The sequence below is a fragment of the Salegentibacter salinarum genome, assembly GCF_900168115.1.
Lineage (GTDB): Bacteria > Bacteroidota > Bacteroidia > Flavobacteriales > Flavobacteriaceae > Salegentibacter > Salegentibacter salinarum.
The window spans coordinates 230,686-317,542 of the sequence record NZ_FUZC01000004.1 but is presented as its reverse complement, the minus strand read 5'-3'; the positions used below and the strand labels follow the sequence as shown (position 1 = coordinate 317,542).

Below are 86,857 nucleotides of genomic sequence, written 5' to 3'. Positions count from 1 at the left end.
CCCGCGGTAAGACATATCACTTTCATTCCATATATCCGCATCATCTACACCCTGATCTCCGTATAGCTTTAGGACTTCGCTTTGTATGGCAAGCTCATCCAGATCAGCTATGCCTTATATGATGTTCGTGTTCCTCGGACCGGAACTTTGCCGCAGGCTTCCTTCAGATTCCACCTCACGATGGACACCCTTGCCTTTGGCTAATGATAGGTAGCTATAAACCCCCATAACGGACTTGCACCGTCAAGTGATATGCCATGCACGGCACACCATAAAAAAATCCCGGAAAATTCCGGGATTTAATAAATGTTTGAGGTGACAAAAATTAATTTTGTTCTTCAGCCTTTCTTTTGGCTTCTTCTTTTAACTCTTCACTCGCAACAATGGCAAGTTCTACCCTACGGTTTTTAGCACGACCTTCTGCAGTTTCATTATCATACTTTGGCTGGGCTTCCCCGTACCATTTCGTATCAAATCTTCCACTGCTAAGACCCTGGCTGGTTAAATAATTAGTCACAGCCTGCGCTCTGTTTTTAGAGAGTGTAAGGTTATAAGATTCACTACCGGTATCATCTGTATGTCCTTCTACAAGAACATTAGAATCTGGATATTCTTTAAAAATATCGGCCAGTTTATTTAAAGTAGCCTGGGATTTAGAATTTATATTATATTTTTCGGTATCAAAATATACCCCGCTGCTTTCATCAAACGTAACGTTTATTCCTTCGCCAACTCTTTCAACTTCAGCGCCTGGAATTTCCTGTTCAATTTCCTTGGCTTGTTCGTCCATACGGTCACCAATAATAGCTCCGGCTGCACCACCTACAACTCCGCCGATAATGGCGCCAAGTGCGGTATTTCCATCTCCGGTATTGTTTCCAACAACACCACCAATAACGGCACCACCGGCAGATCCAATTACAGCTCCTTTTTGTTTATTATTCGCATTCTTCGTGGCTTCACAACCAAATAGCATTGTGGCAGCAAAAAGAATGGCAAACATTCTGTTTATAGTAGTCTTCATAGTATATTAATTTAATTAAAGTTTAGAAAAATTCATTCTTATTACAAACGGAGAACCTTCAAGCATTACAGATTGTTCCCAAACCATTTGTGTTTCAGAAAGTGATTTTAAATTCATTCGGAAACCCTGGTCACCGGTTGTTGAGTTATAATCGTCATCGGTTGGTTTCAATAGAAAATCAAAAATTCCTTCAGGAGTATTTTCTTCATCTATAGACCAGATAAAGTATCGCTGGCCGGTACTACAATTAGGTCCCTGGACATTATATGCCCCCCTATTATTGTTAGATACAAAATTCCAAGTGCTGTTTTCAAAGCAGGATGCATTGGCATCGTTTAGCAGGGTCACATCAAACTCCCCAGAACTATTTGGGTAAGTTACGCTGGTAAGCGTCCAGTCTCCGTTAAAAGATTTTCTGGCTTCTTTTGCAGTTTTGCTGGGTCCACAAGCTGCCAATAATACGGCTATAAAGCCAAGGATAAATATTTTTTTCATTAGTTAGGTGTTTGGGTTATACATAAAAATCCAATGCTTGCCGATTATTACCTGGCGCAATACATTGGATTTTATTCTTTTATTTATTTATTTTTATCTTCTAAATAATCTGCTCACTAAAGAAATCACTAATAGTACAAGGAAAATGTAGAAGATTATTTTAGCAATGTCTGCAAAACCCTCGGCAATTCCACCAAAACCAAAAATGGCAGCTACCAAAGCAATGATTAGGAAAATAACGATTAAACGTATCATAATAATAGATTTTTTGATTAGTTGTGATCTAAATTACGGCAGGTGTAGAACGGAGACAAAAGATTATTAATACTTTAACAGCAGAACTGTTAAGGAATCTTAAAATATGAAATATTTAGGCTCCTTATTATTAATAGTCTATTAATTCCTTTAATTTTTCCTTTAATTTTTTCTTCGGAAGATAACCTTCTTCAAGCGCTGCGGCAAATGGAATTGGAGTTTCGCCACTACCTAAACGCATTACTGGAGCATCTAAATATTCAAAACATTCTTCTGAAATAATTGCTGAAATCTCTGAGGCTAAACTACCAAAAAGTGAATCTTCAGTGAGTACAAGTACCTTCCCCGTTTTTTTAACCGAATTAATTATGGTCTCTCTATCTAAAGGTTGAAGGCTGCGAAGATCAATTAACTCTATATTCTCTAATTCGGCTTCTTCTAAAGTATCTAAAGCCCAGTGAACGGCTGCCCCGTAGGTAATAATAGTAAGTTTATCACCTTCTTTTAAGACTGAAGCTTTTCCAAATGGTAAAGTGTAATAATCTACAGGAACTTCCTGCCGAATGCTACGGTAAAGCGCTTTATGTTCAAAAAACAACACGGGATTTGGGTCGTTAAAAGAGGTATTCAACAATCCTTTAGCATCGTAGGGAAATGCAGGGTAAACAACTTTTAGTCCGGGAACTTTAGTAAACCAGGCCTCGTTTGTTTGACTATGAAAGGGTCCTGCTCCTACTCCTGCTCCGCAGGGCATTCTTATTACTACATCGGCATTTTGGTTCCAGCGGTAATTGCTTTTTGCCAGGTAATTTACAATGGGATTAAAGCCTGAACTTACAAAATCCCCAAACTGCATTTCTACCATAGCTTTCATTCCATTGATGGAAAGACCCATCGCGGTTCCCACAATTGCCGACTCGCAAATGGGTGTATTTCTAACTCTTTCTTTACCGAATTCTTCCAGCAATCCATCGGTTATTTTAAAAACCCCTCCATATTCTGCAATATCCTGCCCCATTAAAACCAAGGAATTATGTCTCTGCATAGATTGCTTTGTAGCTTGTGCGATCGAATCTATAAATCTTATGGTTTCAGTTTCTGAATTTGGCATAACTTCCTCATATACAAAATCCTGATAAAGATCATTTAACTCATTAGTTTCATCGTATCTCGAAGCATCTTCTTCATTCGCCTCTCTCAGATTTTCATCAATTTCAGCTTTAATTTCATTTTTAAAATGAGCATCCTGCTCTTCCGAAAGTATATTTTCATCAATAAGAAAACCTCTGAAATTCTCTACCGGATCCTTTTTCTGCCAGAAATTCATTAAATCTTCGGGCACATATTTGGTGCCACTGGCTTCCTCATGACCGCGCATCCTAAAAGTTTTGAATTCCAGTAAAACCGGCCTCGGATTTTGCCTGATACTTTCTGCAATTTTAGAAACCCGACTGTAAACTTCAATGACATTATTTCCATCAATAATATGAGATTCCATTCCGTAGCCCTGGGCACGATCGGCAAGATCTTTACACCGATATTGTTCGTTAGTTGGGGTTGAAAGTCCGTAGCCGTTGTTTTCTATGCAAAACAAAACAGGTAAATCCCAAACCGAAGCAATATTCAGCGCTTCGTGAAAATCGCCTTCGCTGGTGCCTCCTTCCCCGGTAAAAACCGCGGTTACTTTATTTTCATCTTTGAGTTTATGGGCTAAAGCAATTCCGTCGGCTACTCCAAGCTGAGGTCCTAAATGGGAGATCATTCCCACGATTTTATATTCCTGGGTTCCAAAGTGAAAACTTCTATCCCGTCCTTTTGTGAATCCGTTTTGCTTCCCCTGCCATTGCGAGAAAAGTCGGTTTAATGGCACGTTACGAGAAGTAAAAACTCCCAAATTTCTATGCATTGGTAAAATATACTCATCGGCATTAAGGGATTTGGATACCCCTATAGAAATTGCTTCCTGGCCTATGCCGCTAAACCATTTAGATATCTTACCCTGTCTCAGCAAAATGAGCATTTTCTCTTCAATTAAACGCGGTTTTAAAAGCGCTGCATATAAGTCTAACAATTGTGCTGAAGAAAGGTTTTCTTTCTCAAATTTAATGGAAGGTGGCTGGGAAGAATTTGGTTGCATAGTATGTATTTGTTTACCAAATGTAACCAAAATTATAAATGCTAAGAAATTTAAAAACCCTCGTTAGCTCCCGTTTTTTTCTTTAACTTTGTATGTTAAATTCTAAAAAAACTAAGCATATTATGGCGATGAATAATATTCCCAGCGTAGATCTTGCCGATTTTCTTTCTGATGATCAGAGCAGAAAACAAAAATTTGTTGAAGAAATTGGAAAGGCATACGAGGAGATTGGTTTTGTAGCTTTAAAAAACCATTTTCTTGACAGTGAGTTGGAAGAAAATCTATATAAAGAAGTAAAAAGTTTTTTTGCCCTTCCTTTAGATACAAAGAAAAAGTATGAAATTGAAGGCCTTGCCGGCCAGCGTGGTTATATTTCCTTCGGAAAAGAACACGCTAAAGGTAAAAAAGAAGGAGATTTAAAAGAATTCTGGCATTTTGGTCAGGAACCGGCCGAAGATGCAAATCTTACTGAAAAATATCCTGAAAATGTTCAGGTTTCTGAGCTTAAAGATTTTAATAAAGTAGGAATGGAAGCCTACAGAATGCTGGAAAAAACCGGGATCTATGTACTACGTGCTTTAGCTTTATATATAGGACTGGATGAACATTATTTTGATCATTGGGCCAGCAACGGGAATAGTATTTTAAGACCTATCCACTACCCTCCAATTACCGAAGAACCTAAAGGTGCGGTTAGAGCCGGTGCACACGGGGATATAAACCTTATTACTTTATTGATGGGTGCTTCTACCGGCGGACTTCAGGTATTGAGAAAAGATGGTGAATGGATAGATGCTTTACCAAAGGAAGACGAATTGGTAATTAATGTTGGGGATATGCTGGAAAGGCATACAAACAATAAACTACGCTCTACGATTCACCGGGTAATTAACCCACCTAAGGAAGAATGGGGCAAACCAAGATATTCTATACCTTTCTTTATGCACCCAAGAAGCGAAATGCCGTTGGATTGCCTGGAAGAATGTATAGATAAAGAAAATCCAAAACAATACGAAGATATTACTGCCGGCGAATTTTTACACCAACGCCTGGTAGAAATCGGACTCCTAAAAAAGTAAGTTATGGCAAAGAAAAAACTGGGGCTTGAAGATTTAGGCGGTTTTGTTTTTTCTACAAATGATGATTTTGAAGGAAATGAACACAAAGAAACCGAGGAGACATTAGCACCCGAAGATCAGCAATTAGAGGCACATTTTAGCAGCAAAGGTCGTGGTGGAAAGACCGTTACCATAATTAAAGGTTTTGAGGGTACAAACGAAGATTTAGTGATTCTCGGAAAGAAATTGAAGAAAAAATGCGGCGTTGGCGGCTCGGCTAAAGACGGTGAAATTATTATCCAGGGTGACGATAGGGAAAAGATTATGGAACTCCTTATAAAAGATGGTTATAATGTAAAACGGGTTGGTGGTTAATTCCCACCAACTTTTAAATTAACCCTATGGAAAATAAGGCCCTACATATTGTAAATGGTGATAGTTTAACCGAACAGGTAGAAGAACTGAACCTTCCGGGCCAAATTATTGTATGGCGGGAATTGCTTTGCGAAGGACCGTCTTTAAAAGAAGTCGGTACTTTAAAATTTATTAGAAAACGAGAGAAATTCCTCAAAGAAGCCTACAATATTTCTTCTGAAGAATATAAAGAGCGATTTGTTTCCCAGCTTAAATTATTGAAAAAAGCCAAAGATTACGATCACGTGATACTCTGGTTTGAATTCGATCTTTTTTGCCATATTAATATGTTGGCAACTATAAGTTTTTACAGGGAACACAAACCAAAAGTACCCTTTTACCTGGTATGCAGTAAACGTCAAAAAGGGGAAGATGAATTTCTCCCGCTTTCCAGGCTTCCGCAAAAACATTTATTGAATCATTTTAATAAGAAAATTCAGTTAGAAGAAGAAGATCTTGAGATAGCTACCTTGGTTTGGGAGTTGTATTGTAGCAACGACCCTATGAAACTTAAGAAGCAAATAAAGAAAACTTCAAATTTTGAATATCTTTCCAGTTGCATCAGGGCGCATATTGAACGCTTTCCTAATAGCAAAACCGGTATTAATTCCCTGGAGAAAAATGTACTTAAATTAGTAGAAAATCAGCAAATTTCTTCAATTAACCAATTGTTGGGTTATGCGCTTCAGTACCAGGGTTATTACGGGTATAGTGATTCGCAAATGGAAAGGGTGCTCAAGAAATTATCTATTTTCTACACCCTGGAAGATAATCGTGTGGTATTAACCTCTAAAGGCAAAGATGCCTTAAGCCAAAAGAAAAATTTTTACCAGGAACTTAAAAACGAGGAATGTTTGGGAGGGGCAAGAATTTTTGATTTTCTCTATGATGCCGAATCCCATAAAGTTTTAAAATTATAGTATGCCAATAGAAGCTTCAGAATTTATACAAAATAATGATGGTAGTGTTTACCATTTAAATTTATTACCAGAACATCTTGCTAAAACCGTAATTTTAGTCGGTGATCCCCACCGGGTTGAAAGAATTACCAGGCATTTTGATAAGGTTGAATTCAAATTAAAGAAACGGGAATTTTATACTCAAACCGGTTATTATAAAGGAAAGCGAATCAGCGTAATTTCTACAGGAATTGGTCCCGATAATATTGATATTGTTCTAAACGAACTTGATGCGTTGGTGAATATAGATTTTGAAACCAGGGAACTCAAAGATGAAATTTCGAGTTTAGATATTATTAGAATTGGAACTTCGGGCTCTATTCAGAAAGAAGTGCCGGTAGATTCCTTTTTAATTAGCGAAAGGGCCATTGGTTTTGACGGACTTCTGCATTTTTACGAGAGCGAGCATATTCAAGATACAGAGTTTGCTGAAGTTTTTAGTCAACATTTAGACTGGTTTAAAAAGAAAGCTGCCCCTTATGTAGTAGACGGGAGTGAAAATCTTATTTCAAGGATGGAATCCTCCAGGGTGCATAAAGGTGTAACCGCTACTAATATCGGATTTTACGGTCCGCAGGGTAGGATTTTACGTTTAGCGCTTCAGGATAATAAATTGAACGATAAACTGGCGTCGTTTTCATTTAATAATAAGAAAATTACCAATCTTGAAATGGAAACTTCAGCGATTTATGGCTTGTCTAAATTACTGGGCCATAATGCGATTTCTATGAACGCAATAATTGCGAATAGAGCCGCCGGAACATTTTCTAAAGACCCTAGAAACACCGTAGATGAGCTTATTCAGTATAGTTTAGAGCAATTGGTGAAATAATCTTATTTCTGCACACACCGTAAAACCTTTCTCTCAACGCATTTAACAGAATATTAAAAGCAAACCTCTGCCCTTATTTGTATTTTTGGTTAAACCACTAATCAATAATGCAGGAACCACAAGAAATTCCATTGAGGCACCGAGACCTTAACTGGCTGAGTTTTAACGCAAGAGTCTTACAGGAGGCAGAAGATAAGATCAATCCGCTTTACGAGCGGATTCGTTTTTTAGCTATTTTCTCTTCCAACCTTGATGAATACTTTAGAGTAAGGGTTGCGCAGCTTCGTCAAATGAAACGCGTGGAGAAAAGCATTCGTAAAAAACTCGCTTTAAAACCTACCAAAACTACCAAGGAAATACTGGAAGAGGTAAAACGGCAACAGCATAAATTTGGTGAGATTTATCAGAAGCAAATCTTACCAGAACTCGCTAAAAACGATATTCTGCTTATAGATGGCGAACATTTTAATAGCGTTCAGAAAGAATTTGCATTTAACTATTTTCAGCGAAATGTAAAAGCCCATATTCAGCCTGAAGTAATTGATCTTGAGGAAGCAAATGAGCTTTTCCTTAAAAATGCCGAATTATATTTTGTAGTGAGTTTTACCAATAAAGAAAAGCTGGGGATTGTAAATATTCCCGTGGATGCATGTGGAAGATTTGTAAACTTTGAAGGTGATGGCGAAGACAATTCTATTACTTATCTGGACGAAATTGTTAGAAGCCAGGTAAGTTCTATTTTTAAGGATCAAAAGATTGAAGGCGTTTACGAAATTAAGCTTTCCCGCGATGCCGAGCTTTATATTGAAGATATTTATGAAGGAGTTTTAGCTGAGAAAATCTACGACTCGCTCGCTCAAAGAACCGATGGCCAACCCACCCGTTTATTGTATGATGCCGAAATGCCCGATTTTCTGCATAAGAAAATCAGAAAACTTCTGAAACTGGGTAAAATTGATATGATGCCGGGAGGAAAATATCACAATTTCAACGATTTCTTTTCTTTTCCCGATCCTACCAACAATCCCGAGCTACATTATGAAAAGCTTCCTTCAATAGAACATAAAGCGCTTTCAAAATCAAAAGATTATTTTGAAACAATTTCAAAGAAAGATCAGGCAGTGCATTTTCCATATATGTCATTTGCTTATGTAGAAAATTTCCTGGAACAAGCCGTAAACGACAAAAACGTAACGGCAATAAAGATCTCTTTATATCGCGTTGCAGATGAATCAAGGTTAACAAGTTTACTTTTAAAAGCCTTGGAAAACGGAAAACAGGTTACGGTATTTGTTGAAGCCAAGGCCAGGTTTGATGAAGAAAATAACATAATTTGGGGCCGTAAATTTGAGGAAAAAGGCGCCAATGTAATTTATTCCTATCCCAAGATTAAAGTACATTCCAAAATTATGCTGGTGCAGCGAATTGAAGGGGAAGATTTGGTAAACTATTCTTATATAGGCACAGGAAATTTTAATAGTGAAACTTCAGAAATATATTGTGACCATGCGATTTTCACTTCCAACAAACAAATTGCAAAAGAATTATCCCGATTGTTCAAAGTATTAGAAGGAGAATTGATTATTCCGCGGGAAAAAAACCTGTTGATCTCCCCATTTTCTACCCGCCAGGAATTTATAAAACTAATTTATAACGAAATTGATTTCGCACGGGAAGGGAAAAAGGCTAGAATCACGGCTAAAATGAATAGCCTCGAAGATCCGGAAATAATCGAGTTGCTTTATAAAGCCAGTAATGCCGGAGTAGAAATAAGACTTCTGGTTCGTGGCTTTACCTGTTTAATTCCCGGAGTTAAAGGTTTAAGCGAAAATATTTATATTACCAGTATTGTGGACAGATATTTAGAACACGGCCGCATTTATATTTTTGAGAACGGTGGTGATGAAAAAATGTATTATGGTAGTGCCGATTGGATGACGCGTAACCTCTCCCGCCGAATAGAGGTGCTCTCCCCTATTCTTGATAAAGATATTGCCCATGAATTTAAAGAAATACTGGAAATTCAGTTAAACGACAATGTAAAAGCGAGAATCCAGGATGCCGATGAAAACAATGTCTACGTAAAGAGAAAAGAAAGCGAGAAACCGGTGCGATCACAATACGAAATTTATAATTATCTAAAGAAAAAACATAGCAAATGAAAACTATTAAAGTAGGCGGTGTACCGGAACATTTTAACCTTCCGTGGCATTTATGTATAGAAGAAAAACTTTTTGAGGCGCGTGGCATTAATGTAATTTGGAAAGATTTCCCCGGAGGCACCGGTGCTATGAACAAAGCTTTACGATCAGGTGAAATTGATGTAGCAGTAATCCTAACCGAAGGGGTTTTAAAAGATATAATTTCCGGAAACGAGAGTAAAATTATTCAAACTTACATTGGTTCTCCCTTGGTTTGGGGAATTCACGTAGCGGCCGGCTCTAAATATAAATCGGTTGAAGAACTTAAAAATACCAAGGCGGCTATAAGTCGAAAAGGTAGCGGTTCACACCTTATGGCCTATGTAAATGCCCAAAGCCACGAATGGAATACAAAAGAACTGCAGTTTGAAATAGTAAAAGACCTGGATGGCGCTGTAGAAGCTTTAAAGGACGATAAAGCACAGTATTTTATGTGGGAACATTTTACTACCAAACCTTTGGTAGATAATCATACATTTAGAAGACTGGCCGACTGCCCTACACCCTGGCCCTGTTTTGTTGTGGCTGCCAGAAATGAAAGTTTAAAAAATGAACCTGATCGTCTTAAAACAATGCTGGAAATTTTGAACAGGGAAACCCAAGGCTTTAAAAATCTTCCTAAGATTGCCGAAAAGTTAGCCGAAAGATACGATCAGCGGCTGGAAGATATAGAAAAATGGATGGATATTACACATTGGAGTCAGGAGCAAATAACTGAAGCAGAGATAGAAAAGGTTCAGGACAAATTATTGGAGCTTAATTTAATTTCCAAAAAACAACGATCTTCCGAATTTATTCATAATTTGTAACCCAAAATAATCATCAATCAATAATCATCGATTTCTACTTTAATGAAAAAACTATTATTACTATCATTAGTACTTATTTCATCAGTTACTTTCGCGCAAGACTCGCAAAACACTCAAACTACCGAACCAGATAAAAGGGATGTCACACAAAACGAATTAAGTATTGGTGCGCTTAACCTGGTTGCATTTGGAGCTATAGACCTTACTTTTGAGCGTATTATAGACCAGAATTCAAGTTGGGCAATTGAAGGCTTTATTAAAGCTTTGGATCGTGACAACGAGAATATCGACGATGCTTTTTATAAAGATTTCTCTTTAACCGGGAAATACAAATATTTCTTCGGTGACCGTTATGCCCGTGGATTTTACGTACACGGCTTCGGGATGCTTTCCAGTGGAGAATACGACGATAACTGGGTTGTAGATTCTGAAGGTTATGGCTATTACGAATACGAAGATTACACCGATTTTGCCCTTGGATTTGGCATTGGTGGAAAATTTGTTTCTAAGGGTGGTTTCTTTTTAGATCTTGGTGCAGGAATTGGTAGAAATTTACTTAGCGAAAATTCTCCAACAATTGTAGGACAATTCAATGTTAACCTTGGATTTAGATTCTAAGCTTACCAGTCTATAGGCTGTTTTCCTTTTTTTTTTAAATATGCATTTGCTTTGCTAAAGTGCTTATTTCCGAACCAGTAACCTCGATTTGCACTTAATGGAGATGGATGCCCACTTGTTAAAATAAGATGTTTTGAGGAGTCAATTTTGGCTCCTTTCTTTTTTGCATAACCGCCCCAAAGTAAGAAAACCACATTTTCTTTTTCAGCTGAAACAATTTCAATTATCCTATCGGTTAACCGTTCCCAACCTTTCTTTTGGTGTGAACCCGCCTGTTGCGCTCTAACCGTTAATGTAGCATTCAGCAATAAAACGCCCTGATCTGCCCAGCGTTCTAAATTTCCTGAATCCGGCACCGGTTTACCTAAATCATCTTTAATTTCCTTGAAAATATTCTGAAGTGATGGCGGCGCTGGAATACCATCATTTACCGAAAAACAGAGTCCGTTGGCCTGTCCCGGTCCGTGATAAGGATCCTGGCCTAAAATTACAACCTTTGTGTTGGGAAAAGTGGCGTGTTCAAATGCCGAAAAAATATCTTTGCCTTTGGGATAGCAGGTGTTTTCAGTATATTCATTTTTTACGAATTCTGCCAGGTTTTTAAAGTAATCCTTTTCAAATTCTTCAGCCAGTTCTTTTTTCCAGGTGGGGTGTATATCTACCTTCATTTTAATTGAGTAAATTTGCAGAACCTCAAAAGTAGGGAAATTTATTTATGATTAAAATTGCATCAAAAAGCCTTATAGACCTCGAATTCCCTGTAGTTTGCCAGCAAATTTCAGATTTGTGCATTACAGGACCGGGAAAAGAGAAAGCTTTAAACCTTCAACCTTATAAAACAGGAAAAAAGACAATTTTCGGACTTCATCAAACCAATGAATATGTGAGTTCTAAAACCCGGGAAAGTCGAATTCCAAATCACGGCTTCGATTCTATTAAAAATGAATTGCGCACGCTGGAAATTGAAGATTCTATCCTGGAAATTGGAAGTTTCAGAAAGATTTCTAGTCTTTCAGATACCGTAAATACACACATCAAATTTTTCAGAAAATTCGAAGAGTATTATCCGAGTTTATTTGAAACCACTGCTGAAGTAGAATACACTGACGAAATTACAGATAGTATTGGTGCGGTAATTAATAAGTTCGGCGAGCTAAAAGATGATGCCACGCCGCATTTACAACAAATTAGGCGATCAATTAACCAGGTGAAAGGTCAAATTAACTCCAGTTTTGCCAAAGCGCTGACCACTTATCATTCCTACGGATATTTAGATGAAATTCGCGAAAGTGTTGTAGAGAATGTTAGGGTTTTGGCGGTTACGGCAATGCACCGTCGTAAGGTTAAAGGCGGAATTTTAGGGAATTCAAAAACCGGAAGCATTGTTTATATTCAACCTGAAGCCACTTATCAATATACCCGAGAGCTCAATAATCTTGAATACGAAGAAAAAGAGGAAATAAAACGGATTTTAAAGGAACTCACCAATAAAATAAGGCCGTTTAAACCTCTTTTAATAGATTATCAGGATTTGCTTTGTGAAATAGATGTTATTGCGGCAAAAGCCAAATATGCCGAGATGACCAATGGTTTGCTACCAAAAATCACGAAAGAGCGTGAACTGCAATTAAAAGATGCTTATCACCCGCTACTCTATTTAAGCAATAAGAAAAAGGGCGATAAAACGTATCCGCAAAGTATTGAACTTGCCAAAGACAATAGGATTATAGTAATTTCCGGGCCTAATGCCGGCGGAAAAAGTATTACCTTAAAAACCGTTGGCTTACTACAATTAATGCTACAAAGCGGAATCTTGGTGCCGGTACACGAGTATAGTCGAATGTGTTTATTCGAAAAAATCCTTACCGATATTGGCGATAATCAGTCTATAGAAAATCATTTGAGTACGTATAGCTACCGACTTAAGAACATGAATTATTTTCTTCGTAAATGTGATGATAAAACACTCTTCCTTATCGATGAATTTGGAACCGGAAGTGATCCAGAATTAGGTGGCGCTTTAGCTGAAACGTTTCTCGAAGTTTTTTATGAAAAGGAATCTTTCGGGATTTTGACTACCCATTATGCGAATTTAAAGAAACTGGCCAACGAAATGCCGAATATGAGCAACGCCAATATGCTTTTTGATTCCAATAGCCTGGAGCCAATTTATAAACTTCAGGTTGGGGAAGCCGGGAGTTCGTTTACCTTTGAAGTAGCTCAGAAAAATGGCATTCCTTATAGCTTGATTAACCGTTCACGCAAAAAAGTTGAAAAAGGAAAAATCAGGTTTGACAGGAGTATTGCGAAACTCCAGCAGGAACGTTCCAAACTTCAAAAAACTACAGATTCCCTAAAAACCAAAGAGCAGAAAGCAGCGCTGGAAAAAGACAAACTGGAAGAAACAAATACCCGGATTCAGCAGAAGCTGGAAAGCTACCAGGAATTGTATGACAGCAACCAGCGACTCATTTATATGGGTCAAAAAGTGAATGAGCTAAGCGAAAAATATTTCCAGAATAAAAAGAAAAAAGAGCTTATTGGAGAATTCCTGAAGTTTGTAGAAATTGAAAACTCTAAGCGTAAAAAGGAATCGGCGAAGGAGCGGAAAATTCAGAAGGAAAAGGAGAAAAAAGTTCAGCAGGAAGTAAAGAAGAAGGTTGATGTAATTCGGAAAAAGAAAAAAGAAGAAAAAGAAAAAACTACTGAGAAAGAACGACAGGAAGCAAATAAACCTAAAATTCCTCCGAAAATTGGAGATCGTGTTAGATTACAGGACAGCCGCTCTGTAGGAACTTTGGATAAAATTGAAAAAGGAAAAGCAACCGTAAACTACGGAATGTTCACCACGCAGGTAGATGTGGATAAATTAGAATTGGTGCAGGCAATGAAAAAGAAATAATTATGGAACTTCCAAAAGATAACAAAATCGTCCTTTTTGATGGCGTTTGTAACCTATGCAATAACGCTGTGACTTTTATAATAGAGCACGACAAAAAAGATGTGTTTCGTTTTGCATCACTACAAAGTGAAATAGGTAAAAAACTGGTAGAAGAACGCGGTATGGATCCTAACGAACTGGATTCTATTGTGTTAATTGATCCCGGCGTTGCTTATTACCGAAAATCTACTGCAGCCCTGGAAATTTCCCGCGAGCTTTCCGGTGGTTATTCGTTACTTAAACATTTCAACTTTATTCCAGAAGGTTTACGAGATGGCATATATAATTTCGTTGCCAATAATCGCTATAAATGGTATGGGAAAAAAGAATCCTGTATGATCCCAACACCAGAATTAAAATCTAAGTTTTTAGATTAAGCTTTTTCTCTTTTCTCCAATTCAGATTCAGTATTATCAGAATCGGGGTCATAATGATCATCCCATTCCTTTACATTTGGCGGCCCCATTTTATCAACCGATTTAGCCACCATTAAAGAAACTGCAGCATCTCCTGTGACATTTACCATAGTCCGGCACATATCTAAAGGCCTGTCTACCGCAAAAATTAGCGCTAATCCTGCTTCCGGAATACCTGCCTGAGCTAATACAATTACCAGCATTACCATTCCCGCTCCGGGAACAGCAGCTGAACCTATAGAAGCTAAAGTCGCCGTGGCGATAATCCCTAATTGTGCTCCAACACTAAGATCCATTCCAAAGGCCTGGGCGATAAAAACGGCTGCAACTGCCTGATAAAGGCTTGTTCCGTCCATATTTATTGTAGCTCCAATTGGAAGGACAAAACTGGAAACTTCACGACTTACGCCCATATGCTCCTCTACCCTTTCCATGGTAACCGGTAAAGTAGCGGCACTGGAACTGGTTGAAAATGCTAATAATTGCGCGGGTGCAATTCCATTTACAAAGAAAGAAGGTTTGTTTTTAGTAGTAATCCATACTAAAAGAATATAAAATCCAATCATTAAGGCTAAACCAATTAAAACGGTTACCCCGTACATGGCGAGGGCTGCAAAAAGATCGGTACTGGGAGATTCTACGACTAGGGCTGCTAAAAGTGCAAATACCCCATACGGCGCTGCAAGCATAATTAAATCGATCATTTTCAGGATTACCTCGTTAAATCCGTCAAAGAAATCTTTAACCGGTTTAGCGGCTTTTTCGGGAATTAAAATCAAACCAATTCCGAAGAAAATAGCAAAGAAAATTACCTGAAGCATATTGGCATTATCACCCGCTGCTGCAAAAATATTTTCAGGTACAATATCTTCTAAAGCTTGTAATGGCCCTGATTCCCTTTGCTTATCGGCATTGGCTTTAATCCCGGAGGCATCACCTTCGTAACTCGTAATAAGATCTTGCTGGGTTTCTTCGGTAATTGCATTTCCCGGTTTAATGAGGTTAACCATTCCAAGACCAATGGTTACCGCAACAATGGTGGTGAAAATATAGATCCCGATGGTGCGCGCTCCCATTTTTGAAAGCTTGGAAATATCTTTAAGATCTGAAATTCCCTTTACCAAAGACGCCAGAATTAGCGGCACTGCAATAAGCTTCAGGGCATTGATAAAAATATTCCCAAAAGGTTTTATCCAATCGCCAATAAACTCTGCTCCCCAGCTAAAATTGGTAAGAATAAGGGCAAAAATCACCCCGGCAGCCATTCCAAGTAAAATCTGCCAGTGCAGTGCAAGTTTTTTCATGCTAAGTAAATTTCAGGATTTAAATAAATTAAATTTTTGAACTTTTATTCTGAAGAAAATAATCGGCGATTACTAATGCGGCCATTGCTTCAACAATAGGCACAGCGCGCGGTACCACACAGGGGTCGTGTCTTCCTTTACCCTGCATTTCAACATTTTCGCCCTTTTTATTTATAGTTTCCTGTTTTTGCATAATTGTAGCCACAGGTTTAAAAGCTACATTAAAATAAATATCCATTCCGTTAGAAATTCCGCCCTGGATACCACCGCTTAAATTAGTTTTAGTAGAGCCGTCTTCATTAAAAAGGTCGTTGTGTTCGCTACCTTTCATTTTGGTGCCTTCAAAGCCGCTGCCATATTCAAAACCTTTTACGGCATTAATTGAAAGCATAGCTTTTCCTAATTCGGCGTGAAGTTTATCGAAAACAGGTTCTCCCAATCCTTTCGGCATATTTCTGATCACACATTGCACGGTTCCACCAACGGTGTCCCCTTCTTTTCTAATTTGCTTAATGTAATCTTCCATTTTTTCTGCGGAAGCAGGATCTGGACAACGTACTGCATTAGTTTCAATTAAACTGAAGTCCAGTTCTTTGATATTTTTATCCAGCTCTATTTTTCCAACTGAAGCCGTATAGGCATTAAACTGAATATCCTTTAAAAATTGCTTCGCCACCGCCCCGGCCACTACCCTACAGGCAGTTTCCCGCGCAGAAGATCTTCCGCCGCCCCTGTAATCGCGTACGCCATACTTTTCATCATAAGTATAATCGGCGTGACTGGGACGATACGTGTCTTTTATATGCGAATAATCTTTAGATTTCTGGTTGGCATTTTTAATCACAAATCCAATCGGAGTTCCCGTAGTTTCTCCTTCAAAAATTCCGGAATAAAATTCAACGGTATCGGGTTCTTTTCTTTGGGTTACAATTGCAGACTGACCGGGTTTTCTGCGATTGAGTTCGTTTTGAATCTCTTCAAGGTTAAGTTGAATACCGGCCGGGCAACCGTCTATAATTCCTCCAATGGCCTGCCCGTGGGATTCTCCAAAAGTGGTGAGTTTAAAAAGTTTTCCGAAGGAATTTCCTGCCATTTTAGTGATTTTGAACAAATGTAATTTTTTCAGTCAATATTTGAAAATGTAAGTTGATTTAATATTCCGTTAACAAATGAAAGTGGATTTAATGATTTGGTAAATATTCAATAAAGCAGATTAAATGTTTAAAATTATTTGATTTATGTTCTTTGTAAAGAAAAGAAAATCAAGCACTTGTCAAGTAAAAGAAAGCCGGAAATAGTTGTAATTTCAGATGTCCACCTTGGTACTTTTGGTGCCCACGCCACTGAACTTATGGAATATTTGGAGAGTATTCAGCCTAAAAAACTGGTGCTGAACGGAGATTTTATTGATATCTGGCAGTTTAGGAAAAGTTATTTTCCCAAATCTCACCTGGAAGTTATTAAAAAGATCATCGATCTTAGTGCTAAGGGTACCGAGGTTATTTATATTACCGGGAACCACGATGAATTCTTACGAAAGTTTAGCGATACTCAAATTGGCGATTTGCGAATTACCGATAAGCTGGTTTTGGAACTGGATGGCAAAAAAGCCTGGTTTTTTCACGGTGATGTATTTGATGTTGGAATTCATAAAGCAAAATGGATCGCTAAACTTGGAGGTTGGGGTTATGATTTGTTGATTCTCATCAACCGCTTACTTAACCGGATCTTAGTGAAAATGGGCAAAAACAAGTATTCCCTTTCAAAAAAGATAAAGAACAGCGTAAAAAATGCCGGAAAATTCATTGCAGGATTTGAAAAAACCGTTTCAGATCTTGCAATAGAAAATGGCTATAAATATGTGGTATGCGGCCACATTCACCAACCCAAAATAATAAGGAAGACCAATAAAAAAGGTACCTGCCTTTATTTAAATTCGGGCGATTGGGTAGAAAACCTTAGCGTCCTGGAATATGAAGATAAAAAGTGGAATCTTACTTATTACCATCAGCTTCAAAAACAATCTGAAAAAAGTCTTCTTGCAGCAATTACAGTGATAAAATAGAGATTAGTCCGGCAATTCTTCAGCATAAAAACCTTTTTCAGCAAGTAAATTAATAATAGAATCCCGGCAAATTTCGTTGTTAAAAGATTCAATTCTTAAGATATTATCGCAATCCTCAAGATCAAAATTTGCTATATAATTGCTGAAATTTAAATGAATTGAATCAATAAATTCATCTGCCAGGTTTGTATCTGTAATATTGGTTTTAAATACTCTAACCATTTTTTCAATTTTCGGTTAAGGGTTTCCGGTTAAACTTATTTTAAGTTTCCAGTTAGTAGCAATCTCCTTAATAAGTTACAGGGTCTAAGGTTAATTTATAATTAATAAATAATTCAGGGTCTATCCGGGAATCCTTCTGAAGCTTTTATCTCTTCGATCTGCAGCGTATGTCTGGCGGTGTGGCCGGCGATAAATAATATAGATTGATAGGTGTCTACGGCACCAAAAGGGGAATCACTAATATGATTTCTAAAAGTTTCTACTGGGGTTGTCTCTATAAAATCCAGGATTAATTGCCGTTGTTCCTTAAAATCTGCAATAGCTATTTCAGGACTATTGTATTGTCCTTCGCCGGTTAATTCATCACTGGCCTGGGCTTTTTTACTTCTGTCTTTTATTCCTTCTATTAAATCTTCGTCTTTAAATTTAACATCCCCTTTTCTTTCCGGATTTTCGGGTTTATCCAGTTCGGTTTTAGCCATTTCATACAGCATTATTTCAGTTAGAATAATGTGTTCTATACATTGGCTAATAGACCATTCTTCTTCAGAAGGTTTAAAATGCATTTGTTCTTCTGAAAGTCCTGAGATTTCGTCTTCCAGCTGCTCAGTGGTTTCTTCAAAATAATTGAAAAGAAATTCTTTGTTATTTGTATTCTGCTGAGCTGTAAGCGGCAAACTTGCTATTAAAAACAAGGCAATGCCTAAAATTAAATTTTTCATAATTGAATTTGTTAATTGTTAGTTAGTGGTTAAGTTCTTCTGAAAAACCTGCAAAGTTTGCGAGATTGAAGATTTATGATTTATTTTTCTATTGGATAATTCAGCATCCATTTTATCCCGAATTTATCTGAAAAACTCGCGAAGAGATCACCCCAGAACATTTCTTCCAGGGGCATTTCAACCTCGCCATCTGCAGAAAGTTCTATGAAAAGTCGGCGGGTTTCTTCTTCGCTTGTGGGAGTTACCGAAATATAATTACTGCTACCAAAAACAGCTTTCTGGCCAAAGGCTTCAATACAATCTGATCCCATTAAAACGCTGTCACCAATGGGCAGGGATACATGCAGAATTTGATTTTCATATTCCTTCGGAATTTTATCAGCACCTTCTTCTTCCGGAGGCATATCTGTAAAACGCATTATATGAGAAAAATCACTTTTAAACACCGATTTGTAGAAGTTAAAAGCTTCTTCAGTATTGCCATTAAAATTTAAATAGGGATTTAGTGTTGCCATTGTTTTTGAATTTAATTGATTATAGTTTTTTATAATGATTCAAGTGAGTCCCTGAAACAAGGTCAGGGAAGATTTTTAATTCAGCTAATTTCATTTTAAATTTTCCACATACTTTTTGAAATTATTCAAAATCGCCTGCCAACCTTGCTGCTGTAATTCTCGGCTGTTTTGCTGTTCGGCCTCAAAGTTTTCTTCTATAAGAGTTGTGTTGTCCTTTTCTTTAAAATTAGCACTGACTTTCCTCCCGTCAGTAAGTTTATAGCTAAAAGATTTATTAGGTTTTACTTCATCATAAACACCTTCAAAATCGAAGCCCCTACTACCGTCTTTAGATTCCATACGGTAAGATAATTTTCCGCCTTTCTTTAAATCATTTTTAGCTGAAGTTGTATGCCAGTCCTCTGAAGCCGTATTCCAGTTCTCAATATGCTCCGGCGCGTTCCATACCTCCCAAACTTTTTCAATTGGTGCATTAACTTTTGCAGAAATTGTTATCGGGTTTTGCATCTGGCTATCGTTTTCAGCTATTTCTTTTAATTTCTCCAATGCATTTGGCCAGGTTTTTAAAAAATAATCTTTGTATTCATCTTCTAAATCCATATTTACCGTGAGATTGGTCTTTCCGTTTTTATCTTCCAACCGGTAATTTTCCATCACCCCGGCCCAGGATTTTACTTTTTCACTTTCATAATCTTCGTTGCCGTATTTATCAACCATCCCAATATGTTTAAAATTCATAATTTCGGGATCTTTACGTTTATCGATTAATGCAACCATACCTTCTCCATCGGCATTTAAGAAATATACTTTACTGCCTTCCTTTCAGTCAGATTCTGCACGGGAACCTTCGCTAAACGGCGCGGTCCATTTTGGGTAGGTATCATCGCTCCATAATACCTCCCACACTTTTTCTCGAGAAGCATTAATTGTGCTTATAAATTCTTTTCGTTCCATAACTATTTTTTTTGATTATGAATCAGATTAATCATTAATTAAGTAAAGCAATCTTTTCAAGATTTTATGTTTAAAAACCTTCCATGTAAAATACATTGAACTTATGACCGTCTGGATCTGAAAATACGAAACCATAATATCCATCTCCAAATTCTTGAGGTTTGGAAACAATTGTACCCCCTGCATTTTCAACCTCTATTTTCCACTGGTTTACTTCCTCAGGGCTGGAAGCGGCAAGGGTGAATAAAACTTCATTTCCCTTCTTTAAATTAGCTAATTCACCTTTTAATGCGGTTTTAAGCTTGCTTTCTATAAAAAAGTGAATTACAAAACTATTAACTCCCACAATGAAACTTGTAAGCTCTGTTGAGGGGCGGGAATTATTGGATTTAAAACCTAAGCTGGTATAAAAACTTGTTGTTCGCTCTAAATCCTTTACCGATAAATTTGACCATATTTGCTTTGTATTCATAAGCTTTCGATTTAAGTTATAGTATATTACTCAATAATTGAGAGTTAAATGCTCTAGGTAGTTTACTTCCCTTCAAAATCCTTCTTCAATTGCTGAATATCGAATTTCTTCATTTGCATAAAGGAAGCGATGGCGCGTTCTCTTTTTTCATTATCTGGATCCTGCAGCATTTTATTGAGTAATGTTGATGGTACCACCTGCCAGGACATGCCAAACTTATCTTTTAACCATCCGCATTGCTCTGCTTCAGGCACGGTAGAAAGCTTCAGCCAGTAATAGTCTATTTCTTCCTGGGTTTGGCAATCAATGATAAATGAAATCGCTTCACTAAACGGAAAATCGTTTTTTATCCCGCTATCCATTGCCATAAAAGTTTGCTCTTCCAGCTGAAACTGTGCGTGTTTAACCATTCCTAATGCGTACTCATTTTTATCTCCTTGGGTATATTTTAAAATGCCTTCAATCTGCGAATTTTTAAATACCGAATTATAAAATTTTATGGCATCTTCCGCCTGTCCATGGCTTCTACCGGTAAAAAAGAACAAAGGCACAATTTTTTCTTTTGTGCTTTGAGATTCTTCCAGCATTAATTGCCAGTTAACTCCAAATTTATCCTGAACCCAGCCATATTTTGGGCTCCATTCATAGTTATCTAAAGGCATTAGTACCTCTCCATTTTCCTTCAATTTAGCCCATAAATCTTCAATCTCTTTTTTAGTATGACAAAGCACGAAAAATGAGACTGAAGGATTTAATTGGAAATAATCACCGCCATTTAAGCCAACAAATTCATAATTTTCAATAGAAAATTCTACAGTCATCACGCTACCTGGCTTTTGTTTATGAATTTCCTGCCCGGCTTTCCCATAGCGGGAAATATTTTTTATTTCAACATTTCTGAAAGCCGATTTATAGAAATCTACCACTTCCTCTGCCGAATTTTTTTTATTATCGAACCATAGATGAGGTGTAATTTTTTGTGTTTTCATCTTAATACTCTTTAAAATTAAAAGTCATTCTGAACCTGTTTTAGAATCTGATAGCTTGCTTCAGTAGAACAGATCTGACACAGGTTCGGGAAGATCCTTAAACTACTTTCTACTTCATCGGAATTACATACGAAGTCATTTTCCTCACTTTCGCTTTTTTAAATCCGTTAAATTCATAGAGGTCGCAAAACCCGTATGCCTTTTCTTTACCATTTTTCTTCAACCTGAAAGTACCATTTGATGCAGCAGATTTTCCGTGAGTAATCACTTTGTCTAACTTCATCTCCAGCATTTCTACATCTTTCATTGCAGCCATTTCCTTTTCAATTTCTGCTTTACCGCGACTAGTGTTTCCACCAATCATTTCCCAAACAATATCGTCAGCCATACAATCTAGAATAAATGGAACATCTCCTTCTGCAAATGCTTCATTTAGCTCTTTGATAAAATTTTCTTTTTCTGTCAAAATCTTCTTTTTAGTGATAAAACCTGTGAGGTTTGTGAGTTAATTTATTCCTCTAAAATCGAAAGAATATTTCCAGCCGGGTCTTTAAACCAGGCTATAATTGGTCCTTTTGCATCGCTTCTGCATATTCCCTTTTCGTCGGTAGCTATTTCTCCTTCATATTGTTCAAACTGAACTCCTTTTTTAACCAGTTGATCTACAGTTTTATCAATATTTTCTACCGGAATATTTAATACGGTGAAAACAGCCGGTTGGTGATCTGGTTTTGGATAGATAATAATATTATTATGATCAGGGATTTCTAATTCAATATGTCCCATAGGATTATTCTTCACCGAAAATTCTAGGATCTCTCTATAAAACTCCTCTGCCTTATCTAAATCGTTTACCGAAAAGCCACTAAAAACTGATGAATATTTAAACATTTTACATTAATTTATTGGTTATCATAAAATTAAAGGGTTTCTAGTAAAAACATCTGGGGGAAATACGCCAATTTTTGGGGGAGTTTGCGACAAAATTTAATAATCTTGAATTGTATTTTTTCTTTGTAAACTATTTGAATGAGAATAATGGCTACCAACCTCCCTATAATTGAGGACCAGATCAAATAGCTAAATTATTATCTTAGCCATATGAGTTTTGATACCCTTAAGCGATTTGACCGTATTGTGGCAATTCTTATTCAGCTGCAATCTAAGCGCATTGTAAAAGCCCAGGAGTTGGCAGATCGTTTTGAGGTTAGTTTACGCACCATCTATCGCGATATTCGAACCCTGGAAGCTTCAGGTGTACCTATTTACAGTGAGGCCGGTGTAGGGTATTCTATTGTGGACGGCTACCGATTGCCACCGGTAATGTTCACGTCAAAAGAAGCGCAAAGTTTTGTAGCTGCCGAAAAGTTGATGCAAAAGTTCACCGATAAAACACTTGGTAGTCATTATGAATCTGCGATGTTTAAATTGAAATCGGTGTTGCGCGGTTCAGAAAAAGATATGGTTTCGGCTATAGAGTCCAAGGTATTTATTAATCCTTCCGAAGAACTTTTTAACGAAAATGTACCTGATGCTTTAGAGATTTTATTTGAGAGTATTGCAGAAAAACACCAGGTTTTTCTCCTTTATCATTCGCAGGATTCTGAAATCCCAACAGAACGAAAAATTGAGCCCGTTGGAATTTTTCATGAAAACCGCCATTGGTATGTTACGGGTTTTTGTCATTTACGAAAAGATTACCGCCTATTTCGCACCGATAGAATTCAGAAGATTACTCGTACTGAAACTCTTTTTCAGCAGGAACATCCGCCCTTAGATCATTTCTTAAAAAATCATACATCCACTCACAATACTAAAATTCGGATTTTAGTAGCCAAAGAAGTTGTGAAATATATAAAATCAGAGAGAAACTATTATGGGTTTATTTCTGAAAAAATTTGCGGTAATCAGGTAGAAATGACTTTTATGTCACGAGATCTGGAAGATGGATTTCCGCGTTGGTATTTAATGTTTGGCGACTATGCAAAAATTTTGGAACCCGAAGGTTTAAAAATCCGGGTAAAAGAAATTTTAAAGAATACAGAAAAAGGAATTGAATAGAAATTAAGTGAAGTTAAAATGGAAAATAAAAAATACATAGCCTTCCTACGCGGAATAAATGTTGGAGGGCATAAAAAAGTGCCGATGGCAGACCTTAAAAAAATGATGACGAGTTTCGGTCTTGAAAACGTAAAAACCTTGCTTAATTCCGGAAATGTAGTTTTTTCTGCACCTGCAACTACTGAAAAAAAATTAGAGGAAAAAATGAGTGTAGCTTTAGAAAAAACTTTTGGATTTCCGGTGCCTGTTCTTATACGCACGTCAACAGATTTTCAAGAACTTTTAAAAAGCAATCCTTTTAAAAAGATTGAAGTACATAAAGATCTTCGATTATATATTACTTTTCTAAAAAACAGAATAGAAAATTCTCCTATTAAAACGCCGTGGAGTTCGGAAGATAAATCGTTCCAAATTTTAAATTTTACAGGAGTAGAAATTATAAGCGTTTTAAATGTTTCTGAAAAGAGAACCATCGAGGCTATGAAATTATTGGAAAATACATTTGGGAAAGACCTTACCACACGCAACTGGAATACCGTTTTAAAAATTGGAAAACTATTGTAAAAAATCGGCAGGAACTTTTAGCTCCTGCCGATTGTTATAACAACTCTTCGCATTCAAAACCGCTTTGGTGTAGTGTTTTTAGAATTTTTTCTGCCCGTATTTGATTCGCTTCAAAACGCAAAATACGATCACAATCTTCCAGGTCAAAATTCCAGCATTCTCCTTGCTGGATCAATTTATCTAACTTCGGTTGTAACTGGCTAGCTTGCAGTTCATTTTTAACCGAGGTTTTAAAAACCAATACATCCATTACCTATCCCAAAAGAAAGGAGGATCAATTCCTAAAGCACGCAAATACACAAAAGCCTGCGCGCGATGATGTATTTCATTGTCGATAAAATAGAAGATGTTCTCCCAAACTTTCCCTTCATATTGGCCGAAAGATTTTATGGTTTCCTGAAAACGCTCCTGTTCAATTTGTAGCCAGTATTTTTCAATTTCCACCGTAGCTTTATCCCAGGCTTCAAGTAGATTGGCTTTTTTATTTTGATGATCAAAATTCTCTTGTAACTCGGCCGGGTTTCCGGTAGCAATTTCCTTAATTCCCGGTGCGGCAATTCCCAGAAGTTCCTGAATTAATTCAGCAAAACTGCGCATGCCACCAATAGAATAAGTGAAAAGTTGCTCCTCCGGAAAAATTTCAATAGTCCTTCTGGTTAACTTACGATGGCCTTTTAAATGCGTCAGTAATTCTTCAGCATTAATTACCTGCACTTCTTTTTTTACATTTGTTGTTTCCATAATTATAGTTTTAAAAGATTAATTAATTTCTTCATTTTGATATTCTAGGCTAAAGCCATTCTATTACCGTATTTCCTATACATCCGGTGTGTTCTAAAAAATTCATACGCCTGTTTTTTAATTACTTGTCAAAATTAAAGAGGCAATGTGACAAGGGTTTGTCAGCAGGGTTTTAATATTTGTTTAATCCTTAAAACAAATTTTTTAGATTTTATAGTAACTTTAAGCTCCTGAATTTCAATTGAAAAAAATTTCAGATGAAAAAGCATATTTCCATACTAATTCCCCGGGGCCATACGAGTTTGGTGAATATCGTTGGAGCACACCAGATTTTCAATCAGGTGAACGGATTTTTAGAACAGCGAGGTAAGAAACCCTTGTTTGAAGTTGAACTGGTAGGTGTGTCTAATCCTACTGAGCAAACCAACGGACTTTTTTCGGTTAAACCCGAAAAAATGATTGATGAGATTGCTAAAACCGATCTTATAATTATTCCCGCCATTCACGATGAACCGGAAGTTGCTTTGGAAAGAAATAAGGATTTTATACCGTGGTTGAAGAAACACTATGAAAAAGGAACTGAAATTGCCAGTTTATGCGTGGCTGCGTTTTTCCTGGCAGAAACCGGACTTTTAGACGGGAAACAATGCTCAACCCACTGGATTCACGCTGAAAACTTTAAATCACGCTATCCTGAAGCCCACCTGGTAGCCGATAAAATTCTTACTGAAGATTCGGGTATTTATACCAGTGGAGGAGCCTATTCTTACCTTAATTTACTTTTATATTTAGTCGAAAAATATGCGGGAAGGGAAATGGCTATTCTCACTTCTAAAGCTTTTATGATAGATATGGATAAAGCTGAACAATCGGCCTTTCGGATTTTTGAAGGTCAGAAAAGTCATGAAGATTCAACCGTGAAAAAAGTTCAGGAATATATTGAAGCCCATTTTCCCCAAAAAATTAATGTAGACGATTTGGCCAGGAAATTCGCCCTAAGCCGCCGCAGCCTGGAACGCCGATTTAAAAAAGCAACCGATAATACGATAAGCCAATACACGCAACGCGTAAAAGTGGAAGCCGCCAAGCGCAGCCTGGAAACTTCCCGCGAAAATGTGGGTGAAGTAATGTTTGAAGTCGGTTATTCTGATGAAAAAGCCTTTCGAAATACTTTCAAAAAAATAACCGGGATTTCCCCGGTTCAATATCGAAATAAATACAATCGCGCCAGGGCGAGCACTTAAATTACACTAAGGCTTCCCTTAAAATGCTCACCGGATGCAGTGCGTTGCGTTTTGTGCCATCCAAAATCTGGTGGCGACAACTTGTACCATTTGCAGAAATAAGCGTTTCCTCTGTTGCTTTTCTAACTGCAGGGAACAAAGTTTGCTCGCCGATATTCATACTTACTTCATAATGTTCTTTTTCATAACCAAAAGAGCCGGCCATCCCACAGCAACCAGAGGGAATTATACTTACTTTAAAATTCTTCGGAAGATTGAGTACATCAAAAGTCACCGCAGTATTTGAAAGTGCTTTCTGATGACAATGCCCGTGAATTTTAATGTTCTTTTCTTCTGAAGTAAATTGTTCCGGGCTTATATTACCAAGGGCGATTTCCTTTTTCAGAAATTCTTCTATTATGAATGAATTCTTTGCCAGGTTTTCAGCATCTGTTTTATCATTGGCTAAGCGTAAATATTCATCTCTGAAAGTTAAAATAGCCGATGGTTCCAAGCCGATTAAAGGGGTTTCGTCAGAAATTAAATCTTTAAAAGTATTGATGTTTTTATTAGCAAAAACCTTTGCTTCTTCCAGAAAACCTTTTGAAATATGGCTTCTACCGCTTTCTTCGTGTTTTACAAATTCTATTCGGTAATTGAGATAATGCAATAACTCTAGCGCATCAATTCCTATTTCTGAATCCAGAAAATTGGTGAATTCATCATTAAAAAAGTAAACGGTTTTAATAGGATTCTCAAGTTGAAAACGCTTTTTATTCTTTTTATAGTAATTAGCAAGCGTTCGTTTTGCCAAAATTGGTAAACTCCTTTCGGGTGCAACACCCATCATCTTTTTGGCTATACTGGAAGTCAAGGAATTTTTAAAGAAAAAATTCGCAATTCCCGGGGTTTTTGAAGCCAGGCTATTCATTTTGCCATTATTGGCAAAAGCTTTGCTCCTTAAACTTTTTCCGTGCTCTTTTTGATATTGATACTGGAACTCCGCTTTTAAAGCAGCTACATCAACGCTGGAAGGGCATTCACTTTTACAACCTTTACAACTTATACAAAGATCAAAGGCTTCCTTTATTTCTTCGTGGTCAAATCGGTTGCTTTTATCTGAATTGGTTAAAAACTCGCGAAGTGTATTTGCCCTCGCCCGAGTAGTATCTTTTTCATCTTTTGTGGCGCGATAACTTGGGCACATAGTACCACCGGCTTCCGCCGATTTTCTACAATCACCGCTCCCATTACATTTTTCGGCAAGTTTTAGAATTCCTTCAGATTCTGAGAAATCCATTAAAGTTGAAATCTCAGGTTCCTTTCTATCTGCCTTGTATCGCAGTGAGGTATCCATTGGTGCAGTATCTGTGATTTTGCCTGGATTAAAGATATTATCAGGATCAAAAGTGTACTTAATATCCCTGAGAATTTGATAATTTTTAGGACCAATCATCATTTCAATAAATTCTGCCCTTACCCTACCATCCCCGTGCTCACCACTTAAAGAACCGTTGTATTGCTTTACCAGTTTGGCAACATCAGTTGTAATACTTCTAAAAAGTTTTACATCTTCAGATTTCTTTAAATTTAAGATTGGCCTTAAATGAATTTCTCCGGCGCCGGCATGCGCGTAATACACAGCATCCTGGCCGTAATTTTTCATTATTTCGGCAAATTCAGCAATATAATTGGCCAGATATGGAATCGCAACCGCGGTGTCTTCTATACAAGCCACGGCTTTTTTGTCGCCAATAATATTTCCCAAAAGTCCGAGTCCGGCCTTTCTCAGCTCCATTGCTAGCTCTATTTGATCACCCATTAAAACCGGAAAAGCATAACTTAAATTGGATGCTTTTAGTGTTTCTAGCACACGTTGACTTTGTTCCTGGACTTCTTCAGCGGTATTTGCCCTTATTTCCAGCATTAAAATCGCCTTGGGATCGCCTTCAATAAAAAATCGGTTTTCTTTGTATTTCAGGTTTTGTTTAGTGCAATCCAGGATGGTTTTATCCATCATTTCGCAGGTGTAGAGCGAATGTTTCATCACCGGCACCACGGCTTGCATACAGCTTTCAATACTATCAAAATGCGCTGCGATCATCGCCGCTTCAGGCGGCTGCAAATCGTCCAACTTCAGGGTAATCTCGGTGGTAAATGCCAATGTACCTTCACTTCCACACAACAACTTGCAAAGGTTTAAGGGCTCGGTAGAATCTTCAGAAAAAACTTCAGCATAGAGCAATTCATCTATCGCATAACCGGTATTTCTTCGGTGTAAACTTTTAGGCGGATATTTTTCAATCAGCTCTTCTTTATTTTCTTCAGAAGATAGGTGTTTATTGATATTTCGATAAATTTCCCCTTCCAGGTTTTGGAGTTTTAATTTTTCCTGAAATTCTTCTGCGGTAATATCTTTAAACTCAGCCTCACTCCCATCGCTAAGAATTGTTTTTAAAGAAACCAGTTTTTCGCGGGTTGTGCCGTATTTAATAGAAGTAGTTCCGCTGGAATTATTCCCCACCATTCCGCCAATCATACAACGATTGGAAGTTGAAGTATTTGGACCAAAAAATAAACCGGATTCATTTAAAACCCGGTTAAGGTCGTCACGGATCACACCGGGTTGCAAGGTCACGGTTTTCGCTTCCTGATCTATTTTTATGATTTTTGTAAAATGCTTTGATACATCTACCACGATGCCATCTCCTACACACTGGCCGGCGAGCGAGGTTCCTGCCGTTCTTGGAATTAAAGAAGTTTTATTTGTTTTTGCAAATTTAATAAGCTTCTTTAAATCTTTTTCACTTTTTGGATAACAGACTGCCAAAGGCATTTCGCGATAAACGGAGGCATCTGTTGCAAAGATTGATCGCCATAATTTATCGTCATATAACTGGCCGTCAATTTGCTGGGATAGTTGGTTAAGTTTTTCTTTCATAATTATGGGTTAAAAATAGAAAATTTCCCCTAAAGCGCTTAACAGATTTTTAAACAATATTAACAATAGATTGGCTTGGCATTAGTTTTCTGTGCGGTTTTAACATTTAAATTTGCCAGCAAATCTAAAAATCCTAACTATGAAGAAATTAGTTTTACTTGCCGTTTTTGTAATCGGCGCTACGTTTTATAATCAGGCTGAAGCTCAGACCATTTCAGATAACGCCATTGGAGTGAGATTTGGTGGTGGAGACGGTGTGGGAGCTGAAATCTCTTACCAAAGAGCCTTAGGAACCAACAATAATCGTTTGGAATTAGACCTTGGATGGCGTGATAACAGCGATTATGATGCATTTAAACTAACCGGTCTTTACCAATGGGTTTGGAATATTGAAGGCGGATTTAACTGGTACGCCGGTGCAGGGGCTGGTATCTTAGGCGTTGATGGCCAAAGAGGTGATGGTTTTGATGATGACGGTACTTATTTATTCCTTGCCGGTGATATAGGTATTGAATATAACTTTGATATCCCTTTATTGATCTCTTTAGATTTTAGACCTGAATTTGGATTCTTTAGTGACAATGATGTATTGAATGAATTTTCTCCAGATATTGCATTAGGAGTAAGATACCAGTTCTAGAGAATAATAGAGAAGATTGAATTGAAGAGGCTGTTTAGAAACAGCCTCTTTTTTTATAAGGTAGTGTGTAAAGCTCTTTGATAAATATCTTCATAAAGCGGCATTACATTTTTTATATCAAATTTTTCGGCAACACTTCTGGCGTTGTTTTTAAATTTCTCCAAGGTTTCATCGTTTTCCAGAATTTTTAATGCATTCGCCGCCATTGCCTGAACATCTCCTACGTCACTTAAATAACCGGAAATTCCATTTTGGTTAACTTCCGGAAGTCCGCCGGTATTTGTAGATATTATTGCAACTCCATTAACCATAGCTTCCAGGGCCGAAAGACCAAAACTCTCTTTCTCTGAAGGCAGCAAGAATAGATCAGAAAAACAAAGAATTTTATCTATTTCGTGGCTTTGGCCCAGGAACATTACTTTATCGGCAATATTGAGTTCGTCTACTAAATCTTCTGCCATTTCTTTTTCGGGGCCTTCCCCAACCATCATCAATTTCGCATCTATTTCCTTCTGAATTTCATAAAAGATCTTGATCACGTCATCTATGCGCTTCACTTTTCTGAAATTACTAATATGAGTAATAATCTTTTCTTTATTATCGGCCATCATTTCACGCTGGCAATCGGTAAAGGCTTTATTATCGTATTTACTGCAATCTATAAAATTGGGTATTACTTCAATTTCATTCCTGATTTTGAAGAATTTCAAAGTGTCTTCTTTTAAACTTTTAGATACCGAAGTCACTATATCGCTGTTATTAATACTAAAAGTCACCGCCGGTTTATAGAAAGGATGGTTTCCTACCAAAGTAATATCGGTACCGTGAAGTGTAGTTACCATAGGAAGGTTAATGCCTTCTTCAGCAAGCATTTTTTTCGCCATGTAACCCGCATATGCGTGCGGAATTGCATAATGAACGTGTAAAAGCTCAATATCAAATTGTTTTACCACGTTTACCAGTTTACTGCTAAGTGCAAGCTCATAGGGCTGATAATGAAAAAGTGGATATTCTGGTACGTGTACTTCGTGAAAACGTACATTGCTGGAAAGTTGATCTAAACGTACAGGTTGACTGTAGGTTACAAAATGTATTTCGTGACCACGTTTTGCAAGGGCCAGCCCCAGCTCTGTGGCTACCACTCCACTACCCCCAAAGGTAGGATAACATACAATGGCTATTTTCATTTAGCTCGATTTACTCACCTTAGTGAGAATTTAAATTACGACCAAGGCCGATTTTTTGTTTTCAAATTAAGTTTTGCAGGCCATTCACCCAATTATCTAAAAATCTATAGATTCGTAGATAACTTCTTGTATTCTAGATCTTACATCCTCCCTAATTAACTTCCTATTGGTAGAATCGGGAAAAGTTCTATTAGACAAAAATACATAAACAATTTCTTCTTCGGGGTCTGCCCAGGCAAAGGTGCCGGTAAAACCGCTATGGCCAAAACTTTCCATAGATAAGCAATTACAGGTTGGTCCTGAGCTTCCCAGTTGGGGTTTGTCGAAACCAACGCCACGTCTTACATTTTTTTCGCAATAATAACAGGTATTGAATTTTGAAATGGTTTCTTCTTTTAAATATTGTTTACCGCCGTACATCCCATTATTAAGGTATACATGCATAATTTTAGCCACATCGTTAGCGGTGCTAAAAAGACCGGCATGACCACCAATGCCGCCCTGTAATGCGGCTCCCTGATCGTGAACCACCCCATGAATAAGTTGCCTGCGCCATAGCTTATCAATTTCGGTAGGGACAATTTGTTCTAAAGGAAATCTTGACGTTGGTAAATAACCTGTATGGGTGGCGCCTAATGGTTTATAGATTTTCTCCTGTGTAAGATTATGTAAAGTTTGGCCATAATAACCTTCCAGATAATATTTTAAAATGTAAAACGGGAGATCGCTGTATTTATAATCTAAACTCCGTTCTAAGTCGCTATCTTTAATGATATTGATAATTGTATCTTTCATATCATTTCTAAGATACATTTCGTTGGCAACTTTGGTATTAAATTCAGCTGAAGGCCTTTTATGAAAATAATCTTCTGAAGGTAATCTTGTTTTTCTGTCTATTGTATTTATATGAAAAGGAATCCAGGATTTTAACCGGGCATAATGCATAAGCATATCCTGCAACCTGATATTTGCTTTATTCGAATTCTGAAAAACAGGCATCATTTCTCCAAGTCTTGAATCAAAACTAACAATCCCTTCTTCTTCCTGTTCCATAATAAGCGGTAAAGTCGCTAGAATTTTGGTTAGTGAAGCCAAATCGTAAACCGAAGTATCTGAAACCGGGATTTTCTTATCGTACGTATGATAACCAAAGTTTTTGTTGTAAACTATTTTTCCTTTTCGCGCTATTAGAATTTGAGCGCCAGGCGTCATTTCTTTATCAATAGCTTCAGTAATTATACTGTCTATTCTGTTTAATTTATAGGAATTTAAACCCACACTTTCAGGTAGTCCGTAAGCCAGTCTATCTATGTTTTGGGTTTGATAACCCGTACCTTCGGGAAAATTATTACCTATGCTTACAGGAAGTTTCCCTCTGGCCTCAACAGCCCCAAAAATTAGCTGGGCAGCTTTTTCCTGGGCTACGGGATGATTTTGATAATTAACTAGAATTCCTTCCAACTCGTTGATTCCGAGGAGTTCCCTTAAGGCATACGGACTCGAAAAAAGACTTAATACTGTTTTATTTTCTGTAGCAATTTGATTGATCCAGTGTAATTCTCCTGATGAAAATTTATAAGATGCCCAGGGACTGCTATTAGGCTTGTGATAACCTAAAATTACAAGATCATATTCTTCTAACTTCTTCTGTAAATCGCTTAAACGTGTTGCTGAAACCCAATCTATATGGGTGTATCTCTTTAATTCGTTTAAAAACATACTACCATCGGCATCGCCAAAATTTACATAAGCTATACGGGAATCGGCAATATCTTTAACCGGTAAAACGGCTTTGTTATTTTTAATTAGGGTAAGTGCATTTTCAAAGAGTTCTTCTAATAAAACCTTATCCCGAACCGAATTAAGTTCCTCAAAAATAAAATTCTCCTGAACGCTTTCTTGCTCGTTCAGTCCTGCCTTATATTTTGCCTGAAGTATCTTTTTTACAGAATGTGCTAATCTCCCAGGGGTAATAATATTGTTTTTATAAGCATTGATTAAAACTTCAGAAGCAACTTCAACTTTTTCAGGCATTAATAACACATCATTTCCTGCCAAAAATGCTCTTAATTCAGCATCCCCAGCTTCTGCATTATTGGTAAGGCCTTTCATATTAAGGGCATCAGTAAAAATAAGTCCTTCAAAATTCATTTTTTCCTTTAGAAGATCTGTGATTATCACTTTAGAAAGCGAAGATGGAGTCCTTGAATTTTCCTGAATGGCAGGCACGTTTAAATGTGCAACCATCACACTGGAAAGTCCGTGGGTAATTAAAGGATAGTATGGATAAAGTTCTAAACTATCCAGCCTTTCTTTTGAAAACGGAATAGTTGGTAAGGTTTTATGCGAATCGGTATCTGTATCGCCGTGGCCCGGAAAATGTTTTGCGCTGGATAATGTACCAACCCGATGCATACCTTGCATAAAGGCAAGCGATTTTTCGGCTACATTAATTTTATTCTCCCCAAAACTTCTATTTCCAATGATAGGATTATTAGGATTGGTATTAATATCTACAACCGGAGCAAAATTAATATGTACACCCAGTCTTTTAGTATGCCTGGAAATTGCGGCCCCTGCTTCTTCAATTAAATTATTATCCTGAATAGCCCCCAGCGTCATATTCCAGGGTAGCGTGAAGGTAGAATCAAGGCGCATTGCGAGGCCCCATTCGGCATCCATTCCTATAAGAAGTGGAGTTCTGGAAAGTTCTTGGAATTCGTTGGTTAATTTTGCCTGTCTTAGCGGACCGCCTTTAGAGAAAATAACGCCCCCAATATATTCTTCTGAAATTTGTTTTTTCGCCTTTTCAATATAAGTGTTACTACTTTCTGAAGCAACACTTATCATTAGCAACTGCCCTATTTTTTCTTTAAGGCTCATTGCATTATAGGTGCTATCTACCCATTCTTTTTGTGCAACGGTATCTTCTGCCAGCAAAGGATTGTTTTGTGCAGAAAGAGTAGAGCAAACAAGAAGAAAAAAGGTTAAGACAAAGATTTTCGGAGCGAAAGTGAATTTCATTAACTAACAAAACGCTTATGCCAACTTTCAGAAGCAGGAACCTCCCAATCTGAAAGAAATTCAGCTTTATTATTTACAAGATTATTAAATACAATGGTTTTAGAAGATACAGCTTTTTCTTTGGCCATTTTTCTAAAATCTGAAAGGGTTTTATAGGCGATAAACTCTCCCTGTTTATAAGAGACATTCATCTTATCTAATAGATCAACATTAAATTCTTTTTCCAATTGCTGGATAAAATGTACTGAAGCATCAATAGAACAACCGGTGGCTGCATTCATTTCCTGGTCTAAAGCCAGAACGATAAATCTTTTATATTTAATTAGATAACCGGCCTGTAAATCGGCTCCATGGGCCGTCCATTGAGTTACAAACTGGTCCAATCTTGATTTTATTTCTTCTAACTCTTCAGTAGTAAAAGAACGGTTTGCCTGGTATATCCAAACCCTTGAAGAATCGGGTAGGCTTTCGAATGGTACTAACATAAATTACTGAAATTATATTTTTACAAAACTAATTGATTTAAACATTGTCTCAAGGTTAGTTTTACCTTTTAACGTTTGATTTAAATCAAAAATTATATTTATAAAGTCAAAAAGCCCGAGAAAAAATCTCCAGCTTTTTAAGTTGAATTATTATATAAATGCTTAAAGTATTTTAGAGATCGTGGGCATTGGCAATAAGTTCTGCCACGTCCATTACTTCTACACTGTCTTCTTTGTTTTTTCCCTTTACACCATCTGTCATCATTGTGTTACAAAACGGGCAACCGGCAGCAATAACTTCTGGTTTAACCTCCATTGCTTGTTCGGTACGTTCTATATTAACGTCTTTATTTCCTGGCTCGGGTTCTTTAAACATTTGTCCTCCACCTGCACCACAGCAAAGCCCGTTAGACTTACATTTACGCATTTCTACAAGTTCTACTTCCAGTTTTCTAAGTAAGTCTCGAGGCGCTTCATATTCACCATTAGCACGCCCTAAATAACAAGGATCGTGAAAAGTGATTCGCTTTCCTTTAAATTTTCCGCCTTCAACCTTTAATTTTCCTTCGTTAAGAAGTGCTTTTAAAAACTGAGTGTGGTGCATTACTTCGTAATTTCCACCCAGAGCTGGATATTCGTTTTTTATAGTATTAAAGCAGTGCGGACAGGCCGTAACCACTTTCTCTATTTCATAACCATTAAGAACTTCAATATTTGTGGCAGCCTGCATTTGAAAAAGGAACTCGTTTCCGGCTCGTTTTGCCGGATCTCCCGTACAGCTTTCTTCTGTACCTAAAACAGCAAAATCAACCCCGGCTTCGTGTAATAATTTCACAAAAGCCTTGGTGATTTTTTTTGCCCTGTCATCAAAACTACCGGCGCAACCTACCCAAAATAAAACTTCGGGTTTTTTGCCTTCTGCCATATACTCGGCCATTGTTGGTACTTTTAACGCTTCTGCCATATCTAATTTCTTTTAATTTTATTCCAAAGACTTTTGGTAAGTTCGGTATTTAAAAATATTGTATTCGCTATTAAGAAATTAATTCTCTTTAGCCCAGTTTAATCTGTCTTGCTGGTTGTAAGGCCAGGGTGCGCCATTGTTTTCAATATTGGTCATTGCAATAGCAAGCTCATTTGGAGCGGCACTTTCTTCCATTACCAGATAACGACGCATATCTAAAATTATGGAAAGCGGGTCTATCCCAACCGGGCAGGCTTCTACACAAGCATTACAAGTGGTACAGGCCCAAAGTTCTTCGCGCAAAATAAAATCGTCTAGTAATTGTTTGCCGTTATCTTCGTATTTACCTTTTGTGTTAATGATCTCCCCTACTTCTTCCAGCCTATCCCGGGTATCCATCATAATCTTCCTGGGAGAAAGTTTTTTACCGGTTTGATTGGCAGGACATTCTGCTGTACATCTTCCGCATTCGGTACAGGTATATGAATTTAATAATTGAACCTGGTTAAGGTCAAAAACATCTGAAGCTCCAAACTTATCCGGTTCGGCGCCTTCCTCTTCCTCTGCCGGGGCAGCAAAAGGATCGGCATCGGGATCCATCATAAGTTTAACTTCATCGGTAACCGCTTGCAGATTGTTCATTTCTCCCTGAGGCTGAAGTTTAGATAAGTAAACATTTGGGAAAGCCAGGAGAATATGTAAGTGCTTGGAGTAATACAGGTAATTTAAGAAGAAAAGAATTCCTAAAATATGTAACCACCAGGCTGCTCTTTCAATAATGATGAGCGTTGCATTGCTCATTCCTTCAAAAATTGGAAGTAAAAACTGGCTCACAGGAAAACTTCCGGTAATGCCTGCTTCACTCGCATAATGAGGCGCTCCATTAAGCTGAAGCTGATAATCTGTAGCATTCATTACCAGAAAAAGTACCATAAGTACCATTTCAAAATAAAGAATGTAATTGGCATCATTTTTAGGCCAGCCCTTTAATTCGCGGCTTAAAAAACGATATATGTTTAAGATATTCCTTCTTATCCAGAATACAATTACTCCAATTAAAACTAGCAAAGCTAAAACTTCAAAAGAAGCGATAAGAACATTATAGAAACCACCCATAAAAGATAGCACCCGGTGAGTTCCGAATAATCCATCTATTATAATTTCAAGAACTTCAATATTTATAATAATAAAACCAACATAAACAATAACGTGAAGAAATCCTGAAACCGGTTTCTTGACCATTTTACTTTGCCCAAAGGCAATCCTGGCCATTTTTGCGAAACGCTCCCCTTTGTTATCGCTGCGGTCTACTTCTTTTCCTAATTTTATGTTTCTTAATAACCTGCGAATGTTTCGAATAAAAAAACCTATACCTACCACTAAGGCAATTAGGAATAAGACCTGGGAAATAATTTGCATAGTTGGTTATTTAATTGAATCCTTTTCTTTGGGTTCCTTATATGGTTTCGGGTTTTTACCGAAGACAGAGAAATGTACGTATCTTTTTGGATTCAGTTTTACGTCTTGTAGTAATTGTTCCAACTGTTTGGTAGCATTATCCAGGTTGTTATAAACGGCATCATCATTAATTAACTTCCCGGCGGTACCTTCTTTATTATTTAATTTATCTGAAACACTTTCAAAATCGGCTACCACTTTTTCAAGGTCAGCGGTGATTTTGCCAATATCCATTTTCGTTAAAGTATCAGAGAATGAATTGAAATTGGTAGTCATTTCATCAAGATTGGTAAATGTATTATCTATTTTTCCTGAATTTCTACCTACAATTCCTTCTAGCGTATTAGCCGTTACTTTAAATGAAGCTACCGTAGCATTAAGGTCTTTAAAAGTGTTTTGAATATTATGCCTGGTACTGTCGTTTAGAATTTTATTAATAGCTGTAACTAAAGAATCTGCACTTACTATAGTATTTTCAACTTTATCCTGCAGCGGAGTTAATTTATCATTTACCAACTCCATAATACCTTCTTCAGTATCGCTTTGTAATGTATCTCCAGATTTCGCCATTTCATCTATTTCGTAATCTGGAATAATAGCTAGTGATTTTCCACCAATAATACTACCTCCATAAATTTGTGCGGTACTGTTTTTAGAAAAATCGAAATCATTTTCTACGGTAAAGCTAACCACCAGGGTTCCCTGGGCATCAAGAAAGTTAATTTCGGTTACCTGCCCCACTTTAAGGCCGTTTATTGTTACAGCCGAGGAAGGTGAAAGCCCTTCTACATCGTTGTAAACTGCATGAAAAGTTCTACTGGAATCCAGCAGGTTTTTACCCTTTAAGAAACTATAACCAAATATTAATAAGAGGATAGCAATTATTGCTAATAATGCAGTTTTTACTTCACGTGTAAATTTCAAAAGCTATTTTTTTAGGAATATGGACAAATTTAGAAATAAAAATAGAAAAGAACCGTTAATTCACCTTAGATTTTAACGCCTCATTAACTGTAATCTTGCTGCCATCCTTAAAAGCAACAATATAACTTGAAGGATATCCATTCCGTTTTGCTTCATTATGAAGCTCATTTATTTTTATATAATCTGAAGTAGCTCCATAATAATATTTATACATACCATCTTCCCTTGCCCGCTCTACATTCTGCAAACCTTTAAAATTGTATGCTTTGGTTTCTAAACGTTTAGAACCTGCGGCAAGCTGAATTTTAAAGGTTATCCCTTCATAAATCTGACTTTGAACAGGCATATTTGAAGAAGAATTGCTCCCAACGCTCTCCAGGTTAGACAGGTTTATGGTATTGGCATATTTATCTATTGCTTCTACAATAGCTGCTGCCATTTTGTTTTGTCCGCCGGTACTGTTTAAATAAGGGCCTTCGTGATTATTGGTTAAAAATCCGGTTTCAATAAGAACACTTGGCATTACCGCGTTTTTAAGTACCAAAAACCCTGCTTGTTTTACTCCGCGATTTTTTCTTTTTAATTCGTTGGTGAAATTCTTCTGAACAAAATCGGCTAAAAGAATACTTTGGTTTAAATATTCCTCCTGCATTAGCGCCATTCCTATATAAGATTCAGGGGAATTAGGATTAAAACCACCATAAGTTACTTCGTAATCTTCCTCTAAAAATATTACCGAGTTTTCCTTTTTGGCTACTTCAAAATTTTCTGCGGTTTTATGAAGCCCCAATACAAAGGTTTCTGTACCATAGGCCTGAGAATTATGAGAATTACAATGTACCGATACAAAAAGATCGGCATCGGCTTCATTGGCAATGTGTGCTCTTTTATCTAAAGGAATAAAGACATCAGAATCCCGGGTGTATATAACTTCAATTCCATCCTGTTTTTCTAAGGCTTTACCAATTTTTAGAATAATGCTAAGCGCAATATCTTTTTCTTTAAACCCATTTCCCATATTTCCGGGATCTTTTCCTCCATGACCGGCATCTAAAACCACTACAAATCTATCCCGCGGCTTATCGTTATTTGCGAATAAACCCTGCAAGCTTGCAAGAAAAATGAAGAAAAATACGAAAAGTTTAAGTAGGTTCGTTCTCATAAAAAGGTAACGCTAAGTTTAGGCTAATTATTTTAATTACTTTTTTCAGGAAATCTCAAATCTAAGCTGAAAAAATATATGTAATTTTGAAATTGCAAAAAGCAAGCCATTCTTTACAAAAATAGCACTTAGAGCATTGCAAACAAACATACCTAATATACTTTTTCGCTGTATTTTTATACTGCTTCCTATCGTTTGTCTAAACGCACAGGAAATAGGAAATAACCAGGAAATAGATATTGAAGCCCAGGAACGAGATTCCCTGGTTACCGTGGGCGACTCCTTACCACTTGCTGAAACCATAAAGCTAACCGATAGTATCGTTGGAGATTCTTTGCAAACTCCGCAACAGGGCAATCAATTAATTTCTGATGCGGTGAAGTACCAGGCAACAGATTATATGCGAATAAGCCAGAAGGAAAACCGGATGTATCTCTATAATGAAGCACAAATTATTTACGGAGATATGCAGATTAATGCCGGGCTTATTATAATGGATAATGAAAAAAACGAAGTCTATGCCTATGGAATTCCCGACTCTACCGGCGCATATTCCCAAAAACCGGTTTTTGTACAGGGAAATCAAACCGTAGAACCAGATTCTATTCGGTTTAATTTTGATACGGAAAGAGCATTGGTCTATAATTCCAGGACACAACAAGCTAATTTTAATGTAAGAGGTGAAGTTACCAAGCGTGAAAATGATTCAGTATATTTTATGCAGAATGTACGCTTTACCACAGATGAAGATTTAGATAACCCCGATTATTATTTCTATGCCCGTAAAATAAAATTTGTCCCCGATAAAAAGATCGTGGCAGGATTTGTAAATATGTACCTGGCAGATGTGCCTACACCATTGGGGCTTCCTTTTGGATATTTCCCATTAACCGAAGAGGAAACTTCAGGATTTATAATCCCCAGTTTTGGGGATAGCCGGCGTGGTTATTTTCTTCAAAACGGAGGTTATTATTTCGCCATTAGCGACTATGTAGATTTACTAACTTTAGGAGATTATTATACCAACGGGAGTTATGCCGTACGACTGGAAAGTAATTATGCCAAGCGTTATAATTACCGCGGAAATGTAAGAATACGTTACGAAAATCTTTTTCAGAGTGAACGTGGTTTCCCCGATTTTGCAGAACAATCGGTCTATAACATACAGTGGTCACACAATCAGGATGCCAAGGCAAATCCTAATTCCAGGTTTAGTGCATCGGTAAACCTTGGGAGTAGTACTTATTATCAGAATTCTGTAAATCAAATGAATACCGGTAATTTCTTAACCAATACTTTAAGTTCTTCGGTTTCGTATAGTAAAACATTTCCCGGCGAACCACAGGTTAATTTAAGCCTTGCAGCCAGGCACCAACAAAATACCAGGACGCAAACTATAAATATGAGTTTGCCAACTTTGCAGGCGAGTATGACGCGTATTTATCCTTTTGCGCCAAAAACCGGGGCTAAAAAAGGATTAATTGAGAATATAAATTTTCAATATAATATAAGGGCCGAGAATCAAATTAGAACAACAGATTCCTTGTTTTTTAAACCTGAAATGTTTCAGGATGCTAATTATGGAGCGCAACATTCCATTCCGGTTACTACAAACTTTAAATTATTTAATTATTTAAGTGTTAGTGCTAATGCTAATTACGAAGAGAACTGGGTTTTTAGAACCTTTGAACAATCTTACGATGAATTTAATAACGAGGTGGTTATTGATACCATAAACGGCTTTGATTCCTACCGGACCTATAATTTTGGAGCCAGTGTAGGTACAACTTTATATGGATTAAAGAGTTTTGGAAAGGATAAAAAAATCCAGGCTATTAGGCACGTAATGCGACCTTCAATTAGTTATAACGTAAACCCTGCTTTTGACCAGTATTATGACACTTATGAGCGTATTGATCCTGCAAATCCTATAGAAACAAATATGGTAGATTATTCCAGGTTTGACGGCTCTTTATATGGTGCTCCTGGAAATAGGTTTTCAAGTTCGCTGGGGCTTAGTTTAAGCAATACCCTGGAAGCTAAAGTACGCTCTAAAGACAGTACAGCAACCGAACCGGAAAAAATCACCCTGCTGAATAACTTTAGTATGAGTACGGCATATAACCTCGCCGGTGAAGATGGCCAGCCTAAGCTTTCTCCAATTGCGCTTAGAGGTAGTATCCCGATAGTTCGAGATAAACTGGATATTAACGTTGCCGGTAATATGGATATCTATGCTTTGGATAATAATAACCGGAGAACCGATAAACTAAACATAAACAACGGCGGTAGTTTATTCAGGTTTACCAATGCTAACGTAAGTTTTGGTTATGCTTTTTCCAGTAAAGATTTTGAAGATGAAGGCGAAGACGAAAGTGAAGATGAAATAGACAACGATACTTATCGCGGTGGGGGAAGGCGCGATGATCTTTTTGGAAAAGGATCTGATTTAGAAGGAAAGTTTTACGATGAAGAAGAAGATCCTTTTGACGATGAAGAGCGTGGAGAAAGAAATGATAACTGGTATAATTACAAAATTCCGTGGGATCTAAGGCTTTCTTATACGATGACGTATAATAATACCGCGCGGCAAAATGAAATTACCTCCCACTCCATTATGTTTTCGGGAGATGTTGAACTTTCACCAAAATGGGTGGTTGGAGCTTCCTCGGGTTACGATTTAAAAGAATTAGGTTTTACTTATACCCAATTAAGATTTCAACGGGATTTAAATACCTGGCGGTTAAGTTTTAACTGGGTGCCTTTTAGCGAACGTAGATCCTGGTATTTCTTTATCGGGATTAAATCGTCTATCTTAAGTGATATTAAATACGATAAACGAAACGAACCAGACCGAAGATTATAAAATTTAAAAGTTTAAAATGATGAAAAAGATTATTAAAACCGACAAAGCTCCGGCTCCAATTGGGCCCTATAACCAAGCAGTTTTAACCGGAAATATGCTTTATATTTCTGGTCAAATAGCACTTAATCCTGAAACTAACAAGCTGGAAACCGGCGAACTTCAAGCGGAAACAACAAGGGTAATGCAAAACCTAAAGGCAATTCTTGCTGAAGCAGGAATGGATTTTGAAAACGTTATTAAAACTTCAATTTTTATAAGCGACATGAATAATTTCGCTAAAATAAACGAGGTGTATGCGTCCTATTTTAATGCCGAAACTGCACCTGCCAGGGAAACAGTTGAAGTTGCAAACCTTCCAAAATTTGTGAATGTAGAGATAAGCGCAATTGCGGTAAAAGATTAATAAGTACTGAAAAGATAAGCTTCACGCTCAAAGTAATTGGAGTAATAACCTTCAAAAGATTTCTGGTCTTTACCAAAATGTTCCATTTTATACAATCCGGCAAAAGCGAAAATATTAAAATCGTAATAAAAGATTTTGTCCATTTTCCGGAAGAAGCCAGAGCCATCTTTAAATTCCTCTAAAGGTTTATTTAAATAGGTGTTAAGTACATTGAAATCGTAATACTGAAATACGTGAATTAATTCGTGCGCCATGGTGGTATAATTAAATCCGCCGGCTTCCGGATTTAGTAATATTGCTGTACTTATTGCTCTGCCAAGGTAATAATCGTTATTATCCTCATATCCAAAAGTATTGTTTCCTGAAAATACAAATTCCCCAACCCTTAAACTTAATTCAGGTTCAAATTTGTTTTGAACTGCGGTGTAAGCGGTTAGAAGAAAAGACACCGGTTGGATCCTGTATTTAAGCTGAAAACGATCTTTTGTATGAAATTCTATTCGGTTAAAACCAATATTAAGGTTCCATTGTTCCCAGAAATTCCTATTGGAAGCGGCATTTTCTATTATTGAAGTTCCCGCCGAATTCATAAACTTTGCGGGCCAGCCATAAGTCAGGTTTTCCTGTTTGGAAATTCTTCCGGCAATAACTTTACTTTCGTAAACCAGGTAACCGCCAAGTGCGCCCTGGGCCATTCCTTTAAATAGCACTTTTCCTAACTTCTCCTGTGGTTCTTTATTTATAACTGCACCAACCCCACTAAAAATCGATCCTATTCCGATATTAAAAATAGCCGCCTCAGTATTATTGCTCTGTGATCGCAACGAGGAGGTTGAGATCATTAAAACAAGAATTATAAAAAGAAGAAAGCGTGGTGAAAATTTCAATAAAATCAATTAGGGTTTAGAAGGCCTGCATTAATAAACGGGCACTGGCAGGGTTTGTAGCAAGCGGAATATCATGTACATCACATAAACGCATCAACATAAATATATCGGGTTCGTGTGGGTGTTTGTCCAGCGGGTCTCTAAAGAAAATTACCATATCTACTTTACCTTCAGCAATACGGGATGCAATTTGTGCATCCCCGCCTAATGGTCCTGAAAGTAATTTTTCAACTTCAAAACCGGCAGATTCTGTTTTCGCACCGGTAGTACCGGTGGCGATTAAAGTAATATTTTTAGCCTGAAGGGCTTCCTTATGGTTGTTTAAAAACTGAACCATCTCAGCCTTTTTCCCGTTGTGGGCAATGATTGCAACTGTTTTCATAAATTAGACAGATAAAATATCAGAAATGCGTAGCAATTCTTTATTAATTGTAGGTTTTGATTTTAAGGCATTTACCAGTTCTATGGCTTTGATTTCATTATTCATCATCCCAACCATAATATCCTGCTGACCGTCCAGGGCAAGTTCTACAGCCTTTACGCATAGTCTACTGGCCAAAACCCGATCAAAACAGGTTGGGCTTCCCCCGCGTTGAATATGGCCTAAAACGGTAACTTTTGCATCATAATACGGTAAATTATCTTTTACGTAGGCCGCGAGTTCAAATACGTTTTTCCCAATTTTATCACCTTCAGAAACAATAACTATACTTGAAGTTTTTCCTGATCTACGACTGCGCTCCAGTGAGTTTAGTAAACGATCTAAACCAAGATCTTCTTCGGGAATTAAAATTTCCTCTGCTCCTGCTCCAATACCGCTGTTTAGCGCAATAAATCCGGCGTCCCTACCCATTACTTCTACAAAGAATAATCTATTATGGGAGCTGGCAGTATCGCGAATTTTATCTACCGCATCTATAACCGTATTTAAAGCAGTATCGTAACCTATGGTGTAATGGGTTCCAAAAATATCGTTATCTATAGTTCCTGGAACACCAATTACGGGAATATTATGTTCTTCACTAAACACCTTTCCACCTCTAAAGGTCCCGTCACCACCAATAAGAATCATTGCATCAATATTGGCTTTTTTGAGGTTGGCCGCAGCTTTTGCCCGTCCTTCTTCAGTAAGAAATTCTTTTGACCTGGCAGATTTCAGGATTGTCCCGCCCAAATTAATAATATTTCTAACGCTACGTGCATTAAGCTCTATATAATCGTTTTCTATCATTCCCTGGAAGCCTCTCATGAACCCGAGACATTCTACGCGATAGTAAGAACTGGCCCTTGCAACAGCCCTGATTGCAGCGTTCATTCCCGGGGAATCTCCACCGGAGGTCATTACTCCAATTCTTTTAACTCTTTTTGCCATACTTTCAATTTCTTGCCTAAAATTACAAACTCCGAAGCTACCTGAAAAGAAAAAAGAATAAGTTTTACTCGATAATCGAGCTAATGCTAGTTTTCATCGGGAAATCGAATATAATCGGGAGATTGTGGACGTGAGGAAGTTTCTTCATTCTCGGTTTCGCTATTTAAAGACTGAATTTCTGTATTAGCAATTTTTCTAATCAATTCTTTAAAGGTGTCAAAATCTACAGAATAAGATAAACCAACTCCTTGGGTAAAACCGATTTCCTCTCCTATAAACTGAATATTATTTTCCCGGTTAAAAACCTTGGCTCTTAAGCTGCCGTCTTCGTTTAAAAGAAAATCTATTTCAAGGTCTCCTACAATTATGGATTCGGTTACGCCTCCAATTGGTACACCCACCTGGCCATTAATAATCACGCGGTCATTAATTTGAGTTGAAAGGGTTAATCCAAAACGGTCTACGGTTTGCTGATCTGGAGTACGATCTCCCTGAACATAATTAACCCCAACCTGGAATTTACCATCGTCTCCCGCAAAAATATCGTTCACTATACTCGAAGCTCTTTCGGCCAAAGTTCCTGTAATTGCATTTTGTCTTAAACCGAATTCACTATAAAAAGCCCCCTGGGTTACCAGGAATAAAGCTTGAAGTTCTTTACTGGAGCGGTCGTCCATTCTATATTCTAACTCAGATCGAACTACAGAACTGGCGTTTGGAAAAGCAATATCAAAAGTAATATCTGGTTGTTCTATTTCGCCCTGAAGATTAATAACCACTTCAACCGGAATTTTCCTGTTAATCGAAGGGTTTTCAAGTAAAACTGCAGGGTTTGCATTTAAGGCATAAATTGCGCTTACATCAAGTTGGGCATCAGTTGGGTCTCCGTTCCAGTTGATACTCCCGCCAGATTCAACATTAAAAACCTTTTGTACTAATCCCGCATATTTAAAATTATAAACTCCTTCATATACTACAAAATCACCCCACATATTAAATTTTCCGTTAGTATTAATCTCCAAAAGCAAGTTTCCCGACCCACGACCCCTTAATGTGCTACCACTGGTTTGATCTACCACTACTTCTACTTCAGCATCATTTGTAACATCCAGGTCAAAAATAAGTTCCAGACCGGTGACTTCTGGAAGTTCAATAGATTCACCGGCTTCGCGAGCTGCTTTTTCTTCCGGACTTAAAAAATGAATGTAAGAATTATCTCCAACCGATTCTGTATCGTTCAACGGAATTTTAAAAACAGTTCCCCGTTCTGTTGTGGCAGTGACATCTATAACTAATTGATCGGTAGGGCCAGCTATACTGGCATCGCCACTTATAAAAGCAGTTCCGTAATACAGTGCATCTTCATCGCCTTCAGTATCTAAAACCAAGAGCCTGTCAGTATCAATATTCAGGTTTAGATCCCATTCTTTAAAATTTGTATGGCCTATACTTCCATTTAGTGTTCCGGTGGTTTTATACTTGGTATCTTCAATTTCAACATCATCAAATACAAATTCCTGCTGGGTTAAATTAACGACCGCTTCATCTTTAAAATCGAGGTCTATATTAAGGTATGGAACCCGTAAACCGGCATTTTCAAGACTTATTTCTCCCGAAAAATCGGGATTTTTGTAATTTCCGGAAACCTGCGCATTTCCTGATGCCCCTCCCCTAATATTACTAAGCACTTCCCCTCCTAAGGGACTAAAAGCAGCGAGGTTTAATTCGTCCAAATCTACATCCATTTCTATGGTTGGTTCACTCCCACTCACATTAATACTTCCTATTGCATTTAAGGATTCATTTCCGTTTTTACGCAAATTCGCATTTATATCATACTTTGTGAGATTTTCATTTCCTTCTACAGCAAGCACCAAATTACCCAGTAAATTATCGTTAATATTCAAAGAATCTACCCTAAGATTTGTATTGGGATAATAGGCCCCGTTTTCCTGAAGTAAATCGAATTTACCGTTCAATGTTCCTGCGAGATCAAGGCTATCTACGTGGGGAGTAATTTTGCCAATATCTACATTATCAAATTCCATTTTAAAATCTTTATAAGTAGAATCGCGCATAACGCCGCTAAGCCTTATTTCCTCATTTTTATGACTCATTACCAAAGAATCTATCGCAAAATCTTTAAAATCGAGGTCGAAAACTATTTTGTTGCTTTTATTACTTTCTTCGTTTACAAACCAGGTATTATTTTTAAAAGTAAGATCTGACCGCTGTACCCCAATAACCGATTTATTTTCTTCGTTAATGGTATGAAAGAGGTTAAGGTTAAAGAAATCTTCATTGTTGTTTCCGCCTTGAAATTCAGATCTTATAAAAAGTGTATCCCGCTGGGTTACGTTGATAAAGCTGAATTCTGAAAAGTTATAAAAATCTGTAGCCACACTGTCGGCTTCAAAATAAGTATTGTAAATAGGGTTGGTATTGTCTACGTTTAGATTAACCGTTTCCATCATATTTCCAAAAATATCTATTCTGGGAGAACGGAAATTCACTTTAAATTCAGATTCATCTGAAGCTAAATGCCCACGAATAAAAGTATTTGGCGCAAGATTAATTTCAGGATAAAAAACTTCTATAATCTTATTATATATATCAAAATCGAACTCAAGATATTGGTTGTTGGTAATGGTTCTGGGCTGGTAATTGGTGTAAATGCTTCCCAGGGAATTCTCAATTAAAGGTCTTATTTCTGAAAGATTGAAATCTCCAATAATCTCGCCGCTTATCACATCCGGAGAATTGATACTTAAGGTTCTTTCCCGGCCTTCAAAACTGGAAGTTATGCTGAAATCATCAAAAAAATAAAGATCATTTTGATTTTGATACGAAGTATTGAGCAATAAAATTTCACCAAAAGCATCGTCTATATCTGTGCCTTTCATATTCATAATCACGTCTCCTTTAAAAATGGAAAGGGTATCGCGAGAAACAAAATTAAGGGCGTTTAGATCGGCATAACCAACAGATGCCTCAAAATCGTAATTATTTATATCTTCAGAAAGGTCGGCCAAACCATTGAATTCCATTTTTAAATTAGGATCGCTCGCCATCAATAACCCGTTAAAAACCGGATTTCTAAGATTCCCGATAACTCTTATACTCTGGTAGGTATACCCGTTAAATTGCAGTTTAGAAATTTGGCCTTTTAACTCGGCATTCAGGGATTCAGCATCAAACCCGCTACCATCTATATCAAGGTTGAAACTGGTTTTACCAAGATTTTCATTATTGGCGAGTTTACCAATATTTACATTTTCAAAAATTAGTTTTCCTTCGTAGGTAACCTCTCTTGGGTTATCAAAACCACGTAAAACCAAATCAGCTTCAGCCGAACCTAGCTGCGTGTTTATAATCACATCGGCATCTAAATTTGAACCAGTAACTATGGCATCACCACGCATTCTTAAATTGCCAAAATCACGGAGATTTTCAGGGAGTTTTCCTTCAAGGTCACCCGGCAATAAATTTACCAGGTCGTAATAATTGGTGGTAAAATTTTCAAAATCTCCGGTAAGTTTAAAATCTTCACCCCCACGGGAAAAAGCACCTTCTACATTAACTTCTCCCTGAATACTGCTGCGATCCATTCCTGTTAATTGCAAATTGGGAAGAACAAAGTCATTTAAGGTTCCGGTAATATCTGTAGTTAACTGCATTATCTGGTCATCTCCAAAATTTGAATAAAAAGTTTGAAGATCTGTACTGGAAATAATACTTTCCGTAAAAGTTCCTGTCACTTCTACTTTATTTACAAAGTCTGAAAAATATTCCGTTTCATAATTGAATTCCAGGTCTGCTTTAACCAAAGACTGGGGAGTTTGAATCGTGAGATCATCAAAAATCATTCGCTGCGGATTATAGAAAAAATCCGTACTTAAATTATCTATTCTTAAGCCACGCTTTTCATAACCTTTAAGACCTTCAATATTAACATTAACCTCAGACCCTTTAATTTTTAAATCGGTGGCATAAATATTTAAATCATCCAGGACTACAAATTCGGGGTTTTCACTTTCTTCATTTACAAAACTATAATAGCCGTTATTGACTTCTACTCTATCTACCAAAAGTTCAAATTGTGTAGAATCTCCAGTGGGTTCAGTACTTAATTGCTGAATAAAATAAGCGAGATTATCCCTATCCTCTCCTTTATATTTTCGCATATTTAATTCTAACCCATCTAAATAGGTTTTTCCTAAATGTGGATTATTGCTAAAGAGGTTTGAAACCCCCAAAAGGGAAGTACGTAATTCTTTAGTAAAAATTAAGGTATCATTATGATGATCTTCAATGTAAATTCCGTTAATTTTCACCCGCCCAAAATACGTGAGGCTAACACGGTCTACAGAAATATTTACCTTGTTATTTTCATTAATTGAGGTAGTAATACGGTTTGCAATACCGGTTTGAACGGCGGGAATAGAGAAAACGATCAAAATTATGACAAAAAGTAAAACCAGCGCAACCACTGTTCTAGTTAATATTTTCCAGAATTTTTTGATACGCTTTTATATTTTAACTTTGTACACAATATTAACAATTTCTATGCCCCTTATTTCTTAATGGCTTCACAAAATATTTACATATTAGGGATCGAATCTTCCTGCGATGATACTGCTGCAGCTGTACTGCATAACGGCAAAATACTGTCTAACATTGTAGCAACTCAGGAAGTTCATAAACAATACGGCGGTGTGGTGCCAGAACTTGCTTCCAGGGCTCACCAACAAAACATAGTTCCTGTGATTCACCAGGCCATAGCAAGGGCAAATATCGGCAAAAAAGATATATCTGCAATTGCTTTTACACGTGGTCCCGGACTTATGGGCTCTTTGCTTGTGGGTACCTCTTTTGCAAAATCTTTATCGCTTGGATTGGGAATTCCGCTTATAGAAGTGAATCATATGCAGGCGCATATTTTAGCTCATTTTATTGAAGAAGAACATTTTAAAAAACCCACCTTTCCATTCCTGGCACTAACTATTAGTGGTGGCCATACCCAAATAGTAAAAGTTTCTAATTATTTTGAAATGGAAGTAATTGGGGAAACTACAGATGATGCGGTGGGAGAAGCTTTTGATAAAAGTGCAAAAATTCTTGGGCTGCCCTATCCGGGCGGACCGTTAATAGATAAATATTCAAAAGAAGGAAATCCCAAAGCTTTTCCTTTCCCCAATCCTAAAGTACCGGATTTGAATTTTAGTTTTAGCGGATTTAAAACGTCGGTGCTTTATTTTATACAAAAGCAGACGAAAGAAAACCCTGATTTTGTTGCTGAAAATTTAAAAGATATCTGCGCTTCAATTCAATTTTCAATTGTGAGGATTTTAATGGATAAACTAAAAAAAGCCGTAAAACAAACCGGAATTAATCAAATTGCTATCGCCGGCGGGGTTTCAGCAAACAGCGAGATTAGAAATGCGCTTATGGAAGCAGAGAAAAAATATAGCTGGAACTGTTTTATCCCAAAATTTGAATATACTACAGATAATGCTGCAATGATTGCCATTGCGGGACATTATAAATATCTGGAAAAAGATTTTTCAGATTATTCCATTACCGCACAGCCACGCTATAAATTTTAATCAATGCAACTTTTTTATACTCCAGATATAGAGAAAACCGATAAGCAAATTGTGTTTCCGAAAGATGAAAGCCGGCATATTGCAAAGGTTTTACGTAAAAGTGCAGGTGATATTTTAAAGGTAACCAACGGGAAAGGATTTTTATTCACAGCCGAAATCATCACTGCAGATTCCAAACAATGTTTGGCTGAAATTATTGAAGTTGAGGCGGAAAAACCAAAAAAGCACCAATTGCATCTTGTTGTTGCACCCACAAAAATGAACGATCGCTTTGAGTGGTTTTTGGAAAAAGCTACCGAAATTGGAATAGACGAAATCACGCCCATAATTTGCGATCACAGCGAAAGAAAAACGATAAAATTTAACCGCTACGAAAGGGTTTTACAAAGCGCGATGAAACAATCCCTTCATTTTAGTTTGCCCATCATTAATGAAGTAATTAGTTTTTCTGAATTTATAACAACTGAAACCGAAGGACAAAAATTTATTGCTCATTGCGAAGACGGAATGGAACGTTTTTCCCTGAAAAATCAAGCGAAACCAAAGGAAAATATAACAATCTTAATTGGTCCCGAAGGTGATTTTTCTCCTGAGGAAATAAAATCAGCAATTAAAAATGACTGGAAACCTGTGAGTTTAGGTGATAGCCGATTAAGAACTGAAACCGCAGCTATAGTGGCTTGCCATACCGTGGCACTTATTAACCAGAATTAAGCAAATAAAATTAACCGGTACCGCTGCATTTTTCTGAATTTTTCATCAGTTAGTATACTCCCTTTTTTATTGATATTTTTACCCAAATGTTGAATTTGAAAAAAATTTCACTCTTAATTGTTTTTCTGGTTTTCGGTCAGATTCTAACCGCACAGGAAATAGCGCTTTTAAAATATAATGGCGGTGGCGATTGGTATGCAAATCCTACTTCCTTACCCAATCTTATAAAATTTGCGAACAATAATATAGGGACAAATTTAAAAGCCAAACCTGCTACGGTTACCCCGGAAAATTCAGATATATTTCAATATCCTTTTGTGCATATGACGGGCCACGGGAATGTGGTTTTCAATGATAAAGAAGCCGAAAATCTTAGAAATTATCTATTAAGCGGCGGTTTTCTTCATATAGACGATAACTACGGAATGCAGCAGTATTTAGAAAAAGAACTGAAAAAAATATTTCCCGAAAAAACACTTGAAGAACTTCCCGCCAATCATCCTGTTTTTAATTCTGCTTTTAATTTTCCGCGTGGATTGCCTAAAATTCACGAACATGATAATAAACCACCGCAGGCTTTAGGTTTTTTTGATGAAAACAGACTTGTTCTATTATTTACCATAGAAAGTGATTTAGGTGATGGCTGGGAAAGTCCAGACGTTCACAACGATCCCGAAGAAGTAAGGTTAAAAGCTTTACAAATGGGAGCAAATATTTTAAAATACGTTTTTGAAAATTAATGGAACAACTCTCCCATTTTGAGGAAAAATTCAGCAAAGAAAAGTTTCCGGTTATTCTTCTCTTAGATAATATTACCGGAGAAGCAAATGTTGGTAGCATCTTTAGACTTGCCGATGCTTTTAATGTGGAGAAAATTGTTTTTGCAGGAACTGAACCAAATCTTAATAGCAGGAGACTTCAAAAAACAGCCAGAAATACCCATACAACCGTAGTTTATGAATTTACTGAAGATACCCCTGGTTATATTAAAAGTTTAAACCATAATAGTGAGGTTTATGCGCTGGAGATCACTTCAGTCAGTATTCCGGTGGAAGATTTTCAATATTCCGAAGAAAAAAAAGGCGTTATTTTAATCTTAGGAAATGAAGTTTCAGGAATAAGTAAAGAATTATTAGAAATTTCAGATAAACATTTGCATATCAATATGTTTGGGCAAAACAGCAGTATGAATGTTGCCCAGGCCGCAGGTATTGCATTATATGAAATATCAAAAACAATATTTGCTTTCACTAAGAAATAATATATTTACCTCGTGAACTCAAAATCGATTACTTTAGGGATATTAAGAGCGGCAGGAATAATGGTTGGCATTGTTCTATTGCTGTATTTTCTATGGGAAATCCAATCGGTATTGGTTTATATCGCTATAGCCGCGGTAATTTCCTTAATTGGCCGGCCTGTAGTTATTTTTCTAAGACAACGCTTAAAAATCCCCAATCAGCTTTCAGTGGTAATAGTACTTGTCCTCGTACTTTCAATTTTCGCTGGAATCATCCTTGTTTTCGTTCCTATTGTTATAGAACAAAGTCAATATCTAAGTCGAATAGATATGGATGCGTTTAGGAATGATCTTAACGAACTCAATAATCAAATTAATAGTTATTTAGGTATTGAAGAAATTAATATAATTGAAGGTTTAAAGCAAAGTGAATTTGTGAGAAACTTCGATATTGGTGCTGTTCCAAGGATTTTGAATAATCTTTTTAGTATTTTAGGTGCTACTTTAATCGCTATTTTCTCTATACTTTTTATTTCATTTTTCCTGCTTAAAGACAGTAAATTGATGTTAAACAGTATCCTGGTTTTTGCCAATCAGGGAGACGAGAAGAAATTTCAGCGGGTATTTAATAAAATTAAAATTTTACTATCTCGTTACTTTGTTGGGCTAACGCTGCAAATCACCGTTTTATTTGTGCTTTACGCCATTTTACTGAGTGTATTTGAAATCAACAACCCAATTGCTATTGCATTTATTTGCGCTTTTTTAAATTTAGTACCTTATTTAGGTCCCCTTTTTGCCGGAATTTTAATGGCACTTTTTGTGATTTCCAGTAATCTGGGAGCCGATTTTCAATTAGTTATTTTACCAAAACTTGGTTATATTATGTTGGGCTATGGTGTTTGCCAGCTTATAGATAATATGATTTCCCAACCTATGATTTTTGGTGCCAGTGTAAAATCTCATCCCCTAGAAATCTTCCTTATTATTCTAATCGCTGGAATTATGTTTGGAATTACCGGGATGGTTGTGGCCGTTCCATTCTACACGGCTTTAAAAGTGATTGCAAAAGAATCTTTAAGTGAATACAAGATCGTAAAACGACTTACACGAGACCTTTAAATCTTTAATTTTGAATAAAGCGATATTAAATGAGGAGATTCAGGAATTTCTTAGAAATAACCTGAAAACTACTGCTGCCGACTTAGCGCTACGCGGAAGTCCGTTTGCCGGAATTTCTTCTTCAGAATTGGCCCAACAATTAACAGGATTACAAAAAGCTGAAAATAAGTTACCAACCTGGTTTAAAAATTTCCAGATTTATTATCCCCCAAAACTAAATTTAGAACAAACTTCTTCTGAAACTACCTCAGAATACAAGGCTTCACTTGTAAAGGGCAAAACTTTAATCGATTTAACCGGCGGGTTAGGAATAGACGATTTTTTTTTCGCAGAAAACTTTGAAGAAGTAATTCATTGTGAATTAAACGCTGAATTATCTGAAATCGCAGCACACAATTTCAAACAATTAGGAAGAAGGAATATTTCAGTTAAAAATGTTGATAGTATTGAATATTTAAAAGGTACTAATCAAAATTTTGATTGTATTTATGTAGATCCGGCACGGCGTGATAATACCGGAGGAAAAGTCTTTAGGCTGGCAGATTGCTTACCATATGTACCTGAAAATCTTAATTTGCTCTTCAGTAAAAGCAATTGCATCCTGATAAAAACCTCTCCGCTACTGGATTTACAAGCCGGAATTTCAGAATTACAATTTGTAGCCGAAATTCATATTGTAGCCGTACATAATGAGGTGAAAGAACTCCTCTGGTTGTTGAAAAAAGAAAACAGTTCAGAAATTAAAATCCGGACCCTTAATTTTACTAAAAAAGGTCTCGAGGAATTTGACGGAATTTTTATAAATCTTACTGCTAAAGTAGAATATTCACTACCTCAAAATTTCCTTTATGAACCCAATGCCGGTATTATGAAAAGCGGACTTTTCAATGAAATTGCTTCACAAACACAAACTGCAAAACTTCACACTAACACACATTTATATACTTCAGAAAAAGAAATAAATTTCCCGGGAAGAAAATTTAAAATAATTGATATAGAGCGATATAAACCAGGTATATTAAAGAAAAAGTTCAGTAACTTAAAAGCTAATATTACTACGAGAAATTTTCATGAGAGCGTTTCTACTTTAAGGAAGAAATTCAAAATTAAAGACGGCGGGAAAAACTATTTATTCTTCACCACCAATATGAATAACGACAAAATTGTCCTGGTGTGCGAAAAGCTTTAAACCTTATTCTGTAACCTATCTTTTACGAATTCCACTTTAGTTTTTCCGTGTGGTGTTGGTTTGCCTTCTTCATCTAAGGTTACCATAATCACTTTATCTATCGTAATTATAGTAGAACGCGTCATTTTATTTCTAACCTCGCATTTTAAGGTAAGCGAGGTCGTACCAAATTTAAGCACCTGAATTCCAATTTCAACGATATCCCCCTGTCTCGCAGAATGCTGAAAATTAATCTCACTCATATACTTAGTGACACATTTAGAATTTTCCAGCTGAATAATACTGTATAAAGCACATTCTTCGTCTATCCAGGCCAGTAATTTCCCGCCGAATAAAGTTCCGTTAGGATTTAGATCTTCGGGTTTAATCCATTTTCTGGTATGAAATCTCATATTTTTGTTTTAAAAATAACCATAAAATATGGGCTGGTAAAAACTTTTCAAAGTTTTACCGGCTCCTTAAAATCAAATGGATTATATCAGATTTTAATAATTAAGAGTATAAGAATTTTTAAATTCTATAAATAATTCTTTGCAGCGTCAATAATTTGGGCGTGGTCAAAAGCTAATTCCGGTAAATCATCAACATTTACCCAGGAGGCTTCACCAGCATCATCTCCGGCTTTCAGTTCCTCCTCACAGAATATCCGGCTTACAAAGGCTATAGAAATGGTTCTTCCTCTTGGATCCCGACCCGGCGCTCCAAATGCTCTTACCTGTTCCATTGTTTTTACCGCGAGACCGGTTTCTTCCTCGAGTTCACGTTTTGCTGCGGTTTCTAAATCTTCAGATTCATTTATATAACCACCCGGCAATGCCCACTGGTCTCCATAAGGATCATTTTTTCTTTTTATAAGTAAAACCTTGAATTCATTATTTGCATTACAAAAAACTACACTATCTACGGTTACCGCTACTTCTTGCTGTTTCATTATCATTCTAATTTAAAGTTTTAGGTATTTTTATATCTGTTTTAAATCTTTTATTGAAGCGTTCTATAAAATATGCTGAAAGCAATGGCGAAGCCTCTTCTACATTCTGGTGTATAAAAAAGTATACATTTTCCAGGCCTTCTTTATGCCATTCTTCAAGCTTATCTAACCACTCGTCTAACCTGGTATAATCTGAACTGTGATTTGCGCCGTTGTATCTAATAAAAGCAGTGGTATTGCTTAATCGCATATGAATAAGATCGCGTCTCCCGGCGGTATCTGTAATTATATGTGCTACATCTCTTTTTTTAAGAACATCGTATAGTTCATTAGCGACTTTTTCATCAGCATACCAATCTGTATGTCTCAATTCTGTTGAAAGCGGAATCTCCTTTGGCCAATGAGCAAAGAAGCCGTCTAGCCTATCTATAAACTTTGGCGCAAAATTTTCAGCCATTTGTAGGAAAACCATTCCTAGTTTATCTTTTAACTGGAACAAATTTTTTACAAAATCATCAGTAAGCTCTTCAGTTTCATTAAGCCATTTTCTATGACTTATAAGCCTGGGAACCTTTGGGAAAAACTTAAAATTATCATCGGCTTTTCCATACCATTTTTCAAACTGTTCTTCAGGATACATTCTGTAAAATGAACCGTTGAATTCTATACTATTAAACTGTGAAGAGTAATAAACCAGTTCATCTTTTGTTCCTCGCGGATAGAAATTCTTCAGGTCTTTTCTACTCCATTTTGCACAGCCAATTCGCACATCTTTGAAACCACTTTTATTTCCATTCTTATTAAGTACTTTAATGGTGTCAGGATGGGTTTCAGGTAGCGTAAAATCTATATTCTCGGGATGTTCTACTTTTCCAAAATTCATTTTATAAACTAATATTTGTTAAAGTAAACGGTTTTTCTATTCGTGAATTCCTGGATTCCGTGATGAGATAATTCCCTTCCGTATCCTGAAATTTTTGTTCCGCCAAAAGGTAATCTTGGATCACTTTTAACCAGTTCGTTTAAAAAAACAGCGCCGTCTTCAAACCTGGGAACCATTTTAAGGGCGAAATCTTCGTCTTCAGTAAAAATGGAAACTCCAAGTCCGAAGCTAGAAGAATTAACTAATTCTATCGCCTCTTCTGCGTTTTTAAACTCGGTAACAGAAATTACTGGGCCAAAAGTTTCTTCATCAAAAACAGGCATTCCTTCCTTTGCGCCGGTAATAATGGTGGGTTCAAAATAAGTACCGTCCCTTTTGCCGCCTAAAATAATTTTTGCTCCTTTTTTCACGGAATCTTTCACCTGATCTTCTAAATCTTCAGCCAGACTTTCTTTTGCCATCACACCGATAAACGTTTCCTCATCCATTGGGTCACCACTTTTCAATTCACGCACCTGTCGTGTGAACTCTTCCAGAAAATCTTCAGCTATATCTTTATGAAGCAGTAAACGCTTCCCGGCAATACAACTTTGTCCTGTATTTTGAAACCTGGCCATAACGCAGGTTTTAACACTTTCAGCAATATTAGCATCTTTAAAAACAACCAGCGCATTGCTCCCTCCAAGTTCCAAAACCGATTTCTTGATCTCTTCCCCGGCAATAGAAGCTACGCTGCTTCCTGCCCCACCGCTACCGGTTAAGGTTACGGCTTTTACTTTTTTATTTCTAATTATATTTTCTACTTTTTTACTTCCAATTACCAGGTTTTGAAAACAATCTTGAGGAAAACCTGCTCTCTCAAATATTTTCTGAATATTATTGGCTGAAAGCATCACATTACTCGCGTGTTTTAAAATGGCGACATTCCCGGCCATAAGTGCGGGAGCCGCAAATCTAAATACCTGCCAGAATGGATAGTTCCACGGCATAACGGCCAGAACTACACCTAACGGCTCATACTTAACATAGGAATTCTTTGCATCGGTTTTTATTTTTTCATTCTCTAGGTGAGATTCTGCGTTTTCAGCGTAATATTCGCAAACCCAGGCACATTTTTCTACCTCTGCGATAGCCTGGGTAATTGGTTTGCCCATTTCATTGGTGATCGCTTCCGCATATTCGCGGGAGTTATCTTTTAGTTCTTTAGCAGCTTTTATCATTAAATTGCTTCGCTCTGCAAAAGATGTTTCCCGCCAGGATTTAAACCTGGAATGTGCTTTTTTTATGGCTTTTTCAACTTCGGCATCGCTTAACTCGTGGTGGCTGGAGATTTCCTCCCCGGTATATGGATTTTTTGAAATTATCATTGGTTATTGATATTTATAAATTTAGGCTTCCATTTAAAGATAAAAAGAAGAATAGGCTTAGACAGGGCGATTAAGACGATTTTAACGTGCCAAATGTTTATAAGTAGTTTACAAGTCTTTAATGAGGCGCGGAATTTGAGCTTTAAAGTTTATTAAATTTAAGAAAACATAGTTCTTATGACACCACGTGATCTTCAATTAGTAGCACTTAGGCCTGAGATTCCTTCGGCCAGAGTTTCAGAAAACATGAGCTTAGACGAACAATTTCAGAACAAAACTTTACGACCAATCGCCAAACTTCAGGATGGGTTGTTGCTGGAAGTTTTTAGAAATTACACTAAAAAACACAAGAATAAATTCTATGAACTTAATATAGAAAAGCGCTTTATCTATATCGAAAATGCTATCCAAAAAGATATAAAATTCAGAAATAGTTTAAAGGGAATTATAATCGGGCAATTCACTTTAGAGGAATATGCAACTTATATCAAGAATTCTTCGGCTTTAAATAAACGAATGATGAATATTGTCAAAGAGCGTTTACAAAGCAATATTCAGCTTTTAGAAGAGGAAGTAACGTACTAGAAGACCAATTAAAATTGTAATTGCAAAACTCATTAGCGTTCCTATAAGAACGTATTCGGTTTGTTTTCTGGCGCTGGCATCGGTTTTGTCGCTAAAACGTAAAATTGATTTTGCAGCGATAAGAAAACCTATGGCCGAAAAATTATGAGTAAGGATAAAAGTTAGTACCAGAATTCTTTCAAAAATTCCTATGTACCGGCCTGCCGCTTCCAGGCTGTGGCTTTCGCCATTGGGTTGCAATTCGTTATGCCAGCGTTTGGTGGCTTTGCCAATTAAAAATCCTGCAGGAAAAATAACCAGTAGGTAGCCGATTACTATTGCTAAAATTTGTGGGGAAGAAAATACATCAGCAATAAATGGAATTAATTCTGAAAAGCCATCAATAAGATAAATCCACACTAAAATTATGATTACACTGTGCCAGAACTGATCTATTAAAAACAGTTTTAGCGTATCTTTTTTATGCTGAAGTTTCCATAGATCGATAAAAAAATGACTTACACTAATTATAATCGGGATATACCATAAATACCATTCCTGCAGAAAAATATAAGTAAGAAATCCCGCTAAAAACGAATGGAAATATAAAAACCATGAGCCAACCCTTTTCTCCCTTTTATGTTTCACCAATTTAGTAGGTTGCAGCACAAAATCGGTTAAGATGTGTGCCAGGAAAAGTTGAAGCAGGATTAGCGTAGTTTCTTCCATAATTAAAAGCTCTGTTCGGTTACATTTTTAAAACGTTTCAGTAATACCGAAATTGCTTCCCAACCGCAGGCTTTTTTACGCTGATTTACCGCAGATTGACTGATCTTTAAAACTTCGGCGATTTCGGTTTCCTTCATTCCTTTTAAAAGATAATAAACTACTTCTGCCGATGCCTGGCTCCATTTTTCCATTACAGTATCCAATAAAAATAAACTGGCTTCAAATTCAGAATTTAAACTTTCTAAAGGTGTTTTTAAACGAATTTTCCTGGATTCGTTTTTCATTGCATCTAAAGTTCTGCCAGAAAACTGAAAAGCCTTTCCGTTAGATTCGGCCATAGAATCTCCTTTATAATCAAAACTACCAATGCCAATAGCAATTTTTACATCGGCTAAAGGCCCGGCTGTTTTTTGATCTTCTAATTTCACTTTATTTATTAAGCTTTTTAATCGTAAAGCAATTTGCAACGAATCCTCATATTTTGCGATAACTCCCTGAAAACTATCGCCCCGGTAAATTTTAAAATCAATTTCCTCTTCAGCATATTCCTGCTGCAGTATTTCAAATTCTGAATTTAGATTTTTTAGAATTTCATCTAAAAGCCTTTCAGAATAATTGGAAGAATCTACTAAATCGGCTGTAATTACGGCTATCATATTTCAAATATAACAAAAAATATTAGTCCTAGGGCTTATATTTTACAATTATAAGTCTTAAGGCTTATAATATAGTTTTATAAGTCTATTAGCTTATAAAAAGTTCATAGGTATGATATTAAATTTTTGCTAAATGTTCTTTAAGCCTGAATAGGTTATTTAATTTTAAAAAAAATCACCAGAAAAAATAAAAAAAAATATGGTAAGTAATAAGAAAGAGCTCTATTTAAACTGTTTAGATACCGTAAATGAGCAAATAGAAAGATATCAAAAGCAAATGGACCAAATAAAGGAATCTATGGAGGCAAATGATATCAAAACCGATTATGATGAAGATAACAAAGGCCAATTATTAAGCGATTTTGAAAAATATGCAGGCCGTTTGAGCGATTCGCAAAAAATGAAAGAAAGTTTAAGCCGAATAGATCCCGATCATTACAGCGAGGCTATAAATTTTGGTAGCGTAGTAGAAACCAGCGGAAATTATTATTTTGTTTCGGTCCCCATTGGTGAGATTGCTATGGAAGATGGAAGCAGCGTTTACGCAATTTCAACTGAAGCCCCCATTTACAAAGAAATGGAAGGTAAAAAAGAAGGCCAAACCTTTAAATTTAATGGTGAGGAAGTAAAAATTACCGCGGTAGGATAAACCTATTCCGGGTATTCAACTCTAAGGTGAAAAATATTCTTAAGCTTACGTTTAAGGATTTTTTTCACCACTTGTATTTCTTTAAAAGTAATATTAGCGTTTAAGAATTGCTCTTCCTTCATTTGTTTATTGATAATCTTCTCTACAAAATTATCTATAACCCCGGCGGTAGGTTCCTTTAAACTCTTACTGGCCGCCTCTACACTATCACACATCATTAAAATTGCGGTTTCTTTACTAAAAGGAATAGGCCCGGGATATCTAAAATCTTCTGCCACAGCATTTTCATTTTGTTCCTTTTCTTTCATATAAAAGAAGTAAACAGTGGTGGTCCCGTGGTGGGTTCTAATAAAATCAATAACCCTGTCCGGCAGATTATGCTTCTTGGCGATTTCAATCCCGTTAATCACGTGATCTGTAATAATTTGTGCGCTTTCGCGGGGCGCAAGTTCATCGTGAGAATTCACGGCTGAAGTTTGATTCTCCGAAAAATAGGTTGGATTTTTCATCTTCCCAATATCGTGGTAAAGTGCTCCCACCCTAACCAACATTGCATTCGCATTAATTTCGTTGGCAGCAGCTTCAGCAAGATTTGCCACATTTAAAGAATGGTGAAAAGTTCCCGGTGCTTTTTCTGAAAGTTCTTTCAGCAATTTTGCATTGGTATCAGAAAGCTCCAGCAAAGACATATCTGAAACCATCCCGAAAATCTTTTCATAAATATAAATCAGGGGTTGTACAAATAAAGTAGCAAGACCTCCCAGGAGAAAAGTAAGTAAGACTTCAGCTTCCACATCGGCGATATTTCCTTCCTGGATTACCGTAAAAGCGAAATAGGAAATAATATATACCAAAGTAATTTGTCCTACAGAAATAAACAGGTTGGCACGTTTATAAAGTTCAGAAACGGTAAGTATGGTTACAATCCCGGCAATAATTTGCAGGAACATATATTCGTAACTGTTAGGTACAATAAATCCTAAAAGCAATACGGTAATTACGTGGGTGAACATTCCCAACCGTGCATCAAAAAATGCTTTTAAAGTAAGCGGAAGAATACACAGCGGTACTACATAAACATAATCTATATTAAAATTAACCACCAGCGTGGTTAGTAATACCATAAAAAGTATATTGAAGAAAATAAAAGTGACCTTTACGTTATTTTCAAATATTTCTTCCCTGTATTTTCTTATAAATAATAAGAGCATTAAAAGTGCGAGAGCCACTAAAACGCTATAGCCTACAATAATCCATTTATAATTACTTTCACTCCAAACTTGCGATTCATATTCATTTTTAAGTGATCTAAGAATATTGTATTTATTCCCTTCTACAACTTCTCCACGAGCAATAACCCTACTGCCCTGCTCAATATTTCCGCGGGTATAAGAAATATTATCTAATTTGCTTTGTAGCTCCTTCTGGGTGAATTCGCTGTCAAAACTTACGTTAGGTTCTATTAGATTGAAAAAGACTTCCAATAATTCATTCTCAAACTCTGAAAGGTTAGATTCTTCAATTTCAGAATTTAAAAAATCACGTACCTGGTCTTGCTTTAAAATGTTTTTATAAGAAATTTCAAAGGCTTCATTCCCTTTTCGTAAGTAGACCAGCTGATTGTCTTCTAGTCTGTTGTTGGCCTGCAATAAACCATATTCATACACATCTTCAAGGGTTTCGTTTACAAAACCTATAATTTGAATTTCACGGTTTGAAAGAATACTATCTGGAAAAACTTCCTGTACTACCTCGGGAACTTCAGATTCTACCTGATTAGGTATTTCCTGGTTAAACTGAAAATATGGAGTGTGGTTATTTATAATTTGCTGGCGCTCTTCCTGTATTTCTTCTTCAGATTTTAATATCGCGAAATCGAAAGGCGCATAGAGGTTTTCATACTGCCAGGGCTTTCCCTTAGGAATTTCATATTTAAAATTTCCTCCTTTGGGTAGCAGGTAAACAATTAGCACCGCGGTAAGCGCAAATAAAAATACCTTGTAAAATAACGCCTGATTTTTATACAGGTTATTTACGAATTTCTTCATATAAATCGTGCTATTGCTCAAATGTACTAAAAAATAGCGGCCGAATGAGCGCTCTTGCTAAGTTCCTTATAAAATCACTAAATTCGCAAAAGAAGAAATAACTAAAACATAAATGATGAATAACGAAGTAGTAATTGTAAGCGCCGCAAGGACTCCAATTGGGAGTTTTTTGGGTAGCTTATCTACCGTAGAAGCTACCGATCTTGGTGCTGTTGCCATCAAAGGAGCTTTAAATAAAATTAATTTGAAACCTGAACTTGTACAGGAAGTTTTAATGGGTAATGTAGTGCAGGCTGGCGTTGGCCAGGCACCGGCAAGACAGGCAGCTCTAAAAGCAGGAATTCCCGATTCGGTTCCCTGTACTACCGTAAATAAAGTGTGTGCCAGCGGGATGAAAGCCGTAATGCAGGGCGCACAATCTATTATGCTGGGACAAAATTCTATAGTGGTTGCAGGTGGAATGGAAAATATGAGTTTAATTCCGCATTATTTATACCATAGAAAAGGACAGAAATTTGGTCCGGCAAAAATGGAAGACGGAATGCAAAAAGACGGATTGGTAGATGCCTACGACCATAATGCAATGGGCGTTTGCGCCGATCTTTGTGCTACAGAACATAATTTTTCAAGAGAAGATCAAGATGCTTTTGCGATAAAATCTTACGAACGTTCAGCTCAAGCCTGGGCCGACGGGAAATTTGATAACGAAGTTGTTCCGGTTGAAGTTCCGCAGCGAAAAGGAGATCCTATCGTTGTAAAAGAAGATGAGGAATTTAAGAACGTGAGAATGGATAAAATAACCTCACTTCGTCCGGCCTTTAGTAAAGATGGGACGGTAACTGCTGCAAATGCTTCTACCATCAACGATGGTGCAGGTGCTGTAGTTCTAATGAGTCGTGAAAAAGCTGAAGAATTAGGTTTGGAAATTCTTGCAAGCATTAAAGGTTTTGCTGATGCCGCTCAGGAACCAAAATGGTTCACCACCGCTCCGGCCAAAGCTTTGCCTTTAGCACTTAAAAATGCAGGTGTTGCACAAGACGATATAGATTTCTTTGAATTCAATGAAGCTTTTGCCGTGGTAGGATTAGCGAATATGAAAATTCTGGGAATTAGCGATGAAAAAACCAACGTTCACGGTGGTGCCGTTTCTCTAGGTCACCCACTGGGTTGCAGCGGAGTAAGAATTCTAATCACTTTATTAAATGTGTTGCAGCAAAATAATGCTAAATTGGGAGCAGCCGCGATTTGTAATGGCGGTGGCGGTGCATCTGCAATGGTAATAGAGCGAAACTCTTAATTTTATATTTTTTATTGAATGCAATACGGAATTTGCCCCCTAAGCATTGTGCCACTTCGCGAAACCACATCTAATAAAAGCGAAATGGTATCTCAGGTTCTTTATGGAGAACATTTTAAAATACTTGAAGAACGCGCCCAATGGAGCAGGATTCGTGTTGCATTCGATAATTTTGAGTCCTGGATCTCAAATAAACAATTGCTTAAAATACCGGAAGAAACTTATTACCGGTTAGACGAAGTAATTCCAAATTATTCTGCCGATCTTTTTGATTTTGTAACCGATCAAAACGGACATCTTATTACCGTACCTATTGGAGCTTCACTAAATGCCACAGATTTGTTAAATCATCACTTTGAAGGACATTCTGTTTCGGGTGAAAAACTTAAGGTGGAAATTGTAAAAGCCGCACTTTTGTATTTAAACAGTCCGTATTCCTGGGGTGGAAAATCTCCGTTGGGAATTGATTGCAGCGGACTTACACAAATGGTCTATAAATTAAACGGCTACCAGTTAAACAGAAATTCCGCCGATCAGGCTAAGCAGGGAGAAGCGCTTAGTTTTATTGAAGAAAGTGAAGCCGGAGATCTTGCCTTCTTTGATGATAAAGATGGTGTGATAGATCACGTGGGCATTATGATGAACGATAATTACATTATCCACGTAGACGGAAAAGTACGAATTGACCGAATTGACCATTCCGGGATCTTTAATGCAGAATTAAAACGGCACACCCACAAACTCCGGGTAATCAAAAAGATTATATAAATAAAATTGTCGCTTCGAGCGCAGTCGCGGCGTCGTTTTTGAGGGATAAAATCTAGAAGTTTTACCTAAAATCGTGGAAAAGCTTTGGCTTTCTGCTTTCTCTGGGAAATTTTAGTTTTTCAATTTCTTCTACGGAAGCTTTTTTTAATACTACTTTCACTTTTAGGCCAGCTTGTAAATGTTCCTGAAGCTCATTAACTTCAGCAAAATCCTCTGGAATTCTTACCAGGATTTCATCAGTTTTAGTTTTATTTAATCTTGCTTCAATAACAAAGATCTTTAAAGACTGAAAGGCAGTCAGTAAATTGATGATTTGCTGCGGATAAAGCGTTGTGCCTCTCAGCTTGATCATTTGCTGTTTGCGACCTACCGGTGTACTAATTCGCAATGATTCTCTTCCACATTTACAATTTTTCCCATAGAATTTCACCATATCTCCGGTAGCAAATCTTATTAAAGGCATTGTTTTGGTTTGCAAAGGAGTAACCACTAATTCCCCGATTTCACCCTTATCTACAGGTTCTTGATTTTCATCTAAAACTTCAGCAAATATAAGCTTCAGAAGACTGTGGTTTCCTTCGTGAAATTCACATTCGGTAAAGGCGGTGCCCATTTCGGTACTTGCATAAGTAGAAAACAGGTCAATATCCCAAAGTTCTTTGATTCTTCGCCCAAGGGAATTTAAACTGAAATCCGGATTTCGTAAAGGTTCCCCAATACAAACCGCTGCTTTAACGGAAGAGTTTTTATAGTCAATACCGTTTTGAATGGCAAAATCGATCAACTTTAATAAAAATGAAGGAACTGCAACCAAGAATTCAGGTTTAAACCTTTCTATAGATTCCCATTGCAAACCCGGAAGCCCACTGCCCGTTCTTATAATTCCGGCGCCCAATTTTCGTAAACCAAGAAAATATGCCATCCCCGCCATAAAGCGTCGGTCTAATGTGGTGGTGATTTGTACCACGCTGGATTTCTTGACTCCAAGCATTTCAAAAGATCTGCGCTCATTTTCAGCCAATCTATCCAGATCTGCATCATTTAAAGCAAAACTTACAGGATTTCCCAAAGTCCCGGAAGTCGTTACATAATCTATGATTTCATCTCCGGGAACAGAAATAAACTCTTTATTGAAATGTTGTAAATCTTCTTTTGTGGTAATCGGAATCTGCTTGAAATCTTCATAAGACTCGATTTCCGCAATATTTATTTTATTACTTTGAAAATGCTTTTTGTAGAATGGAGAATTTGCCGCCACGTAGCTTAATTGCTGTTTTAGCAATATTTTATTTCCGTTTATTTCGTAAAAACTCGTCATTAAAGTCTTCGGTAAGATTTTTTAATCATTTTTTCCAAATATTCCTCGTCCGGCAAGGTAGTCACTTCCCTGATTTTGGCCTGTTTATAATTAATCACCGCTTTTTTATAATCTTTTTGCTGAAAATAATAATCTCCGGCAATTTTATAAACTTCCCAGAAATACGGATTTAAAAACTTAAGTTTATTGATTTTTTCTGCGGAAACCTTTTCTTCAGCTAAAATTGCATCAGTAATTTCCTGACTTAATTTTCGGTATTTTTCGTAATTCTTATAAGCTTCTGTATTTACAAAAGGATCTTCAGCGATAGTTTCATCAGTCATTACACTTCCTGAAATATTTCCACGCTCAAAACTATTAAAAGCTTTATCCAGATCGTATGAAAGAAACGCCCCTAATTGATAGGGATTAGCCGAAACCCAAACTTTTCTCTCTTCCGGCTTATAAATAATACCGTGATGAGCAAGCAGCTGATTTATAGCCATTTCATTTCCCATTCCCAATTTTGAACCTCCCAGCCCTTCTTTGTTTCTTAAAATATCAGCAGCTTTTTCAGGCGTTAATAGCTCCTTTTCAGAAAGTAATTCCTGCATTTTATCAAATCGATATTGCGTATGACTTTCCTTTATGGTTTTTAAGTTCCGGTTATCTTTCACGTAAGCTTCACTTTGAAAGTGATTGCTGCATACCAATTCATTAGAATTTTCAACATCGTAAACTCCAAAATTTCCAGGCGCTACTTCAATTAAAATCGCTTTTCGCTCATTTGCGCTTCCCACCATAATAGATTCGGAAACAAAAACTTCCCGCTTTTTAGCGATTTCTATAGCTTCTTCATTTGAAGCTGCATACTGTAAAATTTCCCGGGCCACAAGACTAATGGGCGTCTTAGCCTGCAAAGGAATTTTACTTTTTCCGGCGTTTATGGTTACACTGATTCCTTTTTCATTCAAACCACTCACCGTGCCAATCATTCCCGCCCAGGTGTACATCATAAATTTATGACCCTCATCGGGATTTATAAAAGCAGCGATTTTTTCTTCTGCAAACTCATCACCGGCATAAAAATCAAAATTTCTTCCCAGCAATAATTGTCCGTCTTCAGTTTTTGAATCCCAGGCTGCAAAAGAAGTACAACCCACCAACATTAAATCCTGCAGGGCATGGCCAATATCGTGTGCCCCGTGAAAATAGAGCATTCTTATATAAGCCGGCGCAAAGTCGTTGTATTCTTCAAGTCCGAAAAGGGATGTCCCATAAATTTCCTGTTTATATTCTTCCGGGACGTGCAGGTATATTTTACGGTTAAACCAGGCCACGGTCTTTTTAAGGAAATTGCGATATCCGGTTTTTGGTACCAAATCATAGATTTTCTCCATAAAGGCAGTTTCCTGCTTGTGCATCAGTTCTTGGGTTAAGCTTCCACTTATTACACCACGCTCCAGGGCATCGCCTTCAACATAGAGTTCCCAGATCCCGTATTTATTTTTATAAAGAGAATTCTTCCCTATTCTATAATGATTGTCGTTAATTTTGGTTCTGGTAGTATCTATTTTTTCTATGCCGGTAATATCGGGGCGGTCTTCCATAGACCGTTTTACTCCGCAGGAATTTAAAAGGATTAGAATCCCAAAAACAACCGATATTTTGGTAAAGAACAATTTCACTTAATCCATTCTTTTTAAAACGAGGATATTATCTTGACGGTAAATAATCTCAAAATTTAAATCGATTAGCCACCGGTTTTCATATTCTGAACTCAAAATAATCACTTTCTCAGCATACCGGGAGATATTTTCTTTTAAAGTTGAAGTGATTTCTTCTGAAGGTTTTTTACTAATAATAAATACAGGATATGTTATCAAATTTTCGGGCCATTCTTTACTGAAATTTATATTCTCAGCATTGCTTTGACCAGTATTATTCGAAATTTTCCGGTTTTCTTTGTTTGTATCTAAAACGAAGAATTTGTTTTCTTGGTTTTTCAGACTTAAAAATACAGGGAGAATTCCGTAATTGGAATTCAGCATAAAGATTTTTTCACCTGGATTTAAAAACCCTGAAACCTTTAAAAATCGTTCACGATTTTGAGTAAATTCTTTTTTAGCAGCAGAATAAACCGACTTATACCTGTAATTTCCTAAAAGCGCATTTTTTAAATAGAGCTGCTCTTTACTACCAGATTTTTTAACCAGCGAATAAAAACTAAAAGGAGCTTTCTGCGCTAATTTTCTTCGGAAAAATAAAAGATCGAATAGTTTTGTCTGGATTACAAAAGCCACCAACAACGCGGTTAAAACCCCAATCACCGAAACCACCGAAACAGACTGGAGTGCAGGATGTTGGGCAAAAACCAGTGCACCAATTCCCAGTAAGGTAGTTAAAACAGAAAGCAAAATAGAAGCCTGGTATGTTTTTAAAGCAGGTTTTCCTATTTCGTATTCTTTTAAACAGGCGTTGGTAATAAAAATGCTGTAATCTAGCCCAAGCCCGAAGATAAATGTTGAAATAATAATATTTAAAATGTTGAATTCTATGCCTAAAACTGCCATAATTCCAAGAGCGATAATCCAGGTAATGGCAATGGGCAATAAAGTGAGTAAACTAAGCAGCAAATTCCTGTAAAAAAGAAGTAAAACAATAAAAACGGCAATTAGAGAGAATAAAATAAGTTGGTTGAATTCACTTTTTAAATCCCCAAGAAAATCCTGGTTCATTTGCTTCCGGTCTATAGCGATGATGCCCTCTTCCTCCTCCAGTTTTTCCAAAATTGCCGGATTACTTTCTGTAAAGCTAAGCGTACTGGTAACTGTAGAAAATCCCGGATTATTATTTATAAAATCGTCTAAATAAAGCGTTGAGACATTACGATAATCCTCCAGGAATATACCATTAAAGTCTTTGTTTAATTGCTCGTAAAACCGATTAAAGCTTTCTGCTTTAAAACCAAGTTCAGAAGATTCATTTAAAAGGCTATTTTTTAAGTTTTCCTTTTTAGAATCACTCCAAAATTCTTCCCAGGCTTCAATTCTTTCGGTTTGTTTGTCGGTAGAAAGCACTACGCCTCCAATACTGCTAAACCTTTTAATTTTATCCGTTTCTTCCAGGTTTTTAAGTTCCTGATATAGTTCGTTATTTCTGGAAAGCGCTTCATCAATATCATTCCCGTAGGAAACCAAATAGGTAGTATTTGCGGCTTCACCGGCAATCTGCTTAATTTTTTCCTCGGTTTGCTTTATATTTTTAGGTTCAAAATTAACCTGTGAAAGATCTACGTTAAACTCGACTTTTGTAAAAAAGAACAATCCGAAGAGAAATAGCAATAGTACAAATCCGACTAAAAATTTATTTTGATAGAATCGCTGAGTTGCGAGCTTATCTATCCAGTTATTTTTTACTTTTTTCTTATTTTTTTGCGGCTTATAAAAATGTGGAATAAGAATTAACGCAAATACTGAAGCCGTGATTACACTAACAGCAGCAAAAATTCCCAAATCGTTTAAAGCTTCACTTTTAAGGAATAGCAGGCATAAAAAAGCAATAGCAGTAGTAAAACTGCTCATTAAAATAGGCTTACTGACTTCCCGGTATAGTATTTTTACATCGGCATTATTTCTAAAATGAGTGAGAATATGTAGCGCATAATCAAGGCTTATCCCCAATAAAATAGCACCAATTCCTAAGGAAATCGCTGAGACACTCCCTTTGAGGAAATACAGTAAAGTAATGGCCGCCAAAGCTCCAAATAAACTGGGAAGAAAAAGCAGTAGCGGAACGTAGAATCTTCGGTAAAATAGAATTAGTAGAACAAGTAAAATTGAAAAAGCAATGCTTAATGTGAACTGAATATCGCTTTTTATCTGTTTTGCATTTGCAATAGCGTATAACACTCCTCCAAAATATTCCGCTTTTACTTCAGAATTTTCATTTAAATCAGAAACAATTTGATCTAATTTCTCTACAAAAACCTCGTTGTTCCTTGTTTCAGAAGCCGGATATTTCGGGGTGATAAAGAGGAGCAAATGCTTTTCATCTTTGGTGACGAGGTAATTATTGTAAATTTTAAAACTATCGTCTACCTGAAGTTCCTGTAATTTTTCTAAACCCAGGTTGGTTAGCGAAAGTGGATCTTTAAAGAGAAATTGTTTGGTTATAAATCCAGTTGGAGAAATTAAGTCTCTGTAAGAGCTTTCCAATCGCTCCTGAATACTATCTTGCTGCAATCGGGAATCTATTTCCTCATAATCCCGGGAATTTAGGAATAACGGCAGATTTTGGTAAACGAAGTCATAAACTTCTAAAATTCCTTCTTCCGAAATTTCTCCCTGGATTTTGGTAATATATTCCGGTAACTTTTTATCTAAGGAATCAGTGAGTTTACTCGCGTAGGCAGTAAGTTCTTCGGAATTTTTTTCTTCCGAAGAAATAGCGATAATGAGCTTATCTGAGAACTCAGTATTATCAAGGACTTTGCGTAAAGCGTCTTGTTTCTCCCCGGATGGAATTAGTTTAGTAATATCTTCTTCCAGCTGAATTTGAGAAGCAAAATAGCCGCCAGTCAGTACAAAAAGGATTAACAACAAAAAACCAATAGCTTTTTGCCTTCTGAAAAAATAATAAAGCTTTAGGAAAAACTTGTGCATTTAAGGTTTTACCACCTGTTTTTGGTTTGTTACCGAAAATAAGAAATAAAACACAATCCACAGCAGTATGGCCGCAATTCCTGCCAGGGCAAAACTACCAATAATATACTGCCACAATCCTAGAAAAATATCCGCGGTAGAATCAAAATCTTCCGGTCTTAATTCCCAGGCGAATCCGCGACCGGTAAGTAAAGACCCGGCCTGGTAACTCGCATAAATAATAAAAGGAATAAGAGGCGGAATACTAATATTACTAAATAAAAATGCCACAACCTTATTGAGTTTAAACATTGCGGCTAAACTAAAAACAAGCAAAGTATGTAAACCCCAGAATGGTAATATCCCCACAAAAACGCCCAGGGCAATTGCTGCGGCTTTTTTGTGTGCGGGCTCCTGACTTTTAATAATATTTTCTTTCCAGAAACGCTTAAAACCTTTTTTTCTAAAATCCTGGTAAGTATCCCGAGGATGGATATAGAAGAAACTCACCAAAACAAACCAGATATAAAGCAGGGTAATCCTGGTAATATCCCAAAACGGCCGGAAATGTGTTACACGGTTTTCTTCATAAAAAACCTTAATTGGTACGTTTCGTACCTTAACTTTACGCCAGGCGGCTTTTACAATAATCTCGATTTCCAATTCAAACTTACTGGTATAAAGCTTAATTTGGTTTATAACTTTTAAAGGATAAAGCCTATAGCCACTTTGAGTGTCTGTAAGTTGAGTGCCGGTTACCACTAAAAACCAGAAGTTAGAAAATTTATTACCAGTGGTGCTTTTTCCGGGAATTCCATCCTGACCCATATTGCGATCTCCAACCAGTAAAATTTCAGAATCAGGACTTTTCTCCTCTAGATGACTTAGAAAAACATCTAAATCATCAGGATAATGCTGCCCGTCTGAATCTATGGTGATTGCATATTCGTAACCAAGCTCTTCCGCAATTTTAAATCCGTGTTTTAAAGCTTCGCCCTTGCCCCTGTTTTCTTCAAAATGATGGATATTTATTCCAGAAAAACCTTTCAGAATTTCTTCCGTAGCATCTGTAGAACCGTCATTAATTACCAAAAGATTAGAGGTATATAACAATAAATCCTGTAAAACGCTGGCCAGGCTTTTTTCATTGTTGTATGTAGGAATGAGGATACAACAATTTAAAGCTTCAAATTTGTACTGGTGTATGGGTTCTTGGTTCAAATTAAAATGGCTTTAATTGCAAAAGTAAAATTAAAAAGTAAAGGACAAACTTCTAAAAGCTTAAGATTGAAATTTTTTATAAAGAGAATTGATTTTCAATGAAATACCAGCAGAATTCTTAGCTATACCTTTAAGTCTAATTTCCTGATTTTCTTCTGTGATTTCGGTTTCAAGGTTCAGCACGGCATCGGTATTTGGGTCTACCACAGCCATAAATTTCACGTTATTGCCTTTTTTGAATTGAAGTTTACATCCACACCTGCGCTCGGCTTCCTCTTTAAATAAATTCATTAAAATAACACCCGGAGTAACCGGCCTGCCGGGAAAATGTCCATCGTAAATCTCGTGATCCTTATTAATTTTTATCTGGGTAAGCTGTTTTCCGTTTTCTTCGGAAGAATTTAATACTGAATAAAAATTCTTTAATATCATGTATTGGCTGGTGTTGGTGTCTTACTAAATTACGCAGAAATTTCAGGAATTTAAGCTTTCAGAAGAATTTTATGGTTCAAAAAACGTAGCGGGTATTTCCTGGTTAATTTTAATATTTCTAAACTCAAGAGTCGTCATATCCCCGGCTTCCTCTTTTAAATCAACCTGTTCCACAATATTCTCTCCATTAAAAAATAGGTGAATTTCAGCAAACATGGCTTTTAGATTTTTATCCTTCGGAATTATTAAAGCAGCAATCAGGTTATTTTTACGAGTATAGGAAATATCAAAATTCTCATTATCCTGAAGCAATTTGCCATTCACACTTCCTGTAATAAGTTTGGCAATTTTATCAAAAAGTTTGTTAGAACTGGTGTTTCTCACGCTTTTATCGCCTGCATCATTTATATGCAGCTCACCTTCTATAAAAAGAATTACATAATCCTGAGGCTCGGCATATTCCCATTTTAATTTCTCAGGATTCTGGTAATAAAGTTTGCCTCGACTCACAGATTCTTCCGTGATCATTTCAATTTTTTTGGTTTGTATAAAGTCGGCTTCCAAAGTCGTTAATTCATTAGCTTTAGTCAGCATCTCCTCCTGAAAATGGGAAATTTCCTCTTTAGAAAGCTCGTCCTGGGCCGCCAAATTCAGGCTTAAAAACAATAATAGAATATTAAGAATACGCATTGATTTCCAGTAATTTATCAGGTCTTATCACCTTATAGTGATTGTTTTTCAAAAATAGCAACAACTGTTCCAGTATGTTAACGGTATTAGCATTATTATCGTGCAAAAGGATAACCGCTCCCGGTTTCAGCCTTTTTTTAATTCTATTTAAAATAATTTCTTCTGAAGAAAGCACCGCATCAAAAGACCTTATACTCCAGCCTATAGATTGCATCTCGGTTTTTCGAAGGGCTTTCTGCGTTTTCGGGCTTACAATTCCGAAAGGCGGTCTAAAGAGCCTCATTTTTATCCCTGCTGTTTCTTTGGCTATTTTGTTACAATCTTCAATTTCTCTTATAATAGTAGAAACACTTAAAGCACCCATTTTTCTGGTATGACTATAAGTATGATTGCCAACCAAATGTTCTTCTTCAATAATTTTTCTGAAAATTTCAGGGTGATCTTTAATATTTTTCCCGATGCAGAAGAACCCGGCTTTTACTTCATATTTTTCTAAAATCTTTAAAATTTCCAGTGTGTTTTCTACCGGTCCATCATCAAAGCTAAGTGCGATTTGTTTGTCTTTGATCCTTCGATTTTCACTAATTGATTTTACAAAGAAATTAAACCGAACATTGGTAGACACGGTAAGCAAAAAAAGCAGGTAGAAAACGATAAATGTCAGTACGTACCAAAATGAAGCAAAACCAAAAAATGCTAGTACTAAAGCAGCACATAGCAGCAGGACAATAACTGTATTTATAATTTTAAAACGCACTGAGTAAAATTAAGCTGTGATCCCTGCCAAGATACTGATTGTAAATAAGAATATTTTTTGGGGCTTTACTTTCTATATCATTTAATTTAAGAATTGAAGGTATTTTGCCGGATTTAAGAATATTACCAGCCAGGTAAATCGCATAGCCCGAAGCCGTATCAAAATCGCCAACTAAATGTTTATAGGCTAGTTGGGTTGTATTTTTAAACAGTTTTTGCTGAAGATTTTTATAAAAATAATCGTACCGATTATCTCCATTCATACCTAAAATCATCGTGTCTATATCAGCTGGATCCAGTTTATTTGTTTCTAAAAAAGCTTCGATTTCTTCATTAATTTTTTCCGGCGGTATGGTGTTTTTAATAGAAACATTTTGAATCTCGGCATAAGTATTTTCTTTTCTTTTATTTGAAAGAGCAAAAAAATATGCCCCTTCTGAAGTAATCGTACCCGTTGAATCTTCTTTTAGTAAATCAAGATTTTTAATTGGAACTGATTTTAATTGTCCATCGAGTTTTCTGAAAGAAGTGATTTTTTCTGAAATTTCATCTACTCCCCCAACCAAAATTGAATTTAAAAAAGGATCTTCATCGAACTGCATTTGGGCATCCAGCAAAGCGGTTTCCAGCGAAACTGAATTTTGAGTATAAGTCACATTATAATTTTTACAACCCAAGTTTAAAGCGATTTGACCCCCAATTGTATTATGTGTAGATTGAATAAATGATGTTGGAGTCAATAATTTTTCATTCTGGTCCAGCATATTTTCCAGGAATTTCTCAGTATCCTGCTTACAACCTTCGCCGGTACCGGTAATAATTGCATCAGGAACTTCAATTTCAGCTTCTTTTAAAGCGATTTTAGCTGAAGTAATCCCCATTTTAATCGCTTTAGACATTCGCCTTAAAGCCATAGGTTTTATGAAATCCCTGTAATTTGGTGAAATTACAGGGAAAATATTTTCATAATAAGTACTTGCAAACCCTTCGGAAAATAAATCTTCCTCCTGTGCTGAAACAATTCCAATCCCGTTGATATAGATTTTATTCCCCATTTTTTCTAAAAATTAAGGAAGTACAGTTTCCGCCAAATCCAAATGAATTTGAAAGAACATACTTGATCGGTTTTTCCTTCAAATTAGTCACTGGTATAAAGCCAGAACTTTGCATTGGATCAGAAAAATTGAGATTAGAAAAAACCTGTTGATTTTGCAGCGATAGCAAACTATAAACTGCTTCCAAAGCTCCCGCTGCCGCTAAAGTATGGCCGGTAAAGGCTTTGGTAGAACTAAAATCAGGTAAATTTTTTGAAAAGATTCTTTTTAGAGCTTCAGTTTCTGCACTATCATTATTCCTGGTCGCGGTGCCGTGGGCGTTGATATAATCAATTTTTTTCGAAGAAATTCCGGCAGTTTTTAAAGCTTTTTGCATTGCTAAAAATGCCCCTTCCCCATTTTCTGAAGAAGCGGTTTGATGAAATGCATCATTGGCATTTCCATATCCCGAAATCCTTCCTAAAACCGGTTTTCCATTTAATTCTTCTTCGCCTTCTAAAACTAGATATGCAGCGCCTTCTCCTAAATTTAAACCATTTCTGCTTTCATCAAACGGTTTGCATTGTTCATCAGATAAAATCATTAAAGAATTAAATCCATTGAGGGTGAATTTGGTAAGACAATCTGTTCCGCCCACAATCACTCGTTTTAGTTTTCCGGCTTTAATCATCCTGGCTCCCAGCATAATTGCGTTAGCTCCTGAAGAACAGGCAGTGCTTATTGTACTTACAAATTCGGTAATCCCGAAATATTCAGCGATTTTTTCCGTAGTAAAGCCGGGGTGTTGCGCGCGTATAAATCGGTTGTTATCGGTTTTTCCTTCTGTGAAATCTTTAAAATAGGTTTCGGTAGCATCCATTCCGCCAACGCTGGTTCCAGAAATAAAGCCGGTCTCGTTGTCGATTTTCCAACTAGATTGCGTAACCGCTTCCTTTACGGCAAATGCACCCAATAAAGCAGCCCGTGAAAAACTATGATTTTCGGGAAGGTTTAAATCTTCAGCGAGCGATTCGTTAGAAATCTTAATTTCCCCAACTGGTAAATTTTTGTGGATCGTTTCAAGAATTTCAGAAGAAGAAATTCCGTGTTTTCCTAAAATTAAAGAGCGATAATTTGCGGCAGTGTTGTTGCCAATAGCAGAGAAAATCCCCATTCCGGTAACGGCAACACCTTTATTCATAAATTATTTGGTTCGGTTTTCTTCAATAAATTGAGCCATTTGGTTTATAGAAACAAATATTTCTTTTCCTTGGGCAGGATCGGTGAGTTTAATCCCGTAATCTTTTTCCAAAAGCACAATAAGCTCCAGGGCGTCGATAGAATCCAGGCCAAGACCGTCGCCAAAAAGCGGTTCGTCGTTGCTTATATCGGCAGGATCCATATCTTCCAGGTTAAGTTGCTCGATGATACTTTCTTTAAGTTCAGTGTGTAGGTTTGTCATTTTCAGCGCAATATAATTTTCTGAGGTTTTCTTCGGAAAATGGAATATTTCTCTCCTTTGAAACCAGGCACAAAAATACATCATATTCGCCATTTTGCAAGTCTATCCACCCAGAAAGCACCTGGTGACTTTTTCCTGAAATCAATAAAGATTCGGTGTAATCTTTAAGCAATTTAGCATTAAAATCTTCCGAAACGAAAAAAGCATTCTCACTTTGAAGTTTATATTTAATGCTTATTTCACCCAATACGATATTTGGCAAGGTATAAACGAAAAGCGAAGGGGACGCAAACGTTTCTGTGCTTTCTTGAAATTGCCTGTCGATTTCCAGGCTGGAGGCATTGTTAGAGATTACCAGAGCGGTGTCTTCTGTTGGTTTATTTTTTCTAAAAATAATTTCAGAAGCCAGAATTCCCATTTTCGATAGTCCGTCCATTTTATGAAATTTAGGGTATTTCAAATCTAAAAAATCATAACACGCCTTTAGAAAAAAATTGAGTTCCTTTTCTGAAGAATCAAAAATCAATTTCTCTGAATTAAAAATTTTACCATTTTTAATCTTCACCCAATTCTGTATGTGAAATTGATTTGACATCTTATTGCTTTTCTGCTTTAAAAACCAGAGCTAAATTACAACCGCCAAATCCGGAAGCGGTTTTTAGAGCATACCTTATTTCTTTTTTCTCATTTTTCTGAATAACATTTAAAGGCTTTGAAACTCCAAGTTCTTCGAAATTTTTAGAAGCAAATATTTCATTATTCAGCATCGAATGTTTGGTGATAATACTTTCTATTAAAGCCGAAGCACCCAGTGTATGCCCGTAGAAACCCTTTAAACTATGAAGTGGACTTTTCTGTAAAGCAGACCTTTGAAAAGCCATACTTTCCATTTCATCATTATATACGGTTGCCGTGCCGTGAGCCGATAAAAACCCGATTTCTTCTGCGGAAATAGAAGCTTCTTTCAGCGCCTTTTGAATGCTTTTATACAAACCTTCGCCGGTCCTGGACGGTCCTGAAATATGGTTGGCATCATTTGCTGAAGCATCACCAATCAAACTGATAACATTTGAAATCTCGGGCTTTTCAGTACTTACCATGATAGCTGCTGCGGCTTCTCCCAGGCTAATCCCATCACGATCTTTTGAGAAAGGCTTACAGGCTTTGGTGCTTAATGCCTGGAAAGAATTGAATCCAGAAATCACAAAATCACTGACCAGATCAGCTCCGACAACAATAGCATTCTTTATTTTTTCTGAATTCCCCAGTCTTCTCGCTACGGCAAGTCCTAAGCCTCCGGAAATACAAGCATTGGAAACAATTATAGGAGTTTGTGCAAAACCGAAAAAATTGGCAACAACTTTTCCTAATTCACTTAATTTTAAACGATTTATAGGAAAACCTCCGGGTTCATTTAAAAGATCAATGTTCCCTTTGGTGGTAGCAATAATTAAGGCGGTTTTCGTTGGGTCCAGGTTTCTATTTTTATTCAGAATTAGCTTTACTGCCAGGATAATCAGTTTTTCCAACTTGGTAAATTTTTCAGAAGATCCAATTTCTGAAAAAGCCTGGTTTAAAAGAGTTTCATCAATAATTCCGGCAAAAAACGGGTTTTCGGTAATTTCTGGTCGTTGCTGAAGCTTTAAACCTGAGTTTCCCTCACGAATTGACTGGATATTTTCTTTAGTAGAAAATCCCAATGGAGAAATAATAGCATCGTCTAACAGGTAGAGTTTCTTCATTAAAGCAGCTTCATTTTCTTTTTCCAATCTAAGAAAAACGGCGGATTATTTAACACTAATTCTCGCTTTTCATCAAGGAAAACCTGCAAGGTCTCACCGGTACAAACCAGGTCTTCACCTTTAAAAATTTTATAACTGAAATTTATTTTTGCAGCTTCAGAATTTTCAAAAGTGGTTTCTACCCTAAAAACATCGCTATATTTTAATGGTAATTTGTGCTCACAAACAGATTTTACGATGGGCGTAGAAAAACCTTCAGCTTGAGCATCTAAGTAAGAAATACCGTGCTCGCGGCCAAAATCTTCGCGTCCTTCTTCGAAATATTTCAGATAATTGCCGTGCCACACTATTTGCAAAGGGTCGCATTCGTGAAAACGGACCCTAAGATTTGTAATTGTGGTTAAAGATTTCTCAAGCATATCAATCTACAGTAACAGTTTTCATTTCAGAAGTTGCTAAAAGATTTCCTTCTTCATCAAAAGTACGCGCACCCACAGAAGTCACATTCATAAATTCCTGAAGGATTTCTACATACGTGACCAATTTGTTTCCCGCTTTTGGAAGTTCTAGGATTTCAACAGATTTAATAGCGCCTATAAATCCCGTTTTTGGTTTATCGAGTCCACTTAAAAATCCTTCGTAACCACGCCAAAGCGACATACTCTGTGCCATATGCTCAATAAGACCGGGTTCAGAAAAAATGCTGTTTTCTACCAGAATATTATCTTCGGGAATTGTAAAACCAGTGGTTCCGGTCTTATCGGTGTATTCCAGCAAACTGTCTACCATTACAAATGGAGGTTTCTGCGGAATTAACTGCAGAATTCGGTCTAATTCCAAAATGGGTTCTTTAAGTAAATTTTCTGCCATAAGTTGTTTTTAGCTGAAATCGTTCCAGTAATCGTAATAATTATACCATTGATGCGGATACTTTTTTAGCATCGTTTCCAGGTTTTCAAGATAAGCTTTTAATAGATTTTTCGCATCATTTTTCTCAGGATTATAAGGCCTGGCATAGAAATGATAATGAAAATTCTTTTCCCGCATAATGTGCACAAACAATACGGGGATTTTATTCCGTGCCGCCAATTTAAAAGGTCCTTGAGGAAACTGCACAAATTTTCCCATAAAATTTTGGGTATAAGTTTTGGTATTTTCGGTGTAACGATCGGTGGCAAAAACCAGGAGTTCGTTGTTCTGAAGGGCACGGTTCATTTCAAAAATATGAGAGAGATCTTCTTTTAAAACAATTAGTTTTATTGCCGATTTTCCGGTTACCGAATCCAGGTAGTTTTTAATTTCTTCGTGTTCTAAATCGGTAACCACAAGGTTCACAATTTGATAATTGTTTCTATCATCAAAAAAATGTTTGGCGAGATTGAAATTACCTATGTGAGCGGTAAGTAAGATTCCTCCTTTTTTCTGTTGAAGTAGATTTTCAATATGTTGAATCCCGTCAAACTCAAAGCTATACTTATGTTTTAATCCTGAAGCAATTGCGATGCGATCCAGTTGAATTCTACCAAAGGTGAAATAGCTTTTGTAAATATTCAAAACTGCTTTAATTCGGGAATATCCCAGCCGTTTTCTGAATAAATAATAAACACTCTTAGTAGAATTAAAGGCAAAAAAAACAAAATAAAGTGCTACAAAAAGAAGGACAAAATAAGATGCGGAAAGCCCGAAAGTTTTGATGATGAAAACGTAAATTTTCAACCCCAGAACAGTACCACGCGATTGTCCTTTCCAATTAGACATAATTAAGAGTAGAGTCCGCCGTTAATATTTATGACTTCGCCCGTAATGTAAGAAGTCTTTTTTGAAGCCAGGAAACTTACCAAATGGGCAACTTCTTCGGCTTCCCCAAAACGGTTTAAAGGAATTAATTTTTTAAGTTCATTTTCATCGAACTCTGCAGTCATATCTGAGGTAATAAATCCCGGAGCCACGGCATTTACGGTAATTTTTCTTTTTCCAATTTCCTGCGCCAGGGCTTTTGTAGCGGCGACCAGTGCTCCTTTAGCCGCAGAATAATTTACCTGCCCGGCATTACCTTTTAAACCGGAAAGTGAAACGATATTTATAATTCGCCCATACCGGCGTTTCAGCATATTTTTAATTAGTGGCTGCGTGACATTGTAAAAACCATTTAAACTGGTATTGATCACCGAATGCCAATCTTCAGGCTTCATCCACATAAAAAGTCCGTCGCGGGTAATTCCGGCATTATTCACTATTACTTCAATTTCAACCTCTGGATAATTTTTACTAAAATTTTCTATCGAAATTTTAGTTTTTTCAGTATCTGCAACATCAAACTGTAGTAATTCGCATTTTACACCTTCTTCTTCTATAAGCTCTTTGGTAGCGGTAGCAGCTTCAGTATTGGAATGGAAATTCAGCAAAATATTATAACCCAGTTCCTTTGCCAGGTTTATGGCAATAGCTTTTCCAATTCCGCGGGAAGCACCGGTGATGAGGGCGTATTTCATTTAATTATCGGTTTTGAGGTAGGTCTAGATTGCAGACGACCTGCCATTCTTAATAGACTTCGTTATTTTTTAGGTAATCTTTTACCTTGGCGTTGGTTTTATATAATGGAAAATCTTCTTTTATTTCCGGTATTATTTTATTCATTTCCTCTAAAACCTCTTGAGTTTTTTTCGAGAGCTTTTCATCAAAATCCAGGTATCGTAAAGCCTGCACAATAGTGATAAGTTCTACCGAAAGCACTTCAAAAGTATTATCGATAACCGTTTTTGTAATGTTCGCGGCATTGGTGCCCATACTTACAATGTCTTGGTTATCGTTATTGTTGGGTATACTGTGAATATACATAGGATTTGACAGCGTTTGGTTTTCAGCAGTCGTCGAAACCGCTGTAAATTGCGCTCCCTGCATTCCGAAGTTTAAACCCAGTTTTCCCAGGTTTACAAACGGCGGTAAAATATCATTGAGTTTATGGTTTAGCAAATAATTAAGCTGGCGTTCGGCAAGCATGGATAGTTTGGTGACAACGAGTTTTAACTTATCCATTTCCAGAGCCACATAATCCCCATGAAAATTTCCACCGTGATAAACGTGCTCGTTTTGCACATCTATAATTGGATTATCGTTGGCAGAATTCACTTCCTCAATTAGGATCTTTGCGGTGTGTTCAAGGGTATCGTAAACCGGTCCAAGAATTTGCGGAACACAGCGTAAACTATAATATTCCTGTACTTTTTCTTTGAAATACGTGTTTTTGTCGGCGGCATCATTATACAAATGCTCATTACGGTCTCGCGTAAGTCTGCTGTCTTTTAAATGATTTCTCATTATTTCAGCTATCCTTTGCTGACCAAGATGTTTTTTAGCGGTGTTTAGCTCTTCAGATAAATGATCGTCGTAAGCCTGGACGATCTCATTAATCGCCGAAGAACAAAAAACCGACCAGTCAAGCAGGCGTTTGGCGAAGATGATATTTACAATCCCAATGCCCGTCATTGCCGAAGTGCCGTTCATTAAAGCCAGTCCTTCCCTGATTTCAATTTCTATCGGTTGAATATTTTCTTCAGCAAAAACTGCTTTAGTTTCGCGAAGTTTTCCCTTATAAAAAACTTCTCCCTCACCTATTAAAACTAGCGCCAAATGCGCAAGCTGTACTAAATCTCCCGAAGCTCCTACTCCACCATGTTCAAAAATTAATGGTGTAATATTTTTATTAATTAGTTGCTGCATAACTTCAACAACCGATTGATGTACGCCAGATTTCCCTAAGGAAAGTGTATTTAAACGCGCCAGCATTAGCGCTTTTACATAAAGCGGCTCCATAGGTTCCCCCGAACCAGCAGCATGACTTCTAATTAAATTATATTGAAGCTGAATGCGGTCTTTTTCCTTGATCTTATATTGCGCCATTGGGCCAAAACCGGTATTTACGCCATAGATAACCTTATTCTGAGAAAACTCTTTTAGAAACTCAAAACTGGCGTCAATTTTGGATAGATTTTGTGAAGACGACTGAATTTCAGTATTTTCAAACAAAACCTTGTAAAAATCTTCCAGGCTAAGGGCATCATTAATTTGGAGCATAGGCCGCATTATTGTTAAAAAGCTTAACAAATGTACTATATTTAGCCCGTATTTAAAATTGCCGGATTTCGATTTAGAATGAATATTTATTAGATATCCAGATCGGCATAAAATTTAAAATGAAACAGCTTAATACCCAAATCTTAATTATTGGCGCAGGGCCATCGGGAATGGTCGCTGCCGGCTATTTAAAAAAACAAGGGGTTGATTGTTTGGTAGTAGAAAAAAGTATATTCCCACGTTTTAGCATCGGCGAAAGTTTGCTTCCTAAGAGTATGGAGAATTTTGAGGAATCAGGTTTACTGGAAGCTATTAAAGCAGCCGGATTTCAGAAAAAATATGGCGCAAGGTTTATAAAAGCCAGTAAAGTGGGGGAATTTGATTTTAGTGAGAAATATGGCGAAGGCTGGGATTGGACCTGGCAGGTTCCCCGGGCCGATTTTGATCTTGTTTTAGCTAATGAAATTCAGAGGAAAGGAGTAAAAATTTTCTTTAATGCGGAAGTTAACAATGTGGATTTCTGCGGAAAAAAATCGACTACTAAAATTCTTATTAATTCTGAAGAGAAAATCGAGATAAACGCTGATTTTATAATTGATGCCAGCGGTAACGGTCGGGTTTTAGCTAATCAGTTAGAATTGAATACATCTCCAAAAATCACGGGTAATTCTTCGATATTTACACATATTAAAGAAACGGACAGACCAAAGGGAAAAGAAGGTGAATTGATCACTTTTGAAGTTTTGGATACCAAAACCTGGTTCTGGTATTTTCCTTTTTCAAATGGAAATGCAAGTCTGGGATTTGTTAGTAATCATGACTGGTTTAAAGATTTTAGCAATGATAATTCAGTAGCATTTAAGAGAATGCTGAAAAAGCTGAAATATTACCTGGGTAGGTTTGATGATGAATTATTTCTTTTTGAACCGGTTAAAATGCCAAATATTTCAAGAAATGTAAAGAAAATTTATGGCGACGGATTCGCTTTAAGCGGAAATAGCGCCGAGTTTCTTGATCCTATTTTCTCCTCGGGAGTAGCTTTTGCTACGGAATCTGGTTTGCAGGCAGCTAAACTCGCCAAACTTGAAGTGGAAGGTAATAATGTGGATTGGGAAAAAGACTATACCGAATATATGCAATCCGGGATTTCTGTATTTAGCAGTTATGTAAAAGAATGGTATACTGGGAATTTGCAGAAATTGTTTTTTCACGAAATGCCGCGAACTGAAATAAAAGAACAAATATGTGCAGTGCTTGCGGGTTATGTTTGGGATAAAACTAATCCGTTTGTAAAGAATCACCAACGGATTATTAAAAATGTAGCTCGCTTAATAGACCAGGAAGAGATAAATTTTTAAAAACTTTTAATCTTAAAATTCTGATGACAAAGCGTTTAAAAATTAGTGTTTATTTTATTGCATTCTTTCCCCTAAAAAGTTTGGAAGGTAAGTAAGTAAAAGTTACATTTGCAACCGCAAAAATGTTTGCACGTTCTTAAATATTGGAGAGGTGGCAGAGTGGTAATGCAGCAGCCTGCTAAGCTGTCATCCTTTTTGGATGCCCGGGTTCGAATCCCGGTCTCTCCGCAAGATTTTTTAGTCTGCGGATTTTTATTCTCCTTTTCCAATGGAAAAGATAGGGATAATCTTCCTCCGTCTCCCGGACTGCTTTTTGAAAGAGTATTTTGGATCGGAAAGGCTAAAATTTTTAAGCTAGTAAGCTTGGGGTATAGCCCCGACATTTGTCGGGATAAACTCCGCCCAGTTATCGCGCCGAGCGCGATTAAAAAATTGCTCGGGGTGTAGCGTAGCCCGGTTATCGCGCCTGCTTTGGGAGCAGGAGGCCGCAGGTTCGAATCCTGCCACCCCGACGAACCTTCTTTAAAGGGATATAAAAACACTGTTAATCTATTGATTTTCAGTGTTTTTTGTTTTTACGATATCATTTGATATCGTTTGATATCACCCTATCCAGTGAATGATTCGGTGAATACTTTCTTTCCAGCATTTCACTATCTTAGAATGATCATTAGATCGATTTGACTTTCGTCTTTAACACCTATTGTTTAACTTAAAGACATTCGAAATGCCTGATTTTACTACATTCTCCGTGCTTTTCTTTACAAGGAAGCTCAACCGGAACAAAAAAGAATTATCCATTTACGCCCGTATCACGGTAAATGGAAAATGCGCTGAAATGAGCCTCAAAAGGAAAACTTCAGTGAATGAATGGGATAGTTCTAAAGGACGACTTAAAGGAACTTCCCCCAGGATTAAAACACTAAACAGTTATTTAGACCAGGTTTACTCCAAATTACTGGACACCCAAAAGAGAATTCTGGATAAGGATAACTTAATCACTGCTGATAAAGTCAAAGCTTCCTACCTGGGATTAGATGAAGAACATAAAACCCTCAAGGATATTATTGAGTATCATAGCCAGACAATGAAGGGCGTCCTTAAATGGGGTACGCTTAAGAACTATAATACCACTGCCAAATACTTAGATGAGTTTCTAAAAAAGAAAAAGAAAACCAATGATGTTTATCTAAAGCAAATCGATTACCAGTTTATCACCGAATTTGAAATGTTTCTTAGGAATTACCGGGCTAAAAAAGAAAGAAAAACCTGCGGAACGAATGGTACGATGAAACACTTGGAGCGATTTAAGAAAATGATCAACCTGGCCATTAAATTAGAATGGTTGGAGAAAAGCCCTTTTCAGAATTATAAAATGAAATTTGAAAAGAACGAGCGTCAATTCTTATCGGAGCGGGAACTAAAAATGGTCGAAGAAACCTATTTTAAGAGTGAATCTCTGGAACGGGTTAAAGATATGTTTCTATTCTCATGTTATACCGGGCTTACTTATGGTGAGCTTAAAGAACTCAACAAAGATCATATCGTTAAAGGAATGGACGGTAAAAATTGGATATATACCAAACGTGAAAAAACTAATGAACCTGTAAAAGCTCCACTACTCTATAAAGCCGATATTATTTTGAAAAAATACCGGGAAAAGCGGTTTGACCTTTTTAGTAAATATTTGTTTCCGGTAAGATCCAATCAAAAGATGAATCAATATGTAAAAGAAGTAATGAAAGCTTCAAAAGTGAGAAAACACATTACTTTTCATTCCGCGCGGCATACCTTTGCCACCACCGTTACTCTTTCTAATGGGGTGCCTATCGAAACGGTTTCAAAACTTTTAGGTCACACAAAATTATCTACTACACAGATTTATGCAAGAGTTTTGGAGCATAAAGTTAGCGGTGATATAACCGCACTGGAGAAAAGAATGACGAAGAAGGAAAGAAAAAGATCGGACTCCTCAAATGGAACTAATGAGAGCGATTGAAATTCTTTCAAGTAGCCGTTTTAGTTTAATGGCTATTCTTCTTCGTTTTCATCAAAAAGAGCCCGTAATTCGGTCTTGGGATTCAGTATAAATCCTTCCAGTACTTTTAAAGCTTTTTCCTGAATGGCACCAAAACTCTCATATTCCAAGGATCCGGCGGCAATAAAATCTTCATCGAGGCCCAAAACCTGTGAGAGGTAAGTATCATCTTCCCCTTAGTAATATATAATAGCATCTGATCCCAGGATATTAAGTTCCAGAGAATATGGTACTTGCTTCAAATATTCCTTCGAATAAAGCTCCGGTATATTAAACGATACCGTTTTGGTAACTGGATCGAAGGATAGCAATGTTGGAATATAAAGCCTGCCGAGGTCAAACATCGTTTTTTAATTTAAACATCCTACATCTAATTTAATAGAAATTACTTATAAATGTCAATATGGAGCCTTTATCTTCTGTTCAATTTTAGAGAATTTTACGATAATTTGTCTCAATCAATACTTTTTTACAAAAGCAATAAGATACATGACATATTAAAATTCATTAAAATTACTTTAGAACGGAATAGAAAGAATCATACTGCCGATTATTTAATATATTTTCTTGTTACTGGATTTTTAATTTAAATTTGCTGCAAATCTTTAATAAATTTAATATGTTTAAAAAATTACTTTTGGTAGGGGCTATCTTAACAGGTATGGCCTCCTTTGGACAGGAAGTAGATTTCGGAATCCAAGCAGGTTACACTAATGTTGAAGGTAAGTCTTCTAACTCTTTAGACAATATTTCTTCATCCGGTAATTCATCCGGTTTTTATGTAGGGGCTTTAGCCGATTTTACATTATCAGAGAATTTTCATTTACAGCCTTCTGTAAATTACGCAAATGCTGATGAAGTGAATTTTCTAGTAGTTCCCGTCTTGGCTCAGTATTATATCGAAAATTCTGGTTTTTATCTTCACGCCGGACCACAGGCAACTTTTATATTAGATGATGTCTCTATTAGTGGTGTAGACGTTTTTAACACTTTTGGATTAGACTTAGCTTTTGGAGCTGGTTACGAGATCAATTCCAATTTTTTCGTAGAAGCAAAATATAGCTTAGAGCTTACAAATAGGTTCTCAAAAGAAATTAGAGACGCTGCTGATACTGAAAATGTAAAGGTAGATTCTCAATTTAATGCCTTAAGTATTGGCTTAGGCTACAAATTTTAAAGCTTTGCATTAAAATTAAGAAAAAAGGAAGCCGCAAGTTTCCTTTTTTTATACCTATAGATTATGAACCACCATGTCCAAGCATTTTTTTATAAAGTATGGGCAACTGGCTTTTTATAATTAATAATTAGATAAGCTACCAATAGATTTGGCACCCAACACAACCAGGCAACAATGCGGTATGCAAAAATGAAGTCGTCTAATAATATCGTCAAAATAGGAAGCCAAAACCTTAATGTCACTGCTGCAAAACACGCAGCATAACTATAGATCATCAAGTCCTCATGTAGCTTAATTTTACCATTTTTTATACTTTTATACCCCAGAAAAGTTGAGATCATCCAAATAAGGGCAAGTGAGCTAAAGCCAACTGTACTTGTGATTCCTCCAGTTGAAAAAAAAGCTATATAAAGTCCGCAAATTCCACTTATTAAAACAGAAACAACATATATTTTCCCTATCCCCCTATGTAATTTAATATTTCTACTTCTCAATTTTTTACTGAATTGCAGCCATCCGATCAACAAAGCAAGACCTCCAAGAAAAATATGTACATAAAACATAATATTCCATAAAGTATCACTTAAAAGGTCCACCGACTTAGTTCCTAATAATCCAAATTCCCGGTCAATGAAGAAGTATAAAATAGGATATAAGCCAATAGTAATAGAGAGCACGCCAAGTATAATCCAGGAAGCTTTTTTCATTTCAATTTAAATATCATATAAAAATAAATATTTCGTTGTGGAGTTTTTCCAGCTTTTTATTCTAAACTTTCAATATTCCGATATATCCGAACCTAAAATTAGTGTACTTTAAGACTTAACTAATTTAAGGTTTTAGCTTTAAAGAAAATTCCATTTTTA

The 86,857-nt window shown here is 36.8% G+C and carries 84 protein-coding genes and 2 tRNA genes; 31 read left to right on the top strand and 55 right to left on the bottom strand.

Features of this window, described 5'->3' with window-relative positions; genetic code table 11:
• Positions 1–325: 325 nt before the first annotated feature.
• The 4 genes from B5X53_RS07365 to B5X53_RS07350 all read right to left on the bottom strand — a co-directional run bounded on the left by B5X53_RS07365 (position 326) and on the right by B5X53_RS07350 (position 3,911).
• Positions 326–1,024 carry a YiaD family glycine zipper/OmpA-like lipoprotein gene (locus B5X53_RS07365; protein WP_079712584.1) on the bottom strand — a complete coding sequence of 233 codons (699 nt, stop codon included), beginning with the start codon at positions 1,022–1,024 and terminating at the stop codon, positions 326–328.
• 15 nt (positions 1,025–1,039) lie between these two features.
• Positions 1,040–1,519 (bottom strand): lipocalin-like domain-containing protein, encoded by a 480-nt coding sequence (locus tag B5X53_RS07360; RefSeq protein ID WP_079712583.1) that lies wholly within the window; start codon positions 1,517–1,519, stop codon positions 1,040–1,042.
• Positions 1,520–1,612: 93 nt separating this feature from the next.
• A complete protein-coding gene (locus B5X53_RS07355; RefSeq protein WP_070055250.1) occupies positions 1,613–1,774 on the bottom strand; it encodes a DUF1328 domain-containing protein in 162 nt (53 codons plus the stop codon).
• Between the two features lie 130 nt (positions 1,775–1,904).
• A complete protein-coding gene (locus tag B5X53_RS07350; RefSeq protein WP_079712582.1) occupies positions 1,905–3,911 on the bottom strand; it encodes an alpha-ketoacid dehydrogenase subunit alpha/beta in 2,007 nt (668 codons plus the stop codon).
• 128 nt (positions 3,912–4,039) lie between these two features.
• Here B5X53_RS07350 and B5X53_RS07345 point away from each other — a divergent pair, with 128 nt between their 5' ends.
• The 7 genes from B5X53_RS07345 to B5X53_RS07315 all read left to right on the top strand — a co-directional run bounded on the left by B5X53_RS07345 (position 4,040) and on the right by B5X53_RS07315 (position 10,802).
• Positions 4,040–4,990 (top strand): isopenicillin N synthase family dioxygenase, encoded by a 951-nt coding sequence (locus B5X53_RS07345; RefSeq protein WP_079712598.1) that lies wholly within the window; start codon positions 4,040–4,042, stop codon positions 4,988–4,990.
• 3 nt (positions 4,991–4,993) lie between these two features.
• The gene (locus tag B5X53_RS07340; RefSeq protein ID WP_079712581.1) at positions 4,994–5,344 is read left to right on the top strand and encodes a translation initiation factor; all 351 of its coding nucleotides are present in this window, start codon (positions 4,994–4,996) and stop codon (positions 5,342–5,344) included.
• A 26-nt stretch (positions 5,345–5,370) separates the two neighbouring features.
• Positions 5,371–6,303 (top strand): DUF1835 domain-containing protein, encoded by a 933-nt coding sequence (locus B5X53_RS07335; RefSeq protein WP_079712580.1) that lies wholly within the window; start codon positions 5,371–5,373, stop codon positions 6,301–6,303.
• A 1-nt stretch (position 6,304) separates the two neighbouring features.
• A complete protein-coding gene (locus B5X53_RS07330; protein ID WP_079712579.1) occupies positions 6,305–7,174 on the top strand; it encodes a nucleoside phosphorylase in 870 nt (289 codons plus the stop codon).
• Between the two features lie 107 nt (positions 7,175–7,281).
• Positions 7,282–9,336, top strand: a complete 2,055-nt coding sequence (gene ppk1 / locus B5X53_RS07325) for a polyphosphate kinase 1 (protein WP_079712578.1) — start codon at positions 7,282–7,284, stop codon at positions 9,334–9,336.
• Complete coding sequence (locus tag B5X53_RS07320; protein WP_079712577.1) at positions 9,333–10,184, top strand: substrate-binding domain-containing protein; 852 nt, start codon at positions 9,333–9,335, stop codon at positions 10,182–10,184. The genes ppk1 and B5X53_RS07320 overlap by 4 nt, the downstream gene beginning before the upstream one ends.
• 42 nt (positions 10,185–10,226) lie before the next feature.
• On the top strand, positions 10,227–10,802 hold the full coding sequence (locus tag B5X53_RS07315; RefSeq protein WP_079712576.1) for a hypothetical protein: 576 nt from the start codon (positions 10,227–10,229) through the stop codon (positions 10,800–10,802).
• Between the two features lie 2 nt (positions 10,803–10,804).
• Here the strand turns inward: B5X53_RS07315 and B5X53_RS07310 are convergent, their stop codons facing one another.
• Positions 10,805–11,470: a uracil-DNA glycosylase gene (locus tag B5X53_RS07310; RefSeq protein WP_079712575.1), complete on the bottom strand. Its 666-nt coding sequence runs from the start codon at positions 11,468–11,470 to the stop codon at positions 10,805–10,807.
• A 47-nt stretch (positions 11,471–11,517) separates the two neighbouring features.
• On the opposite strand from B5X53_RS07310, the gene B5X53_RS07305 reads away from it, so the two are divergent.
• Positions 11,518–13,704, top strand: a complete 2,187-nt coding sequence (locus B5X53_RS07305; RefSeq protein WP_079712574.1) for an endonuclease MutS2 — start codon at positions 11,518–11,520, stop codon at positions 13,702–13,704.
• A gap of 2 nt (positions 13,705–13,706) precedes the next feature.
• Positions 13,707–14,120 carry a thiol-disulfide oxidoreductase DCC family protein gene (locus tag B5X53_RS07300; protein WP_079712573.1) on the top strand — a complete coding sequence of 138 codons (414 nt, stop codon included), beginning with the start codon at positions 13,707–13,709 and terminating at the stop codon, positions 14,118–14,120.
• On the opposite strand, the gene B5X53_RS07295 is transcribed toward B5X53_RS07300, so the two are convergent.
• A complete protein-coding gene (locus tag B5X53_RS07295; RefSeq protein ID WP_079712572.1) occupies positions 14,117–15,463 on the bottom strand; it encodes a dicarboxylate/amino acid:cation symporter in 1,347 nt (448 codons plus the stop codon). The genes B5X53_RS07300 and B5X53_RS07295 overlap by 4 nt on opposite strands.
• Positions 15,464–15,491: 28 nt before the next feature.
• Entirely contained in the window at positions 15,492–16,556 is a 1,065-nt protein-coding gene (aroC, locus tag B5X53_RS07290) for a chorismate synthase (protein ID WP_079712571.1), read from the bottom strand.
• Positions 16,557–16,733: 177 nt separating this feature from the next.
• On the opposite strand from aroC, the gene B5X53_RS07285 reads away from it, so the two are divergent.
• Entirely contained in the window at positions 16,734–17,528 is a 795-nt protein-coding gene (locus B5X53_RS07285) for a UDP-2,3-diacylglucosamine diphosphatase (protein ID WP_079712570.1), read from the top strand.
• A gap of 3 nt (positions 17,529–17,531) precedes the next feature.
• On the opposite strand, the gene B5X53_RS07280 is transcribed toward B5X53_RS07285, so the two are convergent.
• The 9 genes from B5X53_RS07280 to B5X53_RS07240 form a co-directional block, all read right to left on the bottom strand.
• Positions 17,532–17,750, bottom strand: a complete 219-nt coding sequence (locus tag B5X53_RS07280; RefSeq protein WP_079712569.1) for a hypothetical protein — start codon at positions 17,748–17,750, stop codon at positions 17,532–17,534.
• Positions 17,751–17,863: 113 nt separating this feature from the next.
• The gene (locus tag B5X53_RS07275; RefSeq protein WP_079712568.1) at positions 17,864–18,472 is read right to left on the bottom strand and encodes a DinB family protein; all 609 of its coding nucleotides are present in this window, start codon (positions 18,470–18,472) and stop codon (positions 17,864–17,866) included.
• An 80-nt stretch (positions 18,473–18,552) separates the two neighbouring features.
• Positions 18,553–18,987: a VOC family protein gene (locus tag B5X53_RS07270; RefSeq protein WP_079712567.1), complete on the bottom strand. Its 435-nt coding sequence runs from the start codon at positions 18,985–18,987 to the stop codon at positions 18,553–18,555.
• Positions 18,988–19,077: 90 nt separating this feature from the next.
• A complete protein-coding gene (locus tag B5X53_RS19510) occupies positions 19,078–19,764 on the bottom strand; it encodes an SRPBCC family protein (protein ID WP_317042314.1) in 687 nt (228 codons plus the stop codon).
• Positions 19,765–19,809: 45 nt separating this feature from the next.
• Positions 19,810–19,941: a hypothetical protein gene (locus B5X53_RS19460; protein ID WP_262507272.1), complete on the bottom strand. Its 132-nt coding sequence runs from the start codon at positions 19,939–19,941 to the stop codon at positions 19,810–19,812.
• Between the two features lie 70 nt (positions 19,942–20,011).
• Complete coding sequence (locus B5X53_RS07255; RefSeq protein ID WP_079712566.1) at positions 20,012–20,413, bottom strand: VOC family protein; 402 nt, start codon at positions 20,411–20,413, stop codon at positions 20,012–20,014.
• A 62-nt stretch (positions 20,414–20,475) separates the two neighbouring features.
• The gene (locus B5X53_RS07250) at positions 20,476–21,402 is read right to left on the bottom strand and encodes a VOC family protein (protein WP_079712565.1); all 927 of its coding nucleotides are present in this window, start codon (positions 21,400–21,402) and stop codon (positions 20,476–20,478) included.
• A gap of 109 nt (positions 21,403–21,511) precedes the next feature.
• Positions 21,512–21,868 (bottom strand): nuclear transport factor 2 family protein, encoded by a 357-nt coding sequence (locus B5X53_RS07245; protein ID WP_157822126.1) that lies wholly within the window; start codon positions 21,866–21,868, stop codon positions 21,512–21,514.
• 44 nt (positions 21,869–21,912) lie between these two features.
• A complete protein-coding gene (locus B5X53_RS07240) occupies positions 21,913–22,293 on the bottom strand; it encodes a VOC family protein (RefSeq protein ID WP_079712563.1) in 381 nt (126 codons plus the stop codon).
• A 210-nt stretch (positions 22,294–22,503) separates the two neighbouring features.
• Between B5X53_RS07240 and B5X53_RS07235 the strand changes: the two genes are divergently transcribed.
• Together B5X53_RS07235 and B5X53_RS07230 are read left to right on the top strand one after the other, a co-directional pair.
• Positions 22,504–23,463, top strand: a complete 960-nt coding sequence (locus B5X53_RS07235; protein WP_079712562.1) for a helix-turn-helix transcriptional regulator — start codon at positions 22,504–22,506, stop codon at positions 23,461–23,463.
• An 18-nt stretch (positions 23,464–23,481) separates the two neighbouring features.
• Entirely contained in the window at positions 23,482–24,027 is a 546-nt protein-coding gene (locus tag B5X53_RS07230; protein ID WP_079712561.1) for a DUF1697 domain-containing protein, read from the top strand.
• Between the two features lie 249 nt (positions 24,028–24,276).
• Here B5X53_RS07230 and B5X53_RS07220 read toward each other — a convergent pair whose 3' ends face one another.
• Complete coding sequence (locus B5X53_RS07220) at positions 24,277–24,768, bottom strand: DinB family protein (RefSeq protein ID WP_079712559.1); 492 nt, start codon at positions 24,766–24,768, stop codon at positions 24,277–24,279.
• 257 nt (positions 24,769–25,025) lie between these two features.
• Here B5X53_RS07220 and B5X53_RS07215 point away from each other — a divergent pair, with 257 nt between their 5' ends.
• Positions 25,026–26,012, top strand: a complete 987-nt coding sequence (locus B5X53_RS07215; protein ID WP_079712558.1) for a GlxA family transcriptional regulator — start codon at positions 25,026–25,028, stop codon at positions 26,010–26,012.
• Position 26,013: 1 nt separating this feature from the next.
• On the opposite strand, the gene B5X53_RS07210 is transcribed toward B5X53_RS07215, so the two are convergent.
• Positions 26,014–28,932 carry an FAD-binding and (Fe-S)-binding domain-containing protein gene (locus B5X53_RS07210; protein ID WP_079712557.1) on the bottom strand — a complete coding sequence of 973 codons (2,919 nt, stop codon included), beginning with the start codon at positions 28,930–28,932 and terminating at the stop codon, positions 26,014–26,016.
• 139 nt (positions 28,933–29,071) lie between these two features.
• Between B5X53_RS07210 and B5X53_RS07205 the strand changes: the two genes are divergently transcribed.
• Positions 29,072–29,572, top strand: a complete 501-nt coding sequence (locus B5X53_RS07205) for a hypothetical protein (RefSeq protein ID WP_079712556.1) — start codon at positions 29,072–29,074, stop codon at positions 29,570–29,572.
• 53 nt (positions 29,573–29,625) lie between these two features.
• Here B5X53_RS07205 and bshA read toward each other — a convergent pair whose 3' ends face one another.
• The 7 genes from bshA to B5X53_RS07170 form a co-directional block, all read right to left on the bottom strand.
• A complete protein-coding gene (gene bshA / locus B5X53_RS07200; RefSeq protein ID WP_079712555.1) occupies positions 29,626–30,759 on the bottom strand; it encodes an N-acetyl-alpha-D-glucosaminyl L-malate synthase BshA in 1,134 nt (377 codons plus the stop codon).
• Between the two features lie 96 nt (positions 30,760–30,855).
• Positions 30,856–33,783 carry a serine hydrolase domain-containing protein gene (locus B5X53_RS07195; protein ID WP_079712554.1) on the bottom strand — a complete coding sequence of 976 codons (2,928 nt, stop codon included), beginning with the start codon at positions 33,781–33,783 and terminating at the stop codon, positions 30,856–30,858.
• Positions 33,783–34,268, bottom strand: a complete 486-nt coding sequence (locus B5X53_RS07190; RefSeq protein ID WP_079712553.1) for an ABC transporter ATPase — start codon at positions 34,266–34,268, stop codon at positions 33,783–33,785. The genes B5X53_RS07195 and B5X53_RS07190 overlap by 1 nt, the downstream gene beginning before the upstream one ends.
• Positions 34,269–34,440: 172 nt before the next feature.
• Positions 34,441–35,232: a (Fe-S)-binding protein gene (locus B5X53_RS07185; RefSeq protein ID WP_079712552.1), complete on the bottom strand. Its 792-nt coding sequence runs from the start codon at positions 35,230–35,232 to the stop codon at positions 34,441–34,443.
• A 78-nt stretch (positions 35,233–35,310) separates the two neighbouring features.
• Positions 35,311–36,651: a 4Fe-4S dicluster domain-containing protein gene (locus B5X53_RS07180; protein WP_079712551.1), complete on the bottom strand. Its 1,341-nt coding sequence runs from the start codon at positions 36,649–36,651 to the stop codon at positions 35,311–35,313.
• A gap of 6 nt (positions 36,652–36,657) precedes the next feature.
• Positions 36,658–37,614, bottom strand: a complete 957-nt coding sequence (locus B5X53_RS07175; RefSeq protein WP_079712550.1) for an MlaD family protein — start codon at positions 37,612–37,614, stop codon at positions 36,658–36,660.
• Positions 37,615–37,669: 55 nt separating this feature from the next.
• A complete protein-coding gene (locus B5X53_RS07170; RefSeq protein ID WP_079712549.1) occupies positions 37,670–38,776 on the bottom strand; it encodes an N-acetylmuramoyl-L-alanine amidase family protein in 1,107 nt (368 codons plus the stop codon).
• A gap of 136 nt (positions 38,777–38,912) precedes the next feature.
• Between B5X53_RS07170 and B5X53_RS07165 the strand changes: the two genes are divergently transcribed.
• Together B5X53_RS07165 and B5X53_RS07160 are read left to right on the top strand one after the other, a co-directional pair.
• Entirely contained in the window at positions 38,913–41,642 is a 2,730-nt protein-coding gene (locus B5X53_RS07165) for a putative LPS assembly protein LptD (RefSeq protein WP_079712548.1), read from the top strand.
• Between the two features lie 19 nt (positions 41,643–41,661).
• Positions 41,662–42,045 carry a RidA family protein gene (locus B5X53_RS07160; protein WP_079712547.1) on the top strand — a complete coding sequence of 128 codons (384 nt, stop codon included), beginning with the start codon at positions 41,662–41,664 and terminating at the stop codon, positions 42,043–42,045.
• Here B5X53_RS07160 and B5X53_RS07155 read toward each other — a convergent pair.
• The 4 genes from B5X53_RS07155 to B5X53_RS07140 form a co-directional block, all read right to left on the bottom strand.
• On the bottom strand, positions 42,042–42,887 hold the full coding sequence (locus tag B5X53_RS07155; RefSeq protein WP_079712546.1) for a hypothetical protein: 846 nt from the start codon (positions 42,885–42,887) through the stop codon (positions 42,042–42,044). The two genes, B5X53_RS07160 and B5X53_RS07155, sit on opposite strands and share 4 nt — an antisense overlap.
• A 61-nt stretch (positions 42,888–42,948) precedes the next feature.
• Positions 42,949–43,314 carry a methylglyoxal synthase gene (locus B5X53_RS07150; protein WP_079712545.1) on the bottom strand — a complete coding sequence of 122 codons (366 nt, stop codon included), beginning with the start codon at positions 43,312–43,314 and terminating at the stop codon, positions 42,949–42,951.
• A gap of 3 nt (positions 43,315–43,317) precedes the next feature.
• Positions 43,318–44,304 carry a 6-phosphofructokinase gene (pfkA, locus tag B5X53_RS07145; protein ID WP_079712544.1) on the bottom strand — a complete coding sequence of 329 codons (987 nt, stop codon included), beginning with the start codon at positions 44,302–44,304 and terminating at the stop codon, positions 43,318–43,320.
• 86 nt (positions 44,305–44,390) lie between these two features.
• Positions 44,391–48,761: a translocation/assembly module TamB domain-containing protein gene (locus tag B5X53_RS07140; protein ID WP_232764146.1), complete on the bottom strand. Its 4,371-nt coding sequence runs from the start codon at positions 48,759–48,761 to the stop codon at positions 44,391–44,393.
• 126 nt (positions 48,762–48,887) lie between these two features.
• On the opposite strand from B5X53_RS07140, the gene tsaD reads away from it, so the two are divergent.
• The 6 genes from tsaD (at position 48,888) to B5X53_RS07110 (ending at position 54,175) form a co-directional block, all read left to right on the top strand.
• Positions 48,888–49,910 carry a tRNA (adenosine(37)-N6)-threonylcarbamoyltransferase complex transferase subunit TsaD gene (tsaD, locus tag B5X53_RS07135; protein ID WP_079712542.1) on the top strand — a complete coding sequence of 341 codons (1,023 nt, stop codon included), beginning with the start codon at positions 48,888–48,890 and terminating at the stop codon, positions 49,908–49,910.
• Positions 49,911–49,913: 3 nt separating this feature from the next.
• Complete coding sequence (locus B5X53_RS07130; protein ID WP_079712541.1) at positions 49,914–50,624, top strand: 16S rRNA (uracil(1498)-N(3))-methyltransferase; 711 nt, start codon at positions 49,914–49,916, stop codon at positions 50,622–50,624.
• 95 nt (positions 50,625–50,719) lie between these two features.
• Positions 50,720–51,364, top strand: coding sequence for a DUF4159 domain-containing protein (locus B5X53_RS07125; protein ID WP_394341616.1), 645 nt, complete (start codon positions 50,720–50,722; stop codon positions 51,362–51,364).
• Positions 51,364–51,885: a TrmH family RNA methyltransferase gene (locus B5X53_RS07120; protein ID WP_079712539.1), complete on the top strand. Its 522-nt coding sequence runs from the start codon at positions 51,364–51,366 to the stop codon at positions 51,883–51,885. The genes B5X53_RS07125 and B5X53_RS07120 overlap by 1 nt, the downstream gene beginning before the upstream one ends.
• Positions 51,886–51,945: 60 nt before the next feature.
• Positions 51,946–52,986 carry an AI-2E family transporter gene (locus tag B5X53_RS07115; protein WP_394341618.1) on the top strand — a complete coding sequence of 347 codons (1,041 nt, stop codon included), beginning with the start codon at positions 51,946–51,948 and terminating at the stop codon, positions 52,984–52,986.
• Positions 52,987–52,996: 10 nt separating this feature from the next.
• A complete protein-coding gene (locus B5X53_RS07110) occupies positions 52,997–54,175 on the top strand; it encodes a class I SAM-dependent methyltransferase (protein ID WP_079712537.1) in 1,179 nt (392 codons plus the stop codon).
• Here the strand turns inward: B5X53_RS07110 and B5X53_RS07105 are convergent.
• The 4 genes from B5X53_RS07105 to B5X53_RS07090 all read right to left on the bottom strand — a co-directional run bounded on the left by B5X53_RS07105 (position 54,172) and on the right by B5X53_RS07090 (position 57,356).
• Complete coding sequence (locus tag B5X53_RS07105; RefSeq protein ID WP_079712536.1) at positions 54,172–54,567, bottom strand: acyl-CoA thioesterase; 396 nt, start codon at positions 54,565–54,567, stop codon at positions 54,172–54,174. The genes B5X53_RS07110 and B5X53_RS07105 overlap by 4 nt on opposite strands.
• Before the next feature lie 125 nt (positions 54,568–54,692).
• Entirely contained in the window at positions 54,693–55,106 is a 414-nt protein-coding gene (locus B5X53_RS07100; protein WP_079712596.1) for an NUDIX domain-containing protein, read from the bottom strand.
• Positions 55,107–55,113: 7 nt separating this feature from the next.
• Positions 55,114–55,989 carry a DUF72 domain-containing protein gene (locus tag B5X53_RS07095; protein WP_079712535.1) on the bottom strand — a complete coding sequence of 292 codons (876 nt, stop codon included), beginning with the start codon at positions 55,987–55,989 and terminating at the stop codon, positions 55,114–55,116.
• A gap of 8 nt (positions 55,990–55,997) precedes the next feature.
• Positions 55,998–57,356, bottom strand: a complete 1,359-nt coding sequence (locus B5X53_RS07090) for an NAD-dependent succinate-semialdehyde dehydrogenase (RefSeq protein ID WP_079712534.1) — start codon at positions 57,354–57,356, stop codon at positions 55,998–56,000.
• Positions 57,357–57,533: 177 nt separating this feature from the next.
• Here B5X53_RS07090 and B5X53_RS07085 point away from each other — a divergent pair, with 177 nt between their 5' ends.
• Positions 57,534–57,941: a glyoxalase gene (locus tag B5X53_RS07085; protein WP_079712533.1), complete on the top strand. Its 408-nt coding sequence runs from the start codon at positions 57,534–57,536 to the stop codon at positions 57,939–57,941.
• Here B5X53_RS07085 and B5X53_RS07080 read toward each other — a convergent pair.
• Both B5X53_RS07080 and B5X53_RS07075 read right to left on the bottom strand, forming a co-directional pair.
• On the bottom strand, positions 57,918–58,649 hold the full coding sequence (locus B5X53_RS07080; RefSeq protein WP_079712532.1) for a DUF3307 domain-containing protein: 732 nt from the start codon (positions 58,647–58,649) through the stop codon (positions 57,918–57,920). The genes B5X53_RS07085 and B5X53_RS07080 overlap by 24 nt on opposite strands.
• A 2-nt stretch (positions 58,650–58,651) precedes the next feature.
• Positions 58,652–59,305, bottom strand: a complete 654-nt coding sequence (locus tag B5X53_RS07075; protein ID WP_079712531.1) for a hypothetical protein — start codon at positions 59,303–59,305, stop codon at positions 58,652–58,654.
• A gap of 199 nt (positions 59,306–59,504) precedes the next feature.
• Between B5X53_RS07075 and B5X53_RS07070 the strand changes: the two genes are divergently transcribed.
• Entirely contained in the window at positions 59,505–59,954 is a 450-nt protein-coding gene (locus B5X53_RS07070) for a transcription elongation factor (RefSeq protein WP_079712530.1), read from the top strand.
• 2 nt (positions 59,955–59,956) lie between these two features.
• On the opposite strand, the gene B5X53_RS07065 is transcribed toward B5X53_RS07070, so the two are convergent.
• On the bottom strand, positions 59,957–62,002 hold the full coding sequence (locus B5X53_RS07065) for an HD family phosphohydrolase (RefSeq protein WP_079712529.1): 2,046 nt from the start codon (positions 62,000–62,002) through the stop codon (positions 59,957–59,959).
• 115 nt (positions 62,003–62,117) lie between these two features.
• On the opposite strand from B5X53_RS07065, the gene B5X53_RS07060 reads away from it, so the two are divergent.
• Entirely contained in the window at positions 62,118–63,299 is a 1,182-nt protein-coding gene (locus B5X53_RS07060; protein WP_079712528.1) for an acetyl-CoA C-acyltransferase, read from the top strand.
• Positions 63,300–63,317: 18 nt separating this feature from the next.
• Positions 63,318–64,067: a C40 family peptidase gene (locus tag B5X53_RS07055; RefSeq protein WP_079712527.1), complete on the top strand. Its 750-nt coding sequence runs from the start codon at positions 63,318–63,320 to the stop codon at positions 64,065–64,067.
• A gap of 61 nt (positions 64,068–64,128) precedes the next feature.
• Here B5X53_RS07055 and B5X53_RS07050 read toward each other — a convergent pair whose 3' ends face one another.
• The 17 genes from B5X53_RS07050 to B5X53_RS06970 all read right to left on the bottom strand — a co-directional run bounded on the left by B5X53_RS07050 (position 64,129) and on the right by B5X53_RS06970 (position 81,418).
• Positions 64,129–65,385 carry a flexirubin biosynthesis putative acyl-CoA ligase FlxY gene (locus B5X53_RS07050; protein WP_079712526.1) on the bottom strand — a complete coding sequence of 419 codons (1,257 nt, stop codon included), beginning with the start codon at positions 65,383–65,385 and terminating at the stop codon, positions 64,129–64,131.
• Entirely contained in the window at positions 65,385–67,052 is a 1,668-nt protein-coding gene (locus B5X53_RS07045) for a C45 family autoproteolytic acyltransferase/hydrolase (RefSeq protein ID WP_232764145.1), read from the bottom strand. Before B5X53_RS07045 ends, B5X53_RS07050 begins: the two co-directional genes overlap by 1 nt.
• The gene (locus B5X53_RS07040; RefSeq protein ID WP_079712525.1) at positions 67,053–70,028 is read right to left on the bottom strand and encodes an MMPL family transporter; all 2,976 of its coding nucleotides are present in this window, start codon (positions 70,026–70,028) and stop codon (positions 67,053–67,055) included.
• Complete coding sequence (locus tag B5X53_RS07035) at positions 70,029–71,228, bottom strand: DUF2062 domain-containing protein (RefSeq protein WP_079712524.1); 1,200 nt, start codon at positions 71,226–71,228, stop codon at positions 70,029–70,031.
• A gap of 60 nt (positions 71,229–71,288) precedes the next feature.
• Positions 71,289–71,660 (bottom strand): ApeI family dehydratase, encoded by a 372-nt coding sequence (locus tag B5X53_RS07030; RefSeq protein ID WP_079712523.1) that lies wholly within the window; start codon positions 71,658–71,660, stop codon positions 71,289–71,291.
• Positions 71,661–71,729: 69 nt separating this feature from the next.
• Positions 71,730–72,350, bottom strand: a complete 621-nt coding sequence (locus B5X53_RS07025) for a flexirubin biosynthesis/transport protein LolA2 (RefSeq protein WP_079712522.1) — start codon at positions 72,348–72,350, stop codon at positions 71,730–71,732.
• The gene (locus tag B5X53_RS07020) at positions 72,337–73,107 is read right to left on the bottom strand and encodes a polysaccharide deacetylase family protein (RefSeq protein ID WP_079712521.1); all 771 of its coding nucleotides are present in this window, start codon (positions 73,105–73,107) and stop codon (positions 72,337–72,339) included. Before B5X53_RS07020 ends, B5X53_RS07025 begins: the two co-directional genes overlap by 14 nt.
• On the bottom strand, positions 73,097–74,161 hold the full coding sequence (locus B5X53_RS07015; protein ID WP_079712520.1) for a beta-ketoacyl synthase chain length factor: 1,065 nt from the start codon (positions 74,159–74,161) through the stop codon (positions 73,097–73,099). The genes B5X53_RS07020 and B5X53_RS07015 overlap by 11 nt, the downstream gene beginning before the upstream one ends.
• Positions 74,151–75,341, bottom strand: coding sequence for a beta-ketoacyl-[acyl-carrier-protein] synthase family protein (locus tag B5X53_RS07010; protein WP_079712519.1), 1,191 nt, complete (start codon positions 75,339–75,341; stop codon positions 74,151–74,153). Before B5X53_RS07010 ends, B5X53_RS07015 begins: the two co-directional genes overlap by 11 nt.
• A gap of 3 nt (positions 75,342–75,344) precedes the next feature.
• A complete protein-coding gene (locus B5X53_RS07005) occupies positions 75,345–75,602 on the bottom strand; it encodes a phosphopantetheine-binding protein (protein WP_079712518.1) in 258 nt (85 codons plus the stop codon).
• Positions 75,583–76,197, bottom strand: a complete 615-nt coding sequence (locus B5X53_RS07000) for a hypothetical protein (protein WP_079712517.1) — start codon at positions 76,195–76,197, stop codon at positions 75,583–75,585. The genes B5X53_RS07005 and B5X53_RS07000 overlap by 20 nt, the downstream gene beginning before the upstream one ends.
• 1 nt (position 76,198) lies before the next feature.
• The gene (locus B5X53_RS06995) at positions 76,199–77,344 is read right to left on the bottom strand and encodes a beta-ketoacyl synthase N-terminal-like domain-containing protein (RefSeq protein ID WP_079712594.1); all 1,146 of its coding nucleotides are present in this window, start codon (positions 77,342–77,344) and stop codon (positions 76,199–76,201) included.
• Positions 77,344–77,763: an acyl-CoA thioesterase gene (locus B5X53_RS06990; RefSeq protein WP_079712516.1), complete on the bottom strand. Its 420-nt coding sequence runs from the start codon at positions 77,761–77,763 to the stop codon at positions 77,344–77,346. The genes B5X53_RS06995 and B5X53_RS06990 overlap by 1 nt, the downstream gene beginning before the upstream one ends.
• Position 77,764: 1 nt before the next feature.
• Positions 77,765–78,214 (bottom strand): hotdog family protein, encoded by a 450-nt coding sequence (locus tag B5X53_RS06985; RefSeq protein WP_079712515.1) that lies wholly within the window; start codon positions 78,212–78,214, stop codon positions 77,765–77,767.
• Positions 78,215–78,223: 9 nt separating this feature from the next.
• On the bottom strand, positions 78,224–79,102 hold the full coding sequence (locus tag B5X53_RS06980) for an LpxL/LpxP family acyltransferase (RefSeq protein WP_079712514.1): 879 nt from the start codon (positions 79,100–79,102) through the stop codon (positions 78,224–78,226).
• A gap of 2 nt (positions 79,103–79,104) precedes the next feature.
• A complete protein-coding gene (fabG, locus tag B5X53_RS06975; RefSeq protein WP_079712513.1) occupies positions 79,105–79,836 on the bottom strand; it encodes a flexirubin biosynthesis SDR family reductase FlxB in 732 nt (243 codons plus the stop codon).
• Positions 79,837–79,885: 49 nt separating this feature from the next.
• Entirely contained in the window at positions 79,886–81,418 is a 1,533-nt protein-coding gene (locus B5X53_RS06970) for a flexirubin biosynthesis tyrosine ammonia-lyase FlxA (RefSeq protein ID WP_079712512.1), read from the bottom strand.
• Between the two features lie 119 nt (positions 81,419–81,537).
• Here B5X53_RS06970 and B5X53_RS06965 point away from each other — a divergent pair, with 119 nt between their 5' ends.
• The 4 genes from B5X53_RS06965 to B5X53_RS06950 all read left to right on the top strand — a co-directional run bounded on the left by B5X53_RS06965 (position 81,538) and on the right by B5X53_RS06950 (position 84,775).
• Entirely contained in the window at positions 81,538–82,776 is a 1,239-nt protein-coding gene (locus B5X53_RS06965; RefSeq protein WP_079712511.1) for an NAD(P)/FAD-dependent oxidoreductase, read from the top strand.
• 145 nt (positions 82,777–82,921) lie between these two features.
• Positions 82,922–83,004 (top strand) — tRNA-Ser (locus tag B5X53_RS06960).
• Positions 83,005–83,213: 209 nt separating this feature from the next.
• Positions 83,214–83,288, top strand: a tRNA-Pro gene (locus tag B5X53_RS06955).
• Positions 83,289–83,503: 215 nt separating this feature from the next.
• Positions 83,504–84,775, top strand: coding sequence for a site-specific integrase (locus B5X53_RS06950; RefSeq protein WP_079712510.1), 1,272 nt, complete (start codon positions 83,504–83,506; stop codon positions 84,773–84,775).
• Positions 84,776–84,807: 32 nt separating this feature from the next.
• Here the strand turns inward: B5X53_RS06950 and B5X53_RS19025 are convergent, their stop codons facing one another.
• On the bottom strand, positions 84,808–84,960 hold the full coding sequence (locus tag B5X53_RS19025; RefSeq protein WP_157822125.1) for a hypothetical protein: 153 nt from the start codon (positions 84,958–84,960) through the stop codon (positions 84,808–84,810).
• Positions 84,961–85,433: 473 nt separating this feature from the next.
• Between B5X53_RS19025 and B5X53_RS06945 the strand changes: the two genes are divergently transcribed.
• On the top strand, positions 85,434–85,991 hold the full coding sequence (locus tag B5X53_RS06945; protein WP_079712509.1) for an outer membrane beta-barrel protein: 558 nt from the start codon (positions 85,434–85,436) through the stop codon (positions 85,989–85,991).
• An 89-nt stretch (positions 85,992–86,080) separates the two neighbouring features.
• Here the strand turns inward: B5X53_RS06945 and B5X53_RS06940 are convergent, their stop codons facing one another.
• The gene (locus B5X53_RS06940; protein WP_079712508.1) at positions 86,081–86,698 is read right to left on the bottom strand and encodes a DUF2306 domain-containing protein; all 618 of its coding nucleotides are present in this window, start codon (positions 86,696–86,698) and stop codon (positions 86,081–86,083) included.
• Positions 86,699–86,857: the final 159 nt, after the last annotated feature.

Bases quoted from the DNA above. Each gene is read 5' to 3' on its own strand.
- B5X53_RS07365 (WP_079712584.1), bottom strand. From the start codon at position 1,024: ATGAAGACTACTATAAACAGAATGTTTGCCATTCTTTTTGCTGCCACA.
- B5X53_RS07360 (WP_079712583.1), bottom strand. From the start codon at position 1,519: ATGAAAAAAATATTTATCCTTGGCTTTATAGCCGTATTATTGGCAGCT.
- B5X53_RS07355 (WP_070055250.1), bottom strand. From the start codon at position 1,774: ATGATACGTTTAATCGTTATTTTCCTAATCATTGCTTTGGTAGCTGCC.
- B5X53_RS07350 (WP_079712582.1), bottom strand. From the start codon at position 3,911: ATGCAACCAAATTCTTCCCAGCCACCTTCCATTAAATTTGAGAAAGAA.
- B5X53_RS07345 (WP_079712598.1), top strand. From the start codon at position 4,040: ATGAATAATATTCCCAGCGTAGATCTTGCCGATTTTCTTTCTGATGAT.
- B5X53_RS07340 (WP_079712581.1), top strand. From the start codon at position 4,994: ATGGCAAAGAAAAAACTGGGGCTTGAAGATTTAGGCGGTTTTGTTTTT.
- B5X53_RS07335 (WP_079712580.1), top strand. From the start codon at position 5,371: ATGGAAAATAAGGCCCTACATATTGTAAATGGTGATAGTTTAACCGAA.
- B5X53_RS07330 (WP_079712579.1), top strand. From the start codon at position 6,305: ATGCCAATAGAAGCTTCAGAATTTATACAAAATAATGATGGTAGTGTT.
- ppk1 (WP_079712578.1), top strand. From the start codon at position 7,282: ATGCAGGAACCACAAGAAATTCCATTGAGGCACCGAGACCTTAACTGG.
- B5X53_RS07320 (WP_079712577.1), top strand. From the start codon at position 9,333: ATGAAAACTATTAAAGTAGGCGGTGTACCGGAACATTTTAACCTTCCG.
- B5X53_RS07315 (WP_079712576.1), top strand. From the start codon at position 10,227: ATGAAAAAACTATTATTACTATCATTAGTACTTATTTCATCAGTTACT.
- B5X53_RS07310 (WP_079712575.1), bottom strand. From the start codon at position 11,470: ATGAAGGTAGATATACACCCCACCTGGAAAAAAGAACTGGCTGAAGAA.
- B5X53_RS07305 (WP_079712574.1), top strand. From the start codon at position 11,518: ATGATTAAAATTGCATCAAAAAGCCTTATAGACCTCGAATTCCCTGTA.
- B5X53_RS07300 (WP_079712573.1), top strand. From the start codon at position 13,707: ATGGAACTTCCAAAAGATAACAAAATCGTCCTTTTTGATGGCGTTTGT.
- B5X53_RS07295 (WP_079712572.1), bottom strand. From the start codon at position 15,463: ATGAAAAAACTTGCACTGCACTGGCAGATTTTACTTGGAATGGCTGCC.
- aroC (WP_079712571.1), bottom strand. From the start codon at position 16,556: ATGGCAGGAAATTCCTTCGGAAAACTTTTTAAACTCACCACTTTTGGA.
- B5X53_RS07280 (WP_079712569.1), bottom strand. From the start codon at position 17,750: ATGGTTAGAGTATTTAAAACCAATATTACAGATACAAACCTGGCAGAT.
- B5X53_RS07275 (WP_079712568.1), bottom strand. From the start codon at position 18,472: ATGAAAAATTTAATTTTAGGCATTGCCTTGTTTTTAATAGCAAGTTTG.
- B5X53_RS07270 (WP_079712567.1), bottom strand. From the start codon at position 18,987: ATGGCAACACTAAATCCCTATTTAAATTTTAATGGCAATACTGAAGAA.
- B5X53_RS19510 (WP_317042314.1), bottom strand. From the start codon at position 19,764: ATGGTTGCATTAATCGATAAACGTAAAGATCCCGAAATTATGAATTTT.
- B5X53_RS19460 (WP_262507272.1), bottom strand. From the start codon at position 19,941: ATGGAACGAAAAGAATTTATAAGCACAATTAATGCTTCTCGAGAAAAA.
- B5X53_RS07255 (WP_079712566.1), bottom strand. From the start codon at position 20,413: ATGAATACAAAGCAAATATGGTCAAATTTATCGGTAAAGGATTTAGAG.
- B5X53_RS07250 (WP_079712565.1), bottom strand. From the start codon at position 21,402: ATGAAAACACAAAAAATTACACCTCATCTATGGTTCGATAATAAAAAA.
- B5X53_RS07240 (WP_079712563.1), bottom strand. From the start codon at position 22,293: ATGTTTAAATATTCATCAGTTTTTAGTGGCTTTTCGGTAAACGATTTA.
- B5X53_RS07235 (WP_079712562.1), top strand. From the start codon at position 22,504: ATGAGTTTTGATACCCTTAAGCGATTTGACCGTATTGTGGCAATTCTT.
- B5X53_RS07230 (WP_079712561.1), top strand. From the start codon at position 23,482: ATGGAAAATAAAAAATACATAGCCTTCCTACGCGGAATAAATGTTGGA.
- B5X53_RS07220 (WP_079712559.1), bottom strand. From the start codon at position 24,768: ATGGAAACAACAAATGTAAAAAAAGAAGTGCAGGTAATTAATGCTGAA.
- B5X53_RS07215 (WP_079712558.1), top strand. From the start codon at position 25,026: ATGAAAAAGCATATTTCCATACTAATTCCCCGGGGCCATACGAGTTTG.
- B5X53_RS07210 (WP_079712557.1), bottom strand. From the start codon at position 28,932: ATGAAAGAAAAACTTAACCAACTATCCCAGCAAATTGACGGCCAGTTA.
- B5X53_RS07205 (WP_079712556.1), top strand. From the start codon at position 29,072: ATGAAGAAATTAGTTTTACTTGCCGTTTTTGTAATCGGCGCTACGTTT.
- bshA (WP_079712555.1), bottom strand. From the start codon at position 30,759: ATGAAAATAGCCATTGTATGTTATCCTACCTTTGGGGGTAGTGGAGTG.
- B5X53_RS07195 (WP_079712554.1), bottom strand. From the start codon at position 33,783: ATGAAATTCACTTTCGCTCCGAAAATCTTTGTCTTAACCTTTTTTCTT.
- B5X53_RS07190 (WP_079712553.1), bottom strand. From the start codon at position 34,268: ATGTTAGTACCATTCGAAAGCCTACCCGATTCTTCAAGGGTTTGGATA.
- B5X53_RS07185 (WP_079712552.1), bottom strand. From the start codon at position 35,232: ATGGCAGAAGCGTTAAAAGTACCAACAATGGCCGAGTATATGGCAGAA.
- B5X53_RS07180 (WP_079712551.1), bottom strand. From the start codon at position 36,651: ATGCAAATTATTTCCCAGGTCTTATTCCTAATTGCCTTAGTGGTAGGT.
- B5X53_RS07170 (WP_079712549.1), bottom strand. From the start codon at position 38,776: ATGAGAACGAACCTACTTAAACTTTTCGTATTTTTCTTCATTTTTCTT.
- B5X53_RS07160 (WP_079712547.1), top strand. From the start codon at position 41,662: ATGAAAAAGATTATTAAAACCGACAAAGCTCCGGCTCCAATTGGGCCC.
- B5X53_RS07155 (WP_079712546.1), bottom strand. From the start codon at position 42,887: ATGATCTCAACCTCCTCGTTGCGATCACAGAGCAATAATACTGAGGCG.
- B5X53_RS07150 (WP_079712545.1), bottom strand. From the start codon at position 43,314: ATGAAAACAGTTGCAATCATTGCCCACAACGGGAAAAAGGCTGAGATG.
- pfkA (WP_079712544.1), bottom strand. From the start codon at position 44,304: ATGGCAAAAAGAGTTAAAAGAATTGGAGTAATGACCTCCGGTGGAGAT.
- tsaD (WP_079712542.1), top strand. From the start codon at position 48,888: ATGGCTTCACAAAATATTTACATATTAGGGATCGAATCTTCCTGCGAT.
- B5X53_RS07130 (WP_079712541.1), top strand. From the start codon at position 49,914: ATGCAACTTTTTTATACTCCAGATATAGAGAAAACCGATAAGCAAATT.
- B5X53_RS07120 (WP_079712539.1), top strand. From the start codon at position 51,364: ATGGAACAACTCTCCCATTTTGAGGAAAAATTCAGCAAAGAAAAGTTT.
- B5X53_RS07115 (WP_394341618.1), top strand. From the start codon at position 51,946: ATGGTTGGCATTGTTCTATTGCTGTATTTTCTATGGGAAATCCAATCG.
- B5X53_RS07105 (WP_079712536.1), bottom strand. From the start codon at position 54,567: ATGAGATTTCATACCAGAAAATGGATTAAACCCGAAGATCTAAATCCT.
- B5X53_RS07100 (WP_079712596.1), bottom strand. From the start codon at position 55,106: ATGAAACAGCAAGAAGTAGCGGTAACCGTAGATAGTGTAGTTTTTTGT.
- B5X53_RS07095 (WP_079712535.1), bottom strand. From the start codon at position 55,989: ATGAATTTTGGAAAAGTAGAACATCCCGAGAATATAGATTTTACGCTA.
- B5X53_RS07090 (WP_079712534.1), bottom strand. From the start codon at position 57,356: ATGATAATTTCAAAAAATCCATATACCGGGGAGGAAATCTCCAGCCAC.
- B5X53_RS07085 (WP_079712533.1), top strand. From the start codon at position 57,534: ATGACACCACGTGATCTTCAATTAGTAGCACTTAGGCCTGAGATTCCT.
- B5X53_RS07080 (WP_079712532.1), bottom strand. From the start codon at position 58,649: ATGGAAGAAACTACGCTAATCCTGCTTCAACTTTTCCTGGCACACATC.
- B5X53_RS07075 (WP_079712531.1), bottom strand. From the start codon at position 59,305: ATGATAGCCGTAATTACAGCCGATTTAGTAGATTCTTCCAATTATTCT.
- B5X53_RS07070 (WP_079712530.1), top strand. From the start codon at position 59,505: ATGGTAAGTAATAAGAAAGAGCTCTATTTAAACTGTTTAGATACCGTA.
- B5X53_RS07065 (WP_079712529.1), bottom strand. From the start codon at position 62,002: ATGAAGAAATTCGTAAATAACCTGTATAAAAATCAGGCGTTATTTTAC.
- B5X53_RS07060 (WP_079712528.1), top strand. From the start codon at position 62,118: ATGAATAACGAAGTAGTAATTGTAAGCGCCGCAAGGACTCCAATTGGG.
- B5X53_RS07055 (WP_079712527.1), top strand. From the start codon at position 63,318: ATGCAATACGGAATTTGCCCCCTAAGCATTGTGCCACTTCGCGAAACC.
- B5X53_RS07050 (WP_079712526.1), bottom strand. From the start codon at position 65,385: ATGACGAGTTTTTACGAAATAAACGGAAATAAAATATTGCTAAAACAG.
- B5X53_RS07040 (WP_079712525.1), bottom strand. From the start codon at position 70,028: ATGCACAAGTTTTTCCTAAAGCTTTATTATTTTTTCAGAAGGCAAAAA.
- B5X53_RS07030 (WP_079712523.1), bottom strand. From the start codon at position 71,660: ATGATATTAAAGAATTTTTATTCAGTATTAAATTCTTCCGAAGAAAAC.
- B5X53_RS07025 (WP_079712522.1), bottom strand. From the start codon at position 72,350: ATGCGTATTCTTAATATTCTATTATTGTTTTTAAGCCTGAATTTGGCG.
- B5X53_RS07015 (WP_079712520.1), bottom strand. From the start codon at position 74,161: ATGGGGAATAAAATCTATATCAACGGGATTGGAATTGTTTCAGCACAG.
- B5X53_RS07010 (WP_079712519.1), bottom strand. From the start codon at position 75,341: ATGAATAAAGGTGTTGCCGTTACCGGAATGGGGATTTTCTCTGCTATT.
- B5X53_RS07005 (WP_079712518.1), bottom strand. From the start codon at position 75,602: ATGACAAACCTACACACTGAACTTAAAGAAAGTATCATCGAGCAACTT.
- B5X53_RS07000 (WP_079712517.1), bottom strand. From the start codon at position 76,197: ATGTCAAATCAATTTCACATACAGAATTGGGTGAAGATTAAAAATGGT.
- B5X53_RS06995 (WP_079712594.1), bottom strand. From the start codon at position 77,344: ATGAAGAAACTCTACCTGTTAGACGATGCTATTATTTCTCCATTGGGA.
- B5X53_RS06990 (WP_079712516.1), bottom strand. From the start codon at position 77,763: ATGCTTGAGAAATCTTTAACCACAATTACAAATCTTAGGGTCCGTTTT.
- B5X53_RS06985 (WP_079712515.1), bottom strand. From the start codon at position 78,214: ATGGCAGAAAATTTACTTAAAGAACCCATTTTGGAATTAGACCGAATT.
- B5X53_RS06980 (WP_079712514.1), bottom strand. From the start codon at position 79,102: ATGTCTAATTGGAAAGGACAATCGCGTGGTACTGTTCTGGGGTTGAAA.
- fabG (WP_079712513.1), bottom strand. From the start codon at position 79,836: ATGAAATACGCCCTCATCACCGGTGCTTCCCGCGGAATTGGAAAAGCT.
- B5X53_RS06970 (WP_079712512.1), bottom strand. From the start codon at position 81,418: ATGCTCCAAATTAATGATGCCCTTAGCCTGGAAGATTTTTACAAGGTT.
- B5X53_RS06965 (WP_079712511.1), top strand. From the start codon at position 81,538: ATGAAACAGCTTAATACCCAAATCTTAATTATTGGCGCAGGGCCATCG.
- B5X53_RS06950 (WP_079712510.1), top strand. From the start codon at position 83,504: ATGCCTGATTTTACTACATTCTCCGTGCTTTTCTTTACAAGGAAGCTC.
- B5X53_RS06945 (WP_079712509.1), top strand. From the start codon at position 85,434: ATGTTTAAAAAATTACTTTTGGTAGGGGCTATCTTAACAGGTATGGCC.
- B5X53_RS06940 (WP_079712508.1), bottom strand. From the start codon at position 86,698: ATGAAAAAAGCTTCCTGGATTATACTTGGCGTGCTCTCTATTACTATT.